Consider the following 115,343-nt stretch of genomic DNA (forward strand, 5'->3'; position numbering starts at 1 on the left):
AAACGGGTTCAGTCCGCGTTGCTCGCACAGATAACGGTACCAGCGGGTGCCGACCTCAACATGACCGATTTCGTCACGCAGCAGAATCTTTAAAATCTCCACCCCGCGCTTATCGCCCATGGAGCGCAGCTTGCGCATCATCGGCGGGGTCACATCCAGCCCTCTGGCCTCCAGTGTTCGCGGCACCATCGCCATCCGTACCAACGGGTCGTGATCGGTCTCATAGGTCGAAACCCACAAACCATTGTGCGCCGTAAAATCGCCATAGGCATACCCCAGGTGCGCCAGATGCTCCCGTACAATCTGGAAATGATAGGCCTCCTCCCCGGCCACACCCAGCCAGTCGCGGTAATATTCATACGGCATATCCTGAAAACGGTAGATCGCATCCAGTGCCAGATTGACCGCATTGAATTCAATGTGCGCAATCGAATGCATCAGTGCGGCATGACCTTCACGCGACCCCAGGCGGCGCTTGGGCAAGTCCTTGGGTGACACCAGTAGCGGCTTGTCCGGTCGGCCTGCGTCGTGCACCTTTTCGATGGTTTCGGTCGGTTCAAAGGCAAAGCGCCCTTCGCTCCAGTCAATCTGAAGCCGTTGCAACCTGGCCACTTTTTCAGACAGGTCGGCCTCCATCAGACAGTCATACGCCGCTTCAAACAGATTCATACCATTTTCCTGTGCCATTCCTTAAAATTTCCGGCTTGCCCAGTGACCGGATACAAAAAAACCGGCCGAAGCCGGTTTTTCATCCATCATGCCAAGTGACCGTTATTTGCTGCCGTCGCCAGCGAAATAATAGTTGGCCATCAGATAAGGCGTACCACGGAACTGCTTGGCGTCGATGGCATCAAACAGGGTAGCCCATTTTTTGCGATCGGCCGCATCCATGACAGAATAAGGGTTCACACCTTTGGTTGCGTCCCCATATTTGGCTTCGATGCCTTTCAACTCAGCATAACAATCTTTCAGCGATGTTTTCTGCTCGTAGTCACGACCGGCTGACGTGCCTTGATCCTTGGTCAATTCAACGATGGTGCTGCCATCGGCCACACACTGATCATAGACCGAATCCGCGGCCTGAACATTCATCGCCAACGCCAGGGTCGCACCGGCGAACAGAGTTTTAAGTGTTAACTGCTTCATTCCATCTACTCCAAATATTAGGACTTGATTATTTACCCGAGTTATTTTCTGTCTTTTCCGGAAAAATTGCAACCCAAAAAATGGTTCTGCGGGGCTAGAAATCGTTACGACGCAATAAATTCTTTTTATTGCCAGCCGCTTTCCATTATGTGGCGCGGGTTAGCCGCATCAGCGAAACGCCCCACCAGGCCACGAAGGCCCAACTGAATAAAAACAGCAGCTGTGAGACCCCGTGCCAGAATGAAAAATTCATTCCCCAGTAAAGTGCCAGATCCGGCGATTTGAGTTCGGCCATCAAGGGCGAGACCCAGAGGGCATTCAGAGTCAAAGCCACAAACGCCACCAACAACAGAAAAGGCGAGCGATGACGGCGAATGGTGAGCGAACGCCAACCCAGCGCCCATAAAGCCAGCAGCCCCAAAAAGGCACCGAAATACGCCACCTGAAGCAGGTGCGCCATAAGCTGCCCCGCCACCTCAGCCGGCAGCAGGGAAAACAGCACACCGCCTGCAACATAGCCCAGCGCCCAGTGCCAGACCACATAAGCACTGACCAGCCATTGCGCCCAGATCAAGGCGCGGAACGAGGCCGTATTCCGGTCGCTTGCAGACATCGGCATCACAGGTACTGAATTTCAACGATTTCGTAGTCAATGTTGCCGCTGGGGGCCTTGACCACAATCTCGTCGCCTTCTTCCTTGCCGATCAGAGCACGGGCAATCGGTGAATTGACCGAAATTTTATTATGATCGAGATCGGCCTCTTCTTCGCCCACAATCTTGTAAGTCACTTCCTGATCGTTGTCCACATTCAACACCGTGACGGTCGAACCAAACACCACCTTGCCATTGGGCGTCAGCTTGGTCACATCAATGATCTGCACACTGCCCAGAATCGATTCAACCTGCTTGATCCGCGCTTCAATCAGCCCCTGCTGTTCTCGAGCCGCATGGTATTCCGCATTTTCTTTCAAGTCTCCGTGCTCACGTGCTTCGGCAATGGCCTGGGTCACGGTCGGACGGTCTTCTTTTTTGAGTTTTTCCAGCTCCTGCTTGAGCTTGTCCGCACCGTCTTTGGTCATCGGATGTCGTTGCATCATACATTCCCCTCCGTGTCTGTTGCGACCGACGGTCGCAATGGTCTCAACCCGAACGCCAGCTTCACCCGGAATGGGTGGTCTGCAGACAGGTCACCTTGGTATTGTTGTGATAGGCCATGGCCGACACCATCGCCAGCGCACCCGCCATGGTCGTGGTGTAGCAGACTTTGTGCATCAGGGCTTCGCGCCGAATGCTGGACGAGTCCTTGATGCTGACGGAACCGTCGGACGTGTTCACAATCAGGTCCACTTCTTCGTTGACAATCGCGTCCACAATGTTCGGACGCCCTTCTGTCACCTTGTTGACCACTTCACACTCAATGCCGTGGCTTTCCAGTGTTTTGGCGGTGCCACGCGTGGCCAGAATGGTAAAGTCTTTTGCCACCAGATCTCTGGCCAGACCGACCACTTTCTCACGATCGGCCTGACGCACACTCAAAAACGCCTTGCCGGAAGTGGGCAGAACGGTGCCGGCACCCAACTGGGACTTGTGATAGGCCTCGGCAAAGGTATCGCCCACGCCCATCACTTCGCCAGTGGATTTCATTTCCGGCCCCAGAATCGGATCGACGCCCAGGAACTTAATGAACGGGAACACCGCTTCCTTGACCGAATAGTGCTTGGGGCGCACCTCGGAGGTAAAGCCCTGATCCACCAGCTTCTGCCCCACCATGCAACGCGCCGCGATCTTCGCCAGCGGGTAGCCAATGGCCTTGGACACAAACGGCACGGTACGCGAGGCCCGAGGATTGACCTCCAGCACATAGATTTCTTCGCCCTTGACCGCGAACTGGGTGTTCATCAACCCCACCACATTCAGCGCTCTGGCCATTTTTTCCACCTGCACCCGAATTTCATCCTGGATGTGCATGGGGATACTGTAAGGCGGCAGCGAACAGGCCGAATCACCGGAGTGAATCCCGGCCTGTTCGATGTGCTCCATCACCCCACCAATGACCACGGTTTCGCCATCGCTGACCGCGTCCACGTCCAGCTCCACCGCGTCGTCCAGAAAGCGGTCCAGCAACACCGGGGAGTCATGGGAGACCTTGACCGCTTCGGTCATATAACGGTGCAGATCGGTGTCGTTATAGACAATTTCCATGGCCCGGCCACCCAACACATAGGAAGGGCGCACCACCAGCGGATAACCGATTTCATTGGCCAGCGCCAAAGCCTGATCCTCACTGCGCGCGGTCCGGTTGGGCGGCTGCTTGAGGCCCAGCTGCGTCAGCATTTTCTGGAAGTGCTCCCGGTCTTCGGCCAGATCAATCGATTCGGGCGAGGTGCCGATAATGGGCACGCCCGCTTCTTCCAGATCCTGCGCCAGCTTCAATGGGGTTTGACCGCCATACTGCACAATCACGCCACTGGGTTTTTCCAGCTCCACAATTTCCAGCACGTCTTCCAGTGTCAAAGGCTCGAAATAGAGTCGATCGGAGGTATCGTAATCGGTGGAAACGGTTTCCGGGTTGCAGTTGACCATAATGGTTTCGTAGCCATCGTCCCGCAGGGACAGCGCCGCATGCACACAGCAATAATCGAACTCAATGCCTTGGCCGATCCGGTTGGGACCGCCGCCCAGCACCATGATTTTCTCTTTGTCTGAAGGTTCGGCTTCACACACCTCTTCGTAGGTGGAATACATGTACGCGGTCGAAGTTTTAAACTCGGCGGCACAAGTGTCCACGCGCTTGTAGACCGGGCGCACATTCAGTGTGTGGCGGAACTTGCGAATAAAGGCCGCGTCCGTGCTCAGCAGTTTGGCCAGACGGTTATCGGAAAAACCTTTGCGCTTCAACTGACGCAACAAAGGTTCATCCAAAGCATCCAGACCACGCTGTTTCAGGTCGTCTTCGCAATCGATCAATTCCTGAATCTGGGACAGAAACCAGGGATCGATCCGGGAAATCTCATAAACCGTTTCCAGATCCCAACCGGCACGAAACGCATCGGCCACATACCACAAACGCTCCGGACCGGGAGTTCGCAGTTCGTGACGCAAGGTGTCCTTGACCTCCTTGTCGTCCATCTGCGCCAGAGGCATGATCTCATCCAGCCCGTCCTTGTCGGTCTCCAGACCGCGCAAGGCTTTCTGCAGCGATTCCTGAAAGTTACGGCCCATGGCCATGACTTCGCCCACCGACTTCATCTGCGTGGACAGACGGGTATCGGCCTGGGCAAATTTTTCAAAGGTAAAGCGCGGAATTTTGGTAACCACATAGTCAATCGACGGTTCGAACGACGCCGGAGTCGCCCCATCAGTGATGTCGTTCTGCAACTCGTCCAGGGTATACCCCACGGCGAGCTTGGCCGCCACCTTGGCAATCGGGAAACCGGTCGCTTTGGAGGCCAATGCCGACGAGCGCGAGACCCGCGGGTTCATTTCAATGATGATCATGCGGCCGCTTTCGGGGTTGATCGAGAACTGGACATTGGAGCCGCCGGTTTCCACACCAATTTCACGCAGTACCGCCAGCGAGGCGTTACGCATGATCTGATATTCCTTGTCGGTCAATGTCTGGGCCGGTGCCACCGTAATCGAATCGCCGGTATGCACGCCCATCGGGTCCAGATTTTCAATCGAACAGATGATGATGCTGTTGTCGTTTTTGTCGCGCACCACCTCCATTTCGTATTCTTTCCAGCCGAGAATCGACTCCTCAATCAGCAGTTCCTTGGTCGGCGACAAATCGAGTCCGAATTTGCAGATCTGCTCGAATTCCTCTCGGTTGTAGGCAATGCCACCACCGGAACCACCCAAGGTAAACGAAGGACGGATGATGGTCGGGAAGCCGACCTTCTGCTGAATTTCCCAGGCCTCGTCCATATTGTGGGCCACAGCGGAAACCGGCATATCCAGACCGATTTTTTCCATCGCCGCGTGGAAACGCTGGCGGTTTTCTGCCTTGTCAATCGCATCGGCATTGGCCCCGATCAACTCCACACCCAGCTCATCGAGCACACCGTGATTGTGCAGATCCAGCGCACAGTTCAATGCAGTCTGCCCGCCCATGGTCGGCAAAATCGCATCGGGCTTTTCCTTTTCCAGAATGCTTTTGACCGTGGGCCATTCAATCGGCTCGATGTAGGTCGCATCCGCCATTTCCGGGTCGGTCATAATCGTGGCCGGATTGGAGTTGACCAGAATCACCCGATAGCCTTCTTCTCTCAAGGCCTTGCACGCTTGCACGCCCGAGTAATCAAACTCACAGGCCTGGCCGATGATAATGGGACCGGCGCCAATGATTAAAATGCTTTGTATGTCCGTTCGTTTTGGCATCTTGCGTCTCGTCCTTTTAAGCGTGTTGGTGCTGGGTCATGTCATCGATAAAGGCATCAAACAGTGGTGCCACATCATGCGGGCCGGGGCTGGCTTCCGGATGCCCCTGAAAACTGAACGCCGGCTGATCCTTGAAGCGGATGCCTTGCAGCGAGCCGTCAAACAGCGACACATGCGTCACCGCCACATGATCGGGCAAACTGTCGGATTCGACCGCAAAACCGTGGTTCTGGGAGGTGATCATGACCTTGCGGTCGGCCAGATTCTGCACCGGATGGTTGGCCCCGTGGTGGCCGAATTTCATTTTGATGCTGCTTGCGCCAGCGGCCAATGCCAGCAACTGATGCCCCAGACAGATCCCGAACAGCGGAATCCGTTTTTCCAGCAGCACCTGAATCGCTTCAATCGCATAGTCACACGGCTGCGGATCGCCTGGCCCGTTGGACAGGAACACCCCGTCCGGGTTCAGCGCCAGAACGTCTTCCACCCGGGTTTTGGCAGGCACCACCGTCAGCTTGCAGCCGCGATCGGCCAGCATCCGCAAAATATTGTGTTTGATCCCGTAGTCGTACGCCACCACATGAAACCGTTGCGCGTCTGAACGGTCGGCATGACCGCCTTCCAGCGACCAGGTGCCCTCGGTCCATTCGTACACCCGGTCGGTGGTCACGGCCTGCGCCAGATCCAGACCTTTCAGTCCGCTGAACTCCTGTGCCAGGCGAACAGCGCGCTGCTCGTCTTCTTCTGTCAACGCCTCTCCGGCCACAATCGCCCCCGACTGTGCGCCCTTGTCGCGCAAAATCCGGGTCAAGGCCCGAGTGTCGATGTCGGCAATGGCCACCACGTTCTGATCGGCCAGATAATCGGGCAAAGACTGTTGCGCCCGAAAGTTGCTCATGCGTGCCGGACAATCTTTGACAATCAGGCCCTGCGCCATAATGGATCCCGACTCACGGTCGTCGTCATTGACCCCGACATTGCCAATGTGCGGATAGGTCAATGTCACAAGCTGTTTGTAATAAGAAGGATCGGTCAAAATTTCCTGATAGCCGGTCATGGAGGTATTGAACACCACCTCGCCCACCGTCTGTCCGGCGACTCCCAGTGAAGTGCCTCGAAAAATCGTGCCGTCTGCCAACGCGAGAATTGCTGTGTCTGTCATGGATGTGTGCCCTGCTTGCCAAAGTCGCTCTGTCAAACCGGGGGTCAATCGCCCGTGATGCTTTTACCGCCCCCATATAAAAAAACGGAGCCAATTCCCTCTCAGGAACTCACTCCGTTTCTTACTATGATCTGCGGCGGTATCACAGGCATTTCATCGAACCCCAATCAGCGAAAAGCCATAATCGAATTATTGCGCGGATTGTAATGCATTCACCGGGATAAGTCCACCGAAATCATTGTGACCTCATATGGGTTTGTCTGGTTTCGTGTCCCATACTCTATGGCGATTTAGGGCACTGCACTGGCTTGCCCAATGCCCGTTTAAACGTTACCATTGTGTAACATTTCAAATAGGGGCTTTCATCCATGCTGTCGCAACGCTACCAACGTCTGGTGCAACCACTTTTGATGTCATTGTTTATGACCGTTCTGATGACCTTCGTCATCACCTGGGTCAATACCGGCCTGGACGCTGGCTTTGCCGCTCGCTGGTGGCAGGCTTTTCTGATTGCCTGGCCGATTGCGTTTGTGGTAATACTGCTCATTATGAAACCGGTCATGCGCCTGAGCGCCCACATCTGCAGCAAGGAAACGTAAGCGGTTTTAACCAGGCCTGGTCAAAAACGGGTTGTCAACGTCTTACAAAGGTTCATCATTTGAATGGTGAATGGGCAAGTGGCCTTTCGCCCAGAACACAAACATGCCACCACTGAGCAAAACCATCCACCACAGCCCCAGAAAGGTGGTCGAAAGCTGGCCATCGTGCATTTGCCCCATCAGCATGCCCAAACCGCCGCCGAACGCAAACATGGTGGTGCCCATCAGGGCACTGGCACTGCCGGAAACATTGGGGAAAAAGCTCATAAAGCTGGCCTGCATATTGGGCGTCACCGCCCCCAGTAGACCGATCACAAAAAACAGAAACCCGAGCACAATCAGAAGATTGGGTGTGAACAAAACCCCGTAGGCCCAGAGCAGACCGGCCAGCACCGCCTGCCATGCCAGCACCCGAACCAATATCTGGCGCGGTTGCAGAAAACGCAACAGAAACAGATTGGCACGATTAAACACCATCACGCCCAGCACCACCAGCCCGAAATAGAGCGGAAAACGCTCGGATGACAGACCAAACACCTGCATCAGCATAAACGGCGACTGGGTGATGTAAACAAACAACGCACCACTGGCAAACCCTTGTGCCACCAGAAAACCCAACGCCCTTCGGTGGCGCAGAATCCGGCCATAGCTTGCCAGCGCCTGCGCAAAGACCGAACCGGAACCGGCCTGCTGATAACGCTGCTGGCGTCGCCGCCAGGCCGGACGCGTTTCGGGCAACTTCTGCCACAGCACCCAGACCAGAAACCCGGCGTAGGCGGCCAGAAAGCCAAAAATCAACGGCCATTGCCCCACCATCAGCCAGAGCGCGCCAATACCCGGTGCAATCAACGGCGCAACCAGCATCACCAAAGCGATCATCGAAAACACCCTGGCGCTTTCCTGACCACTGAACAGGTCGCGCACCATGGCCGCCGACACCACCGTGGCAAAACCGCCGCCCAGAGCCTGCACCACACGCCAGAGATAAAAGACTTCCAAGCTCTCAGTCTGGGAAAGCATCAGCGACGCCAGCACAAAAGTTCCCAGCCCCAAAAAGGCCACCGGCTTGCGCCCGAACTGATCCGACAGCGGCCCGCCGATCAACTGTCCCAGCCCGAACCCGAGCAGAAACAGCGGCACCGTCAGACTCACCTCATTGACACTGGCGGACAGTGCTTCGGCAATGGCGGGCACAGACGGCAGATAGGTGTCCACCGCAAACGGGGTCAGGGCAATCAACACCCCCAACCACAACGCCAACTGACGCGACGAAAGTGTCTTGTTTTCAGTCAAATTTTGCTCCCCCTGGCAGCCTGTTAATAAATTCGTCAAACTCACTCAAAACGCGCCATTACAATAGCACACAAATTCGTTCACATCTTCGCATGCAAAGGAATCGCCATGCCGATCGACAACATCATGTTACTGGCCCTGATCATCGGGTTGGTCAGTGCCGTCTCCCTGCCACTGGGCACTCTGACTACGCTGATCTGGACACCTCAGGACAAGGCCATTGCCTGGTTGATGGCATTCGGGGCCGGAGCCCTGCTCTCTGCGGTCACCATTGACCTGTTCGCCCCGAGCCTGAGCAACAACCTTTTTCTGGAAACCGCGCTCGGCGCGCTGGCCGGCAGTGCTTTTTACCTGTCGCTCAACGCCCTTTTGAACCAACAAGGCGGTTTTTTGCGCAAGACCGCCACCACCATTCAGTATTTCCGGGGCAAACAGACCGAACAGCGTCTGCAGTTTCAGGCCTCGCTCAATCGACTGCCGTTTTTCAACCGCCTGCCGGACGCCGACAAGCACGTGTTTCTGCAACAGGCCACCCAGCGGCGCTTCAAGCAAGGGCAAATGGTGTTTCACCATGGCGATTCGCAAAACCGTTTTTTCATCATTCAGCAAGGCACGATCAAACTGCGCGACCCCACCCTGGAACTGAAAACCTTTATGGAGCTGGGCCCCGGCGACACCTTTGGGCGCATGGCGTTTTTCACCAACCGCAACAACGCCACCCTGGCTCAGGCCGCCACCGACACGGTGTTATGGGAAATCAGCAAGGACAACCTCAATCAGCTGCTGAAAACGCGCTCGCCCCTGAGCGAAAGCCTGTGTCGTTACTACGACGAAGACAGCGAACTGCGCCACTACCTGCGCACCCGCCATGCCATGACCGAAGCCGAAACCCAACAACACCTTGCGCAAATCCGGGACGAACTGCAGACGCACCACGCGCTGCCGATTCATCCACCGACCCCCAGAGACCTTTCTTTGGCGCAAAAGCGCCTGCAACGGGCACGGCGTTTTTCCGTCCTCACCGGTCTGACCGAAGACCTGCAAAGTCTGGTGGCCTCCAAAATGGCTCTGCACACCCTGCCCGCCGGACAGGCCATCTTCAAAAACAAAAGCCCAGCTGACCGCTTGTACCTGCTCGAAAGCGGCACAGTGAAACTGGTGGACCCCAAAAAGAAACAACAGGATTTTGAACGGCTCCAGCCAGGGGATTTTTTCGGGGTCATGGGGTTTGTGGTCGGCGGTGACCACGCCACCACGGCCATCACCCAAAGCGACTGTCAGTACTGGGTGATCGAAAAACCGGCGTTTATTCAGTTGCTGCACCAGATTGACCAGCTCAATGCCCGGGTTCGCGACTTTCTGCGCACCGACGACATCAGCCATTACCTGACACAGGAACAGCGACTCAAACAACTCCAGGCGCAGAAATGGCTCAATCGTTCGATCAAGCACCTGCTACCGGGACAACTCCCCACGCTCGCCGACGCTTTTCCACCCGCGCGCCACAATATGCCGAAGGCCGCCTACATGGCCATCTGGCTGGGCATCCTGCTGGATGGAATACCGGAATCACTGATGATCGGGGCCCATTTAAGCCAAGGCGAAATGATCTCCATGAGCCTGGTGGCCGGACTGTTTCTGTCCAACTACCCGGAAGCCCTGTCGAGTTCGGCCAGTATGCGCGAACAGGGCATTCCGTTTTATCGGGTTCTGGGAGCCTGGACCCTGTTGATGCTGCTGACCGGTTTGGGCGCAGCTCTGGGCCAATGGCTGCTCGCTGACGCCAGTGCCGAAACCGCCGCACTGATCAGTGGCATTGCCGCCGGAGCCATGCTCACGGTCATCGCCGAAACCATGCTGCCCGAAGCTTACTCCAAAGGCGGGTCCATTATCGGCATGGTCACCCTCATCGGCTTTATCACCGCCATGAGTTTCAAACTGTTTGACTGAACGCGTTTTACACCCAAAAAAAACGCCCGACGGAAACCCGCCGGGCGCTTGATGCTCACAACTCATATTAAAGCAAGCTAGCCGCGTCCGTGATCCTCGGCCATCTCATTCTCCATATCATTGAGCAGGTTCACCACCTCGTTACTGAGCCGTTCCAGCTCGTCCAGCTGCGCTTCCGCCGCCTTGGTGTCGCCCAGGTTTTTCAACTCAATGATCTTGCCGACGTGCGCATGCATGGCCACGTGGGTTTGTTCAAGCGTCTGGAATTTCGGATTGCCTTGATATTGTTGGCCACTGCCGTAAATCCAGGCACCCAGCTCACAGGCTTTGGGATCGACCGCTTTTTCCGGCACCACACCCACATCAAAGCCGTGAATGAACGCACGAGCCTTGGCTCGCCACTGACGGTGGGCCATACGGATGCGCACAAAATTCACATCCGAGTTCAAGGCCGAGGCGTGATTACGCGGCAGGATTTTAAAGCTGTCCGCGTTTTTGGTCATGGCCGCGGTCAGCATTTCCAACTGTTCGGCGGACTGATTGGTGTCTTCGGCCATGGCCGCATTTTTCTGCACCCCGCCGTCGATTGACGCAATCGCTTCATTGATCTGGGCGATGCCTTTGCTTTGCTCCTGGCTGGAACGTGAGATTTCCTCAATCACCGCCAGGGTGTCTTCGATCGCGGTCTGAATCTCATTGAGGGCTTCACCCGAATCGTTGACATAGGTCGAACCCTGTCCGACTTTTTCAATGGTGTCTTCAATCAACCCCCGAATTTCCTTGGACGCCTCCGACGACTTGCCGGCCAGCGAGCGTACCTCACCGGCCACCACGGCAAAGCCGCGACCGTGTTCCCCGGCGCGCGCCGCTTCCACCGCCGCATTCAGCGCCAGCAGATTGGTCTGAAACGCAATCGAATCAATCAGGCTGATGATGTCGCCAATGCGCTGACTGGCGGTATTGATCGAATCCATGGATTCAATCGCCTGCTGCATCACCGACACCCCACGCTTGGCGCGGTCCACGGCCGACTGGGCTTTCTGTGAAGCCTGAATCGCATTGTCGGAACTGCTTTCCACCGCACTGGTGATCTGTTCCATGGAGGCCGAAGTTTCTTCCAGCGAGGCCGCCTGATTCTGCGAACTCTCACTCAAAGTCGCGCTGGCCGTGTGCACACGACGAGAGTCTTCGTCAATAAAGCTGGAAATTTCCTGTACTCCGGCCAGAATGTCGGAGATGTTCTCCATACTCACCGTCAAAGCTTCTTTAACCACGCCAAAATAACCCGGGGCATGCGCCTTGATTTTCTGGTCAAACTGCCCCACCGACATATTGATCGCCACGTGAGAAGCCATATCAATTGAGTCGACAATGGCATCCAAGGTCATATTCAAGGCTTCGGCCACAGGGCGAATGGACTCACCGGCCAATTCCAGATTGACCCGGTAATCCAGATTGCCTTCGATAATGCCTTCGTGAATGTGCTTCACCTCGTTTAGCAACTCATGCTCGGAAGTCTTGTCGGCCCATTCCACTACTGTGCCGATGCGCATACCCATCCGGTTGGTCACCGGCACGAATTTCAGTTTGAGATACAGATCCCCCAAATGGATGTCACTGAAATGGGTTTGATCTTCCGGTTCAAAAAACGTGGATTTTCCAGCTTGGTCAAACATTTCGATGTTTTTGCCGACCACCTTTTTGGGGTCAAAGTCAGGCAATACAGATCGAAACTGCTCTTGACGCTCTTGGAAAAAATCATTCAGCTGCTGGTTGGCATAAACGATGGTGTGATCCTTATCCATCATCATCATATTGGTCCATGCCTGATCCACCGCAAAATGCAGTCGGTTGCCGCGATCGCGTTCGCTCTCGGTGTCTTCCCGGTAGGCCCCGATCGCCAGCGCGGCCGATTGAATGGCCGCGCGCAAACGTCCCATATAGGTCTTGCGAATGCTCATGTCCAGCTTAGGCTTACCACCGGAAAGCTGGCGCAGGTAGCCGATGGCCTGACTGATACGATTTTGCAGGAAAGACCCTATCCACCAAGCAACGCCCAACATCACTAAGGAAAGCGCCATCAACCCCCAAACGGGCATCTGATCCACCAAGGTATGCGTCAACACCAACGGCAGTACACCAACCAACAAAGCCAGTCCGACCATCTGGGTCTGTGGCCCCATTTTGGAAGTGACAAAATTGCGACGCATGCCCGTATGAAATTCGCTGTGATAAATCTTCAGCTTGCCCTGGCGCACCTGCTCATAAGCCTGCATGGCTTCCTGCTTGGCCGACTCGGACACTTTCTCCCGCACTGACAGATAACCGGTAATCTGCCCTTGGTCGTCATACACTGGGGTGGCATTGGCCTGAACCCAGTAATGACTGCCGTCCTTACACCGGTTTTTCACCACCTGGGTCCAGGGCAAGCCCTCTTTGAGGGTGCGCCACATGTCGGCAAACACCGCTTCGGGCACGTCCGGATGGCGCACAATATTATGATTGGCACCCAAAAGCTCCTTGCGGGAGAAGCCACTGATCACTTCAAACGCATCGTTGCACTGGGTGATGGTTCCGTGCAAATCGGTGGATGAGACCAGTCGCAGTCCCTCGGGGATCGGCGTTTCTTTGTTTGTTACCGGTTGGTTGTTTCTCATAGTGCACCACTTTTATCATTTACTTGTTTTTTATCAATAACGATCACGCAAGCATAAATAATGCCATTTTTAACAGGCCTGGTAAAAACAGCAAAACCCTGGACATACTTGAACGTTTTTTGCATATTTTAGGTAACAAAAAAGGCGCCGAAGCGCCTTTTTTTGGAATTAACCTTTTAGCTTTAGAACGTCCTGCATATCATAAAGCCCCGGCGATCGTCCGGACAGCCAGCGACAGGCCCTGGCTGCGCCCTTGGCAAACGTCATTCGACTGGAAGCCTTGTGCGTGATTTCGACGCGCTCACCTTCGGTGGCGAACATCACTGTGTGTTCGCCCACAATGTCTCCGGCACGGACCGTGGCAAAACCGATGGTTTTGGGGTCACGCTCCCCGGTAATGCCTTCGCGTCCGTATACCGCGCACTCATTCAGGTCACGCCCCAGACTGTCTGCCACCACCTGCCCCATCCGCAATGCGGTCCCGGACGGCGCGTCCACTTTGTGTCGGTGATGGCCTTCGATCACTTCCACGTCGTAGTCGTCGCCCAGCACGTCCGCTGTCTGCTTCAACAACGTCAGCGCCAGATTCACCCCCACACTGTAGTTGGCGGCAAAAACCACAGGAATCCGTTTGCCGGCTTCGTCAATCAGGGCCTGCTGTTCGGCAGTCAGGCCGGTAGTCCCGATCACAATCGATTTGCCATGGGCCAGACACACCTTCAGGTTATGCAAAGTGGTCTCAGGCGTGGTGAAATCGATCAGCACATCAAAATCGTCTGTGACCTGATCAATCTGATCCACCACCGTGATGTCGCGCGTGCCAATGCCCGCCATTTCACCGGCATCCACACCGATCATGGACGAATCGGGGCGGTCAATGGCCGCGCTGAACGTCAGGTCTTCGGCCTCATCCACCGCTTTGATCAAATTTTTGCCCATGCGCCCGCAGGCGCCGATAATGCCGACTCTCATCGTTTACCCATCCTGTTTGTCGCGTTTATTTCCAGGGCTCTTCCCGGTCGCCTTTGTCCGCCTCGTCATCGCCCTTGAAAAAGGCGCGCACCGCGTCCAGAAAACTCTGCGATTTGGGGCTGTGCTTATGATGCTTGCCCTCAAAGCTTTGTTCCAACTGCTCAAGCAGATCTTTCTGCTCGGAGGTCAGTTTCACCGGCGTTTCAATATGAACCTGCACAATCATATCACCGATGCGGTTGGAACGCACCGACTTGACCCCTTTGCCCGCCAGCTTGAAACGCTGCCCTGACTGGGTGCCGGGCGGAATCTTCAGATTGGCCTTGCCTGCCAGCGTCGGCACTTCAATGGTGCCGCCCAGCGCCGCGGTGGTAAAGGAGAGCGGCAACTCGCACAGCAGGTTATTGCCGTCACGGGTAAAGATTTTGTGTGACTTGACGTGAATGCGCACATACAAATCGCCATGTGGTGCGCCCGGCTCGCCCGCTTCGCCTTCGCCCTGCAAACGAATGCGATCGCCATTGTCCACGCCCGCCGGAATTCTGACCGACAGGGTCTTGTGACTGCGCTTGAAGCCTTCGCCCCGACAGGCTTTACACGGCGTTTTCACAATCTTGCCGGTGCCATGACAGGTCGGACAAGTACGCTCCACCGCAAAGAAGCCCTGCTGCATGCGGACCTTGCCCATGCCCTCACAGGTCGGACAGGTCTGCACATCGGAACCGGGTTCCGCACCCGAGCCGTCGCATTTGTCGCAGGGTTCTTTGGTCGGAATCCGAATGTCGACTTCGGTGCCGCTGACAGCGTCTTCCAGGCTCACATCCAATTCGTACTGCAGGTCATTGCCCGGCTGGGGACCGCGACGACCGCCGAAGCCGCCACCGAAAATGTCGCCGAAAATGTCGCCGAAATCAAAACCGCCACCGCCGAAGCCGCCGCCTTGCGCCTGACCGTCCACGCCGGCGTGACCAAACTGATCATAGGCCTGACGCTTTTGCGGGTCCGAAAGCACCTCGTAGGCTTCCGACGCTTCCTTGAACTTGGTTTCCGCTTCGGGGTTGTCCGGGTTGCGGTCCGGGTGGTAGCGCATCGCCATTTTGCGGTACGCCTTTTTGATTTCGCCTTCGGTTGCGGTTTTAGACAGTTCTAAAACCTCATAATAATCGCGTTTGCTCATAAATGATCACTTAACAGTTTCGGGTAAACCCAAAGGCTCTGGCCCGAATATTTACCTTCGGTTTCTTCGATTCACAAATTTGCACCGATCTCGCTTGCCCCTTGATTCTACAAGAAATATTTTCTCAGTTGGTCGTAATCAAGGATACGACGCGCCTTCGAAAATTTCCTTGTGAAACCAAGTTCCTGCGCGACCTCAGCGCAAATTCATGAAACATTCGGGCTAAAACAAAGCGTTTGGGTTTACCCGGTATTTTGTTTAAAAAATACTGGGCGAGCCCTTTGCTCGAAACGAAGAACTCGGCGAAAGCCGAGAATCAGGGGCGTGATAAAAATGAGAAAAAATTTTGCTGATCAAGGCGGGAAATGCAGGCCATGGCAGGGCCATGGTCAAATTTCCCAACGCAGAACAGCGGAATTTTAGCCATTTTTAGCCGTCATCTGACCTCGTGCGAAGGGCTCTCAATAAAAGAAAAGCACGAGAGCGCCGAAGCGCTCCGTGCTCACCAGGACTTTGACAATCTTATTTCTTGTCTTTGTCGTCGTCCACTTCTTCAAACTCTGCGTCCACGACGTCGTCGTCGGCGTTGTTGTCAGAACCTTGCTGCTGACCTTCCGCTCCGGCATCGCCCGGCTGCTGTTGGCTGTAAGCTTTTTCGGCCAGCTTCTGGCTGGCGGTGGCCAGCGCCTGCGATTTTTCATCAATCGCTTCTTTGCTGTCACCTTTGATCGCTTCTTCCAGCTCGGTAATGGCTTTTTCAATCGCCTCTTTTTCCGACGCGTCAACGCCTTCGCCCTGCTCGTCCAGCAGTTTACGAGTGCCGTGAACCATGGCATCGGCCTGGTTACGTGCCTCGACCAGCTCCTTGAGCTTGGCGTCTTCTTCGGCGTGCGCTTCCGCGTCTTTCACCATTTTCTCGATTTCGTCTTCGCTCAGACCGGAAGACGCTTGAATGGTGATGTGCTGCTCTTTATTGGTCGCCTTGTCCTTCGCCGAAACATTGAGGATACCATTGGCGTCAATATCGAACGTGACCTCAATCTGAGGGGTGCCACGCTGTGCCGGTGGGATCTCATCCAGATTGAACTGACCCAGCGACTTGTTGCCGGACACCATTTCACGCTCACCCTGCAGGACATGAATGGTCACCGCCGACTGATTGTCCTCGGCGGTTGAGAACACCTGCGACTTGCGCGTCGGGATGGTGGTGTTTTTCTCAATCAGCTTGGTCATCACACCGCCCATGGTCTCAATCCCCAGTGACAGAGGCGTGACATCCAGCAACAGCACGTCGTTGACGTCACCGGCCAGCACACCGCCCTGAATGGCCGCGCCCATGGCAACGGCTTCGTCCGGGTTCACGTCCTTGCGTGGGTCCTTGCCAAAGAACTCTTTCACTTTGGCCTGAACCATTGGCACACGGGTGGAACCGCCCACCAGAATCACGTCGTCGATTTCCGACGCGCTGACACCGGCGTCTTTCATCGCGATCTTACATGGCTCAATCGAACGGGCCACCAGATTTTCGATCAACGACTCGAACTTGGCGCGGGTGATTTTCATGTTCAGGTGCTTCGGACCGGACGCATCCGCGGTCACATACGGCAGGTTAATGTCGGTCTGTTCACGCGAAGACAATTCGATTTTGGCTTTTTCCGCCGCTTCACGCACACGCTGCAAGGCCAGTTTGTCGGCTTTCAGGTCCACGCCCTGGTCCTTTTTGAACTCGGCGGTGATGTAATCGACGATCACATTGTCAAAGTCTTCGCCGCCCAGGAAGGTGTCACCGTTGGTGGCCAATACTTCCACCTGTTTTTCACCGTCCAGATCGGCCACTTCGATGATGGAAATATCGAAGGTCCCGCCGCCCAGATCGTATACGGCCACTTTCTTGTCGTTCTGGACCTTGTCCATGCCATAAGCCAGCGCCGCTGCAGTAGGCTCGTTGATGATCCGCTTGACTTCCAGACCGGCGATTTTACCGGCGTCCTTGGTCGCCTGACGCTGAGAATCGTTGAAGTAGGCCGGAACGGTGATCACCGCTTCGGTGACTTCTTCGCCCAGGTAATCTTCTGCGGTCTGCTTCATTTTCATCAAGGTGCGTGCCGAGACTTCCTGTGGCGACAGTTTTTTGTCGCCCACTTGCACCCAGGCATCACCGTTGTCGGCCGCCACAATCTTGTAGGACACCATGTCCTTGTCTTTGGCCACAACCGGATCGTCGGCACGACGACCGATCAGACGCTTGATCGCAAACAGGGTGTTTTCCGGATTGGTCACCGCCTGACGCTTGGCCGAATCCCCGACCAGCACTTCGCCGTCATTGGCATAAGCCACAATCGATGGGGTGGTACGCGCGCCTTCGGCGTTTGGAATCACTTTGACTTCTTTGCCCTCATTGATGGCCACACATGAATTGGTGGTCCCGAGATCAATCCCGATGATTTTTCCCATAATTTTCTCCAAAATTTTTGAGTCGTTTCAACCGACTGCTGAGAGTAAATAAAAACGTTTTAAATCCTTAACGTTTATGTGGGGCAACGACCTGACCTTTTCAACCCCTGAACTGTTTTTTTACCAGGCCTGGTAGTTTTTTTACTGCGCCACCACCACGCGCGCGGCTCTCACCAGCCGCTCATTCAGGCGATAGCCTTTTTGCACCACTTCCACCACCGTGTTGGAATCGTGGTCTTCAGACGGCATCATGGTCATGGCTTCATGCAACTGCGGATCAAACGTTTCGCCCTTGGGGTCCAGACGCTCAACATGGAATTTGTCCAATACATCCAACATCTGTTTGAACGTCATCTCCATGCCTTCCACCAGCGGGGTCACGCCCTCGCCCTGTTCCTGCTCGGCTTTCTTCGCCGCTTCCAGCCCCATTTCCATTGAATCCACCACCGACAACAATTCGGTGACAAATTTTTCCAGGCCAAACTTGTGCGCCTCTTCCACATCTTTGCGGGTGCGGCGCTTCAGGTTTTCCATATCGGCCAGAGTGCGGACCGCCAGATCCTTGTGCGAATCCGCTTCCTTGCGGGCATCGTCCAGCATTTCCTGCAGACCTTTGTTTACGGCGTCTTCGGCCTGATGGGTTTCGTCCGACATTTCGTCGTCCCCAAGCTGTCTGGTTTCGGCTGAACTTGCAGCCTCAGCCGCCTGTTTGGCCGCCTCGGCCTTTTGCGCGGCTTCCTGCGCTTGCTTTTCTGCGTCCTGTTTCGCCATGTATCACTCCCAATTGATTTGAATGCAAACACCCAATCAATAATGCCGCACCAAACGAATTCAAGACCCGGACCCAATTTTTTGCATCACAAGGCAAACCAAAGCCAACTCAGGACCGAACCAAAACAGTGCAACACTGTTAGAACATTGGTGCAATTAAAGACAGAAATCTTACCAAACACGAAAACAAAAACACCATCCACTTGTTTTAATTAGTTTTTTACATTTCTGGCACGAGTCCTTCTTTGTACTCGGCGAACTTGATTCAAACCATAACGACACGGAGCGTAAAATGAAAAAAACCTTTCCTTTAAAATCACTGTTGGTTTCCATGGCTGTGGCGTCTTCTGCCGCGTTTTCTGTCGCACCTGCGACAACACAAGCGGAAGTCACAGGCAACATGGGTGCCGTGACTCAATATTACGTTTTCGGCTTGAAGCAAACAGATGCTGCAGCAGCACAGGGCGGAATTGATTACGCACATGACTCAGGCTTCTATCTCGGGACTTGGGGCTCATCCCTTTCAAACGGCGGGAATAACCAAGGTGTGGAATATGATTTCTACGGCGGCTGGGGAGGATCCTTTGGCGACGTAGACCTGGGTGTTGGCGCAACCTATTATGGCTATTCCAAAGACTATAAGTCTGACGACAATTGGTGGGACTCTTCATACATGGAAGCAAACCTATCTCTGGGCTATAAATTCCTATCATTTGATGCCGCTTTCGGTGAACACGAAGCCGCAAACGAAAAAGTGTCCGGCAGCACCAATAAAGACCAAAGCTACCAGCGTTACGCTTTGACCGCAAGCTACGAAGGTCTGTCAGCAACTTACGGTATCGGTAAAAACTTTGTGGGTACCGTTAATGGCGGCGCCGGCGCAGGGAGCACGGACCACTCGTGGTATAACATCACCTATTCAACCAGCGTTGCAGACATGTTTGATGCCTCAATTAGCTACATCTCAACCGATATCGACAAAAACAGCAAAACCGGCTGGGATAGCGATGATGACAGCGCTTTGGTCTTTGGCGTAACAAAGTCTTTCGACATTATGTAATTTAGCAGCGAGTCGTTTCCTCAAATCGTTAGTTGTGATTACCGGCCACGGGCAACCTGGCCGGTTTTTTTGTTTCCAAAAAGAATTTTTGCGTATCCTGACTCTCTTTGATAGAGTTGTTTTTAAATATAAATACGCAGAGAATTACTATCAAACTTCCTGCTTCTTCGCAAAAAAACGGCAAAGTTTTTATCCCTCAGCGGGGTTACGGGCTGATCATTCTGGTTGCCGTCCTCTTAACAATCAGCCTCAGCACCATCGGCATACAAACGCTTTCCAGCAGCACAAACGCACTTCAATTGCGCACAACCTTGAAAAATCAACAGGCACTGGAAGAAGCCGGTCGACAACTGGAAATATTTTTGCACGCCATCCCGGAAATTTACGCCACCGATTCCAATGAAAACTTCTATGCGCCCAACCGGGTTCCCGGCCCAGGTTATTTACCATGCCCGGACACCAACCAAAATCAACAGTCCAACGCGCCTTGTGGACAGGGACAATTCTTTGTCTGGGGGCGCTTGCCCGTCCGAATCGCCTCCCGCCATATTCACTTCGTGCCGAGACCGGCTTCCACACCCGTAATCTGGTACGCCGTAGACAGCCGCTACGTCATACAAAACACCGACTTCAACAACCCACCCACCAAGCGCTACAGCCCGTTGAACCCCGACAACCCCGGCGATGGGCGACTGGCACTGGGCAACCAGACCGACCTTGTGGCATTGCTGTTTATCACAGACGAAACCATGCCGACCGGCGCCTCCGACCTAAGCCTTCACAGCCACCCTCACTTACCGGACATAACAACACCAACATTTGTTCGGAAAGCCGGACAATTCTGGGTCCTCACTCATAACCGATGGCAACGGTTAATCACACAACGAGCGGCCCAAGCCAAAGGACTTTGCACCAAACCCGATTCGGAACCGGGCTGGTTCAATCGCTGCACAAACGCCCAGGACCCAACGCCAGACTGTCCCGCCCCGGCAGGGTCTGATCCGTCAAATCCCATTGGCAATAACTGGCGGGAATCGCTATGCTGAAATCGGTGAATCAAGGGTTTACATTACTGGAATTGATGGTGGTTTTGACCGTGCTGTCCATTCTTCTGGTCCCTGCCATGGGCATCAAACACAGCTTTTATCACTACGAAAAATCAGTGGAAAACCGGGAAAAACTTTTGGAAATCAAACGCGCCCTGAAAACCTTTATCCAAATCAATGGCTATCTGCCCTGCCCCGATACCAGTGGCAACGGCCAACAAAATCGCATCAGCAACAAGCGTTGCAGGGATGATCAGGGGCAACTGCCCTACCTGGATTTGCAAGCACCCGCGAGAGACGTGTATGGCAACCCATTTCTGTATGCGGCCAACACCAATGCAGACAACACAGACATTTTAGAGGCATGCACATCGGCCAGCCTCTTTGGTCATGCCGGAGAGGTCACCAACCAATGGCAACAATGCAATACCACCGAAAAAAATTTTTGCAAACTTTCGCAATGCCAACACGCTTGCGATGGCACCTGCAAACATCACGAGAAAACACGAAACAAACCGCCATACATTCGCACTCTCACACCGCCACGAGGCATGACTTCGGCACTGAATGGCGCACTCAGAGTCTGTGGCAACGAAGCCACTGACTGCAAAAACAAAACCCCTCTCAGCAAAGTCGATGGCAACCTGCTACCCGTCGTGATCGTCAGTTTCGGGCAAGGGGGCGACCAAACCTGGCAGGACTGCGACAACGCCTTTGAGAGCGAACAACTCAACTGCAATGGCAAGCGGTACTTCCACCAGAAAACCCTAAGCGACCAATTCCGTCATCAACTCACCTGGCTAACCACCCCGGAAGTCAAAACGCTCATTAACACCCATTGGTAATGTAACCAGGCCTGGTAATCGACCGACCGCCACCTGTCATCCCGACCGAAAACACCCTGTCATCCCGACCGAAGCGGAGGGATCTTGCAAATACCGCTTAATAGCGCGGCGGGCCTTTAAAGATCCTTCGGCTTCGCTCAGGATGACATACGATTGGACCATTGCCACCCTGCCATCGCGACCGGAACACTCTGTCACCCTAACCGCCTCCCTATCATCCCGGCCAAACACACTTGTCATCCCAACCGACCGCCACCTGTCATCCCGACCGAAGCGGAGGGATCTCTCAAACACCGCTTGGTAGTGCGACGGGCCTTTAAAGATCCTTCGGCTTCGCTCAGGATGACATACGATTGGACCGTTGGTACACTACCATCGCGACCGGAACACTCTGTCATTCCAATCGCCCCTATCATCCCGACCGAACACACTTGCCATCCTAACCGACCGCCACCTGTCATCCCGACCGGAGCGGAGGGATCTCTCAAACACCGCTTGGTAGCGCGGCGAACCTTTAAAGATCCTTCGGCTTCGCTCAGGATGACATACGATTGGACCATTGGCACCCTGCCATCGCGACCGGAACACTCTGTCATACCGACCGAACAAACCTGTCATCCCGACCGGAGCGGAGGGATCTTTCAAGGCATGGCTCGTCTTAATTCAAACGCTCAATATCAAATTCATAAAAGTAACTGTCAGGGCTGGACCAAGTTCGAAACCCGGTAAACAGCTTTCGATCACTACCGAATTCGTCTTTCGGATCCAACGTATGTGTCTGGGTAAAATCAAACCGCGGACGCCAGTTACCGTAATAATCAACCATATCATAGACCGTCACTGTCACTTGGCGCTGAAGCATGGATTCGGCATCACTGTCATCCTCCGTTGGCGTCACGCCTGTTACTTTGATCGTCATTTTGTGAATCTCTTCCCACCAGTCAGGATCATTGTCCTTATCGGGGATACCGCCATCATTTGGTTCATCACCCGAGCCGGGACGTGTGTTGTATCGATAATAAGCGCCGTCATAAGGCCCATCATCGCTTTCTTCATTTTCGCCTTCTTTCCAATCACGTAACAAAATGCTGCTTTCATTCTCAGCCGCACCACTGTAGCCGCGATTAAACTGGGTGACATACCCGCGATCCACCACCGCATTCTCAGGCTCATCTGCTTCCAGCAACGTATCAAAAAAAACACCGTAGCCACCAGAGTCACCCTCACCCAATTCAACAACACTGTGCAGAATGTATTCATCCGTTCCTTCAGGTATTTCGATAAACAATGCCCGTTCGCCATTCTGCGTCTGGGTCAGAACGGTCACCTCTTCGGTATCGCCGTCACTGTTGACGGTAATGGTTCGGCGTTCAATCTCATCACCTGAATCCGTGGCAACCTCCCAACCACTTTGGCCACCAGTGCGATCCAACCCCCCTGTTGACGGGGAATTCAGAAAATCCTCAATGCCTTGGGAAGTCTTAAAATCATTTCTGGATGAATAAGTGGGCTCGGAAGGTCGCTTTCCCATACCCAAAAGCTTTTTCACTTCATAGGCCGAAACCCAGATCATGGCGTCATCAAAACCGTCTTTGCTCTGCTGGGCATTGTGTAAAAGACGGGCCCGCTCAACATCGGCAATCTTCCCGGCTGGTGCATGATTGCAATTGAGTTTTTCTGCCTCGCTATCGAGCGAACCCGGGCAAGCGGGAACACCGTTTACAGGAACCGAAGAAGCACCGCCTTTCCAGGTTTGATCACTGTTGGCCCCAAACGAAACCACTGTCGCAATCATGGAACTGGCTTCATAAGATGGGTTTTTCTGACAGGAATTCGGATCAGAGGGCGGCACATCGGGCACAGACCGATCACAAACAAAAATCAACCCCTCTCCAACATCGGTTGCTGTGGGGGGCGTATCCAGCGCAAAATAAGGGGCCTGGTCAAAAGGGTCAGTATTGTCTTTGGGCCGACCAAAATAGCTGCCGGAGGAAGAAGATAGCGTTGCGCCACTCTTGTTTGTTGAATCTGCGACTGTCACATAATAAAACCGTTCGCCATACGCATTGCGAGCATGGGTTTTTAACGTCTGGTAGGGCAAATACCCTTCATTGGCCTCACAGTGCTGCTGACCAGTACCAATTTCAGGATTTTCTTTTCCATCTTTATTCGAATCCGGGCATGGCAAAGTACGATAACGCGCCACATAAGCCATGATCGACGCCTTGATGTCCGCCAGTTTCTGCTGGTCTTCCACATATTTAGCGCTGGATCGTGGACCATCGAACATGCGTAACATCCCAACAGTGACAAAGCCTATAATGACCAGAACCACTGCCAATTCAACGAGAGTGAATCCATTTCGTTTTTTTGAATTAATCATCGCAGTTTTGCACACAATTCCAATCATCACCATCTTTTTCATACACTCTAACACTTGAAGAGATAGAACCATTCATATCCGCTAACGTTTCACTTTCCAAGTAAACTTCATTGTTTAGTCCTGAAGATACTATGGAATAGTCAACAGACTCACCCACGTAGATTTCATTGTCGCTACCAGATAAAGTAATTGGAGAATCAACGCTACCTTCAATCCGGATTAAGTTTTTATTTCCACTTACTTCCAAATCAGCTTTAAGATCACTGGAAAGCTCCAATTTATTATCATTACTGTTAATTTTTATAGGGGTATATTTACCGGAATTCCCTGGCCCTGAGTTACCCATTTCATTTATTCGAACAGTATTTTCTCCACCCTCCAAATTTAAAGGACTGTTTCCTTCAAGGTCTAATTCTCCTATATCGACAACTTCATTACCTTTAATTTTATTACTCTGATTCACATATTCCTCAACATATCGGGCATCTTCTACCTCAAACTCTTCATCAGGTAAAGATGACAGGGGATACCCTCCACCACCTCCACCTCCACCTCCACCTCCGCTGGAACCATCAGGCAAAACACCGGGAGTAAAACGTTTTATTTCCAAAGCCGTCAACCAAATCAACGCATCATCAAAAAAATCATTGTCCTGGCGGCTTTGTTGGCCACGAATAAATGGATCAGAACCTCCGGCGAATAAAGCTTCACAATTGGCTTTTTCATCACCATCAAAGACGCTGCAATCACCTGCATCATCGGCATTTATGTGATTGGACCCCATTGATAAAACAATCAATGGCGCAGTACCTTCCCAGTCCCCAGATGAATTTTTATGGCCCATTAAATATTTATCACCTGCATCCTTAATCAAATAGTTTCCGTCACCGCTTTCAGAGGCTGTAGGTTCTGTGGTAATTTCAAAATGTGGAGCACCTGTTTCATTATTAAAATAACTCGCAGATTCAGGGTGCGTAAGCAAACTGATTGCTTCACTGTTCACAACATATTGATAAGAGTGACCCCATGGATTTTTTGAATGAGTCCCCAAATCCGCAAAAGGAAGCTCATCACTTGAGGACGTACAAGAGTTGTCACCATCTCGATTTTCCCGGCCATCACCATCCGTATCCGGACATGGCAAATACCCATTCACGGCGACAAAACTCAACAAGGCCTCTTTGATGTCTTTCAGCTGTCGCTCGTCCTGTTTAAAGTCCGCGCTGTCGCGAAACGCACCGAGCCCACCGAGGATACCGGCTGTCAGAAACCCGAGAATCGCCAGTACGATGGCGATTTCGACCAGCGTAAAACCATTTTGGCGGTGCGTTCTAGGCGCATAAGTAAAGGGTTTCATAGCGATATTCCTTTTGATTGATCACCAGGCCTGGTCATTCAGCAACCTAATTCGTTTCTATAAACATAGACTGTCGGTGTTGTTGCATTAGTAGGGCATTGCGTCAATGAAGAAACATTTCCTTCTTTCACCCAACAAATCTTTAAAAGCAAATTTGGTAAAGAAGAACCACAAACCTTGCTGTCCGAGGTGGCAAAAGACCCATTGCTATCGCCCGAATCTTCATCACAAAGACTTATCGAGTTGCTATCGTAGTCAGCAATAAGTGGTTCATAAAAAATTCGGTTTTTATAAGGTTTGAACTGTGTAAACCCGGTTTCCTCATAACCTTTAAAATCGTTTTCAGAATCCGGGAAAAACAGATAACCTGAATGACTTTGATTATCTGCATCGGCACAAAACAACCCAGGATACTTCGCAAACAGAATCATCTGAGTCTTCAGATCATTCAACCGCTGTTCAATCTTCTGGTACTGATCCCGCTGCATCTCATTCGATGTTTCCATTGAAGCGTGATACAAAAACGGCGTGGCCATCATAATCAGCAACATCATCGCCATCAGCAGAACATAGCCCTGTTGCTTTGAGTAAGCCCTTGTTCTGTCGGGCAAATACAAAGGGCCTGCTTCCGTTTTTTTTAAGTGTCGCTGATTCATGCTCACCGCTGATGATTGAAATTCCTTATCAAATCTTACTCTTAAACCCCAAAGTTGTCACCCAACCATGCGACTTCATCAGCAAATCCATTTATAACGCTGTCGTCCTGAGCGAAGCCGAAGGATCTCCCAAACACCGCCGAGCTACCAAGAAACCATGGAAAGATCCCTCCGCTCCGGTCGGGATGACAAAGAATTCAGGGCGAAGATAACTGCTTATGATGCCTTCCTAGCAAAAAAACCTGTCATCCTGTGCGAAAAAAAACTGCCATCCCGAGCAAAAAAAAACTGTCATCCTGTGCGAAAATACTCTGTCATCCTGAGCGAAGCCGAAGGATCTCCCAAACACCGCCGAGCTACCAACCGGCCATTGAAAGATCCCTCCGCTCCGGTCGGGATGACAAAGAATTCAGGGCGAAGATAACTGCTTATGATGCCTTCCTAGCAAAAAAACCTGTCATCCTGTGCGAAAAAAAACTGCCATCCCGAGCAAAAAAAAACTGTCATCCTGTGCGAAAATACTCTGTCATCCTGAGCGAAGCCGAAGGATCTCCCAAACACCGCCGAGCTACCAAGCAACCACTGAAAGATCCCTCCGCTCCGGTCGGGATGACAAAGAATTCAGGGCGAAGATAACTGCTTATGATGCCTTCCTAGCAAAAAACCTGTCATCCTGAGCGAAGCCGAAGGATCTCCAATTGCCCCGAACAGACGATATTGTAACTTTTTTCACCGAAAACGATTGCGTTCGCTCAATATCTTATTAAAATAACAAGGGAATCATTCAAGTGGCCTGAGCGATTTGAACCAGGCCTGCTTTATAAAAAACAGGGAGATACCATGCACTCTAACGAGAACAAAACAGAAACCAAGAAAAACCAAAAAGGCTTCACCCTCGTCGAAATCGCCATCGTACTGGTCATTATCGGCTTGCTTTTGGGCGGTGTGCTTAAGGGGCAGGAGTTGATTCAGAACTCGAAACTCAGCTCGGTCGTACAAGATTTTGAAGGCATCCAATCTGCTTATTATGCTTATCAGGACAGATTAGGTCGAGTGCCGCAAACAGATAGTGACGGCAACAGTGATCTTTCAAACTTCTGGGCTAATTTGCAATCTGAAGGCTTTATAAGCGGTGCTCAAGGCACTGCGGAGGCTGACAACGGGCCTAATCACAGCCTTGGTGGGGCTTTTGTATTTTACCCAGACGATACAACTGACGTTGGTGGAAGTACAGGTGTATTTTCAACACCACAGATTTGTGCAACACAGTTACCTAACACAAATGATGATGATGTTGCTACACAGATTGACAGGAAGATTGATGACGGTAATTTAACGGATGGAAATATTACAGAACTTACTGATGCAGACCCAGCTACATTGTGTATGAAGCTTTAAAAGCCCCCTCAATCGTACCCACGCTCCCGCGTGGGTACGCACACACAGTAAACGACACGACTCGACTATTTTAAGAAAACAAGAAAGAAAAAGGACACCCATGTTTCTTTGCTTTCCTTCGGCTCTTTTCCTATACTGCATTTAACTTAATCTTACTTCGGAGCCCTCATTAAGTAAGAAAAAAAGGACACCCATATTTCTTTTCCGTTCCTCTAACCACTGCCTCAAATTCCCGCTCCCCAAAATCGATTTTCTAAAAAACTCCTGGCTACGAGTCAATCGACTGCAGCTGATTTCATCAGCTTTTGGGTCCATGCCTTCAAAACAGCAATCGACAGGCAAGCCACCAAAACCACGATCAGATTTCGCTACCGAACATAAAATCTTAAACATTTTTACGGATGATATATTGTGACAATCTCGCGCTTATGGTTTACAATCACACTAAAAATCAGTAGTTAATCTTATCAAAACAAAGGACGATCCATGCGTTCTGAAAACAACAAAGGCTTCACGCTTGTTGAAATCGCCATTGTACTGGTCATAATCGGATTGCTTATGGGCGGCGTTTTAAAAGAAAAAAAGGACACCCAAGTTTCTTTGCTTTTCCTCTCCTCTTTTTCTATACTGCTTTTAACTTAATCTTATTTCGGAGTCCTCGTTATGACCCGTGCCCGTGATTCGCAAATCAATCTTTCTGAAACCCCTTGGTATCATCTGGTTAATCGTTGTGTTCGCCGATAAAAAGAAAAGGACACCCATGTTTCTTTGCTTTCCTTCGGCTCTTTTCCTATACTGCATTTAACTTAATCTTACTTCGGAGCCCTCATTATGACTCGTGCCCGTGATTCTCAAATCAATCTTTCTGAAACCCCTTGGTATCATCTGGTCAACCGCTGTGTCCGTCGGGCGTTTTTGTGTGGCATAGATGCCATTTCCGGACGCAATTATGAGCATCGCAAGCCCTGGATTGAACAGCGCATGATGCAGTTGGCATCGGTCTTTGCCATTGATGTGGCGGCGTTTGCGGTAATGAGCAACCATTATCATTTGGTGGTACGGGTCAATCAGGTGAAAGCGGAAAGCTGGTCAATGGATGAGGTGTTACTTCAATGGACCCAGTTGTTTGCAGCGCCAAAGTTGGTGCAGGATTATTTGGCTGATCCCAAAGCATTAAGCGCCGGGTCATTAAAGCGAGTACAGGAACAGGTTGAGATTTACCGTGAGCGTTTGATGGATATTTCCTGGTATATGCGGGTGTTGAATGAGTCGATTGCCCGTTATGCCAACCAAGAAGATGAGGTCAAAGGCCGGTTCTGGGAAGGCCGCTTCAAGTCTCAGGCCTTGTTGGATGAACAGGCGGTATTGGCGGCGATGGCGTATGTGGATTTGAATCCGGTGCGGGCCAATATCGCTCGAGAGTTGTTGGATTCGGATTTTACCTCTGTGCAGCGTCGTTTACAGGGGGTGTATCACTTTGAGGCAGCACCTGAAAAACTACCAGGCCTGGTTAAAAAGACGTCTGACAAAGAATCTGCATTTGCGCAACCGTTTCTGGAACGGCTGGAGAAGATTCCCACAGCACCATTGCTGGCGTTTGATGCGTCTGGTCTGGAAGACTCCGCCATCCCTTGCTCGGCTACGGATTACATGGCGTATGTGGATTTTCTGGGCCGTGCGGTGCATCCGGATAAGTCCGGGCACATGAATGAAAATCTACCGCCTTTGATGCAGCGATTGGGCTTGGATGACAAACACATGGAAGCTTTTGTTCAAAGTAGCTGGTTGAACAAGTTTGGTGGCGCTGTGGGTCAGGTGATGAGCCTGAACAAACACCGGGATGAGCGTGATCAACGGTTTGTCAAAGGACAAAGCACCGCCAGAAGGCTGTTCGGTGCTTAAAAGGCGTCACGATCAACCGTAAATACCTTTAATGATGCCTCCACTTCGGGCGGCATGACAAAATCATCAATCTGCGCCAAAAAGCCGCTCCCCTCTCATTTCGCATGGGTGACATGACTGACGTTTGGCTCTATAATCCCAAGTTAATATCGGGATTTTCAAACATAAACGATTGATCCATAAGGTGGTCACATGCACTCTGAAACAAACAAAGGCTTCACCCTAATCGAAATTTCGCTGGTCCTTGTGATTATCGGCCTGTTGTTGGGCGGTGTTCTCAAGGGCAGTGAAATGATTGAGAATGCCAAGATCAATCGAGTGACATCCGATCAGGAAGAAGTGCGGGCGATTTTGTATGCGTTTCAGGATCGCTATGGTGCCTTGCCGGGTGACTTTGATCGCGCTGACGAAACCCTGAATTTGGATGGAACCAATGGCAATGGCAACCATATCATCGAGGGTGATTGGTATGGCAGCGATGGGGAAAGCCGAATGATGTGGATGCACTTGCGTGCAGCCGGTTTTATCTCCGGAAACACCACCTCTTCTACACAGCCTCGAAACAGTTTTGATGGCATTATCGGTGTAGAAACCAATGCCTTTGGCATGACCGGTCATGTGATTTGCATGTCCAACATTCCACGTGATGTGGTGATTGGCCTGACCACCAAACATGACAATGGCGAAACCGACGACGGTCAGATCCGGGCCGGTGACAGTGAAACTGGCTCGGAACCCATTTCTGAGCTGGACAGTGAGCGAGTCAACGTCTGCTTCGCAGAATAGCTTTCTGGTTTGAACAGGATGTGTCGTCATCCTGAGCAAAACAAACCTGTCACCCTGAGCGAAGCCGAAGGGCCTTTCAACGACCGTGCCAGGCCTCAAAAGATGCCTCCGCTTCGGTCGGCATGACAAGGTAGTTTGATTGCTCTCGGTCAAGGCTTCGTTAAACACATATCCGGCGAAACACCGGTCATCCTGAGCGAAGCCGAAGGGCCTTTCAACGACCGTGCCAGGCCTCAAAAGATGCCTCCGCTTCGGTCGGCATGACAATATGTCGGGGCATCCTTCCTAAAACCCATGCAATAAAATACGTACACCTTTTTTATTTACGCTATTTTATGTAAATATAGACTTGTCGCATGATTTTAGGAGGTCTGTGCGGCCCTCCAAGCCTTTCTTGTCTCCATGCTGGTACATTGGATCTGTGTTTGATTTCACAGCATATCTGTTTGTGCTAACATTCACATTTAATATGTGCCTAATAAACTTTTGAAGTTACTTGCATGTCACAGGAAAAACAACTAGAACAGGAGATTGGCTGGTACAAGGTCGTTTTTGCAGTGCTGGCGGCGATTGATGTGTCTCTGCTTGCCTGGTTTGCTCAGAACTATGAATCTCAGAGCACCGTCTTACTCACAACCTGTTTTATTGCCATAATTTTTGTATCCATTGGCATCGCTCTGATTAATTTCAACGTTTTCAGATGCTTAAAAAAATTAAAGGATCTCTGATGGAATACCTGGTCGCCATTGCACTCGCTGTATTCATTGCCAGTCTGATGTTTGTTGTGTACAAATCTTTCAAGCATTAATCCCTCGTCATTAATCTTAATGGCTTTGACTTAACACACCTGTGGATTGCATCATCAGGTGAGCAATCTGATCTCTAAATAATAATGAAGTAAACAGGAAAAGAACCCTCATTACCCGATCATCTGAGCGAAATCAAAGGGTCTTCCAACGAGCCTGCCAAACCCATAAAGATGCCTCCGCTCCGGTCGGAATGACACAGAGAGCAAGATCGTGCATGACTTCGTTAAATACATGCTTGGCAAAACGCCTGTCATCCTGAGCAAAAACTCTTGTCATCCTGAGCGAAGCCGAAGGATCTTCCAACGACCGTGCCAGGCCTCAAAAGATGCCTCCGCTTCAGTCGGCATGACAAAGCATATCGGGTGCAGCCTTCCTGAAAAACCATGCAGCAAAGTACGCACACCTCTTTTTATTTACGCTATTTTGTGTAAAATATAGGTCTTTCCGTATCATTTTGGGAGGTCTATGTTTTCCCGTGACAACCCGACCTGTTCCAACGGTTTCACCCTGGTTGAAATCGCCATCACCCTTGTGATCATCGGCTTGCTTTTAAGCGGCACCCTGAAAGCTCAGGAGTTGATTCATTCTGCGCAGATCAACCGTGCCATTGAAGATTTAAAAAACTTTCAGGTGGCTTACTGGAGCTACCGGGACAGGATGGGGGAGATTCCCGGAGCCATGAACTCCCATTCGGGACGTCTTTACAAAGTGACGTCCGATGAACCCACTTCCTCAGGCGAACACAGGTTTTTTTATGAAATTCATGACCAGGGGTTTATCAAGCAAAAACGTTTGGTACCGGACAGCGCTATTGGTGACGTATATCAGGTCGCCTACGGCTCCACGGCCAATGTCGACACCCATAACAACGCCACCATTGAAAACAAAAATCAGGTATGTGCCAGTGGTCTGAAAGACCCTGACATGGCGCGGCAATTGGACAACAAGCTTGACGATGGTGCTTATGATGATGGTAATGTCCGAGCCGATGAAGATTATGAATCTGAGGACATTTCGATTGTTTGTCTGGCACTGGACTGAATCAGGCCATGCATGATCAAAGTTCAAAGATCCTTCGGCTTCGCTCAGGATGACAAGAGTTTTTCGCTTAGGATGACAGGCGTTTTTGCAAAGCATGCATTAAACAAGACCATGGTCACACGATCAAGCCTCTGTGTCATGCCGACCGAAGCGGAAGCATCTTTCAGTCGCTTGTTAACGCGGCGGTAATTAAAAGGTCCTTCGGCTTCGCTCAGGACGACAGTTTTTTTCGCTCATGAGTCAATATAAACTGTCATGCCGACCGGAGCGGAGGCATCTTTTTGAAGTCAGCGTGGTCTTTGAAAGACTCTTCGGCTTTTCTCACGGTAACAAAATAATGTTTGGGAAGTTGTTGAAGCGTGCAAAAATCAGAGTCGTCATCCCGGACTTCGATCCACCATCTTTTTCGGAGGCATGGGGGGGGGGGTTGATACCCTGTGGACGCTGAGAGATTCCGGGGCAGGCCCGGAATGACGTGAGGCCTAGAAGACTCCGAATCAAATGCCCACGCGTGCATCACCGCATTAATTTTTTTTCAAACGACACAACCAAGGCTGACTATTTCATTTTGGCTTTAAATATGCCAGAATGTTAACATTAACTAACTTATAGGTGTTTAACGATACTTTTAATTAACCTGAATTACACAAAAACCCATGCAATCTGACGCAAAGATCCTCACATCCATAGGTCTTTATCTGGAGCAGGCTCGCCTGGCCAGGCGTTTGAAACAGTCTGAACTGGCCGAACGTGCCGGAGTGACTCGCCAGACCATTGGCAAAATTGAATCCGGCCAGCCTGTGCAAAGTAAAAACCTGATTAAAACCATTTGGGCGCTGGGGCTGGATGAAGCGCTATGCCAGGCTCTTGCACCGGAAAACGATGCGCTGGCCAGAAGTCTGGCATTTGGTTCTCTGCCGAAAAAAATCCGCAGCAAGTGGGATCAAGCAGATGAACAAGGAGAATTCTGATGGGGCTGCAAAAACTGTATGTGTTCGGATCAGATACCAAGCTACTGGGCAGGCTTGAAAAACGTCTGGATGGATACGAGTTTAAGTACGCTAAAAGCTACCTTGATGACCATTCTGCCTTGGCTCTGAACCCGGTTCGCCTCCCACTGGTGGAAAAAACGTTCTTTGCCAAGTTCGCTGGCTCCGAAGAAGGCTTTACGGGCATTTTAAGCGTTTTTGGTGATGCATTACCCGGTGCTTGGGGCAAAGCGGTGTTAAACGCTCAGGCCAATCGAAAACTAACTCCCTTTGAACAGTTATTGGAAAATCAACGGGACCGGATTGGCCACCTTGTCTTCAGCGAGGACATGACCTTTCCTGTTCTGACCGACTCTCGCAGTTTGCCCCCTTTTCAGTGGGAAGACATCCTTGATGCCAAAGACGAGTTTGAACGACGCAAACGGTTTCCACCGGCTTTTTCGGCACTTTTCAAACAGGGAGCCAGCCAAGGTGGTGCCCGTCCCAAACTCAGCGTGATCAAAAACAATCAGCCCTATTTGGCCAAACTGCCGACCATTCAGGATTATGAGAACAAAGCACAAATCGAACACGGTACCCTTGCCCTTGCAAGGGAAGTGGGCATTCAAACGGCAGAATCCAGCCTAATCAAGGTGCGCCCAACTCAGGACATTTTTCTGACCAAACGATTTGATTACACTGGCCAGTACAAGCGGCCCTTTTTAAGCATGAAAGCGCTATTGGCTGCAGACCATTGCGCCGATGTGTCTTATGGTGATTTTGCTCTGGCACTTCAACGAATCAACGGAGGGAAAGACTCGCATGAAATTTTCAAAAGGATGCTGTTGAACGCCATGATCAGCAACCATGACGATCATTACTTGAACCACGGTGTACTTTGGGTGGATGGCCAGTGGCGCTTGAGCCCTGCTTTTGATGTGGTCGCAGGTGAAGGTCATCGCCGAGACCTGGCTATCAGGGCCGGAGAATACGGTGCAGCCCCGACGGAAGAAAATCTGCTGTCTGAACACGACAAGTTTTCACTCACCCGAACAGAGGCCAAAGACATTTTTGATCAAATGAAAGACACAATCGCAGAAAAATGGGAGGCCGTTTTTTCACAAAATGGCGTTGATGACGATGTCATCCAGTCCATTTCCTGGGCCATTTTGGATGGCTTTGATCTACCAGTTCAAAAAAACAACGGTTCTTAGGAGATTCCCGTCAGACGGAATGACGGTCATCCTTATTGTCATGCCGGACTTCGATCCGGCATCTTTTCTGTTGGCGTTATCTACTCAATACCCACGTGCCATTTTTTTGAATCTCATCGTGCATTGCATCAGGAGCCAAGTCCAATTCACCCGGCCATGTGACAACGCCATCAACAACACTTACTTGGCGAAACTCTTTGGGATTTTTCAATCGCTCAAAAACCCCATAGAAAAATGAATTGTCAAATTCGACAGTTCCTTGAACACCATCCGTAAAGTGAACATGCAAGGCATTGTCGGCTTTCACACGAACCTCAATCACATCCCATTCCATAACTTACTCCAAAGGCGCAATAGGTTTTGGTTTTTGATGGTTTGAACAAAGCTCCCAGTCTTCCATTAATTCAGACTGATGCAACTCAACCCAGTCCAAAACCAAATTGGCAGCACGACGAGGTAAAGAGCCTCTGATAACTTCCATCTTTTGGAAATCTACAACCGCTTTATGCCCACTATATTTAACGTGAATGTGAGGCGGCGCATGATCACCATAAAACATCTGAATGATGATGCCATAGAATGAACTGATTGTGGGCATATCTGAAAACCTTATCAATCATGGATTCAGTTTCATTATTTCATAACAGATTTTGAAGAACAATTATAAGCCTTCCTACCGCATAACCCATTTTGGGCAACAGAGTTGTTAGGCTCTGGCTTGAGAGCTGACAGCGGGTTCTACCCAGATTTTACGTGTGGAAAGAATTAAGGCCAACTTGAGGGGAGGACAAAGGGGAAGGACTTTAAAAAAATGCGCAGTCTCTAAGGTGTTGTTTTAAAAGAAATGCGGACAGGAATAACGAATGGTGGAGAAAGAGGGATTCGAACCCTCGATGGAGCTATAAACCCCATACTCCCTTAGCAGGGGAGCGCCTTCAGCCACTCGGCCATTTCTCCGTCGAAGTGTGCGCGTATATTAACGCGTAATCGGGTGTTTGTAAACCTTGAAAACACCCAGTTTTGACGCTTTGTTTTTTGCTTTTGCCGCTAATGAAACAAAAAAAGCGGTTGCGCAAACAGGCAACCGCTTTTGCGTACGCATCGAACGTACTTGCCCTGCATTTTTCACCAGGCCTGGTCAAACCGGCTGGTGAATCTGACAGATCACATCATTTCCAGATCCATCTGGATGGCTTCGACGCCGGCTGCCGCGCATTTTTCGTCGTCCATGCCGTCTGGTGCGCCACTGACGCCTACGGCACCGTAGTTTTTACCACCGGCCTGAATCAGAACCGATCCGGCCATAAAGGCCACGCCCAGTTCCTGGCTTTGCAATGGGCTGTCGGAACGGCCTTCCAGATCAGACCCGTTGGCTCCGAACTGCACGGCTGTGTAGGCTTTGTTGCGGCTGATTTCCCAGGACACTTGCGGTGCCATGGTGTCGCGCAATTGCGCCTGTGGCAGGCCATTGCGGTCCACCACGGTGGCGGTCACCGGAATGCCCATTTCACTGCAGGCGTCGACGGCACCCTGCGCCACTTTTTGTGCTGCGGACAGCGTCAGTACGCTCTGACTGATGGCCATGTCTTCTGCTTTGGCTGGCAACGCCACGGCCATGGCCAGCGCGGCGGGTACGAATAAACGGGAAAGTGTTTTCATGCATCACTCCTTTTGGTAGCGTCCTGCACTCAGGACCCTGATATTCAAATATTATGCTTTGATTCCACTGAGATTATACAGTCAAACTTTGCCAAACGGCATGGGTCTGTTTATGAAAACAATATGCAAGGCACCTTCGGGCCGACCGCGATGCCCATCGCATTCAACCCGACCATCCATTATAATGCCCGGAACCCTTCAGAGGCCTGATTTATGGATGCATCCCGTCGCACACTGAGCCAGTCGCCCGCCAAACTGATCATCAGTGGCGAGCACGCGGTGGTGTGTGGCGCGCCCGCGTTGAGCCTGTGTCTGGACCTCCCCACCCTTTGCGACCTGACGTTCAAGCCTTTGCAGCAACGCGAATCCAGCACTCTGACTCTGGACCTGCCCGCCCTCGGCCTGCATCAGACCTTTGATTTCAAACAGTGGCAACGCATTGCGACCGATGTGGCGGCGCGTTATCGGCTTTACCAGAACAATCATCTGGCCATTGACCGTGTTTTCAGCGCCCCGTGGGAATTGACGATCATGGTGTTTCAGACGTTTCACAGACACTGTCGGCTCAAGCCGGGACACTGGCAGTGCCGGGTGCAACAGGCAGACACCTCGCCGTTGCACTTCATGGGCAAGGGGCTGGGCAGTTCGGCCGCAATGACCGTGGCCCTGCTCAAGGGATTGTTTTGTCATCACGATTTGCGCGAAGACGACCTGAAGTTGCTGGCGCTGGCACAGGAAGTGGAGCATTTTCAGCACGGTCATTCCAGCGGGCTGGACCCGGCCACGGTCATAAACGGTGGACTGATGCGATTTGAACCCCACAAGGCTCCAATGCCTTTGCCCGACAAACCGTTTGAGGGCTGGCTGATCGACACAGGCACCCCCGCCAGCGCCACCGGACAGGTGGTGGAAGCGGTTCAGCGCCGCTTTGAACACAAGCATTCCATCTGGCAGGATTTCAAACACACCACGGACCGAGCCACCCAGGCCTGGCAAAATCAGGACGATATGGCACTGAATCAGGCGCTCAATGCCAATGAAACCCTGCTGGAACAACTGGGCGTGGTGCCAGCGCCCATTCAGGAATTTATTGCGCGCTTGCACCAGCGGCTTGATACCGCCGCTGGTCCGGCCGGGATCAAACTCTGCGGTGCCGGGGCCACCTCAGGTGAACGCGGCGGCATTTTACTGGTGCATCACCCGAAAATGGATCAGGCCCTGTGCGAGGCATTCGGCTATCGGTCGTTTCCGATTCGGCCTGCGCAAGCCGGCGCCCACTGCCGCGAGCTGAACAAGGCCGACGATGCAGTTTGAGACCAGCGCCCCGGCCAATACCATGATTCTGGGAGAACACGCGGTGGTCCACGGCCATCCGGCACTGGTCGCGGCGTTAAGCCCACGGCTGCGCATCCGCTGGCAGACGCTGACCGAAAAACAGGTGGTGATTGAATCCGATTTGGGAAATCTGAGTGCCGACTGGTCGGAGCTTGACCCGGATCAGTGCCCGCCCCTGAAATGGGTGATCCATGCGCTGCTGACCCAACGCCGGGCGCTGGCAAACACCGGATTGCGTCTGCGCATTGACAGCGAGATCGATCCCACTCAAGGCCTGGGCAGTTCGGCGGCGCTGGCGGCGGCGTTGGTCGGTGGTCTGGCCGTGCTGACCCGACAATCCCTTGAAACCGAATCGCTGTTTGCAGCGGGCCTGAACCTGATTCATCGGGTTCAGGGCCGAGGCTCGGGCGCGGATTTGGCGGCCAGCCTGAGCGGCGGCCTGGTGCGGTTTGTGCCCGGTCAGTCGCGACAGCGGAAAATACTACAGATACAAGCACCACAGATACAAACGCTGCAGGCTCCGCTGGCCCTGACGCTGGTCTACAGCGGCTACAAAACGCCCACGGCAGAGGTGCTGGCCTGGGTTGAAACCCAATGGCAACCCTTCCCCGAGTTATTGAACCATTTGTATCGGCAAATGGGAGAGACCACCGAAGCCGCGTTTGACGCCCTGCGGCAAAACCAGCTGGACGAGTTTTTCTGGCTGGTGCGCCATTATCAGGGGTTGATGCATGCGCTGGGCGTCAATGATGCCCGGCTGAGCGAACTGGTCTGGCAGTTGCAACAACGCTGGCCCGCCGCCAAGATTTCCGGGTCCGGGCTGGGCGACTGCGTACTCGGCATCGGCTCTCAGACCGATCACAATGAGATTGACCCGGTCTGGACACTCAGCCCACAGGGCCTGATGGTGACCGAAAACTCATAGTACTCACACTTAATCAAACGGAAATGCACGTATGAGCGAGATTTTTGAGCAACGCCGGGCCTTTGTGCAACAGGTACTGGGCCAGAGCGTACACCAATCACTGACCCGCCCGGTTCAGGCCGAAGCCGAGGCCCCGGTGAACATTGCCCTGTGCAAATACTGGGGCAAGCGCGACCCGGTGCTGAATCTGCCGGTCAACAGCAGCCTGTCGGTCAGTTTGCCCGGGTTTGGCACTCGAACCCGACTGCACTGGACGCCGGACCCGCAAACCAAAGGCCTGCAGCGATTGTCGCTCAACCGGCAGCCGCTCCAACCGGAAGATCCGATGTTTCAACGGCTGGCGCAGTTTCTGGCCTTGTTTCCCTCTGCCGAACAGGGCCATTTTGAGATTGAGACCCACAACAGCGTGCCCACCGGAGCCGGATTGGCCTCTTCGGCTTCGGGGTTTGCGGCACTGGTCAAAGCCATGAACCAGGCGTTTGACTGGCAGCTGTCGTCGAAAAACTGTTCGCTCTTGGCCCGAATCGGCAGTGGCAGCGCCTGCCGCTCGCTGTATTCCGGGTTTGCGCTGTGGCAACAGGGCGTGCGCGACGACGGGCTCGACAGCTATGCCATCGCCCTGCCGCAGACCTGGCCGTCTCTGTGTGTGGGACTGGTGGAGGTGGACACCTCGCAAAAACCGATTGGATCAACCGCAGGCATGCAGCAGACTGTGTCCGACTGCGATCTTTACCAGGCCTGGCCAAAACAGGCTCAGAAAGCCCTTTCCACACTGCAACTGGCACTGGAAACCCAGGATTTTGTCACCTTTGGCAAAACCGCCGAACACAATGCGTTGAACATGCATGCGACCATGATCGCCACCTGGCCGCCGATTCTGTATTGGCAGCCCGAAAGCGTGCAAGCGATGCAAACCGTCTGGAAATTACGGGAAGAAGGGGTGGGTGTGTATTTCACCATGGACGCTGGGCCCAATCTGAAACTGCTGTTTGAACAAACGGATACGGCCAGAATCCAACAGGCCTTTGGCGACCTGCGCATACTGCAACCGTTTCACTAACCCTGAACCGATTGATTCAGGCAAGGAAAAGCTTATTTCACCACGCTCAAATGACTGCGTTTTTTGGCTTTTTCAGCCTTGTCTGAAGACGTTTTGGAAGAATCCTCGGCGGACGGGGTTTCGGTCTGCGAACCATCAGCGCCCGTGTTTTCCTCACCCGCGTTTTCTTCGGTCGGATAGGCTTCCGGCGGGAATGGCATGCCCTGACCGTTTTCACGGGCGAAAATGGCCAACACCGCTTCGGGCGGAAAGTTCAGCTTGCGCTCCACCCCGCCGAAACGGGCCTTGAAGGTCACCAGGTCATTGTTGATTTCCAGAGCCCGCACCGCTTCGGGATGCACATTGAGCACAATCATGCCATCCTTGGCAAATTCCTGCGGCACTTCGATCCACGGATAATTGGCATCCACCTGCAAATGTGGGGTCCAGCCATTGTCGACAATCCATTCAAACAAGGCTCGAATCAGATAGGGGCGATTGGAAATCATAGCACTCCTTAGCTTACCAAGTCTCAGGTGACTTCACGCATGTCCAGCTCATCGTCAGACAGGCTCTCGGGGAACACCTCTCTGGCCAGAACCTTGTCAGCGTAATCCTTGACCGCTTTGGCCGATTTGGGCAGTTCAATTCCCAGATACGGCAGACGCCACATCAACACCGCCAGACTCACGTCCACCAGCGAATATTCCTCGTTCATAAAATAAGGCTGATGCTCAAACACCGGAATCATCTGAATCAGACGTTCCTGCAGATCACGGCGTGCATTTTTGACCGCTTTTTCGTCGTCGGACTGGGTGATGGTGTCGGCCAGCGAATACCATTCCAACTCGATCTGGCGCAACATCTGGCGCGAACGGGCTTTGGAAATGGGGTCGACCGACAGCAGCGGCGGATGCGGGAAACGTTCGTCCAAATATTCAATGATCACCTGCGGGTCATACAGCACCAGATCGCGGTCCACCAGAGTCGGCAAAGTGCCGTAAGGGTTGAGCTCCACCAGGTCTTCGGGCATGCCTTCGGAGGTGTCCACCTCAACGATTTCCATGGGAATGTCTTTTTCCTTGGCCATCAGGCGCACACGATGCGAACTGGGGCTTTTGGAATCGGAAAAAAGGGTCATCACAGAACGTTGTGTGATCGGCAGATCGGACATGGGCTGTCTCCTGAATCGAAATCATCATTTATAATTAAAGTGCTAACAGCATTATACCCTGCCCGTCAAGCCCTGCGGGACAAACGGGTGAAAGCGACTCCTGGTCAGACGGTTCAGGCCTGGTCAAATCCGAACGGCATCACCGCTTCCAGCCGCTCTTCTCCCAGCGCCAGCGCCAGCAGACGGTCCACGCCCAGTGCCACGCCCGAACAGGCAGGCAGGCCACCGCCTTCCAGCGCCGCCAGCAGGTTTTCGTCCACGGGCATGGCGGGTTTGCCCAGCGCCTGTCGAGTGTTCTGTTCCCGTTCAAAGCGGCGACGATGCTCAGCCGGGTCTTGCAACTCCTGATAGCCATTGGCCAGCTCTTCGCCCTCAACATAGACCTCAAAGCGCAGAGCCAGACGCGCATCCTGCGGATCGAGGCGGGCCAGCGAAGCCTGAGAGGCCGGATAATGACTGACACAGGTGACCCGCCCACGTCCCAGCTGAGGTTCGATCACTTCGGTGAACACCAACTGCGCCCAGAGTTCGGTGTCGTCCGCGTCCACGCCTTCAATCGGGGCAATCCGGTGCGCCTCAAGACAGGCCTGGTAAGTTTGGCTGTTTGCGCCAAAAGGGTCGTCCATGCCCGCATAACGGGCATAAGCCTGTTGCCAGGTCAGAACTTCCAATGGCCGGGTTGGTTGGGTCAGAGCAACGCCATCCTCCTCGCCCAGCGCTTGCAAAACGCTTTCGATCAATTCGGCGGTCTCCAGCATCATCTGCTTCAGATCAAATCCCCGTCGGTACCATTCCAGCAGAGTGAATTCGATCTGGTGACGGCGTCCCAAATCCCGATCCCGAAACACCTTGCCCAGATAAAACAGGTCGCCGCTGCCAGCGCAGAGCAGGCGTTTCATCGGGTATTCGGGCGAGGTGTGCAGATAACGCCTGACCGGATTGGCCTGTCCCGGCGCCTGCACATCCAGCGCCAGCGAGTCCAGCTGAGCGTCCGGGGTGGCCGCCGCCGAAAGCATTGGCGTGTCCACTTCGATCAGGTCGCGCTGATACAAAAACGCCCGCAGATGCTGCAGGCATTGCGAGCGTTTTTTCAGGGTCGACAAACGGGCACTGGGTGCCCAGTTTGACTTGGGTTCAGTCTTTGGCGCGTGAGACATAGTCACCGGTCTGGGTGTTGCAGATCACTTTTTCACCGATCTGAACAAACAACGGCACCTGCACCACCGCCCCGGTCGACAGGGTGGCGGGTTTGCCGCCGGTGCCGGCTGTGTCGCCTTTCAGACCCGGATCGGTTTCGACCACTTCCAGCGTCACCTGGGTCGGCGGCGACACCGTAATCGGATCGTCGTTCCACAAGGTCACGGTGCACATGTCCTGCTCGACCAGCCATTTGTCCATGTCGGCCACGGCTGCGGCGCTGGCCTGGTACTGCTCAAAGCTGCCTGGGTCCATAAAATGCCAGAATTCGCCGTCGTTATACAGGTATTGCAGATCGACTTCCAACACGTCGGCGGCTTCGACCTTTTCGCCCGATTTGAAGGTTTTTTCCAGTACTTTGCCGGTGATCAGATTGCGAAATCTGACCCGGTTGAACGCCTGCCCTTTGCCGGGTTTGACCAATTCGTTTTCGATGATGTTACAGGGTTGACCGTCCATCAGAAATTTCAGGCCGCCCTTGAATTCACTGGTACTGACTGTTGCCATCTTCATTCCTCATACGTATTCGACCTTTTTTGCGTAAGACCATCCGATCTGGTCAATCTGGCTGCGAAAAAACGCCGATTCGGTTAAAATTGTGCGGTATTTTACATCAAAGCCTTGTGCTTATTCGAGTTTCCCGGAGCCAGTCATTCAGACCCCCATTGCCAAAACCGTCAGTCTGGAAAGCCTGTGTCAGTCGCTGGCACTGGACCCGCAAGCCGAGCAGGCGCCGCCATTGGACCCGCAACCGGATTTTCCTCTGCGCGTGCCCGAACATTTTGCGCAACAGATGCGGCCGGGAGACTGGCAGGACCCGCTGTTGCGCCAGATTCTGCCGCTGGCCGAGGAACGCAACACGGTTGAGGGCTATCACTCAGACCCGGTCGGCGACCGCTCGGCCAGCCTGCAACCGGCTTTGATCCAGAAATATCAGGGCCGCGCCCTGCTGATTGCCAGCCCCAAATGCGACATTCACTGCCGTTATTGCTTTCGCCGCCATTATCCTTACGAACAGGCACGGCAAACCCACTGGCGGGCCGCGCTCCAACACCTGCACCAGCGCCCGGACATCCACGAACTGATCCTGAGCGGCGGTGATCCTTTGAGCCTCAGCGACGGGGCCCTGACGGCGCTGCTGGATGACATCGCCGAAATCGAACATCTGACCACCCTGCGCATCCATTCACGCACGCCGGTCGTGGCCCCGGACCGGGTCAGTAACACATTGATCGAACGATTGCGACAACTGCCTCTGTCGGTGGTCCTGGTCGTGCATTGCAACCATGCCAATGAGCTCAGTGACCAGACTCAGGCGCTGTTTGCTCAATGCAAAGCCGCGGAGATGACCCTGCTCAACCAAACGGTCTTGCTCAAAGGTGTGAACGACGACTCAGAGACGCTGGCGGCACTGAGCCACAAACTGTTTGCACAAGGGGTCCTGCCCTATTACTGTCATCTGCTCGACAAGGTCGCCGGGGCCGCGCATTTTGATCTGCCGCAACACCAGGCCTGGTCAATTCTGGATGCGCTGCGGCGGCAACTGCCCGGTTATCTGGTCCCCAGACTGGTCCGGGAAGACGCCGGTGAACCCTATAAAACCCTGGTGACACCGCAAACCATCGCCGCCATGCAGGAGTAAAGGGGGATTGTTTTGCTTTCGTATTTCTGCCGGTTTCAGGCTAAGATAACGCCCTGAGGCTTTCATCGAACGGGGAATTTCGTCATCGAAAACGCACAATCCGCTGACCACAAAATCGCTCACCAGCCGCGCTGGCTCAAATGGGGTGTCTCTGCGCTGTTTCTGATCGCCGTGGTTGCGGTCATTCACTGGTGGCTGGGCTGGCCTCGCCTGTGGCAGGCCTGGCAGACGCTCAGTTTGTTCGAGGTGGTGCTGGTATTGGTCATGCTGCTGCTGAGCTACCATTTTCGCGCTTTGCGCATCTACTACTATTTTCGGCATCAAGGGCCATTGACCCGTCTGGGTTGTGACAAACTGGTGCTCAATCATACCGCCTGGAACAATTTTCTGCCCATGCGCTCGGGCGAGTTGTCTTATCCTTTGCTGGTCAAGCGCTATTTCGGCATCGGTTACAGCCGCTCTCTGGCCAGTTTGCTCTGGCTGCGCCTGATGGACCTTCACACTCTGGTCATGCTGGGACTGGGACTGGTCTGGGCCCTGTGGCCTCACTGGGCGCTGGTCCCTCTGGCGTTGCTGACACTGAGTTTGCCGCTGCTGACGTTTGCTTTGAAGCGGCGACTGCAACGCTGGAACCGGCAGCGCTCCGCGCGTTTGGATCAGGCTCTGGCCGGTTTGCCGCACCGGCTGGGCCTGCTGATCCAACTTTGGGGATTGACCTGGTTGAACTGGGGGGTCAAGCTGGTATTATTCATTCTGGTGATTCAGGCAATGAGCGACGTGCCCGCAACGATTGCACTGGCCGCCGCCATTGGCGGTGAACTGTCCAGTGTGCTGCCCATTCACGGCATCGCCGGTTTTGGCACCTACGAGGCCGGGATGATGCTGCCCTTGATCTGGGCCGAAATGGACGCCAAAGATTTGCTGGCGGCCGCGGTCAATGTGCATCTGCTGATTCTGGGCGCCAGCGTTCTGGGCCTGATGCTGGCGCAATGGCTGCCCGTTCCCAATTCCACTACCGAGAAGAGACACACCTTATGACCGACACCGCGACCGACACGGCGACCGAGATGACAAACGGGGCCGCGACGACCGTCTCCATTGTCATCCCTTTGTACAACGAACAGGACAATGTGCAGCCACTGGTGGACAAAGTCATGGACGCCTTGGACGGTTTTGAATCCCAATGGGAGCTGATTCTGGTCAATGACGGCTCGCGCGATCAAACCTATGAGCGCCTGCAGGCCCTGTCGGTTGAACATGCCTTTCTGCACCCGATCCATCTTCAGCGCAATTTCGGTCAGACCGCGGCCATGCAGGCGGGCATTGATGCGGCCCGGGGCGAAGTCATTGTGACGCTGGATGGCGATCTGCAAAACGATCCGGTGGACATTCCCCGCATGGTGCGCCGCTTGATCCGCGACGACCTTGATCTGGTGGCCGGCTGGCGCAAAAACCGCAAGGACGGCTTGTGGCTGCGCAAAATTCCTTCGCGGATCGCCAACCGTCTGATCGGCAAAATCACCGGGGTCAAACTCAATGATTACGGCTGTTCGCTCAAAGCCTTTCGCGCCAAGGTGTTGAAGTCAATCACCCTGTTTGGCGAAATGCACCGCTTCATTCCGGCCTGGCTGGCGACCGAAACCCACCCGGACCGCATCAAAGAAGAAGTGGTCACACACCACCCGCGCATTCACGGCGAATCCAAATACGGCCTCTCGCGCACCTTTCGGGTGATCATCGATCTGCTGTTTATGTATTTCTACATGCGCTTTCGCGGGCGTCCGGGGCATTTCTTCGGTCAGGCCGGACTGGTCTCAGGCGGCCTGGGAGGGCTCGGACTGTTTTACCTGTTTGTGATCAAACTGATGGGTGAGGACATCGGAACACGTCCGCTGTTGATTGTGTCGGTAATGCTGGTCATTCTGGGGGTCCAGTTGATTCTGACCGGGGTGCTGGCCGAACTGATCACTCGCATCTATTACTCGGCCTCTGATCGCAAATTTTACACGGTGATGAACGCCGACGACACCAAACCCGCCGCCGAAAAGGGCTGGCAGGCCTCGAATCTCTCGGGTTCCAGAACAGCGCCTTTCGATACTCACGCCCCATCTCAGAGTGATTGAATGAACGCCACAACGCACAAAGTTCTTCCGGCGGTTTCTCTTTCCCACTGGCTTTGGCTGCTGGCCGTGATCTGGGTCAGCACCCTGTTTCAACTGGGTGCCGTACCGCTGTTTGATCTGGACGAAGGGGCCTTTTCCGAAGCCACTCGGGAGATGCTGGTCAGCGGCGATTATGTTTCCACCTGGCTCAATGGCGAGCCGCGCTTTGACAAACCCGTGCTGATTCACTGGCTTCAGGCGGCCAGCGTCGGCCTGTTTGGTCTGAATGAATGGGCGCTGCGCCTGCCTTCGGCGTTGGCCGGCGCTGCGACCCTTCTGATTCTGTTTGCGTTTGTGCGCCGTCACTGTGATACGACCACCGCTTTGCTGGCCGTCGCCATGACGGGCTTGAGTCTCAACATCGGCTTGATTTTCAAGGCCGCAACCGCCGATGCCCTGCTGATTTTCTTTCTGACCGCGACCCTGCTGGCCATTTTTGAACATTACACCCAGCCACGCAAAGGTTTGCTTTATCTCATTTATGCGCTGATGGGGTTCGGACTTTTGACCAAAGGGCCGGTCGCGGTGTTTTTTCCGGTACTGATTTCGCTGATCTTTTTCGCACTCAACCGGCGCTGGCAGGACTGGTTTCGGGCGGTCTTTTTTCTGCCCGGCTGGGTTCTGCTGCTAGTCATTGCCCTGCCCTGGTATGTGTTGCAATACCTGAAGATGGGCGATGCGTTCATTGATGGCTTTTTCTTTCAGCACAATCTGTCACGCTTTGACAGCGCGATGGAGGAGCATGAAGGCTCGGTATTCTACTATCTGCCTGTGCTGTTGCTGTCGTTTGTGCCCTTCTGGGCGTTACTCAAACCGGTCGCACAGCAACGCGGGGGCTGGGCATCGGACAGCCTGCGCCAGTTCAGTCTGGTCTGGCTGCTGTCGGTGGTGGTTTTTTTCAGCTTTTCGGGCACCAAGCTGCCCCACTACATCAATTACGGCCTGCCGGGGCTGATGATCTGGCTTTCGGTGTATCACTCACAACTGTCTTCCAGTCGCTGGCTGCTCTGGCCGGGCTGGCTGATGCTGGCGCTTCTGTGGCTGTTGCCCACCCTTCTGATGCATTTTTCCGGCGAGGTGGAAAAGCCATTCTATCGCAGCATTTTGGCCAATTTTGACCAGACGGCCAATGACGTTCACTGGTATGCATGGATGACGGGCTTCACCCTGGTGATGCTCGCACTGACGGCGATGCGCTGGCCGACGACGCAACGGTTGATCGGCTCGGCCCTGGTGGTCATGGCGGCGTTTTTAACGCTGGTGCTGCCGGTCACCGGACAACTGCAGCAAGGCCCGATCAAGGAAGCGGCATTGAAAGCGAAATCTCTGGAAAAACCCGCGGTGCTCTGGCGCTTTAACCGACCCAGTTTCAGTTTTTATTACCGGGATGTCACGCCCAGCCGCGCACCCGAACCCGGTGAGCTGGCATTGACGCAGGTCAGCAAATTGTCCGATATCCCGTTTGCTTACCAGGTGCATTATCAGAAACACGCTGTGGTGTTGATTGAGCGTCTGGCCAATAGCGGTTCAGCGCAGACGGACCAGTAACACCCCGGCAATGGCCACCAGTACCATCGAAGGCATGAACGCCCCGAGAAAAGTCGGCAACTGATAGATCACACTCAGGTTGCCAAAAAACTGGTTGAGTAGGTGAAAACTCAAACCGATCAGCACACCGACAAACACCCGCTGCCCCATACTGACCTGGCGCTGTGAACCAAACACCAGCGGAAAGACCATCATCAGCATGCCCAGCAGCACAAACGGCATCGCGATTTTGCGCCAGAAAGCCAGCTTGAACGCTTCCGCCTCCAGGTCATTGGCCTCCAGAAAATCGATGTAGGCATACAGGTCCAGCACCCCCATCAGACGGGTTTTGACGCTCAAACTCTGCAATTGTTCCGGCGACAAACCAAATTGCAGTGGCGACCGGGCAACGGATTCGTGTTCCAGCTGCATCCAACGATGGACAACCTCTCCGGGTTGATCCAGCGCGGCCCGGGCCTGATTCAATATTTCGGTGACTGCGGCATCCTGCTGCCAGGTCAGGCGATGATGACTGGCCTGCATCAATTGCCACTGCTCATTGCGGTATTCGGCGCGCGGTGACTGGGTCCAGCTCTGCAAACGCTGACCATCCAGTTCGTACACGGTCACATTCAAAAACACCTTTTCCGAGACCACCCGGCCAATGTGGAGCAGGCGGTTCTGTTCCCGGATCCAGAGATCGCTGCTCTGACCGATGGAAAAGTTTTTGTGCAGTGCCTCCACCCGCACTTTTTCTGCGGCCATCTCCGACTTGGGGGCCAGGCCTTCGCCCAGCACAAAAAACACCGCCCACAAAAGCGCCACCGATTTGATGACCGCCCAGAAGATGCGGGGCAAAGACCAGCCAGTGACCCGCAACACCACCAGTTCGGACTGGTTGGCCAGCCCGCCCAGACCAATCAAGGCCCCAATCAGCACCGCCAGCGGAAAGATTTCATAGCCATAAACGGGCATTTTAAACAGGCTGAAACGCAGCACCTCAGCCAGCCCGTAGTCCTTTTCCATTTTGCCGAGCTGATTGAGAAACTCAAAAAACACAAACAGGCTCAACAACACCAGCCACACCAGCAAGGCGTGCTGGACCAGTACCCGGCCCAGATAACGCTCGATTCGATTCATCCGGCCCTCCCGACGCGCTTGAACCCAAATATCCGCGGACCGTTCAGGGTCAGCCCATACAGCAAAAACGCGATCCAGATCGGCCAAAGCCCGATGGCCACCGGCCATTCCCCATCGCCCATCATTGAGCGCAGGCTGATCACCAGTTGATAATAAGTCACATACAACACCAACGCCAACGCCACCTTGGCGAAACGTCCCTGACGCGGCCCGGTTCGGCTGAGCTTCAACCCGATCAGCCCCATGACCAACACACTGATCGGCGCACTGAGGCGCCACTGCCAAAGCGCCTGATGCTTGGGCTCGCTTGATGCCAGCAACGCCTGATTGCTCAATTCCTCTTCGTCAGGCGGGGTTTTTACCGACTGAAAGCTGGGCAGAAAGCCTTCAAAACGTTCGAACGTCCGCACCGCCAGTTCCTGCGGCTGGTCCAGATGTTCATAAACCGAACCGTCGAACAGCACCAGTGCCATGCGGCCATCGATGGTTTCAAAGCGCCCTTCCGGAGCCATCAGAATCGTTTCCCCGCGCTTGTTGCTGGCCGGCAATTTGATCCAGACATCGCTCATGTCCGAGTCCTGACTCAGAGTCCGGGCATAAAACACACCCTGACCATTGGGCAGTTCATTGAACCGGCCGGGAGTCAGTGCCCTGACCGGCGACATGGATTGGGCATCGTCCATAATCAGGCGCGACTGCTCGTGACTCCAGGGCGTCACCCAGCCACTAACCCACGCGGTCATCATCACCAACGGCAGCAAAAACAGCAGCAAGCGGCGCTGAAACCAGCGCAGCGAGACGCCACAACTTTGCAGCACCACCATTTCCTGATCCTGATACAGCCGCCCCATGGTCAGCATCACACTGAGCAAGGCCACCAGCGGCATAATGATCTCCAGCGCCGGCGGAATGTTATAAAGCAGCAGGGAAAATACCAGGCCTGGTGGAATTTCGCCTTCGACCGCCACCGCAAGCAAACGAGTGGCCTCCGAGCCGAATGTCACCAACAGCAACACACTGAGCACAGCCAGCAAAGTGGCCAGAAGAGATCGAAACAGATACCGGTCAAGAATTCGCAAAAAAAACCACCAACGGTTAGAATAATGGGCAATTATCAGATAGACGACATTATACAAACTGAGAGCGCGGCACGAGCCAGAGACGCGATAAAATGCGGAAAAAACTTTCTCGCCTTCCCCTTCGGGCGGCGAGTGCTCCGCTCTGACCCGTCTGACGCCTCAAACCAAAGGGAAAGCCTCCATGCAAGAAATCCAGTTTACGTTGACCCAAACCTTAGACACCAACGCCTATGACACTCTGGTGGTCCCCGTGTTTTCAAAAGGCGACCCGATCTCGCAGCTTCACACGCTGGGGCTGGAGCAGGCGGTGAAAAAATGGGTCACACAAAAGGATTTCGACGCCGCAGCCGCAAGCACCCTGCTGTTGCTGGACAACCCGGACGCTGGCTGCCAGCGTCTTCTGCTGGTTGGTCTGGGCGACCCGGCCAAACTCACGGAAAAAACCTACCGCAGCGCTTTGAAAGCCGCCACCAACAAACTGCATCAGACCGGTGCACAGCAAGTGTTGTCGGTGTTGAGCGCTGTCTGGCCGGAAAGCCGGGACCAGGCCTGGTCACTTTACCAGAACACTCTGTTTTTGCAGCATGGACTCTACGACTATCAGCACCCGAGCCGCGGCGATTTCACGCCCAAGGAAACCTGTGTCCGCCAGGTGACGCTCTTCAGCCAATCACCGGATATGGACGACGCTTTGACCCAGGCTCAGGCTTCGGCTTATGGCATGAAAATGACGCAGGACCTGGCCGACACCCCCGCCAATTTCTGCACCCCCACTCATTTGGCCGACACCGCCCAAAAACTGGGGCAACAGTATGGGTTTGAGGTCACCATTCTGGAACGTGAGCAGATGATTGAAATGGGCATGGGCGCGTTTATGGCCGTTGCCCAGGGTGGCAGCACGCCGCCCAAAATGATCTGCCTGTCCTATCAGGGCGGCGACCCGGACCAGCGCCCGATCGCACTGGTGGGCAAAGGCGTCACCTTTGACACCGGCGGGATTTCACTCAAACCCGGTCAGGGCATGGACGAAATGAAATACGACATGGGCGGTGCTGCAGCCGTGCTGGGCACCTTTGAAGCCATTGGCCGACTCAAACCCAATCAGAACATTGTCGGCGTGATTCCCTCGACCGAAAACATGCCTTCCGGCACGGCGATCAAACCCGGTGATGTGGTCACCTCCCTGTCGGGCCAGACCATTGAAATTCTCAATACCGACGCCGAAGGCCGACTGATTCTGTGTGACGCCCTGACCTACGCCCAGCAGACCTACCATCCTGAAAAGGTGATTGACATGGCCACGCTCACCGGGGCTTGCATCATTGCTCTGGGTCACGAAATGTCCGGCATTATGGGCAACGACCAGTCGCTGGTTGACGCGCTTCTGGCGGCGGGCAACCACACCTATGACCGCTTCTGGCAATTGCCTCTGGCGGAAGAATACGACGCCCAGTTGAAATCCAATTTTGCCGACATGGCCAATATCGGTGGGCGCAGCGCAGGCACCATCACTGCCGGTCAGTTTCTGGCCCGTTTTACCAAAGAGGCGAACTGGGCGCATCTGGACATTGCCGGCACCGCCTGGAACAGTGGCGAAAACAAAGGCGCCACCGGCCGACCCGTTGCCGCGCTGGTTCATTACCTGACCAACGCTTCCGATTGATATGAGTGCCGCACAGCGCCCGGAAAATCAGGACGTCCTCTTTTATATCCTGCCGGGACAGGACCCGGCCGAACTTGATCGCTTTGTGCTCAAGCTGATCCATAAAATTCACCGTCAGTCGCGCCGGGCAGACCTGTTGGTCGCGGATCAAGCCACGGCGTTGAAACTGGAGACCGATATTTGGGGGATGCGCCCGGAAGGCTTTGTCCCCTGCAGTGTCAACGCGGAGATGCCGGCCCCGTTTCAGATTCACACGGCGTTTCCACAAACACCGGGCAATGACGTTCTGATCAACCTCAATCCAGAGCTGGACCCGGAACAGGCCATTACCACGGCCCGTTACCACCGGTTGATCGAGGTGCTGGACCAGACCCCGGAACGGATTGAACTGGGACGAAAACGCTGGCGGCAATACAAGCAACTGGGACTGACACCGACATCGCACAAGTTATAACGCACCCTTTGTACGAACCGAACAACTCGGCGAATGATCGAGAAACGTAGAACTCGGCGAAAAGCCGAGAAATGAAAAGTCACAAACAGACACTCACAACAATACTCATCGCACTCTGACCGACAGGAGCACTTGATGGACATCACGCAACTGCTGAATTTTACGGTTGAACAGAACGCCTCAGACCTGCATCTCTCTGCGGGCATGCCACCGATGCTGCGCCAGGATGGCGATGTGCGCAGTCTGGATGCGGAACAACTCTCGGCAAAAGCCGTGCATGAAATGACTTACGACATCATGACCGATGCCCAACGCAAACTGTTTGAGCGTGATTGGGAAATCGACTTTTCGTTTGAATTACCCGAAGTGGCACGTTTCCGGGTCAATGTGTTTCAACAAAACCGGGGCATCGGCGCGGTCTTTCGCGTGATTCCGAGCAAAGTTCTGTCTCTGAGCGACTTGAATGCGCCAGACATTTTCAAAGACATTGCTCAAACACACCGTGGCCTGGTTCTGGTCACCGGCCCCACAGGTTCGGGGAAATCCACTACTCTGGCGGCCATGGTGGACCACCTCAACCAAACCCGAAAATCGCACATTCTGACCATCGAAGACCCGATCGAGTTTGTGCACACCCCCAAAAAATCCCTGATCAACCAGCGTGAAGTGCATCGCGACACCCAGAGCTTTGCCTCGGCCCTGCGCTCCTCCCTGCGCGAAGACCCGGATGTGATTCTGGTGGGGGAAATGCGTGACCTCGAAACCATCAGCCTGGCCATGACGGCGGCCGAAACCGGGCACCTGGTATTGGGCACCCTGCACACCAGTTCGGCCGCCAAAACCATCGACCGGATCATTGACGTATTTCCAGCTGGCGAAAAACCGATGGTGCGTGCGATGTTGTCGGAATCTCTGAAAGCCGTCATTTCTCAAGCTTTGCTTAAAAAAACCGGCGGCGGGCGTGTCGCCGCACATGAAATCATGCTGGGATCGCCGGCGATTCGCAATCTGATTCGCGAGGACAAGGTCCCGCAAATGCAATCGATGATTCAGACCTCCAACAGACTGGGAATGCAGACACTGGATCAGGATTTGCGCCGATTGGTGAATGCTGGCAAAATTTCTCTGGAAGAGGCGCGCACCAAAGCCGTCAACAAAGACGAATTTCTACGCTGAGTATTCAAATGAGCCAAACTTCAGAAACACAACTAAAAACCCTCCTGAACGCCTTTTTCCAACAAGGCGGCTCGGACTTGTTTATCACCGCCGAAGCCCCGGTCAGCCATCGTTTGGACGGCCAAATCACGCCATTGACACAGGAATCTCTGACATCGACTCAATCACAGTCCTTAACTTTGGCACTGATGACGCAGGCTCAACAGGAACAATTTCACGCTCAGAAAGAACTCAACTTCTCTTATCGGTTGAGCGATTCAGCACGCTTCCGAGTGAATGCGTTTTTTCAGCAGGAGCAGGTCGGCTGTGTGATTCGGCGCATCGCCTCGCGCATTCCAACACTGAGCGAATTGAATCTGCCATCGGACTTGGGCGAACTGGTGATGGCGCAACGCGGCCTGATTCTGGTGGTCGGGGCCACGGGTTCCGGGAAATCCACCACCCTGGCTTCCATGATCGACCATCGCAACCGCCACCAGAGCGGGCACATCATCACCATTGAAGACCCGATTGAATTTGTGCATCGTCACCAGAAAAGTTTGCTGACCCAACGCGAAGTGGGCGTGGACACCGAGAGTTTCAACCAGGCCCTTGAGAACACCTTACGCCAGGCGCCTGATGTGATCCTTCTGGGTGAAATCCGGGCACAGGAAACCATGTCGCATGCGATCAATTTTGCGGAAACCGGGCATCTGTGCCTGTCGACCCTGCATGCCAACAATGCGCATCAGGCTCTGGATCGCATCATCAACTTTTTCCCCCAGGCCAAACGCGATCAGGTTCTGATGGACCTGTCGCTCAACTTGAAAGCCATCGTCTCCCAGCGTTTGATCCCCAGCGAATCCGGTGGCCGGGTCGCGGCGCTGGAAGTGCTTTACAACACGCCTTATGTGTCGGAGTTGATTTTTGAAGGGCGCGTCAATGAGATCAAGGCCGCGATGGAAAACAGTCAGGAACCAGGTATGCAGACCTTTGATCATGCTCTGTTCGACCTGTATGAAACCGATCAGATCAGCTATGAAAACGCCCTGCGTCATGCCGATGCGGTGAACGACCTGAGACTCAAAATCAAACTGCGCAGCCAGAAACCCTTGCCCGAGGCTCTGCAAAGCCAAAGCGCCTCCTTAAGCATCAAACCGGACGCCTGATAGCCAACGACCATGACGACTCTCAAAACCAACTCAATTCTGGCCCTGACCGTCTGGTGTTTTTACCAGGCCTGGTCATTGCCTGTGCTGGCGGAAACCACTCATCCTCCGCTGACTACCCCGGTGTCGCTTGCACCGGAACGCGTTGCCCCTTTGTGTGAGGAATGGGCCAACAAACTGCGCACGGTTCAGAAACAAACCTGCCTGGACTTTGACCTGCATGCCAGCATGCGCTTTGAATCCTCGCAAGAACGTCCGCTGCTCTACAAAGAGGTGCGCCCAGGCAATGGCCAGCCGCCCAAAGGGCGGATTCTGTTTATCGGCGGCATTCATGGCGATGAATACGCCGCCATCAGCATCACCTATCTGTGGCTGCAGGAACTGTTGAAAGAGCGCACCCAGCCGCATTATCACTGGCTGTTTCTGCCATTGGCCAACCCGGACGGATTGTTTCAATCGCCAGCCACCCGCATGAATGCCAACGGCGTCGATCTCAATCGCAACTTCCCTTCCCCGGATTGGAAAGACTCGGCCCTGACCACCTGGCAGAATCACTACCGCGGCAATCCGCGTCGCTATCCGGGAAAAGAGGCGGCGAGCGAACCCGAAACCCAGTGGATGGTGCAAATGATCAAACGCTTCCGTCCTGACGCCATTATTTCGGTGCATGCGCCCTACGGGCTGTTGGACTATGACGGACCGGAACACGCCCAGCCCAATCGCATCGGCCACTTGAAACACCGATCTCTGGGGACCTATCCGGGATCACTGGGACGCTATGCCGGCGAACACCTCAATATTCCGGTACTGACGCTGGAACTGCGTTCCGCCGGACGCATGCCCACGCCGGACGAAATCGATCAAATGCTCAAGGATCTGGAAAGCTGGGCCGCAGCGAAAATTCGCCAGCAGGAAAAGGAGTTGTAAAGCGAAGGGATTGGAAACGACGGTGTGGGACTGACAGTCAACGAGTCAACGAGTCAACGACCGTAGGCAAGCATCACTTCTGACTCAGCCGCGGCAGATTGGCCGCCGGAATGGTGTTTTCATAAACCAGTTGCCAGCGTCCCTGATCGGCTTCGCGCCAATACTGTTCCACTCTGTCTTCGTTGCCCACCGGAAAACTGACGTAATACACTCCAAGTTCACCTGGGTAGGCGTAGACGCTGACTTCCGACCAGTCCACCTGATAAGGCGAGTCTTCACGCAACCACTGATTGATCCGCGTCAGAACCGATTGTTTGTGGTCATTGATTTCGGCCTGGGTCCGCACGGGCGTTTTTTCGGCAATGATCACCGGCGTGGTCTGGTTCAGGCCAAAGCGAAACAGCAGATTTTCCATGGCCGGATTGTTGAGCACCACACAGCCACGACTGGCTAGAGGCGGACGGCTGTATGTGGTTCTGGGCGTGCCATGCAGCCAGATTCCCGACCCTGTCCGCCCTTTGCCTTTGTCCCAGGTATTGGGGTAGTTCAGCGTCAACGCCCCAACCCCATACAGTTCCGGCAGGGTTTCGTCCGGCAACTGTTTGACAATCTGATAGACCCCGACCGGGGTTTTCTTGTCACCACGAACCTGCTTGCCCGTGCCTTTTTCACCTAGGGTGACATAGTAACTGCCAACTTCTTCGTAACCGTTTTCCTGCTGCTGGTACAGGAACAGACGATGTGCCTCGGCATCCACAATCACCAGAAACGGTTCCTGACTGGTTTTGAGTACATATTGAGACAGGATGTGATCGCGTTGTTGTTGCGCTGAAAGCACTTCCCTGTTCTGACGCCAGCGCACTTTGGCTTCGGTCACCAGTGAATCGATGGTTTTGGCATGGCGCTCACGCTGGGCCAGCACGCTTCGGTTCTGACCGGCTTTGATCGCCAGCAATTCCGCTTTGAGCAATTGCGCCAATTTGTATTCCGGCATGTCTGCGGCCAATTGACTCAAATCGGTCACGGCCGGTTCCATCGCCCCCTGTTCAAGGGCGGAAAGCCCGGTCAGCAATTTTTCTTCCGCCAACAGCGTAAAGCCGTCTTGTGCCAGCAGCGGCGAGGAAAGCGCCAGCCCGCAGACAGCCAGGCAGGGCCGCAGACGTTTGAACAAAGCTTTGTGGCGAAAAGGCATCAGGTGCTTATTGAGAAACATTGATTACTTCCTCTAATGCAATCCGCCACTGACCGTTTTCCTTTAGGTGCCAGATCAGTTTTTTGCGCACCTGGTCGCGAAAAAAGTCCGACTGATAGGCCTGATCAAAACTCACCTGAATGGACTGATGCCCCAGGGGAATGGCTTGAATGTCTGACAGGGTGATGCGGATGAATTCCGGGCGACTCAAACTGGCCTCTCGATTGGCGACCCAGGCCTGGTGGGTTTTATGGTCGTCCGGCAGAAAATCGGACACGTAGTAGTTCAGGTAGGCCTGCAGATTCTGTCCGGCCCAGGCCTTGCGCCAGGACTCAGTGCGATTGACCACGGTTTGCATGGCCTGTTCAAGTTGACGAAGGCTTCGGTTTTCGACCGTCTGCATCTCGGTCTGGGCACTCAGCTCCCACTTTGGATCGGGCTGGCGCAACTCTGTGTCAAATACGGCCTGATAGGCTTGCTGCGACTGATAAGCATAAACCTGAGCAAGATTTTCGCGCAACACCCGAACCTGTGGAATTTCCGCCAGCGCCGCTTCCAGTTCCTGCTGGGCCCGGTCGTATTGTTCCAGTTGCATCAGGGTGGCCGCTAGGTTGTTGCGCACCGCCAAGTGATCAGGAAAATCGGCTTTCAACGCCTCCAGCCGTTCCAACGCCATTTGATAATCGCCGGACTGCGCAGCCTGGGTGGCGGCCTCGAAACGGGACGGAAAGTCCTCGGCCTGCGCCCAGGCGGATGAGATCACACCCCACAAAAAGAACAATAAAACCAGTGCTTGAAACAACCGGGTGGTCAAACATTGATGAGTTCGGGCACAGTCATGCCTTGGCGTGCAAACGTGTCGGTCCATGTCAATCAACGACAGCCTCAAACGGTTGGGGCGCGCCTAAAACAAAGGCACAGCCGGAATAACTTGAAAAAATTCAATTTTGTATTGATATAAGCCGGTCTATTCTAACGCAAATCACCGACCCCGACCATAGAGGATTTGAGGGTTTTGATTCGGTCGCGCAAACTGGCCGCCGCTTCGAAATCCAAATCCTTGGCTGCCTTGTACATTTTCTTTTCCACCTGCTTGATTTCAGCGGCCAATTCGGCCGGTGTTTTGTGGGCGTCTTCACCGATGGCAAAAGGGGCTTGCGTTTCGGCGACCTGATCTCTGGCCCGTGATTGGCTGGGCTTTTTGGCATAGGGCGAGTCTTCGAGAATGTCGGCGACTTTTTTGTTGAGTTTCTGCGGGGTAATGCCATGGGCTTCATTGTGCGCAATCTGTTTGTGCCGACGGCGCTCGGTTTCATCCATCGCCTTCTGCATGGAACGGGTGATTTTGTCGGCATAAAGAATCGCCTTGCCTGCCACATTGCGCGCGGCACGGCCAATGGTCTGAATCAATGAGCGGTCCGAACGTAAAAAGCCTTCCTTATCCGCATCCAGAATCGCCACCAGCGACACTTCGGGAATGTCCAGACCTTCCCGCAACAGGTTGATGCCCACCAGCACATCGAACTCACCCAGCCGAAGGTCCCGGATGATTTCAATTCGCTCGACGGTGTCAATGTCCGAGTGCAGATAGCGCACCCGAACCTGATGTTCTTCCAGATACTCGGTCAGATTTTCCGCCATGCGTTTGGTCAAGGTGGTCACCAGCACCCGTTCTTCGACCTCGACCCGCTTGCGAATTTCGCCCAACAAATCGTCCACTTGCGTGGTCGCCGGACGCACTTCAATTTCCGGATCGACCAGACCGGTGGGACGCACCACCTGCTCGACCACTTTCGATTGGTGCTCGGCTTCGTATTTGGCTGGGGTGGCCGAGACAAAAATGCACTGCGGCATGACCCGTTCAAACTCATCAAACCGCATCGGACGGTTGTCCATGGCCGACGGCAGACGGAAACCGTAGTTGACCAGGTTCTCTTTGCGCGAACGGTCGCCTTTGTACATGCCGCCAATCTGCGGAATGGTGGCATGGCTTTCGTCAATCATCATCACCGCATCCGGCGGCAGATAATCCAGCAGCGTCGGAGGCGGCTCGCCCGGCCCCCGGCCGGACAGATAGCGCGAATAGTTTTCGATGCCCGAGCAATAGCCCAGTTCGGCCATCATCTCAATGTCGAGACGGGTGCGTTCTTCCAGTCGTTGTGCCTCGACCAGCTTGCTGCGCTCGCGCAAATCGGCCAGACGCTCGACCAGCTCGACTTTGACCTGATCAATGGTTTTGAGAATCTGTGTGCGCGGGGTCACATAATGGGACTTGGGGTAGACCGTGATCCGGGTCGGACGACTGATCAATTCGCCCGTCAGGGGGTCAAACCATGCCAGCGCCTCCACCTCGTCATCAAACAGCTCAATCCGAATCGCAAACTCATCGGCTTCGGCCGGAAACACATCGATCACATCCCCACGCACCCGAAAGGTCCCGCGCCAGAGTTCGGTTTCGTTGCGGTTGTACTGCATGGTGCTGAGTTTTTCCAGAATCTCACGTTGGGGAATCTGGTCACCCAGACGCAGTTGCAGAATCATTTTCAGATACTGGTCCGGGTCCCCCAGACCGTAAATGGCGGAAACGGTGGCAATCAGCACCACATCGCGCCGTTCCATCAGGGCCTTGGTGGCCGACAAGCGCAACTGCTCAATCTGTTCATTGACCGAGGCGTCTTTGTCGATGTAGGTGTCCGAAGCGGGCACGTAGGCTTCCGGCTGATAATAGTCGTAATAGGAGACAAAATATTCCACCGCATTGTCCGGGAAAAATCCTTTCATCTCACCATACAACTGCGCCGCCAGGGTCTTGTTGTGGGCCATGATAATGGTTGGGCGCTGGACCCGTTCGATCACATTGGCCATGGTGAATGTTTTGCCCGAGCCGGTCACACCCAGCAGCGTCTGAAAGGCTTCGCCGTCTTCCAGCCCCTCAACCAATGCATTGATTGCCCCAGGCTGATCCCCAGCCGGCTCGTATTGTGAAACCATCTTGAAACGTTTCGCCACAATCCCTCTCAAATTCCCTTAAAAAACACGCGCAGGCGTTGTAAAATAGCCTTAACAAAAAACGAGACCTTTGCACGGAATCGCCATGTGTTTTGCGACCTGTCCATGAAACGCTTTTTCAATCCGGTCATTTTAACGCAATCACATCTGCGAGTTACAAACGTTCCGCATCGAACCCATAAAAACGAGTAGCCTTTTATGTCAAGACTGTCAGATCGCGTCAATCGAGTTCAACCCTCTCTTACGCTGGTGATCACCGCCAAAGCCGCCGAACTCAAACGGGCCGGCAAAGACGTGATCAGTCTGGGCGCTGGCGAACCGGATTTTGACACGCCCGATCACATCAAAGCCGCCGGGATTCGTGCCATTGAAAACGGCCAGACCCGCTACACCGCAGTCGATGGCACCCCGGAACTGAAAGAAGCGATCATGGCCAAATTCAAACGCGACAATGGCATCGACTACCAGATGGACGAAATCCTGGTCTCGTCCGGCGGCAAACAAAGTTTCTACAACCTCTGCCAGGGCCTGCTCAATGACGGCGACGAAGTGATCATTCCTGCGCCTTACTGGGTGTCTTATCCCGACATGGCACTGTTGGCCGGCGGCAAACCCGTAGTGCTGGAAACCGGAATTGAGCAGCGCTACAAAATCACGGCGGAACAACTCAAAGCGGCAATCACCGACAAAACCCGAATGATGGTGATCAACAGCCCATCCAACCCATCAGGGGCCGTCTACTCGCGCGATGAACTCGCCGCAATCGGTGCGGTGCTGGCGCAACATCCGGAAATTGTCATCGCCTCGGACGACATGTACGAGCACATCATTCTGGGTGAGACCCCTTTCACCAACATTCTGCAGGTCTGCCCGGAACTGAAAGACCGCACCGTGGTCATGAACGGCGTGTCCAAAGCCTATGCCATGACCGGCTGGCGCATCGGCTATGCCGGCGGTCCCAAGGATCTGATCGGTGCCATGCGCAAAGTGCAATCTCAAAGCACCTCCAATCCCTGTTCCATTTCCCAGGCTGCCTCAGTCGAAGCGCTGAATGGGCCACAGGACTGCATCGACACCATGGTCACGGCGTTCAAACAGCGCCATGATTTTGTGCTCGAGACCGCCAACCGGATTCCCGGCATTCAGAGCATTCCCGCAGCCGGCGCTTTCTATGCGTTTCTGGATGTGCGCGAGGCGATGAAAATAAAGGGGATGGAAAAGGACGCCGACTTTGCGACGGCTCTGCTGGAACAACAGGAAGTCGCCGCCGTCCCCGGTTCAGGTTTCGGCGCACCGGGGTATTTGCGCATTTCCTTCGCCACCAGTCTGGACCATCTGAAAGAAGCGCTGAAGCGACTGAAAACGTTTATGGAAACTTAACCCGGATATTCACCTTCCAGTTAAGAAGCAACCTGAACGGCGATTTTAAACCCAAGGGCATGCAACAGTTTGTCCAGCGTTTCAAATTTAGGTTGCGTCTCACCATTCAACACACGGTAGAGATGTTGACGATTGAGCCCACTGAGTTGGGCGGTTTCACTCATACCTTTCTCTCGCACCAAATGGCGAAGACCATCCAAAAGGCCGTCAATCCCGCCTTCTTCAAGGAAGGCCGAAAGGTAAAGCGCCATGTCTTCCTGAGTCTCAACATTTTGCGCAAATTGAAATTCATTCAGTTGCAATGCCATCGCTCCCCTCCAATCGTGCGCTTAGCGCTTTGGCGCTTCAAAGTTTTTGAACAGATTGCAACAGACACAACAAGGCCGCATAAGCGCGGCCTTCGCTGAATTCGGGGTGGGCCAGCAACTCGGGCCAGTCTTTCAGTGGCCAGCGAATCACTTCAAGCGGTTCGGGTTCGTCGCCTTCGGCGGGGTCTTCGACCAAATCTTCGGCCAGAACAATGTGGGTATGGTGGGACATGTAACCGGCCGCCAGAGTGACGGTATCCAGCTTTTTCAGCGATCTGGGGCGGTAACCGATTTCTTCACGCGCTTCTCGCTCGGCCGCCTCCAGCCAGGACTCACCGGGATCGATCTTGCCTTTGGCAAACCCCAGCTCATAACGCCCAACGCCTGCGGCGTATTCACGGATCAAAATCAGGTCCTCGCCAATCAGCGGGACAATCAATACCGCCCCTTCCACAGAGCTGACCAGACGTTCAAATTCAACGCGCGTCTGGTTGGGGTATTCGATTTCCAGCCCTTCGACTTTGAAGACACGGGTGTGTGCCAGGGCCTTTTTCGATAGAATGACTGGGTGAGACGTTTTTTCCATAAAATCATCATACGCAAAGCGAATCAAAAATGCGAGAGAGCCCCCAGAAAAAGCCTTTGAAGCCGGTGACACTGCCCTGGTCCGAGATTGACACCGTCCTGCTCGACATGGATGGCACCCTGCTGGATCTGCACTTTGATTTCCATTTCTGGATGGAATATGTGCCCCAGAAATACGCCGAGAAAAACGGCCTGTCTGTCAAGGAAGCCAGCCAGCTGATCCGGCAGAAAATCCATTCCCAGACCGGCACCCTGAACTGGTATTGCCTGGATTATTGGCAGGAACAGCTGGGTTTGCCCATTGTCGAGCTCAAGCACGAGCTCAAACATCTGATCGCCGAACACCCGGAAGTGATTCGCTTTCTGGCCAGTCTGCGGGCGCTGGACAAACAGGTCATCATGGTCACCAATGCCCACCGCGACAGCCTGGCCATCAAACTGGAACAGACTGAGATCGGCGAATACTTCGATGCGATGGTGTCTTCACACGATTTCGGACTGCCCAAGGAAGCCACTCAATTATGGGCGCACATTCGCAAGCAAACGCCATTTGCACCCGAACGCACCCTGCTGATTGACGACAACCTGACCGCGCTGCGTTCCGCCCGCGAATACGGCATTGCCCACCTGCTCTGTGCGGTCCACGTCAGCCCCAGGCTCGACTTTGTCAACCCACAGGAGTTTGCGGGGTTTGAACATTTCAGCCAGATCATCCCCTCCTGACTCGGGGAAAACTGCGCCAAAAAACTACCAGGCCTGGTTAAAACCCCATCAGGCTGGCGTCAGCCGATAAGCGGTCTCAACGGTGGCCACGCCCTTGCGTTCAAAGCGCACGCTTTCCAACACGTCCACATGGTAATCGGGCGCATAGAGTCGTTCGATCTCAGCGCGACCGACACTGAAAGGCGGCCCTGAAAGCGCAGCCTGATCATACTCCATCGCAATCAGCATCTGCGGCACCGTCTGAGGCAGAATCGCTTTCATGTGGGCCACATAGTCCTGGCGCATTGACGGGGGCAACGCAATCAGGGCCGCCCGGTCGTACACCGCTCCCACTTCGGCACAATCGCGGGCGCGCAAATGAAAGAAATCCCCGCAGAACAGCGCCAGGCCATCGACTTCGTAGCCGGTCAAATCCGGATGAGACGTGGGCGTGCCCACCAACCGGTGCTCTTCCAGAAAATCCTGCAACGCTTTTTCGCTGAGTTCGACGCCGATCACGGAATGCCCCAGCTCTTTCAGCCAGAGCATGTCCAGGGTTTTGCCGCAAAGCGGCACCAGCACGGACGTCTGATTGTCCAGCCCCAGGCGCTGCCAATGCGCCTGCAAAAACCGGTTGATGTCCGCCTGATGAAACCCGACCCGGCCGCTGTGCCACATCTGATGCCAGAAATCCGCCTGCATACCGCTCCCGTTTGTCTGCTTGCACGCAAAGTCTGCGCAAATTCGATGGCAACCATTATAATGGGCGCATGACAAAAAAACAGCACAACACCCCCCAACGATTCTGGCAGAAGCACTGGGTCAAAAACCTGCTGTGGATGCTTGTGTTTCTGGCTCTGTTTCTGCTGCTGCGCCCGTTCATGCAGGGCGATGTGGTCGAAGGCCAGGCCCCGGATTTTGCCGCCACCACTCTGGAAGGCGAACCGGTTCGACTGAGCGACTTCAAAGGCCAGGCGGTGCTGGTGCATTTCTGGGCGACCTGGTGCCCCATTTGCGAATTCGAAATCGACGGCATTGAAACCGTGGCCGAACACTGGCCGGTCATCAATGTGGCAACTCAGTCCGGCTCTGACCAAACCCTGCACGACTATGCAGACAAACACAATATGAACCCGGCGCACATCGTCAATGACGCAGACGGCGAACTGTTTGCCCGTTACGGGGCCAAAGCGGTCCCGGCAACGTTTGTGGTGAATCCCGAAGGCCGGATTGAATTTGTGGAGGTGGGCTATTCCACCAGCTGGGGGCTGAGAGCGCGACTCTGGTGGGCGAGTCAATGACGCACGGGACACTGGCACCATGATCAAAGCCCTGAAGCGTCTGGCCGGAAAATCGGCCAAACCCGAGCTGGTCGATTGCGTGCGCGATGAATATGGGCTGATGCAAGTGGTGGACACCGCCACCACACGCAGTCTGTACTTCAATACACTGGTCGAACAAAGCCGCCAGTTTCTGCATGCACCGATGACACTGGGGTTTGAGTACCAGCAGTCATTGTTTGACCGGATACTGGCGTTTGCACAGGACCATGCCGTATCCAATACCCCCAAAATCTGCATGCTTGGGGTCGGTGGCGGCACGCTGGCCACGCATTGTCATTATGCCCTGCCTGCGGCCCCGCAAACACTGGTAGACATTCGTGAAAGCGTCTTTGATCTGGCCCACGATTATTTTGGCCTGCCGCACACACCGCTCATTCAAACAAAGTGCCAAGACGCCGAAGCCTTTGTGTATGAGGCGGCACAAAACTCTGACCCTGCGTTCGACACTGTTTTCGATATTTGGGTGGTAGACCTGTATGATCAGCACACCATGCCCGATGCGTTCAGCGAACCGGGGTTTTTGCATCAACTGGCGGCCTGTGTCAAACCACCAGGCCTGGTACTTTTCAACCTGTGGTGTGGCAATGCCAAAGCCACGGCTCAGGTGATTGAATTCTGGGAGCAACAGGGTGATTTCAGCGTGACCAGTTACCCGACCGTGAACACCGGCAACATTGTGCTGGCCGTACAGGCCCGAACGTAACGACCGACAACCTTAAACATCAGGAACGATTCCCTTTTTATGGCTTTACTACATCTTCGCGACATCGAATTGAGTTTTGGCACCCAGTGCATTTTCGACAAGGCCCAACTGACCATTGAGCGCAACGAACGGGTCTGCCTGGTCGGGCGCAACGGTCAGGGAAAGTCCACCTTGCTGAAAATTATTGAAGGTTCCATGGAACCGGACCGCGGCAGCCGCGTTTTGCAGGACGGCCTGCGCATCACCAAACTGCAGCAGGAAGTGCCCAATGACCTGACCGGCTCGGTCTTTCACATCATCGCCGAAGGCCTGGGCGAAGCCGGCCAGTTGCTGGAGCAGTTCGCGGAACTGACGCACAGAATGGCCACCGACAGCGATCCCAAAATATTCGAGGCCTTTAGTCAGGTGCAGCAAAAACTGGATGCGGTCGATGGCTGGTCACTACAACAGAATGTCGACACACTGGTGTCCAAACTGGCATTGCCGCCCGAAGCCGAATTTGCCGACCTGTCCGGCGGCATGAAGCGCCGGGTGCTGCTGGCGCAGGCCCTGATTCGCTCACCCGACATACTGTTGCTGGACGAGCCCACCAACCATCTGGACATCGCCGCCATCGACTGGCTGGAACCGTTTTTGAAATCGCTCAACTGCACCCTGATCTTCATCACCCACGACCGGGCCTTTTTGCAGGCTTTGGCCACGCGCATCATCGAACTCGACCGCGGCCATTTGAGCAGTTGGGAGTGCGACTACGAAACCTTCTTGAAACGCAAAGCGGAAAAGCTCGAAGCCGAAGCCAAAGCCGCCGCCGAATTTGACAAAAAACTGGCGCAGGAAGAAACCTGGATTCGCCAGGGAATCAAAGCCCGTCGTACCCGCAACGAAGGCCGCGTGCGTGCGCTGGAAAAGTTACGCGCCGAACATCAGGAACGTCGCCAGCACGTGGGCAAAGCCAGTCTGCAGACCAACCAGAGCCAGAACACCGGCAAGCAGGTGATCGAAGTCAAAGACCTGTCATTTGCCTGGCCCAACCTGACCGTGGTCAAGGACTTCTCCAGCCTGATTCTGCGTGGCGACAAGGTCGGCCTGATCGGTCCCAACGGCTGCGGCAAATCCACCCTGCTCAAACTGCTGCTGGGCGAACTGGCCCCGGACGCCGGACAGGTCAAACTGGGCACCCATTTGCAAGTGGCCTATTTTGACCAGCACCGGGCCCAACTGGACCCGGAGCAGAAAGTGGTCGACAGCATTTCGGACACTTCGGACCATGTGGAAATCAATGGTCAGCGCAAACACGTGATGGGCTATCTGCAGGACTTTCTGTTTACGCCCGAACGTGCGCGCCAACCGGTCAAAGCGCTGTCGGGCGGTGAACGCAACCGCCTGCTGCTGGCGCGCATTTTTGCCAAACCCGCCAATTTGCTGGTACTGGACGAACCGACCAACGACCTCGACATCGAAACCCTGGAACTGCTGGAAGAGCTGCTGTTGAACTACAAGGGCACCGTGATTCTGGTCAGCCACGACCGGGCGTTTCTCAACAGCGTGGTCACCAGCTCGATTGTGTTTGATGCCCCGGGACAGGTCCACGAATACGTGGGCGGCTACGACGACTGGTTGCGCCAACGACCGGACTGGGTCAGCTGGGACAACTTTGCCGAGCAGAAAATGCCGGGGGCCAAGCAGAACCCGCCTGACAAAGGCCAGTCGGAAACGACGCCGGCCACTGGCAAATCCGCCAGCAAGTCATCGGACAATAAAGCATCGACCGGCAAACCCAAAAAGCTCAGTTTCAAAGACCAACGGGCCTACGATGCCCTGCCCGAGCAGATCGAAGCCCTGGAAACCCGGCTCGAAGCCTTAAGCGAACAGGTGAGTGACCCGGACTTTTATCAAACCCCGGATTACCAGAGCACACTGGATCATATCCAGACTTGTGAAGACGAACTGGAAGCCGCCTTTGCCCAGTGGGAGACACTGGAAGCCAAGCGGCAAAGTTAGCGACTGGATTAGCCACTCTCGCAAATGAGATGAGCCAGATGAAATGATAAACGTTTTCATTAATGGGTTTTCAGAAGGTGACGAATTTGTTAAGATCGCAAATTGGTTATTTGGCACCAGTAGTGCTTACTAAAACCGAAACCGCTAGATATTGTGGGAAGACGCCCGCTTTCAGACATTTTATCCAATTATGGGGAATCGATTCATGAGCTGTCAGGAAAAACATTCGTATTCAACGTTTTGCCGGTCTTCGAATAACGCGCTGAAAGAGCCGATGTTCTTCGGTCAGAACGTGAATGTGGCGCGTTATGACCAGCAGAAACACCCCATTTTTGAGAAGCTGATTGAAAAACAACTGAGCTTTTTCTGGCGTCCGGAAGAAGTCGATCTCTCCAGTGACCGGGGCGAATACGCCAAGTTGCCCGAGCATGAAAAACACATTTTCATCTCCAACCTCAAATATCAGACGCTGCTGGATTCGGTGCAGGGGCGCTCGCCCAATGTGGCGCTGCTACCACTGGTCTCGATCCCCGAACTGGAAACCTGGATTGAAACCTGGTCGTTCTCCGAGACCATTCACAGCCGCTCCTACACCCATATTATCCGCAACATCGTGTCCGATCCGGGCATTGTGTTTGACGACATTGTCACCAATGAAGAAATCGTCAAGCGCGCGATTTCGGTGACCGAGTATTACGACAAACTGATTCACCTGACCAATCGCATGTACGCCGAAGAAATCGATCTGGCGCAAAATGATGCCTTCCGCAAAGAAGTCAAAACCGCGTTGTTTTTGACCATCGTTTCGGTGAACGTGCTGGAAGCGATTCGGTTTTACGTGTCCTTTGCCTGCAGCTTCGCGTTTGCCGAACGCTCCCTGATGGAAGGCAATGCCAAGGTGATCAAGCTGATTGCACGGGACGAAGCCCTGCACCTGTCCGGCACCCAGCACATCATCAATCTGATGACCGAGGGCAAGGACGACCCAGAGATGATGACCATTGCCCAGGAAAACCGCGACAAGGTCGAAGCCATTTTCCGCGAAGCCGCCGAGCAGGAAAAGCAATGGGCCGATTACCTGTTCCGAAACGGTTCCATGATCGGCTTGAATGCCAGCATTCTCAAGGATTACGTGGAGTACATCACCAATATCCGTCTGAGAGCGATCCGATACGAGCCGATTTTTGAACAGAAGAGCAATCCCCTGCCCTGGATGAACAACTGGCTGGTGTCGGACAATGTGCAGGTCGCGCCTCAGGAAGCGGAAATCAGTTCCTATCTGGTGGGCCAGGTGGATTCCAAAGTCGATCAGGACGACTTCAACGACTTCAATCTGTAACCCAACCGCCGCAATACCCAAACCGGCTACCCCCTCAGCCGGTTGAAACCCAAAACTGACCAGGCCTGGTCAGTTTGCCAATGGGTTTTCCCAGTTCCTCCCGCTCCCTGTCACTTCAAAAAACTGTCACAGGACCCACATCCGGCTGTCATTTTTGCGGGATAAACTCTCAAGAATGAATTCTTTAGTCATGGCGTTCTTGCGCCACAGCGATTACCACCAGCGTCCGGACACGCCCAGTGCTTTGCAGCCCTGGGGTCTGACAGACAAAGGGCGGGAACAGGCCAGAGCCGGAGCGCACAATCTGATGGATTGGGCCAAAGCGCAGGGTTTCATTCTGGACCCGGCGATTGTCTGTTCCACCAGCCTGCGTGCCTGGCAGACCGCCCAGATCATTGCCACCGAACTCAACCAGAACAAGGCCCCGTTCCCGGTCACCGGGCGTGCCACCGATCAGGTGTTTCACCCCGTCAGTCTGTTGCCGTTACATGAACGCTCGGTGGGCGCTGCCGCCAACCTGACGCTCGATGAAATCGAACAGGCCCTGGCCGCGGACCCGCGCCATGCGGTGCCCGCCCCCGGCTGGAAGTCGGACAGCCATTATTGTCTGCCTTTTGAGGGTGCCGAATCCCTGATTCAGGCCGGGCACCGGGTCAAAACCGCTTTGGAAACCCTGTGTCAGCCTCTGGCCGAAAACATTCAGGCCAACACCTTGAAAGTGGTGATCGGCCATGGTGCCAGTTTTCGCCACGCCGCCTACCTGATGGGCGTGCTACGCTTTGAAGACATTCATCAACTGTCGCTCTATCATGCCCGGCCGCTGTTGTTTCGCTACACTCCCGGCCAGAACCCGGCCTGGGTGCAACTCAGTGGTCAGTGGAAACAGCGTACCGCCAGCGACCCTTCCCCCACCCCGGATTAACCCAAGGAATCTGTATGCCCTCTGCCAATGCACTGAACACCGAAACATGGCACCCAACCCTGGCCGAACCCTCACGTCCCTGCCATCAATGGATGCAGGCTTTGGCGGCCGATGAGAGACCGCAATGGGGCATCAGTGGGGACCAATGGCTCAGTCCGAATCAAGACACCTATTTTTTCTGTGATCTGCACGCCGATGCCGACGCCTTTCTGCGCTCGCTCAAGTTAAGCGGACTGGTCACACGAGACAGCATTTTAAGCGATCTGGCCCTGACTTCCGCCGGTCAGCGCAGTCAGATCATCATCGGCGGTGATTGCTTCGACAAAGGTCCGAGCAACCTCGAACTGCTGTCTTTGATCGGCCATCTTTATCGAATTCACGCCGATGTGGTGCTGCTGGCCGGCAACCATGACATGCGCGTCTATGCGGGGTTGATGGCACTGGACGTGATGGACGATCTGCGTCAGGCGCACTTTTTTATTCGCATGGGCCGCAAAACCGTCCCCTTGTTTGCCGAAATTTACGCTTACGGACAACAACACCTGAACGAAACCCTGTCCCCCATGACCGAAGCGCAAATCAAGCAAGCGCTGTTGCCACCACCGGAATGGTTTGAGTTTTTCCCAGCCTGGGCCCAAGGATTCATGCCCAAAGCCAAAATCCAAAAAGAACTGAAACGGGTCAAGCAGAAACAGATCGAATTTTTTCAAGCCTGTGGCGAGGCGGGACTGAGTCTGCGCCAGCTCTATCAGGCCACGCTCTGGGCCAAAGAAACCCTGCTCAAACCAGACGGTGCCTTTGGCTGGTTTCTGCAGTCGCTGGATTTGTTGCACATCAACGGCAGCTACTGCTTCAGTCACGCCGGACTGGACGATCAGATGGCCATGCGTCTGCAGGTGCAGACGCCCGAGCAGATCAACCGGCATTTTCGCCAGCAATTGTTTGAAGGTCGAATCTTTCAGCTGTACTACAGCGCACTGGGCAACACCTTTCGCACCAAATACCGCGCAGGGGATTATCCGCTGACCCCCAGAGGGGTGCGTATGCTCAAGGAACGGCGGATTTATGCCATGGTCAATGGCCACCGCAGTCACCCCAATGGCCAGCAATTGTTTGTGCGCGAGGGCTTGCTCAATTTTGAATGCGACACCCAGCTCAATGCCAATTGTCGGCGCAAAAAGCAGCGCCACAACCCCGGTGAAGCTGTTACAATTTTCCATTCCGATGGACGGGTTCAGGGATTGAGCGCCGATTACCCGGCGATCAAACAATTCCACCCCGATCATCTTAACCCGGATGTTTCATGAATCCTTTTGAATGAAGCCTTTCATGAAACAAAGGGCTCTGACTGAGAATGGTGCTGGGAGGTTGCATGGGCAAAAAGAACAAACGTTTTGAGCACGAGTCGCTTCAGGACAAGGACGCCATTGTCTGTTACCTGAAAGCCGTGATTCAGGGCTTCAAAAAAGGGGCGATCGAGGTCTCCGACGAAGAAGACACCATCACCCTGAAACCGGAAAAGCTGGCGAACCTGAAGATCAAAGCCGATCAGAGCAAGAACGCCCAAAGCCTCAACATCAAAATCCAATGGTCTTCGGACCAGAGCGAAGATTTTGAGGAGACGCCTTTGTTCATTGATCCCAAAACGCCCAAGAAAAAGAAAAAGTCCTAAGACCTCAGCATGCAACAGCCCGCCTCATTATACGAACCCTTGCGGTTTCTGACCCTGGAACTGCAAAAGCAACTCTACCAGGTGGAAACTTACCTGGAGTCGGGCGACCTGAGTCAGGCCGAGCAAAGCCTGAAGCGGGTGGACTACATTGACAATCACCACCTGAATCTGCTCCGACGCATCAGCGAACAGACCAAAACACCGGACCAGACCCAACCGACCGACTCGGTGACCCTGCAGAGCTACGACCACATCAACCATGGTCTCAAAGCCCTGTCGCGCCAACTTCAGGCCATCGTTTTTCAGGCTCGAAACGCCCCCAAAACCGCGTTTCGCTTGCTCAACAAAAAACGCGTGCATGCCACCTTCAAACACCTGACCAGTGGGCTGGAACTGATTGAACCGGCGATTGAGGCCGATGATTCCACCCTGGCGATTGATATCTGCCGTCTGCAGGTGCGAATTGATCAGGTCTGTCAGGCCCAGCTGGACAAATACCAGAACCGGCTGCGCAAAGGCCAACAGACCGATGCCCTGCTCAATGCCAGCTTTATTGTGCGCGACTTGGGCCGTCTGGGCGAAGCCCTGTTACGGATCGGCGAAGGCATTATCTCCGCCAATCTCGGGCAGATGATCCAGATCGAACGCTACCATTCGCTGGAAGCGACCCTGTCGGCGCTGTCGTTGAACCCACAGGAAGAAGCTCTGACCATCCGCACCATGGGAGAAACCAAATCCGGCTGCACCATCTCCGGCGTCATGTCTTCTCAGGAGTCGGAAGGCGAAATGCTGGCGGTGTTCAAGGCCGGGGACAAGGCCAAGCTCAAGGAAGAAAAAACCGGCATCGAAAACTGGCACGAAGTCTATCCGGGCATCGCGCCCCAAGTGTATTCCTACCACAAAAGCGGCAACAAGGCCGCATTGCTGTTTGAATACCTGACCGGCGACACCCTGGAAAAACTGCTGCTGGAGCGCGACCGCAAAACCCTGCGCGAGGCGCTTCAAGCGCTGTTTCAAACCCTGGACAACATCTGGCAGGAAACCCGGATTGATTCGGTCCTTCCGGCCCACTTTATGCGGCAATTGAAAAAACGGCTCAAAGACATTTATCAGGTGCACCCCGAACTGGAATCCCAGAGCGTGACCATCAGCGGGGTAAAAAACGCCAACATGAAAACCCTGATTGACCAGGCGGAGGCCTTTGAACAGACCCTGACCACCCCACAGGCCGTGTATGTGCATGGCGACTTCAATCTGGACAACATTCTTTATGATACCCTGTCGAGAGACATCAATTTTATTGACCTGCACCGCTCGGATTACACCGATTATGTCCAGGACCTGTCGGTGCTGATGGTCTCTTGTTACCGGCTCAACCGTTTCGGTCCGCAGGACCGGAAACTGATTGCACAAACCATGCTCGCGATTTACGATTACGGGCACAGCTGGGCACAGAAAATCAACGACACCGATTACGATCTGCGTCTGGCACTGGGGCTGAGCCGGTCTTTTCTGACCTCCACCCGTTTTGTGCTTGATGCCAGCCATGCCAAAGCCATGCAATTTCGTGCCCGCTTTTTGCTGGAATCGCTGCTAAAGCTCACGCCCGAGCAGGCAAGCACTTACAAAGTCCCCAAAGAGATCTACCATGACTGATCAGACCCTCAAAATTGCCGTGGTCGGCATTCCCGGAAAATGGTCGACCGAGGTCTTGGCCGATGCCATTGAAGCCAGAACCGGCTTTCGACTGGTCATTGACATTGAACAGGTCGTGGCGGACCTGGCCAGCAATGAGGTCACTTATCTCGGCCATTCCCTTTGCGATCTGGATGCCATCATTGTCAAAAAAATCTCTCAAACCTACAGCCCGACGGTGATTGACCGGCTGGAAATTCTGCGGTTTGTGGAAAAATGCGGGGTCAAGGTCTTTTCCAAACCCAGCGAAATCATTCGTCTGGTTGATCGCATGAGCTGCACCATTTCCCTGAACCGCGCGGACATTCCCATGCCGCCGACGGTGATCACCGAAAATCTGGACGCCGCCGTCGAGACGGTCAAAACCTACGGGGAGGCGATTCTGAAACCCCTGTTTTCCACCAAGGCCCGGGGCATGGAAGTGCTCAAAGCCAAAGACGGGGCCAAAAGCCTGCGCCAGCAATTGCAAGCCTATTACGACAAACAGGGGTTTTTGTATCTGCAAAAAAAACTGAACCTGCCTGGACAGGACATGGGGCTGGTGTTTTTGGGCGGCGAATATCTGGGCGCTTACGCCCGCATCAGCGGCGACAAAAGCTGGAACACCACCATCTATGCGGGTGGCAAATACGCCCCCGCCACGCCCTGTGCTGAGACCATTGCCTTTGCCCAAAAAGCTCAGGCCCAGTTTGATTTGAGCTACACCACCGTGGACATGGCCGAAACCGAAGACGGCCCGGTCTGTTTTGAAGTCTCGGCATTCGGTGGTTTCAAGGGCGCGCAGGAAGGCTTGCAGCTGGACATTGCCGATCACTACGCCCAGTTTGTCATCGACACCCTGACCGCATGAACACACCCTCCTTTCCGACCCATCTGAATGCGCTCAGAAACCGGCTCAAAACGGCGCATGCCTCCCATGCCCTCACCCTTCAGTTGCCGCAGATGACTCTGCGCATCCGCACCGATCAGGCGGCACTGGCGCAAACCCTGAGCGACTATTTTGCCCCCTGCCTTATCCAGCCGGCACCCAGGTCCCAACCGGACCTTGAAATTCTGGCGCTGGAATCGTCCGAGTGGCTCAGTCTGGGAGAGAACTGGCAGGACTGGCAAAGAGAACCGGGGAAATCCGGGCGCAAGGATGCGATCTTTGACTTCAGTGACGAAGAACGGTTTGTCTACAAGGTCAAAACCGGGATGGTCTTTTGGCAAAACCCGCATCAGCCCACCGCCATCGGCCCCGTGAACCGGCATCCCAATCAAGTGATTAATTTTGCTCTGACCCAATATCTGAATCACCACCTCAATCAGGGCTGGCAACTGGGACACTGTGCCGCCCTGACTCTCCAAAACCGGGGGCTTGCCATTGCCGGATTGTCCGGAGGGGGCAAGTCCACGCTGATGCTGCATTTGCTCGAGTTGGGCCAGGCCTTTGTCAGCAACGACCGTTTGCTGATTCGGCCCGATACCACAAGGCCTGGTCAATTTTGCATGCGCGGGATTCCCAAATGGCCCCGCGTCAATCCCGGCACCCTGCTGCACAACCATCGACTCAAGACCATGCTGTCACCGCACACCCAGGCAGAACTCTCGGCCATGCCCGCAGACGCTTTGCGACAACTGGAAGACAAATACGACGTGCCGGTTCAGACATTTTATGGCGATGCGGCCATTCGGATGGAAGCGCCGCTGGACGCATTGATTGTGCTCGACTGGGGCGATGAGCGCGCTGAAACCACGCGGTTAAACGTGACCACACTCAAGGATGCGCCAGAGCTGGTCGCGGCCCTGGCCAAAAGCCCGGGACCGTTTTATGCCAAATTGAGCGAAGACAGCCAACTCCCTGACCGGAATCGCCGTTTTCTGGCCAACGGCCAGCCACCCAACCAGTCAACCTATCTGGCAACACTGGGCGACCTGCCCTGCTGGGTCCTGCAAGGCCGCTGGGATTTTGAACAAGCGCTGGTCTTGATTCGGCAACAACTGGAACGCTAACCAACGCTAACCCAAGGTTGGCGTGCTGGTTGGCGTGTCTTCGAACTGACGACGCCCCGGCGATTTGAGACGTCCAAGCGTGCGCACCCAGGCTGCGCCAAACAGAATCACGGCCCAGAGACCATACAACCAGACCAGAAAAAACGGAATGGCAGCAAAGGCCCCGTAAATCAGATTGTAGGCCGCAAATTCGGTCACATACCACTCAAAACCGATGTTCAACGCCACCAGCAACAGGGTCGCCACCAAAGCGCCACTCAAAGCGTCCAACCAATGCACTTTGGCGGTCGGCACAAACCGATACAACAGCGTCAGACCCAAAAGGTACAGACTCAGCGGTAACCATTGCGCCAACTGAGGCCACTGGTCGCCAGGGCCTGATGCCGCCAGCCAGGACTGCAAGGTCACCCCCAAAGCCAGAATCACCGGACCGGCAAAACTGAGTCCGAAATAATGCAGCAAACTGACCCACCAACGTCTGCTGCGACGATTTCGCCACATCCGGTTGATTTTCTGGTCGATCTGCGTCAGCAGCAACAGGCTGGTCAGCACCATTAGCCAGGCACTGATGCCGGTCAGATTGGAGGCCTGCCCGGAAAAGTCGGTCAGATGGGTTTCGATCATGGGGATGGCCGAGGGCGTCAGCCAGTGCACCAACGCCTCCACCCATTGTTCACTCAGACGCTGGAACTGCTCTGTCGCCGAAAACACGGTCAACAACAACGCCAGAAGCGGCACCATCCCCAGCAAGGTGGTGAAGGCCAGCACCATAGCACTGTCGGTGCCGTCCTGTTTCCAGAAGTGGTGCCCGCTCAAGCGAATCAGGCGCAGCAACAACCAGCGTTTCATGGCGCTTTGATCACCTCAAACTGTCCGGTGGCACTGGCCAGTTTGACCCACTGTCGCAACAGTCCCGCCTGCGCCAGAAGCGCGTCGCGCTCGGCGCGATAACGGTCCAGCTGGGCGGCCAACAGATCCAGGGTCGAACCACGCCCGCTTTCCAAGTCCTGAGACAGCGACTGCACACGGCTCTCTCTGGCCTGGAGCAAATCGTCCACCGCCTCAAGCAAAGACTGTTGCGCCGCCAGACTCTGCCAGGCTTCCGATGCCTTTGCCATCAATTCGGCCTGCCTCTGACGGTGCAGGGTGGTCGCTTCCTGGCGCTCGGATCGGGCGCTTGCCATGCGCGCCTTAGTTTCCCCATGGCGGTAAAACGGCCATTCCAGACGAACACCGCCCAGCACGCCTTGCATGTCATCGTAGAAATAATCATCGGATTCATTATAAACCCAACCACCGAACGCCTCCACCTTCGGTGCATTGGCACTGCGCGCCAGATCGACCTTGGCCTGCATCTGCTCACCCTGGCGGTTCAACCGAACCAAATCCGGGTGGGCGTCCACCCATTGCCGCCAGTCCGGCTCCGATGCCAGCGTCCGCCAAGCAGAAGGGCGACGCTGGTCGATCTTGGCCAGCGAACCTTTCCAATCCAGGTGGCGCTGCGCCAGCGAAGCTTTCTCTGACGCGGGCAGTCCTTCAAGCAACGCCTCAAGACGGCCGGTGACTTCAGCCTGGGTCTGACGATTCTGTGCCAGCCGGACCCGGTTTTGCGAACGCTGGGCTTGTACTTCGGCCCAGTCACTGTGGCTTTGCTGCCCCAGTGACAAACGCTCGGACAACTGGTTTTGGATGTCGGCCAGCGCATGAGCTTCGCGTTGCAGATAGCGTTGCGCCACCCGCACTTCAAACCGTTCGATCACCGCATTGGCCACCTCCGTCAAAACCTGCAACCGCGCCTGCCCCAGACGGGCCTGGTTTTGCGCAGTCCGGGTTTGTGCCAGCGTTTGCCGAGCGCTCAGTTCCGGCCGATACAAAGGCTGCGTCACCTCCAGACGATTGGCCGAACGGGCGTAATCGGCCATTTCCATCACCCGGTAACTGATCTCGGATTTTAAACTGACGCTGGGCCCCAGGCTGGCATCGGCCGCATCCTGGTCAAAACGCGAAGCCGCTACCGAGGAACGTTGCGCGGCAACCTGCCCATTGTAACGCTCGGCCCAGTCCAGCCATTGTGACAAATCGACGGCCTGGGTCGCATCCGGGGCCCCATTCGGCGACTCATTTGACGACTCGGCCCAACCGATCGCCGCCCAGAAAACCCCAATTATGACCAGGACTGCTTGTTTAAGAAACCGTTGCATCGACTTTCTCCTTGTTATCGTCGTTATGAGCCTGCGGCCAGGAACGATAGGCCCACAGGGACAACACAGGCAATAAAATCATCGACACCACCGGTGCCGAGATCATGCCGCCGATCATGGGCGCGGCGATGCGTTGCATCACTTCCGACCCGGCCCCGCCGCCGAACATGATCGGCGACAGGCCGACCACAATCACACTGACCGTCATCGCCTTGGGGCGCACACGCTGTACCGCGCCCTGCATAATGGCCGCCTGCAGTTCGGACTGACTGGTCAGTCGGCCTTCGGCCTGGGCTTCTTTGATGGCGTCTTTCAGATACAGCATCATCACCACACCGAACTCAGCCGCCACACCGGCCAATGCAATCAGACCGACGGCGACCGCGACGGAGAAATCGTAATCCAGCCACCAGACAAACCAGACCGCCCCCAACAGGGCGACCGGAATCACCGACAGGATCATCACCGCCTCACGCATGCTCTGAAATACCAGCGCCAGCAACACGAAAATCACCAGCACCACCAACGGCACCATCCAGGTCAAATCGGCCTTGGCCTGTTGCCACTGTTCAAACTGCCCCGACCAGGTCAGACTGTACCCTTGCGGCAGGTCAACGGCCTCAGCCACTTGTTTTCGGGCCATTTCCACAAATCCGGCCAACCCCACATCCGGGGACAAGTCCACAAAGGTCCACCCGGTCAGTTGCGCGTTTTCCGACTTGATCATGGCCGGACCCGTTCGGATGCGGATGTCCGCGATCATGCCCAGTTGAATGTGGGCCCCACTCGGGGTCACAATCGGCAGAGTCTCCAGCGCCTGCTTGGAATCACGCCAACTCTGGGGAAAACGCATTGTCATCGCATAACGTTCCCGACCTTCGATGGTTTCCGTCAGGGCTTGACCGCCGACAGCGGTGGCCAGCATTTCGCTGAGCTGACGCATCGACAACCCATAGCGGGCCGCCGCCACCCGGTCCGGAATCACATCCAGATAACGACCGCCTTGCGAACGTTCGGAAAACACCGAACGCACGCCTTCGATCTCGGACAGTGCCGATTCCAGCTGACCACCGATGTCTTGAATGACGCCAAGATCCGACCCGGCGATTTTGATGCCCACCGGGGTTTTGATGCCGGTGGAAAGCATGTCGATCCGGGTTTTGATGGGCTGCACCCAGGCATTGCTGACCCCGGGCACATCCACCGCGGCGTCGAGCTCGGAAATCAATTTTTCCAAGGTCATGCCCTCGCGCCACTCGTCTTTGGGTTTGAGCGAGATCGTGGTCTCAATCATGGTCAAAGGCGCCGGATCGGTGGCGGTATCGGCCCGACCGATTTTGCCGAACACCGTTTTCACTTCCGGAAACGCTTTGATCATGGCGTCGGTTTGCTGCAACAAATCCTGTGCCGCACCAATCGACAGGCCCGGCAGTGTGGTCGGCATATACAACAGATCACCCTCTTCCAGCTTGGGCATGAACTCGGTGCCCAGTTTTTGCCAGGGATACAGCAACGAGACCATCAACACCAGTGTCAGCACCAGCACGCTTTTGGGCCAGGACAGGCACAAACGCAACACGGGCCGATACATGGCAATCAAATAGCGATTGACCGGGTTTTCGGTCTCACTTTTCAAGCGTCCGCGAATCAGATAGCCGATCAGCACCGGCACCAGCGTAATCGCCAGACCTGCTGCCATCGCCATGGCCCAGGTTTTGGTCAGAGCCAAAGGGCTAAACAGGCGACCGGCCTGCTCCTGCAACGCAAACACCGGCAAAAAGCTCAAAGCGATCACCAGCAACGACACAAAAATCGGTGCGCCCACCTGCTGGGTGGCTTTCTGAACCAGTTGCCAATGTTCCGCGCCTTCGGCCACGCGACCATGCTTGTTCTGAAACGCCAGTAAGTGTTTGTGGGCGTTTTCAATCATGACAATGGCCGCGTCCACCATGGTGCCGATGGCAATCGCGATCCCACCCAGGGTCATGATGTTGGCGTTGACGCCCATTTGGTAGAGCACCGCAAACGCCCCCAGGATGCCCAAAGGCAAGGCCACCAGTGCCACCAGGGCCGAACGCAGATGCCACAGAAACAGCAGTGACACCCCCAAGACCACCAGCATTTCCTGCCAGAGTTTGTCGGTGAGCGTGTTCAAGGTGCGCTGAATCAGCCCGGTACGGTCATAGGTTTCAACGATTTCCACCCCTTCGGGCAAACTGTCTTTCAGGGTGGCCAGTTTTTGTTTGACCGATTCGATCACCGCCATGGCATTGGCCCCGGCGCGCATCACCACGATGCCGCCCACCACTTCGCCTTCGCCATTGAGTTCGGCCAGGCCTCTGCGTGGGGCCGGCACAAATTCAATTTTGGCGATGTCTTTCAGCAAAACCGGGGTTTGGTCAGAACGCACTCCGACGGCGACTTCTGACAGATCGCCCAACTTATCGACGTACCCCTTGAGCGCAACCATGTACTCGGCCTGTCCCAGTTCGACCACCGAAGCGCCCTTTTCGACCGACGCTTCCCGAATCGCCTGTGCCACCTGGGCGACCGGCAGATTGTGGGCCCGAAGCGCATTGGGGTCCACCGTCACCTGGTATTGGCGTACCATGCCACCGATGGAAGCGACTTCGGCCACGCCCGACACCGATTGCAGTTCGAATTTCAAAAACCAGTCCTGCAGGCTGCGCAGGCTGGCCAGATCCTGCTCTCCGGACTTGTCCACCAGAGCATACTGATACACCCAGCCAACCCCGGAGGCATCCGGCCCCAGCGCCGGGACCGCATCTTCCGGCAGGTCGTCAGCGGCCTGATTCAGGTATTCCAGCACCCGGCTTCTGGCCCAGTAAAGGTCCGTGTCTTCTTCAAACAACACATACACATAAGAATCGCCGTAAAACGAATAACCCCGGACCGTTTTGGCTTTCGGCACCGCCATCAGCTGACTGGACAGCGGGTAGGTCACCTGGTTTTCGACCACCTGCGGGCTTTGCCCCGGATAAGCCGTTTTGACAATGACTTGCACGTCCGACAGATCCGGAATCGCGTCCACCCCGGTGCGCTCCCAACTGAACCAGCCGGCCAGGCCCAGAGTCAGCGCCAGCAACAACACCAGTCCGCGTTGGCGGAGACTCCAACCAATGATTTCAGTGATCATGCTGAACCTCCCCGGAATCCTTCTGTTCCGATTCTGTTTGGGTCGGTGAGTCAAAATCGTCCGACGAATCCGAGTCATCAGAGGACTGGAAACGATTGAGGTTGGACTGAATGCGACTTTCGGAATCGATCAAAAACTGCCCGGAAACCACCACTTCATCGCCCTGTGCCAGACCGGAGAGAATTTCCACCATGCCCCGCGTCTGCATGCCAGTGGTGACCGTCTGCACCTGAAAACCACCGGATTCAAGCCGCGTGACCACCCGCTTTTCGCGTCCATCATCAATCACTGCCGCCAGTGGCACCGCCAGAACCTGATGTTTGGGGCCACCATAAATCACCACGTCCGTGGCCATATTGGGACTCAAACGGCCCTCGGCATTGGGCAGCGCAATGCGCACCTTTTTGGCCAGTGTCACCGGATCAAGATTGGGTTCAATGTAGTCAATCTGGCCTTCCCAGGTCGCCTCCGGAAACGCTTTGGTGGTGACCTCCACCGTCAAACCGGTTTTTAACCAGGCCTGGTGCAAAGGCAACACATCGGCCTCGACCCAGATCTGTGACAGATCCACGATCTGAAACAACTCGTTCTGGGGACGGATGTACATCCCTTCCTGGATGCGAAGATTCTTGATCACTCCGGATTGCGGAGCAAAAAACGGCACACGCTGAATCAGCTCGCCTTTCTGGGCTAAGGTCTGCACCGTTTTTTCCGCCATGCCCAGATGACGCAAACGGCTTTTGGCCGAGCGTACCAACGACGAGGCACTCACCGGTTGCCCAGACGTGCCGGAGGATTGACGCCGCAAGGCCAACAGATAATCCTGTTGCGCCGCCACCAATTCGGTGGAATATATCCAGAAAAGCGGTTGACCTTTTTCCACCCGGTCGCCATCGGCTCGGACCTGAAGGTCGTAAACCCAGCCCGCCGTCAACGGGTGAATGTGGCGCAGGCGGGTCTCATCTGGCTGGACCCGGCCGAAAGTTTCGATGTATTTCCAGAGGGTGGTGCGTTCGACCTTCTGAGTCCGCACCGAAAACGATTGGCGGGCGGCCATCGTTTCGGAAGAAGAAGACGATGACCCCACCACCGGTTTGGATTGGGTTTGTTCCAGTTGTTTTTCAACCAGATCCATGCCGCAAATAGGGCAAGTTCCCGGATGATCCTGCACAATCTGTGGGTGCATCGGGCAAACGTAGCGGGTGTTGGCAAAAGCTTGCGGAACCAACAAGCACCCGGCTAGCCCCTGTATAAATTGACGCCTGTTCATAAGTCACTCCTGTAAAGCGTACGAGCGATCATTGCCCGAACCTTTCGGTTATCGATGAATTGGGAAATCAGAGTGGGTCAGGTGACCCGAATGAAATCAGGCAGAAAAACGCGGGGGACGCAGCAGGCGCTCAAGCGCTCGCTGATGCAAGGAAGCCACGGCTTCGACAGGCGAAGGTGACGCCGTCCAAGCCGTGACCGATGTCGGTTTGGTGTTAAGAAGAAAGAGTTGGCCCATCATCAGGCAACCAGGGCCACACTGACAGGTATCGGAAAAACAGTCGTTGCAATCCTGTGAGTGGGTCGCGTGCGATTGGTTTGAGCGTGCCGCCGAATCGTTGGGAGCATGATGCGCCGCGCACTCGGTGGTCTGCTCCATGGCCGTCTGTTTCACAGAAGCCTCCGAGTCGGACGCCATCTTCAAATCGGCACTGGTCGTTGCAGCAAATGTCAGGCACAGCAAAGCAATCAGCCATCGGCGTGACCATGCCAATCGATCCCTGAAGACAATTTTCAACGACGTATTCATGTTTTTGATCGTACCGAAGCCTACTCCAGCTTGCATTAGATAATTTTTATGCGGGCATAAAAAAACCCCGCTGCAAAGAACGGGGCACAAAGATCGATCACGACTCAAGTGAGCCGTTGATCAACGCAGATCAGGAAAAAATGTCTGCGGTAATGTTATTGAACCAGGAATAGGCGTACTGCACTTCGCGTTTGCGCATTTCCTTGTTCAACTTACCGGGCGTCAACCCACCTGAACCGGCCACCTTGGCGATGGCACCGTTTTCATACTTGTAGACCATGGCCACTGAAATGGCTTCGTCCTTGCCAACGATGGAGTAACAGGTATTCACCCAGGAAGGCTCCACCATTTCCTTGCCAGTCAGCGAGGCGTAAACGCCCATGGCACAAACTTTGGCTTCGGAGTTGGCCGCATAACCGGATTTTGGCAGAGGCGAGGCAATGGACGAATCGCCGACCACAAACACGTCTTTTTTGACGGTCGAGGCAAATGTCTTGCCATCAATCGGACACCAGTTGCCATCGGTCAACCCGGCTTTGAACGCAATGTTCCCGGCTTTCTGGGCAGGAATGATGTTCAACACATCGCCCTGAACGGTTTTGCCGCTGGCGGTGGTCACGGTTTTGGAAGCCGTATCCACTTTGACCACACCGTCACTGCCATACCATTCGATCATGGCGTTATCGGTTTTGTACCCATAGTGACGTTCCCAGGCTTCTTCAAACAGACCCATTTTGGAGAATTTTGGCTTGGGATCCAAAATCACCACTTTTGAATTGGGCTTGTTTTCCTTGAGGTACTTCGCGATCAGCGAGGCACGCTCATAAGGCCCTGGAGGACAACGGAAAGGGTTTGGCGGTGGCGCAATCACCACGATACCGCCGTCTTTCATGTTTTGCAGCTGCTTGTGCAATTCCGCCGTCTGGGGACCCGCCTTCCAGGCATGCGGGATCGATTTGGCCACCTCGGCGTCATAACCTTCAATGGAATCAAAATCGAACTGCACCCCGGGCGCGACCACACAACGGTCATAGGCCAGAGACTTTCCACCTTTGGTTTTGACTTGTTTGCCATCAGTGTCGATGTCGGTCACTTCATCAAACACCACTTTGATGCCGTGGCTTTTCAGGCCGTCGTAATCAAAGGTAATGGTGCTGATGTCACGATCCCCGGCGATCACCTCATTGGACATGAAGCAGGTGTGATACTGCTTGTTTTTCTCGACAATGGTCACGTCCATTTTCGGGTTAAGCTTTTTCAGATACTTTGCCGTGGTGCCGCCACCGACGCCGCCACCGACAATGACCACCTTCTGACTGGCGGCAAACGCCAGTTTCTGATAGCCAAACATGGCTGTGCCCGCCATACCGGCGGCCGACATTTTTAACAGATTTCGTCTCGTTACTTGCTGTGTCATGGTCCGCTCCTTACTTTTCACCTGAGGCATAGTATTCAATCAAGGCGGTAATGCCGTCATCGCCATAGGCTTTGTCCAGCTTATCCAGAGCACGCTTCATTTTGCGCTCCATGTCGCGATGACCACTGGTGAAATCGTCCATGCTGTATTGCAGATAAGGTTTCATTTGACCTGACAGGAAACCGGCATCGTCGTCTGGCAAGGTACCGGCGTCTTCATGGCACTTGGAGCAGAAACGGTCATGCAGTTTGGCACCGATATTGGCCACTTTCTTGTTGTGCTTCTGCTCGATTTGAACGTAATTCAAATTGGAAAAGTACTTGGCCATGGCTTCAATGTCTTCGTCCGTATAGCCTTTGGCAATACGTTCCATGATGGTGCTGGGACGATCGCCGTCACGGTACGCATGCATGGATTCTTTGAAATAATATTCCGACATACCCGCAATAGACGGGATGGCCGGGCCACTGCTGATGCCATCCACACCATGGCAGCCGACACAACTGTCAGCCAGCATGCTGGCACGGTCAAACTGGGCATAGGCGTGGCCGGACATCATCATACTGCCGGCAAACACCAGACCCAGCCATTTTTTCAGGGACGTGCGTTGGTTCTGCTTCATATCAAGCGTTCCTCCTCGTTGTAAACGTGCAAATTCTTATCTGACCCGGGTTCCCCTTGGGTCTTATATGCACAACTCTGTTGTCCGCAAAACGCGAACAGACACAAAAAAACCCCAGTTCAGGGGTTCCATTTGATCAGTCGGTTTTCATGGTCAGCGCATCCAGATCCAGGTCTTCCAGTTCTGGCATTGGCTCCATTGGTTCATGGTGGGCGACGCCCTTGTGGCAATCAATGCAGGTTTCCCCTTCCTTGATTGCGCGCGGATGACGGCGCTGCGCCGAACGCGACTGTGCTTCAATGTCCATGGCCTCAAACGTGTGACAGCTCCGACATTCCGCCGAATTGTTGGCGCGCATCTTGTCCCAGACAATGTTGGCCATACGCCAGCGTTCCCCGTCGTAATGTTCCTGATAGGCTTCGGGATCGTTTTTGATCTCGTCACTGACGGCGAAGTTGCCTAAAAATTCGTGATACACGTCTTTGGACGCAATGATTTTGGCCTTGACCTTGGGCAGAAATTCTTTCGGCACATGGCAATCCGAGCAGCTTGCCTGAACACCGGATTTGTTTTGATAATGCGCGGTTTCTTTGTACTCGGCGAGGTTGATTTTCATACTGTGGCACGAGGTGCAGAATTCCATTTCATTGGTGGCGTCAAACACCACATTCATGGCGCCATAGGAAGCAAACCCCAATACAAACACGCCGGCAATAACCAGAAATTTCTTTTTCATGATACCCATATTCTGTTTGTTGAAATATGGAGGCATGGTAGAGGCTGGCTGTGGGAAAAACCACTTAAATTTTCCAATGCCGCATAAGAAGATTTTATATTCACCCAATCATCGAAGGGGTTTTCTGCGTTTTTGTCATACAGGTCAATTGGTTGGAGGATCTCGAGAGAAAGAATTCGTCCGGACGCAGGATGCGAAAGAACAAAAAAAGATGGAAGCCGACTCAAAAATCAGCCAAACACTCCTTTGTTGTCAGGGCTGGAAAGGTGGTCACTCATCCACGCGCTGAGACACAGGCAAGCAGATCACGATTTGAACAGGCGTCGAATCCAGAAAAACCCGGCCACAAAGGCCAGAACCAGTATGGCCCAGGGGCCCCACCACAGAAGTCGGGTTTCGCCCGTCATCGGAGGCCGGTAATGCACGGCCTGGCCATAGCTTTGCTTCATGCTGGCAAGGATCGCCTGGGGGCTCATTTCCCTGTTTACCAACAGGTCAAACACCTCTTCGCGCATGGATTCGGCAACGGGCGCATTGGATGCCAGAATGGATTGGTTGGCGCAAACCACGCAGCGTAACTGTTCCGCCAGCTGACGGTATTGCTCGTATTGCTCGGGCGACTCAAACTGTTGATAGGTGACCTGCGCCTGCACGTGACTGTTCAGTCCGACCGACAACAGGCACACAGCCACCAGGCCTGGTAAAAAACCCAGAACCCTCATCCCAGCTCTCTGCCTGCCTGCGCCTTGCGCCAATGCCTCTGGCCCCAGGCAATCGCCCCGCCCAGAGCCATCAACAATACGCCAGTCCACAAGGCCCGAATCCAGGGCGTGTACTGAATGCGGAAACTCCAGGCCTGTTTCCCTTGCTTCTCGCCCATCGCAATATACAGGTCCCGCGCCAGCGTCGAATGAATGGCCACCTCCGCTACCGGCATTTTCTGTCCGATATAGGTACGTTTTTCAGGCCTTAAACGCCTGGCACCGGGTTCGCCAGGATTCAGTCTGAAGTGTGCCTGCTGAGTCAGATAATTCGCGCCCGGCTGCTCGGTGATTTTTTCAAACAGCAAGGTCTGATCGTGGATGGTCATGGATTCTCCCGGCTGCAGACGAATTTCCAGCGCTTGCTCCATCACGGTGGAAAGCACCATGCCCAGGAGCAGCAAAACAAAACCGGCGTGCGCGACCCAGGCACCGATCGGGTATCCCGACAAGGTTTTGGGTCGATCCGACAAAGAGCGGGAAGCGGTCGCCGCCCGGTAACGCAGCCCCCATACGACAACAGACGCCACCAGCCAGCTGGCCATCAACGACACGGCCAGGGTGTCCGGACTATGCACCGGAAGCGCCCACCAGAACAAAATTCCCCCGATGAGCGCGCCGCTGACTTGCCAGGTCAAACGTCGCAACAAGCGCCGAGGCTGAGTGTTTTGCCAAGATAACACCGAGGTCAAGCCCATCAACGCCACCAACCCCCAGGTTAATGGCGCCATCACCTGATTGAAATAAGGGGCGCCCACCGAAAGATCGGAAATGCCCATTGAACGGATCACAATGGGGTAAAGCGTGCCCAGCAAGACCGTCAACATCATCACCAGAAACAGCAATGAAGCAAAAAACACCAGGGTTTCCCGGCTCAGGAACGCAATCCCGATGCCCGATTGCGCACGTGACCGCCGTAACCCCAGCATCAGAAAAGCCAGTGCCGCCACCCAAAGGGTAAACAACAAAAGCATCCGCCCGCGCGTTGGGTCCACCGCAAACGCATGCACCGAAGACAGAATCCCCGAACGCACCAGAAAGGCGCCCAACAGAGTCAAGACAAACACAACAATCACCAGAAACATCGCAAAGCCCAGCATCCGCGGTTGACGACTGGCAATGGGCGTTGTGTGCAGTGCCGCAGTCAGAACCAGCCAGGGCAGAAGAGAAGCATTTTCTACAGGGTCCCAGAACCACCAGCCGCCCCAGCCCAGTTCGTAATAGGCCCAGAAGCTGCCGAGCGCAATCCCCAGCGTCAGAAAAACCCAGGCAACCTGCAGATAGGGCTGACTCCAGCGAAGATTGGTCCCGGTTTCATCCCGATGCCACAACATGGCCATCACCAGGGCAAACGCCGGCACCACACCGACGTAACCCATATAGAGCATGGGTGGGTGCAAAGCCAGTGCCCAGTCCTGGAGCAAGGGGTTCAACCCGAGGCCGTCCGGCAATACCGTTTCGGCCGCTGTAAAAGGGGTCGACGTGGCGGCCAGAAACAACACGAATGCAAACAATAACCAGGCCTGGATGGTCAGAAGTCGAAAATGCAGCATTCCGGGCAAGGACGCATGAAAGGTGGTGACCCCGATCCAGGCAGAAAGCAACCAGACCCACAATAACAAAGACCCTTCGTGACCGCCCCAGACCGCCGCAATCTTGTAATAAAACGGCAGGGTTAAGGCCGAATGGCGCGCGACATAAGCCAGGCGAAAATCGTCGCTCAAAAACGCCCAGATCAACAACGCCATCAGCAGGCTCAACCCGACAAACATCAGGCGCAGCAGGCCGCTCAAATAACGCGCATCACGCTCGACACGCTCATAATGGGAAGACCGATGTTGGGAATGAACCAGTCGAAATGTGGCCCAAAGTGCGGTCATCGCCCCCAACGCGACCAACAACCAAAGCATTGACTGACCCAGCCAGACCGTCATGGCGGCGTCACCTTGCCCTGAAGGCTTTCGGCGACCTCCGGTGGCATGTATTCTTCATCGTGTTTGGCCAGCAACTCGGAGGCCACAAACCGCCCGTTTTTATCCAGAAAACCGGTGGCAATGACCCCCTGCCCTTCACGGAAAAGATTGGGTAACAGACCTTGATAGACCACACGGATGGAATGCGCATAGTCGGTCATGGCAAACGTCACAGCCAAATCTTCTCCCTGCTCAAGCGACCCCGACGCTACCACGCCGCCCAGTCGAACGGTTTTCTGGGGCGGGGTCGGGGCCTCGTGCAGTTCACTGACCGAATAAAAGTACATGACGTTTTTCTGCAAGGCCTGCAACATCATAAAGGCACCAAGACCCGCCCCCAACACAATCACCAGCGCCCAGAGCACGCGCTTTTGTCGGACCCGGCTCAATCGCATGATGCCGCCTCAAGACGTTGACGCAAACGGCTGGCACAGCGCCAGGGCCACCAAAGCTGAACCAGCATCACCAAAACCGCAATGCCGGTCGCCGCCAGCACAAAACCGTTCTCACCTTGCCACATCACTGATCCTTCCCGTTTTCAACCATACCTCTCAAACGTCTGGCCAGCCAGGGAGTCTGGCTGGCTTCCTGTAATACCCGGCAGCGAAGCATCCATATGGCCTGCCAGACAAATACCAGCAAAAAAGCCAGAGCCATCAGCAGCAACGGGTACAGCATGCTCGCATGCAAAGACGAATCAAACCCACGAATACTCGGTGGCTGATGCAATGTGTGCCACCAAATAACCGAATAATGAATGATCGGCAAATTCACACTGCCGACCAGAGTGAGAATCGCTGCCATACGGGCCGCCGCTTTTGAATCAGACAGCGCATCAAACACGAGCACAATGCCCAAATAGATAAAAAGCAAAACCAGTTCCGATGTCAGCCGTGCGTCCCATACCCACCATGTGCCCCAGGTCGGCTGCCCCCAGATGGCCCCGGTGACCAGAGCCATCAGGGTATAGCCCGCACCCAGCCACGCAAACGCATTCAATGCCCAACCCGCAACCGTAACCTGCCAGACAAACACCAGCAACGCCAGCGCAACCATGAAACCGTATATCATCAAAGACAGCCAGGCCGCAGGGACATGGACATAAAGAATCCGAAACACCTCGCCCTGCTGATAGTCTGCCGGAGCCAGCCAGAAGGCGGCATAAGCGCCTGCAACCAACATGGTGATCGATGCCACCGCCACCCACGGTTGCAGTAGCACCAGGCGCTGATACAGTTCGCCCGGCTGACCCCATTGCAACACCCACCGCCAGAACCGACTCATGACTGCGCCACCGTCAGTTTCAACATCTGCGTGGCCGCCCAGGGCGCCAGAAAAAGGGTGAAAATCACCAGGCCTGCCAAAAACAAAAGGCCGTTGGCAAACGCCATCGATTCGGAAGACGGCTGCAAACTTCCGGCCCCGAAAATCAGAATCGGCACATAAAAAGGCAGGATCAAAACCGCCAGCAAAAAAGGGTTATAGTGCCCTTTCTGCATCACGGCCACCCCGATTGTTCCAATTCCCACCATGGCAAAACTCCCAAAACCAAGCAGTGTCATCATAAGCCAACTTTGAGAAAGGTCAAGATAAAGGGACACGCCCAGCAAAGGCGCAATCAGGATCAATGGCAGAACAAAAAAAGCCCAGTGGGTCACCCACTTGGCCAGCACATACACCGACAAAGGACGCCGACAGGCCACCCACAAGCGTAGGGTGCCGTCCTGCAAATCCGGCATAAACAGATTGGGCAGAATCAAAAACACCGACAAGGTCAGTCCCACCCAGATCAGGCCGGGCGCAGCCTGACGGAGCAAATCGGGTGCGTGCCCCAATGCCAGCGGAAACAACAGGGTGATCAAACAGAAAAACAACAGGGGATTGAGCAGAGCTTTCGGCTGGGCCATAAGCAATCGCCACTGCCAGCGGACTTCCCAGAAAAGCTCATACAGATACGGCATCAGAAAGCCTCTCTTATGCCCGTTTCAGGCGAGGAAAAGGCACAAAGATCCAACTTGATGCAGCGCGGATTCAGAAGGGGCAGAGTCTGCCAGAAGGGTTCGTGCGACGTCACAATGATCTGCTTGCCAGCATCGAGTGCTTCAAGCATGTGGCCGGCCAGAGCATGGCGGGCCGTTTGGTCCAGCCCTACGGCCGGCTCGTCCAGCAACCAGACCGGCTGGCGACTCAATAAAAAAGCCGCGAGCATCAGCCGCTTCTTCTGTCCGAAAGACAGGCAGACAGCGGATTGATGACGCTCAGCCCACAAATTCTGTGCCTGCAACTGCCCTTTCAGGGCTGACGGATCAACCGTTTGTGAACAATAAAACCGGGAAAGGTAAGTCAGATTCTGCCAGACGGTCCAACCGGGCTTGATCGGGTTCTGATCTCCCAGCCAGGCCGTATGGGAAGCAAACATGGCAATCGGCAAAATCTCGACGCCTGGATAACCAACCTGCCCTTTTTCAGCCGGCAACCCACCGCTCAAAGACGCCAGAACCGAACTTTTACCAATGCCATTCGGCCCTTGAAGCCAGAGCATCTGCCCTTCTGGCAGAGAGAAAGAAAGCGAAGAAATCAGGTCATGCCCGTTGCGAGAAAGGCAGAGCCCCTGAACACTCAACATCCGAAACGTCTATTGTGTGGGCCAGGCATCGGGAATTTGCAACTTGGCCTCAACCAACTCACGATCATGAAGCCCTGAAACCAGTTCGATCAGGGTCAAGGCGAACAACATGGCCGTACCCGGTCCTTGGGAAGTGACAATTTTCCCATCGCAAACGACCGGACTATTTTCATAAATCATGTCTTTGCCCGGTTGCTCGTCGATCACACCCGGAAAGCTGGTGGCACGACGGCGATCCAGCAACCCGGCCGCCACCAATGCTTTGGGACCCGCACAGATCGCACCCAACCAGCGGTCTTTTTCCACCTGTCGTTGCAACATGGCCCGAAGCGTTTCATCATCACGAAGACGGTCCGCACCAGGCATGCCGCCAGGCAACACAATCAGGTCAAAGCGACGATCCATCACTTCCTGCAAAGAAGTCTGGGCGACTAAGGTCACACCCCGGCTGGCATAAATGGTGGTTTCTGCATCCAAACTGGCGGACACAACATCCATGCCTGCCCGAGTCAGCAGATCGATGATGGTCACCGCTTCCAATTCCTCACAGCCCTGAGCCAGAGGAACCAATACCGTTTTAGGGGTCATACAACCTCCCAGGTCTTTACTCGGATTGCATCTGCCGGGCCAGCACCATGCCTTTAAGCAGATTCAGCGCTTCATACAGCTCGTAATCCGTAGAAATGATATCGGACTCTTCATCTTTCTCTTCTGACGTTTCATCGCTGGCTTCATCCGATTGCGCTTTTTCATTCTCACCCAGCAGATGGCCGGACAAATCCTTCTCTTTGATCCGCCCAAAACCGGTATCTTTGAGTTTTTCCACTTTTACTTGATCAATTTTGATGTCCGGCTCAATGCCTTCGGACTGGATGGAACGTCCGGATGGCGTGTAATAACGCGCCGTGGTCACTTTGATTGCACCACCGTTATTCAACGGAATCAGTGTTTGCACCGAACCTTTACCAAACGTCTCGCGTCCTACAATCATGGCCCGTTTGTGATCCTGAAGCGCACCCGAGACAATTTCTGATGCAGACGCAGATCCTTCATTGATCAGAACGACCATTGGCTTTCCATTCAGAATGTCGCCATTGGCGGAGTCAAACGACATTTGCGCGTTTTCTACGCGACCTTTGGTGTAGACAATGCGCTTTTCTCCCTTGAGAAAGGCATCGGAAACATCCACTGCGGCCCGCAAAACACCGCCGGGGTTATTGCGCAAATCCAGCACCAGGCCATTGAGTTCGCCACCATTGGCCTTTTTCAGGGTTCGAATGGATTCTCCCAGGTCCTCGCCAGTTCGCAACTGAAATTGACTGATCCGCACATAGCCCATGCCGTCTTCCAGCAGTTTTTCTTTTACGCTTTTGACTTGGATTACCGCGCGGGTCAACTCCAATTCAATCGGTTTGTCTTCACCATCACGGAGAATCGACATGGTAATGGTCGTGCCCGGCTTGCCACGCATGACCTTGACCGCCTCAGTCAGGGTTTTGCCCTTGACCGGCTCACCATCCAACGAAACAATCAAGTCACCGGCTTTGACGCCAGCTTTCTGTGCAGGCGTATCATCAATCGGGGCAATGACTCTGACAAACCCATCTTCCATGCCCACTTCCATGCCCAAGCCACCGAATTCGCCTTTGGTGTGCTCCTGCATTTTTTTGTATTCTTTGGCAGGCAGATAGGAGGAGTGCGGGTCAAGGTTCGACAGCATGCCGCTGATGGCCCCTTCCAGCAATTCCTCATTTTCAACCGGATCCACATACGCATTGGAAACCCGATCAAACACTTCCACAAAAGCCCGCAACTCTTCAAGAGGCAAAGTAACCGTCTGAGTTGCCTGTGAAACAGGCTCTGACTCTTTGGCAATCACGGTTGTTCCCACGGCCAGAATCAGACCAAACAATGCGCCTAACCCCATCCAGGTCGATTTGATCTTCCCGCTTTCTTTCACACCTGTCTCCACACTAAAATCCATTGTCAGTTCGCCTGCTACCCGACGCCCAACGAAACGTTTCTAAATTGTAGCACGAACCTTTATATTTTTTAATGCGAAACTGAAACGGCCCCATACTTGACATCCTCCCCGCCCTAAATGACGGGGATTCCCAAGCGCCGTCTGACACATAAAACGCCTTGTGCAAGTTATAAAATTCGTTTGCGTGACAAGATCAAAACCATTATTTAGAATACGCTTATATTTTGAACGCCGAAACGCCAAGACAAGTAAACAACCCCACTTAAAAATACGGAAGACCCCATTCATGGAAGACATTAATGCCACCACGATCAAGGAAGAAAACATTGAAAAAGCCTCCAAAGCACTCAAAGCCATGGGCCATCCGTTACGACTGAAAATCCTGTGTGTATTGGGGGATCGTGAATTGCCGGTCATGGACATCGTCTCAAAAGTGGGAACCACTCAAAGCAACATCTCACAACACATTGATATTCTGAGGGAAAAAGAAATCATCACTTCCCGCCGGGATGGGAGCCGAATTCTGTGTAAGGTCAGAGATACTCAGATTCTGAGCCTGTTGGAAGCCATGCAGCAGACCTTCTGCCCGGTCAACTGAAGATCACATCACGCCTGTCAGGATCAGCCTATCAAAGCCAGACGCTGATCCATCATTCTCAACTCAAACGCATTGCGCGCTTCAGAAGCCATTGTGCCTTCCATTCGCTCCGTACCCTGTTCCACTTTCTGGCTCAGGCGATCCGGCTGTTCACGCTCATCAATCACATTCATTTGCGAGGTCTCAACTGAACGGTCACTGACCTGGTTATCAGCATCATCGCTGTCCGATGTGTCTTCCGAACGGCTCTCCGACCGTTCAGAGGCTAACTCGGCACTGGCCTGCATCGCCATTTGTGAAGCCTGGCTGGCCACCTGCCGATCGGTACTGGATGGTTCAGACGGCGCCATGGCCGCTGCAATCACCTGTCGCGCCTTTTGAATGGTGGCTTCCGGATCATCACGAACCGGACTGGTATCAATCCCGACACTGCCACCAACCGCATAACGCTGTCCGTCCGGACCGGTTTGATAGCTGTAAGAAGGCCCCGATGTCACATATTGCCCCCCCGCCGCAACGTGCGCCATTTCGTGGGTGCGGACTTCCCGGTCTCTCGCCTTGAGCTGAGCTACCACTTGCTCGACTTGCTGCTGCGACCGATCATCGGCATCCGGTTTTTGAGCCACCGAATCCGAACGATTTGCCTCAGCTCCTCGAGACACCTGTGCTGAACCTTGACTGGGTAAATTACGCGGCGCATTGCCCGATGATTCAGACGGGCTCTGGTCGGAACGGGCGGCATTTGTAACCGGAATGGATTGGGAAGGAGAGGAAGATAATGGGGACGAATGCAGTCCTGCCCCCGGATAAGGCATCAGTGATGACATGACACTGCTGACACTGATACTCATAAAAATCACTTCCTTTATAGGAAAATAATAGCATAAGTTGTTGAAAAGCCAAAATGTCAGCTGTGATTTTCACCAGGCCTGGTAAAAAGGAAACGGGCCGGTTCCCAGACATAAAAAAACCCATGAGGCTTTCGCACTCACGGGTTCATGATATAAGCTTGGGGATGACCTACTCTCACATGGGACCTCCCACACTACCATCGGCGCTGAGACGTTTCACTTCTGAGTTCGGCATGGGATCAGGTGGTTCCATCTCGCTATGGTCCCCAAGCAATTGGGTACTGACAACCAGTCTTTCAACTCGTTGTCGGAATTTGGAAAAATCTCTTGGTTTCAATCTCAACTCGGTAACAGTCTTTCTGTTGTTTTTGACTCTCAAGCTGTCAGCCTAACCTCAGTCAACTCAAAACCGTCTCTTTAAAAAGACCAAGTTTTCTTTGAGTTGTATAGTTAAGCCGCACGGGTAATTAGTACTGGTTAGCTTCATCCATTACTGAACTTCCACACCCAGCCTATCAACGTTGTCGTCTTCAACGGCCCTTCAGAGGGCTTAAAGCCCAGGGAGAACTTATCTCGAGGCAGGTTTCCCGCTTAGATGCTTTCAGCGGTTATCCTTCCCGAACATAGCTACCGGGCAATGCCACTGGCGTGACAACCCGAACACCAGAGGTTCGTCCACTCCGGTCCTCTCGTACTAGGAGCAGCCCCTCTCAATTCTCCAACGCCCACGGCAGATAGGGACCGAACTGTCTCACGACGTTCTAAACCCAGCTCGCGTACCACTTTAAATGGCGAACAGCCATACCCTTGGGACCGACTTCAGCCCCAGGATGTGATGAGCCGACATCGAGGTGCCAAACACCGCCGTCGATATGAACTCTTGGGCGGTATCAGCCTGTTATCCCCGGAGTACCTTTTATCCGTTGAGCGATGGCCCTTCCACTCAGAACCACCGGATCACTAGAACCTGCTTTCGCACCTGCTCGACGTGTCTGTCTCGCAGTCAAGCACCCTTTTACTCTTGCGCTCAATGCACGATGTCCGACCGTGCTGAGGGTACCTTCGCGCTCCTCCGTTACGCTTTGGGAGGAGACCGCCCCAGTCAAACTACCCACCATACACTGTCCCTGATCAGGATTCACTGACCGAGGTTAGAACCTCAACACTACCAGGGTGGTATTTCAAGGGTGGCTCCACTACGACTGGCGTCGCAGTTTCATAGCCTCCCACCTATCCTGCACAAGTAGGGTCAAAGTCCAGTGTAAAGCTGTAGTAAAGGTTCACGGGGTCTTTCCGTCTAGCCGCGGGTACGCAGCATCTTAACTGCGATTTCAATTTCGCTGAGTCTCGGGTGGAGACAGTGTGGCCATCATTACGCCATTCGTGCAGGTCGGAACTTACCCGACAAGGAATTTCGCTACCTTAGGACCGTTATAGTTACGGCCGCCGTTTACCGGGGCTTCGATCAAGAGCTTCGGACAAGTCCTAACCCCATCAATTAACCTTCCGGCACCGGGCAGGCGTCACACCCTATACGTCATCTTACGATTTAGCAGAGTGCTGTGTTTTTAGTAAACAGTTGCAGCCACCTGGTCTCTGCAACCCCTAATAGCTTACGCAGCAAGTGCTTCACCATCAGGGGCACACCTTCTCCCGAAGTTACGGTGTCATTTTGCCTAGTTCCTTCACCCGAGTTCTCTCAAGCGCCTTGGAATTCTCATCCTGACCACCTGTGTCGGTTTGGGGTACGATTTCCTATTACCTGAAGCTTAGAAGATTTTCTTGGAAGCATGGCATCAACCACTTCACTCGCAATGAGCTCGTCATCGGTTCTCGACATTGAACGCCCGGATTTGCCTAAGCGTTCTGCCTACCACCTTAAACTTACACCATCTGTAAGCTGGCCTAGCCTTCTCCGTCTCTCCATCGCAGTAATAAAAAGTACAGGAATATTAACCTGTTTCCCATCGACTACGCCTTGCGGCCTCGTCTTAGGGGTCGACTAACCCTACGTCGATTAACGTTGCGTAGGAAACCTTGGTCTTTCGGCGAGGGAGCTTTTCACTCCCTTTATCGCTACTCATGTCAGCATTCGCACTCGTGATACCTCCAGGAAACTTCTCAATTCCCCTTCGCAGGCTTACACGACGCTCCTCTACCACTCTTAAAAGAGTCCACAGCTTCGGTACACTGCTTAGCCCCGTTAAATCTTCGGCGCAGGCCGACTCGATCAGTGAGCTATTACGCTTTCTTTAAAGGATGGCTGCTTCTAAGCCAACCTCCTGACTGTCTGAGCCTTCCCACATCCTTTCCCACTGAGCAGTGTTTAGGGACCTTAGCTGGTGGTCTGGGTTGTTTCCCTCTTGACACCGGACGTTAGCACCCGATGTCTGTCTCCCATGATTGCACTTGCCGGTATTCGGAGTTTGCAATGGGCTGCTAAGCCTTGACGGCCCGCTAGACCATAACAGTGCTCTACCCCCGGCAGTGAGACATGAGGCTCTACCTAAATAGATTTCGAGGAGAACCAGCTATCTCCGGGCTTGATTAGCCTTTCACTCCGATCCACAACTCATCCCCGCATTTTTCAACATACGTGGGTTCGGTCCTCCAGTACCTGTTACGGCACCTTCAACCTGGCCATGGATAGATCGCCCGGTTTCGGGTCTACGCCACGCTACTAGTCGCCCATTTAAGACTCGGTTTCCCTTCGGCTCCCCTATTCGGTTAACCTCGCAACATAACGTAAGTCGCTGACCCATTATACAAAAGGTACGCAGTCACCCAACAAGTGGGCTCCTACTGCTTGTACGTACACGGTTTCAGGTTCTATTTCACTCCCCTTCAGGGGTTCTTTTCGCCTTTCCCTCACGGTACTGGTTCACTATCGGTCGGTAGAGAGTATTTAGCCTTGGAGGGTGGTCCCCCCATGTTCAGACAGAGTTTCACGTGTTCCGTCCTACTCGTTTTCACATAAAAAAGGTTTTCGCATACGGGACTATCACCCTGTACCGTCCCACTTTCCAGAGGGTTTTGCTAACCTTATCTATGCTTAAGGGCTAATCCCCGTTCGCTCGCCGCTACTTGGGGAATCTCGGTTGATTTCTTTTCCTCCGGGTACTTAGATGTTTCAGTTCTCCGGGTTTGCCTCCTGCAAGCAGGATACTCAGTAAACTGAGTGGGTTTTCCCATTCGGAAATCTCCGGGTCAAAGGTTATTTGCCACCTCGCCGAAGCTTATCGCAGGCTATCACGTCCTTCATCGCCTTCTACCGCCTAGGCATCCACCGTGTACGCTTAGTCACTTAACTATACAACTCAAATCAAACTCGGCCTTTTGTATCGAGTTATCATCTTTGAGCCATACATGACTAAGGTTTTCGCTGACATCTTGAGAGTCTCGACTGTTAACGTCTCCATTCAGGCCGAAGCTCGAACAAATCCGCTAACAGCTTTCACATTTTAAGATACTGTTACCTAGTCTTGATCCCTATTGGGTAATAGGGTCAAGAGATTTTTCCAGATTGTTAAAGATCTTGCTTGTTTCATCAGTTAAATTGTTACCAATTTAGCTGTTAATCATTTCTTGAAATGCCTGATCCGTGATCAAACAGTCAAAAAAACATTAACAGGTAAAATGGTGGAGCTATGCGGGATCGAACCGCAGACCTCCTGCGTGCAAGGCAGGCGCTCTCCCAGCTGAGCTATAGCCCCCTGTCTTTATTTCGCTCTTGAGTAATGCTCTACTCAAGATCGCTAAAAACGCATTTTTCGTCAGTTGGTTTTTTGAGGTTGTGAAGTGTGCTAGAAGCACACGAGCGTTCTCAAAAAGCCAAATGGCGGAAAATTTGGTGGGTCTGGGTGGATTTGAACCACCGACCTCACCCTTATCAGGGGTGCGCTCTAACCAACTGAGCTACAGACCCGAGGTCTTCGCGCCCTGACGCTTGGTCAGAGGCTTTTGTAATCCAGAGACAATTGATGTGAAAACTACCCTAAGGCTCGTTCCCCTTTCTCTTAAAGGAGGTGATCCAGCCCCAGCTTCCGCTAGGGCTACCTTGTTACGACTTCACCCCAGTCATGAATCACTCCGTGGTGATCGTCCTCCCGAAGGTTAGACTAACCACTTCTGGAGCAACCCACTCCCATGGTGTGACGGGCGGTGTGTACAAGGCCCGGGAACGTATTCACCGCGACATTCTGATTCGCGATTACTAGCGATTCCGACTTCATGGAGTCGAGTTGCAGACTCCAATCCGGACTACGAGAGGTTTTGTGAGATTTGCGCACTGTTGCCAGTTGGCTGCTCTTTGTCTCCTCCCATTGTAGCACGTGTGTAGCCCATCCCATAAGGGCCATGATGACTTGACGTCGTCCCCGCCTTCCTCCGGTTTATCACCGGCAGTCTCACTAGAGTTCTCAACTAAATGGTAGCAACTAATGATAAGGGTTGCGCTCGTTGCGGGACTTAACCCAACATCTCACGACACGAGCTGACGACAGCCATGCAGCACCTGTCACTGCGTTCCCGAAGGCACCAATCTATCTCTAGAAAGTTCGCAGGATGTCAAGGGATGGTAAGGTTCTTCGCGTTGCATCGAATTAAACCACATGCTCCACCGCTTGTGCGGGCCCCCGTCAATTCCTTTGAGTTTTAATCTTGCGACCGTACTCCCCAGGCGGTCAACTTATCGCGTTAGCTGCGCTACTAATCTTTTTAATAAGACCAACAGCTAGTTGACATCGTTTACGGCATGGACTACCGGGGTATCTAATCCCGTTCGCTACCCACGCTTTCGCACCTCAGCGTCAGTTTTAAGCCAGCAAGGCGCCTTCGCCACTGATGTTCCTCCAGATATCTACGCATTTCACTGCTACACCTGGAATTCCCCTTGCCTCTCTTAAACTCTAGACTGCCAGTATCGGATGCAATTCCTAGGTTGAGCCCAGGGCTTTCACAACCGACTTAACAGTCCGCCTACGCGCGCTTTACGCCCAGTAATTCCGAATAACGCTTGCACCCTCTGTATTACCGCGGCTGCTGGCACAGAGTTAGCCGGTGCTTCTTCTGTGGCTAATGTCACAGTACTTGATTATTAATCAAATACCTTTCTTCACCACTGAAAGTGCTTTACAACCCTCGGGCCTTCTTCACACACGCGGCATGGCTGCATCAAGGTTTCCCTCATTGTGCAATATTCCCCACTGCTGCCTCCCGTAGGAGTCTGGGCCGTGTCTCAGTCCCAGTGTGGCTGATCATCCTCTCAAACCAGCTATAGATCGTCGCCTTGGTAGGCCTTTACCCTACCAACCAGCTAATCTAACGTGGGCTCATCCTTTAGCGATACCTTACAAGTAGAGGGCACCTTTACTCCGTAGAGCACATCCGGTATTAGCCTGCGTTTCCACAGGTTGTCCCCGACTAAAGGGCAGATTCCCACGCGTTACTCACCCGTCCGCCACTCGACGCCCAAGATCGCCCCCCGAAGGGTTTGTTCTTGTCGTTTCCGTCCGACTTGCATGTGTTAGGCCTGCCGCCAGCGTTCATTCTGAGCCAGGATCAAACTCTTCAGTTTAATCATGATTCGACGTTTTTTAGTGAGCTCGCCGTGCTCTGTAAAACGCTCGGAATTGACGAGTAAATGCATTAACATATACTTCGTCTCGAGCAATTTATGCGGGTCACTCACCTTAGGGAGTTTCCACATAAATTGTCTCTGAATTACCTGTTTTTTAAAGATCTTGGGTCTTTCTCTTCTCAAGCAACCCGCCCTTTGGCGTGTCCCTCAAGAGCTGCGTATTCTAGTGCGAGTGGCCGTTGCAGTCAAGCGACTTTTTGAAGTTTTTTTGATGTTTTTGCTTCAGGTCTGTGTCTTTCGTCCCTGGCATCTCTCATCTCTTCTCAGACCAGAACGTGCGCGTTAAAACCGTTTATTCAACTTGGTTCTCTGCGCCTTGTCCGGCCTGCCTGGCTCACTCGCTGAGCAGGTGGCGTATTCTAGCCGTTCTGACTTGGAACGCAAGGGGTTTTTGATAATTTTTTGGGGTTTCATAAAAAACTTAGAAGAAGTGACGCAATATCAACCAGGCCTGGTTGATTTGATGGAACACTGAGCACTACGCGAGGTCTTTAAGGGAACCTCAAGAGCAAATGCGCCTGACGCTTTCCGATTTTAAGCTTTCCTGCTTAAAAAGACTTAACGACCGATTTTCTGCTCGTTGCCTTCGCAGACCCGCTGCATCTTCAAATTATTGGATTTGGCAAAGTTCATCACATATTCAAACATGGCTGGATTTTTCACTTCCAGTTCTGTGTCGATGATCAGGCACTTTTTTCCCTGGTAAAGTTCGGGGTGCAGCAAATCTGAAAACACCAATCGATGTGAAGCACCGTATGAAGCATACATGGAGGCAATCCGGTCAATCCAGTCACTGGGACGGAATTTTTTTCCTTCTTCGGTAAACCCTTCGATAATGTATTTGCAATGTTGCACTTCGATTCGCTTTTCATCCTTCACAGCTGCTAAATTCATGCGAAGAATTATAGCATAGGGCGAAATCGCTTCTCCAGACGTAATTGCAGTTAGTGGGCGTTGTTTTGAAAAACGGCTTGAGATCGGAGCTGTTTTCCCTGCCCTTCAAGACAAAAATCCACAAACATGGCATAATACGCCTTTTATCATTTTAAGCGTTTATTAAAGTCTCATGAGCCAACATCCAACCGACGATCTCAGAATCAAAGCCATCACCGAAGTGCGCCCACCGCAGGAACTGCATGAACAGTTCCCGATCACGGAAAAGGCCGCTGAAACTGTATTTGAAACCCGTCAGGCCATTCAGGCCATTTTAAATGGCAGAGATGATCGTCTGCTGGTGGTGATTGGGCCTTGCTCGATTCATGACACTCAGGCGGCGCGCGACTATGCTCGCAAACTCAAAGCCCAGGCCGACGCATTGAAAGACGATCTGCTGGTGGTAATGCGGGTGTATTTTGAAAAGCCGCGAACCACCGTGGGCTGGAAAGGGTTGATCAATGACCCCCAGCTTGACAGTTCATTTGAAATCAACCAGGGACTGGAAGCGGCCCGGTCGCTGCTGGTGGACCTGAATGACATGGGCATGCCCTGTGCCACCGAATTTCTGGATTTGATTTCACCGCAATACATTGCCGACCTGATCGCCTGGGGGGCCATTGGCGCGCGCACCACCGAAAGTCAGGGGCACCGCGAACTGGCTTCGGGCCTTTCCTGTCCGATCGGCTTTAAAAATGGCACCGATGGTGGCTTCAAGATTGCTGTGGACGCCATACGCGCGGCCAACAACCCGCACATTTTTTTGTCGCTGACCAAAATGGGCCATTCTGCGATTTTCTCCACCGCCGGCAACCCGGATTGCCATGTGATTCTGCGCGGCGGCAATGACGGCCCGAACTATGAAGCGGCGCACGTCAAGGACGCGGCGGATCAATTGAAGTCGGCTGGCGTGCAAAACCGCCTGATGGTCGATTGCAGTCATGCCAACAGCAGCAAACAGCATAAACGCCAGTTGATCGTTGCCGAAGACATTGGTCGGCAACTGTCAGGGGGCAGCCCTTACATTATGGGCGCGATGGTGGAAAGTCATTTGGTCGAAGGACGTCAGGACTGGCACCCGGAACAATCAATGACGTATGGTCAGAGTATTACCGATGCCTGCATTGGCTGGGACGATTCGCTGAAAGCGCTGGAAACCTTGGCCAGCGGCGTTCGCGCCCGACGTGAAAAGAATGCTTGAACGCGCGCTTCACAGGATCATGAACGAACACAGTCTGTAAAACAGACAAGCCCTCAAAACGTTTCTTCCATCAGTGGAAATGTTGATATCCGGCCGACACATCCGTCGGCCCAAAACGTTTCCATTCTTTCTCATCTTTGTTCAGCACGACCTGCTCACCGGCGACCAGTTTGCCGATGACCTGAAAAGGCGTTTGCGTTGCCACACTCGCCTGCTGCATTGCCGCCAGCTTTTGCGCTGGAAAGGCCACAATCAACTCATAGTCATCGCCGGCCGTTAACGGTGTCAGCCAGTCTATATCCGTGCCATCAAACCTCGCTTTCACGGCCTTTGAAAATGGCAAGCTTTCACATTGGATCTCGGCTCCGAGACGGGATGCCTGAGTCAAATGCATCAGGTCGGCCAAAAACCCATCCGACACATCGATGGCTGCCGAAGCCAGCCCCAGAATACGACTGCCGAACGATACCCTGGGCATGGGCCGATTTAACTTCAGTTCAGCGGACATCGCCCGCCGCCCCGGCAACTGACCGGATTTGGAGGCCAACCCCAACCCGCCATCACCGATGACACCCGTGACCGCCAATAGATCGTCAATAGCGGCCCCGCTACGACGCAGTGCCTGCCCGGCAGGCACCTGTCCATGCGCCGTCACCGTCAACACCAGCGTGTGATGGCGCGTGGTATCGCCGCCGATCAAGGGAATTTGAAAACGCCTGGCCAGACGCGTCAGCCCAAGGGCAAAACGCGCCAACCAGGCCTGGTGATTTTTGTTATCCGGCAGGGTCAAAGCCAGAGAAAAGGCCACGGGAGTGGCTCCCATAGCGGCCAGATCGCTCAAATTGACCGCCAGCGCTTTCCAGGCAATGGCCTCAGGACGGGTGTCAACCGGGAAATGCACGCCTTCGATCAGGGTATCGGTCACCACCACCCAATCCTGACCGGGTTCGGATGCGAGAACCGCACCATCGTCACCAATGCCAACCAGAGGTGTGGTGCCGATATGGCTGAGCGGCTGAAAATAACGCTCGATCAGATCGAATTCGGCCGGCATGAGATGGACTCAGTCGTGGTTTTTTTGTGCGTGGAGGTTTTTTTCGAGCTGACGCAGGTCTTGCGCCACTTTGTCCAGAACGCCATTGATGTATTTGTGGCTGTCTTCTGCACCAAAACGCTTGGCCAGTTCCACGGCTTCGTTGATCACCACCTGATAAGGCGTCTGCGCCTGAGTCTGCATTTCGTAGGCCCCCAAACGAAGAATGGTTCGTTCAACCGGATCAATCCGGCTGGCCGCCCGATCCAGATAAACCTCATAGGCCTGATCAAGCTCTTGTGCCTCACCAGCGACACCGTTGAGCATTTCGCGAAACATCTTGGTGTCGCAGCCTTCCAGTCGACCGTCCACCACAAACTGGTTGATCAGGGCCTGAGTGTCGGTCTCATTGACCAACCACTGATACAGAGCCTGAATCAGAGCGCGGCGTGTCTGAGTACGCTGACTTGCCGGCACTTCTTCGGTCACAATCTCTTCGCCCTGGCCGGGCTTGAACTGATTCGCGTTCATGCGCCTTCCAACTGCTTGAGCACATTGACGGTTTCAATGGCCGCGAGGGTACACTCTTCGCCCTTATTGCCCGCCTTGGTGCCAGCCCGCTCGATGGCCTGTTCAATGGTATCGACTGTCAGCACTCCGAACGACACAGGAACACCCGTCTGCAATGCGACCTGGCCGATGCCTTTGACGCACTCGCCGGCAACATAATCAAAATGCGGGGTGCCACCACGAATCACCGCACCCAGCGCCACCACAGCATCGAAACGCCCGGACTGGGCCATTTTCTGGGCGATTACCGGGATTTCAAATGCGCCGGGCACCCAGACCTGTTCAATGTTTTCTTCACTGCCGCCATGACGCACAATGGTGTCGACTGCGCCTTTCACCAGGCTTTCGACCACAAAACTGTTAAAACGGCCAACGACCAATCCGATCTTCAGACCTTGAGCGGTCAAATTTCCTTCAATGGTTTTCATCTGTCTGCCTACCCTTGTTTTTCGACATATTCCACAATTTCCAGACCAAAACCGCTCAAGGCATTCATACGCCAGGGCGACCCGATCACATTCAGTTTTTGCAGCCCCAGGTCGCACAGAATCTGCGCCCCCAGGCCATAGGTTTTGGCATCGTCCTCACCGCCGGATTCCGGCGGCTGAATACCGCGATCCAGCATCTGATACTGCTGGATTTTATCCAGCAACTCACTGCCCTCTTCGTGTTTGCGCAGCACCACGATCACCCCGCATCCGGCCTTGACTACCTGCTGCATAGCCTGACCCAAAGACCAACCGCATTCATCACGCTGGGCATCAAACAGATCACAAAGCGTGTCCATCATGTGCACCCGTATCAGCGTCGGCACCTCGGCTTTGGGCGTTCCATGCACCAGTGCCAGGTGCGCGCGGTGATCCACAATGTCTTCATAGCCGACCAAACGAAAATCGCCATAACGGGTCGGAAAGGCACACTCCGATACCCGCTCCACCGTCTGTTCGTTTTTGAGGCGATATTCAATCAGTTCCGCCACCGTCCCAAGCTTGATGCCGTGTTCCCGCGCAAAGGCTTCCAGATCGTCGCGACGCGCCATGGTCCCGTCTTCGTTCATGATCTCGACAATCACCGAGGACGGCTCCATGCCAGCCAGCTTTGCCAGATCGCAACCAGCTTCGGTGTGACCGGCACGTTCCAGCACGCCACCGGACCGGGCCATCAACGGAAACACATGACCCGGGGTCACAATGTCGGTGGGCACGGCGTTTGGCTGAATCGCAGCCTGAATGGTTTTGGCCCGGTCGGCCGCAGAAATGCCAGTGGTCACGCCCGTCGCCGCCTCGATCGAAACAGTGAAATTGGTACCGAGCGAATCCTGGTTCTGACGGGTCATCAACGGCAAATGCAACTGCTGACAGCGCTCTCGCGTCAGAGTCAGACAGATCAGACCGCGCCCATATCGGGCCATGAAATTGATCGCCTCGGGCGTGACCGCGCTGGCAGGCATCATCAGATCGCCTTCGTTTTCACGGTCTTCGTCATCCATCAGAATGACCATTTTGCCTTGCTGATAATCGTCAATCAGCTCTTTTACACTATTAAGTTCCATGCCTGTCCTGTTTAGATAAAGCCGGATTTGGCCAGCAGTTCGGTGGTAATGGGGGACGCCTTAGACGAGTCGCTGTCCGCTTGCCCGACCGTCAATAAGCGTTCAATATAACGTGCCAGCAGATCAACCTCAAGATTGACCTGCGTGCCCACGGAAAAGGTTTCAATGGTGGTTTCGCTGCGTGTGTGGGGCACAATGTTCACATCAAACACCGCACCATTCACATGATTGACCGTCAGGCTGATGCCGTCCATGCAGATGGACCCTTTGGCAGCAATGTATTTGGCCAAAGCCTGTGGCGCTTTGATCTGATAACGCCAGGAACGGGCCTCCTGCCGGATGGCAACGACTTCGCCCACGCCATCCACATGTCCGCTGACCAGATGCCCGCCCAGCCGGTCATCCACTCGCAAAGCTTTTTCCAGATTGACCGATGCCCCCACCTTTAATTGGCCCAGGGTCGTGACCGTCAGACTTTCGGCCGACACATCGGCCACATAAAAATCCGGCCCCAGCTCAACCGCGGTCAGGCAGACACCATTGCAGGCAATGCTGTCGCCCAGGCTCACATCCGCCATCGGCAATTGACCGGTGTGAATGCTCAGGCGCGCATCGCCCTGGCGCGGTTCAATTCGTTCGATTCGTCCCCTGGCGGCAATAATGCCCGTAAACATAACCTACTCCTGCTCTAAATCCGGGACTACGACCCCATACATATCGGCCCCGCAGGGTTGCATCGACTGCCATTCAAATTCGTACCGATCTGACATATTTACCAGGCCTGGTAAAAACACCATGCCCCGGGCCTCCGAGCCCAACATTCGGGGCGCAATAAACAGGTGGCATTCGTCCATTCGCCCCAGTTGAACCAGAGCGCCATTGAGTCTGGCCCCGGCTTCCACCATCAGGGAACGGATGGCCCAGGTTTCGTGCAGACAGGCCAACAGCGCCTCCAGATCCACGCGTTCTGCTGTGTCAGACTGGCAGGTTGGCAGCGCCACCACCTGTGCCCCGGCTTTTTCCAGCAAGGCCACTTTATCAGACTGGGCGTCATAGGTCGATTGTGTGGTCGCCACCAATGTGCGCCCCGGCAGCGACAACATGCGAGCCTGAAGCGGCATCCGCAAGCTGGAATCCACTACCACCCGCATTGGATTGGCGTCTTCCGGTGCAAAACCGGGCGCCTGCCATCCCAATTCGGCCAAATCCGCAGCGGGCAGGCGCACATTCATGGAAGGGTCGTCTGCCAGCACCGTTTCGATCCCTGTGAGCAACGCCTGATGTTGTGCGCGCAGACGATGCACCTGATGACGGGAAGCGTCACCGGTGATCCAGCGACTTTCACCGGAGGCCATGGCGGTTTTGCCGTCCAGACTCATGGCAATCTTGGATCGCACAAACGGGCGCTGACGACGCATCGCAAAGAAAAACGTCTGATTCAGAGCTTCAGCCCGATCCTGCAACAGCCCGACCGACACCTCAATCCCCGCCTTTCGGAGGAGCGCAATGCCCTGGCCCGAGACCTGAGGATTGGGGTCCTGCATGGCCACCACCACGCGCCCGACCCCGGCTTCCACCAACGCATTGGCGCAAGGCGGCGTACGACCATAATGCGAGCAGGGTTCCAGGGTGACATACGCCGTGGCCCCTTTCACCGATTCGGTGGCTTCCGCCAGCGCCATGGCTTCCGCATGCGGGTCACCGGCTTTGGCATGCCAGCCCTGAGCGATGACCCGGTCTTCGCGCGCCAATACGCAGCCGACGGCCGGATTGGGCAAGGCCGTGTAACGCCCCTTTTCCGCCAGACCCAGGGCCTGATGCATCATCTGATAATCCAGATCGGAAAAGGTCGGGTCGGCGTCAAACGGCATGATCATTATTGCGATTGCGTGGCGCTGACGAGTTTTTCCACTTCTTCCCGAAACGCGTTCACATCCTGAAAAGAGCGGTAAACCGAGGCAAAACGGACATACGCGACCTGATCCAGCTCACGCAAAGCGTCCATCAGCATTTCTCCGACTTGGGAGGACGGGACTTCGCGCACCCCTTCCGCCGTCAGGGCTTTTTCAATGCGATTGACCACCTGATCGATGGCATCGCTGGCCACGGGCCGTTTTTCCAGCGCCTTGATCAAACCGCGGCGAATCTTGGCTTCATCAAAGCGTTCGCGATTGCCGTCCGACTTGACCACACGCGGCAAACTCATTTCCGCCGTTTCATAGGTGGTAAAGCGTTCCTCGCAGGTCAGACAGGCACGCCGACGACGTACCTGTGCGCCCTCTGTGGCCAGGCGCGAGTCAATCACTTTGGTCTCTGGCGCGTTGCAAAACGGACAATGCATGAAAAGCCTTCGTAAAGTTCGGAATTAAGCCTGGCGGTATACCGGGCGCTGGGCACACAAAGCGGTCACTTTTTCTCGCACTTGCGCCACCACGGCCTCATCCCAGGTTTCATTTTCCTGATCGCAGGCCGCAATCACGTCGCACATCCAGTGCGCCAGATCGGTGGAATCGGCCTCGGTGAAGCCACGCGTGGTAGAGGCAGCGGTGCCCACCCGGATGCCGCTGGTCACAAATGGCGACTTGGGGTCATTGGGCACGGAATTTTTATTAATGGTAATGTGGGCCGCACCCAGCGCCGCGTCGACCAGTTTGCCAGTCAGCCCCTGTTCGATCAGGCTGACCAGAAACAAATGGTTTTCCGTGCCTTTGGAGACCACATCGTAACCGCGCTCCATAAACACTTTGGCCATGGCTTTGGCGTTTTTGACCACGTTCTCGGCGTAGGTTTTGAATTCCGGTTCCATCGCCTCTTTGAAGGCCACCGCCTTGGCCGCAATCACATGCATCAGCGGTCCGCCCTGCTGGCCGGGAAAAATCGCTGAATTGAGTTTCTTTTCCAGCTCCGGGTTGGACTTGGCCAGAATCAAACCACTGCGCGGACCGCGCAAGGTTTTGTGAGTGGTGGTGGTCACCACGTCGGCATAAGGCACCGGATTGGGGTAGATGCCTGCTGCCACCAGACCGGCCACATGCGCCATGTCCACCAGCAGATAAGCCCCGACTTCGTCGGCGATTTCACGGAACCTGCCCCAATCCACCACCTGGGAATAGGCCGAAAAACCGGCCACAATCATTTTGGGCTGGTGTTCACGCGCCAGTCTGGCCACTTCGTCGTAATCGATTTCGCCGGTTTCCGGGTTCAAGCCATACTGTACGGCCTTGTAGATTTTGCCGGAAAAGTTGACGTGGGCGCCGTGGGTCAAATGCCCGCCATGCGCCAGGCTCATGCCCAGCACGGTTTCGCCTGGTTTCATCAACGCCATGTAGACCGGGGCATTCGCCTGGGAGCCCGAATGCGGCTGCACGTTGGCGTAATCGGCGCCGAACAGTTCCTTGGCCCGATCAATCGCCAGCTGCTCCACCACATCCACATGTTCACAGCCGCCGTAATAACGCTTGAAAGGGTAGCCTTCGGCGTATTTGTTGGTCAGCACGGAACCCTGCGCTTCCATGACCCGGGGACTGGTGTAGTTCTCCGAGGCGATCAGTTCAATGTGATCTTCCTGCCGAGTCGCTTCGGCTTGCATGGCCGTAGCCAATTCGTCGTCATAGCCGGCAATGGTCATGGTTGGTTCAAACATGCACGTTCTCTCCTAAAAAAGCTGTTTTGCTGCACACCCGACCCGTTTTTTACCAGGCCTGGTCATATGGAATGGGTTAAACGATAAATTTTATCAACTCTCGCCGCGTTTTGCACTTTAAATGCATCGACACAAAAACTTTATAAAGCCCGTTTTTTTCGGTACAGTTACGCTTATTCAAAGCGCTGGGAACAAAAACGCCCGCCGCAACACAATCAACAAAAGAGGTTTTGATGGCACAGTTTGTTTACACCATGAACAAAGTGGGCAAGGTCGTTCCGCCCAACAAACACATTCTGAAAGACATTTCCCTGTCCTTTTTCCCCGGGGCAAAAATCGGGGTACTGGGCCTGAACGGTTCGGGCAAATCCACTCTGCTGCGCATTATGGCCGGCATCGACACCGACATTGTGGGCGAAGCCCGTCCGCAACCCGGCATTAAAATTGGTTATTTGCCACAGGAGCCGCAACTGACCCCGGACAAAGACGTGCTGGGCAATGTGGAAGAAGCGGTGCAGGACGTCAAGGATGCGCTGACCGAGCTGGACGGGATTTACGCGGCCTACGCCGAACCCGATGCCGACTTTGACGCGCTGGCCAAAAAACAGGAAGCGGTCGAAGACCTGATTCAGGCCAAGGACGGCCACAATCTGGAACGCACCCTGAACATTGCCGCCGACGCTTTGCGTCTGCCGCCCTGGGACGCCGATGTCACCAAACTTTCCGGCGGGGAAAAACGCCGTGTCGCGTTGTGCAAGCTGTTGCTGGAAAAGCCCGACATGCTGCTGCTGGACGAGCCGACCAACCACCTGGATGCCGAATCCATTGCCTGGCTGGAGCGATTCCTGCTCGAATTCAGCGGCACCGTCGTCGCCATCACCCACGACCGTTACTTCCTGGACAACGCCGCCGAATGGATTTTGGAACTGGACCGTGGCGAAGGCATTCCATTTGAAGGCAACTATTCTTCCTGGCTGGAACAGAAAGAAAAACGCTTGGAAATGGAATCCAAACAGGAAGCCGCACGCATGAAAACCATCCAGCACGAGCTGGAATGGGTGCGCTCCAACGCCAAAGGCCGTCATGCCAAATCCAAAGCCCGTCTGTCACGCTTTGAAGAACTCAGCAGTCAGGAAACCCAAAAGCGCAACGAAACCAAGGAAATCTTTATCCCTGTGGCCGAGCGATTGGGCGACAAGGTCATCGAAGTCGATCATCTGAACAAAAGTTTTGACAACAACCTGCTGATCGAAGATCTGTCCTTCCGCCTGCCACCAGGCGGCATTGTCGGCATCATCGGCCCCAACGGCGCCGGGAAATCCACCCTGTTCAAGATGTTGACCGGACAGGAAGAACCCGATTCCGGCACCATCGAATTCGGCGAAACCGTGCAACTGTCTTATGTGGATCAGTCGCGTGACGCGCTGGATGACGACAAAACCGTGTACGAAGAAATTTCCGAAGGCGACGACATCTTCATGGTCGGCAACATCGAAGTCAACGCCCGCGCTTACGTCGGTCGCTTCAACTTCAAAGGCACGGACCAACAGAAACGCATCGGCGAACTGTCCGGCGGCGAACGCAACCGTGTGCATCTGGCCAAAACCCTGCGCAGCGGCGGCAACCTGTTGCTGCTGGATGAGCCCACCAACGATCTGGACATCGAGACTTTGCGGGCGCTGGAAGAGGCTTTGCTGGACTTTGCCGGTTGCGCGGTGGTGATCTCGCACGATCGCTGGTTCCTCGACCGGATTGCCACCCACATGCTGGCCTTTGAAGGCGATTCGCACGTCGAATGGTTTGAAGGCAATTTTACCGATTACGAAGAAGACCTCAAACGCCGCAAAGGGCCTGATGCCGCGCAACCGCATCGCATCAAGTACAAACCAGTGATGAAAAACCAATAAGGAGTCACGATCATGGCCGCTATGGAATCCCGCATGCAATCACACATCGAGGCGATTGCCAACGCCATGCCCGACCCGATCTTTGTCATGGGCGAAAACGGAACCTATCTGGATGTCATAGGTGGCCAGGAACGCAGCCTTTACGCCGATGGCCACCCGCTGATCGGCAAAAACTACTTTGACGTGCTGCCGGAAAAAATGGCCGAACGCTTCACCAAAGTCGTAAAAAAAGCCATTGCCAGCGGCCAGCTTCAGGAAATCGAATACCAGTTGGCCGACACCGAAGTGGCAGGCATTGAGCCGGTCAGCACCACCGAAGGCCAGTGGTACGAAGCACGGGTTTACCCGCTCGACAGCGATGCCTACCAGCAAGCGGCGGTCATCTGGCTAGCGATCAACATCACCCAGCGCAAACACATGGAAGAACAGATCGAACAACTCTCCTCACGTGATCCGTTGACCGACCTTTACAACCGGGATTTCTTTCTAGAAATCGTAGACGAAGAACTGGGCAAAGCCCGTCTGAATCAACGCGCTCTGTCACTGGCCAAAATCAATCTGGACTGTTTCAAACGCATCACCGATGCCTATGGTCACGAAATTGGCGACAAGGCCATTCTGACAGCGGCACACGCCATTTCGCATGTGATTGGCGATCTGGGGTACATTGGCCGCTTAAGCTGCGATCAGTTCATGGTGGTCCTGCCGGAAATCAAAGCCGTCGATGCCTTCCGCATCGCCAAACTGGCCCAGGAAACCATCTCGTCGCAAACCATCGCCCTGACTGACAGCGACACCACCTGTCTGACCAGCCATGCAGGCGTGACCGAACTGCGCGACGAAAGTGACGACAGTCAGACCCTGTTCAGACGCGTCAACAAGGCCATCAAGTCCCTTGACGGCACCCGCGAAGTCACCAAAATCCTGTAAAAAAACAACACCCACCAGGCCTGGTAAAAAACCACTTTGTGTCGCGCCCTGTACCAGCGCGAAAGCCAGAACCAAAAAAGCGGGGACAACCCCGCTTTTTTCATTTCAATCGCATGCAACGTCGGCCGACAGATCAATCATCGCCTTTGAAGGTGCCGTAAATCACCAAGCTGTGACTGGCCAGATCATACCCTTTCTCTTTGGAAATTTCCTTGATCCGTTCTTCAATCACCGGGTCCACAAACTCGCGCACCTTGCCGGTTTTCACACAGACCAGATGATCATGGTTGTCGCCGGTGTCCAGTTCGAATACGGAAATGTTGTTTTCGAAGTTCAGACGTCGAACAATCCCGGCCTGCTCAAACTGTGTCAAAACACGGTAGACGGTGGCCAGTCCGACTTCTTCCCCCTGCTCGATCAGGATCTTGTAGACATCTTCGGCAGTCAGATGATGCTCTTCACCTTCCTGTTCCAGAATTTCCAAAACCTTCAATCGAGGCAAAGTGACTTTGAGACCCACTTTTTTTAAATTCGCGCTGCCCATGAACCTGAATGATCCCTTTTTAGAAATGATTACGTGTATAATTGGACCTCAAAACAACAAGCCTTTTTTCAACAGCTTAGTCCGAGACACCCAACGTTTTATGAAACTGATTCGAAGATTTAGCGCTATTATAACGCTTTTTGCCCTATTCTCCACCCTAACCGCCTGCTCTTTTTTCACGCCCTACAAGGCCCCGATCACGCAGGGGACGGTGATTGACACCGAATCACTGAACTCTCTGCAGGAAGGGCTGACCGCGCAGCAGGTGGTCGAACTGCTCGGACCGCCTTTTGGTCAGGATCCGTTCAATGCCAATCGCTGGTCTTATGTGTTCTACACCACCGAACCGGACTTTCAGCCAGACGCGGTCAAACATCTGTGGGTCGCATTTGACCAGCAAGGCTATCTGCTCGACTGGAAGGTCAAAGAAAAGGCCGTCGAGGTCGACCGCGGCTTTGACGACGGCTTGGGCTTATTTGACTGAGGCATGACCGTTCAGGCATTCAGGCTTTCGCCTGCTGCCTTTCCTCGGCGACCCGTTTGCGGCGACGCTCGCGCGGATCGGCTTTCAGAGGGCGATACACCTCAATCCGGTCTTTGGGCGCCAACACCTGATCCGGCTTCACAGGTTGGGAGAAAATCCCGACATGAGAAATGTCCAGATCGGGAAAGGTTCTCAACAGCTGAGACTGCTTGAGCGCCTCCTCCACCGTCGTTCCCTCCGCCACTTCTTCGGAGAGCAGATACTGCTCGTCAGGCAAGGCATAAGCCACTTCAATCGGAATCAGTGTTTCGGATGATTTAACCATACAAGGCCTTTGCTCTGTCACAAAACGACTGTACCAGCGTCGCGGCAATCTGCTCAAACACCGGCCCGACAGCCATATTCAACAGTCTGTTACGGATGGAAAAACGCAAATCCAGAGAAATCCGACAGGCCTCTTCGCCGATGGCCTCAAAACGCCAGTCGCCTTCCAGCTCATCAAACGGCCCATCCACCAAAGACAGGTGAATCCTCTCCGGCTGCGTCAGGCGATTGCGGGTGGTAAAGCTTTGTTGAATACCGGCTTTCTGGATATCGATCCGCGCGACCATGGTGTCATCCGATTGTTCCAGCACGTCACTGCTTCGGCACCAAGGCAGAAATTCGGGGTACGCCTCGACATCGTTCACCAAAGCAAACACCAGCTCCGTTGGGTAAGGCAAAAGCGCCGAACGTGTGATTTTTTTCATATAAAAGTTGGTATCCGCTATAATCACGCCATTATGGCAAAGAAAAAAAAGCAACACAATCCAAACACCATCGCGCTGAACAAAAAAGCCCGTTTCGACTACTTTATTGAAGAAACGTTTGAAGCCGGCCTAGCTCTGGAAGGCTGGGAAGTCAAGAGCCTGCGCCAGGGCAAAGTCAACATCAAGGAAAGTTATGTGCTTCTGAAGGACAATGAAGCCTGGCTGTTCGGTGCGACCATCACCCCTTTGATCAGCGCCTCTTCCCACAGTCACCACGACCCGCTGCGTTTGCGCAAACTGTTGCTGCACCGACGTCAGATCGACCGTCTGCTCGGACTGAAAGACCAGAAAGGGTACACTTTGGTGCCATTGGATCTGCATTGGTCGCACGGCATGGTCAAGGCCAATCTCGGCCTGGCCAAAGGCAAGAAGCAGCACGACAAACGGGCCGTCGAGAAAGAGCGTGACTGGAACCGTGACAAGCAGCGCATACTCAAATACCACGCCTAAAAACTGTCGGCCTTGAAAAGACTGACAAGCTCCCCATTATTACGTTAGAATAAAGACTTGCTCAGGAACCGGTAGAAACCTTTTTTACCAGGCCTGGTCATTTTCCCGAAAACAGGTGTTCCACCGTTTGCAGGATTTCCCATTTATGGGGCTGTTCCGGCTTCGACGGGGAGTACAAAGTTTGGGATGCATGCCGTGCCTGAGATGACGCACGTAAATCTTCATTTCAATTTGTTATAGTTGCAAACGACGATAACTACGCTCTAGCGGCTTAACCCCGCTAGCACAGACCAGTTCCGTTGTTCGTGGCGCCTGGTTTCTGTGTCGACTTACACGGAATCGCTGGCTGTATGGGTTTGGATGCAGTCAGTTAAACTTCACAAACTCGCGGTTCGTGATCCCTGCCGATCGGGTAGCGTGCCGTTAAAGCAATTGGTCGGATAAGCATGTAGATTCTCGAGTGGCGGCTTCCCGGACGGGGGTTCGACTCCCCCCAGCTCCACCATATTTCCCTATCGGCTCATTTATTTGAGCTTTTTGATTCGTTCTTGCGGACTGACCACATCGGTCAGACGCACCCCGAACTTGTCATTGATGACCACCACTTCGCCATGCGCAATCAGGGTGCCATTGACCAGCAAATCCAAAGGCTCACCCGCCAGACGATCCATTTCGATCACACTGCCCTGGGTGTAGGACAGAAGGTTACGGATCGAGACAGTGGCGCGGCCGATTTCCAGTTGCAAAGTGACCGGAATGTCCATCAACACATCCAGATCTACCTTGTCTGCACCGCCACCGCGACCTTCCTGCAGTTCGTCCAGCGATGCCTGGCTGACTTCGTCCTCTGTGGCTTCGGCCTGCTCTGACAATGCCGATGCCCAGGGATCGTCTTCTCCGCCGCCCTGATCTTCGTTTTCGGGGGCTTCGGCCTCTGCCTGTTCATTCAGTGCGTCGCCCCAGGCGCTCATATCATCTTCTTCACTCATCGTACCAATCCTTTGTGTTATCGATCATTCTCTCCTGATAAGCCGGATGTCTCAGAATTTCCTTGAGCTTGACCGCCTTCTTGTCCTGACTTTCGCCGAGTTTGCCTTTGGCAATACCTATGCCTTCCGCTTTGACGGTGACCTGTTCCGGCATTTCAAACGGAATAATGTCGCCTTTTTCCATTTGCATCAGGTCTTCCACCTGCATCTGCAATTCGGCCAGGTTGACCGTCAGCTCGATCTCAATGTTCTTGGTTTCTTCGCGCAAGGTGCGCGACCAACGGTTGTCCGACTCGCCCTGCAGATTGGACATGCCTTCTTCGAGCTTGTCGCGTACCGGCTCCAGCATGGAATACGGCATCACTATGTCGACACGCCCTTCCACGCCTTCAAAGCGCACATTGATGGGGCTGACCACAATCATGTCGGTGGCGTCGACTATGCTGGCAAATTTCGGATTCATCTCCGAATGCATGTAGTCGATTTCAATGTCCATGACCGGCGCCCAGGCTTTGCGCAGATTCTCAGAGGACATATCCAGAATGCTGCGCACCATCGACATTTCCACTGGCGTGTATTCACGCCCTTCGATTTTGAACGGCAGCAAACCGGTCCCGCCGAAATACATGTCCACCGCAGTAAAAATCAGCTTGGAATCCAATGTGAACAGTGAGACCCCATTCAACGGATTGATCCGATAAATATTCAGACTGGTCGGCACAAACAGGTTGCGCAGGTAATCGATCATTTTGATGATTTTGACCTCACCAGCGGTCACTTCGACACTGGACATGATCATTTCATTAAAGTGGCGCTGAAAGCCCCGGGCAAAACGTTCGTTGATGATATCCAACGCCGGCAGACGCCCACGTACGATCCGCTCCTGGTTGGTAAAGTCATAGACTTTGGCCGCCGTGGATTCTGCGGAATCGTCGTCTTCGGTCTCAACGTCGCCACCACCCATGCCTTTTAGCAGGGCATCGACTTCGTCCTGGCTGAGAATATCATCCATGCGTCTTCCAGTTCCTATTGCATGACAAAACGTTCAAAGTACACGTCTTCGAGAATGTCGGGGTAGATCCCGTTTTTCTCCAACACGGCCCGGGCTTTTTCCAGAATGCGTTCGCGCAACAAATCCGGTCCGTTGTCCAGGTTCATTTCAGAATAGGTCTGGATGCGCAGCAACGCGGTAATGTCGTTACGCAGAATCGGACGATAGTTCTCCATATCCTGAATCAACTGCGGATAACGTGACATGAATTTCAGCGTCACCGCCAGATATTTGGCTTCGCCTTCGCCTTTGAAATTGACCACAAACGGTTCCATCGCAAAATACTGCGGTGCTGCTCCCGGTTCCGGTGGCTCATACTGTTTGTATTTGGGAGAAAACTCCCGGGGCACACCATCTTCCACTTGAGCTTCGGTATTGGCCTGTTCTCCACCCTGGGTAGAACCATCACTTTTGTCGCCTCCGCTGAGTAACATGAACGTCATCACGCCAATGCCGATGACCAATAATAAAATCACCACAATCAGAGCGATCATCAGCCCCTTGCCGCCGGATTTTGTTTCTTCCTGCTTTTCTTCTTCAGCCATGCAAAGCCCCTTTTATTTTGAATTTTGTCTGGTGTTATCTGCTCGCGGGGTCTGTCATCTGTTGTGACAAATCCTCCATCCCCGGCGCTTCACTCAAGCTTTTCAGGCGCTCTTCCGCTTCCTGATTAAGCACAATGATACTGATGCGCCGATTACGGGGATTATAAGGGTTTTCCTTATCAAACGGGACGGTATCCGCCAGCCCCACGACCTGTGCAATACTGTCAGATTCCACTCCGCCACGCAAGAGCAGGCGACGGGCGGCATTGGCCCGATCGGCCGACAGCTCCCAGTTGGTGTAGTCGGCATCGGCTTGATAGCCGGACGAATCCGTGTGCCCGGCAATACTAATGCGATTATCGGTTTGTGACAGAATGTTTCCGACTTCTTGCAACAACCTTTGCGCGTAGGCTTTCGGCAAATCGACCCCGGTGCCGAACATCGGACGTTTTCGATCGTCCAATACCTGCACCCGCAAGCCATTCGGTGTGATTTCGATTTTCAACTGTTCTTTCAATTCTTGTAAAGACGGCGTATTCTCGATTTTCTGTTCGATCTGCTTTTTGAGCTGCTCCATTTCTTTGCGCTCTTCCTGGTCAATCTTATCGCCGTCCCCTTTGGGTGAATCCTTGAAGCCGCCCATGTCGATCAGTGAATCTGATGATTGTCCAGCTTCATCTGATTTAACCAATATCTCTGGCGCACCTTCAATAACAGTGGGATCCTGAAAATATTCAGCCATACGCTTTAGTTGCTCATCATCTGCCCCGCCCAAGATCCACAACATAAGAAAGAACGCCATCGCGGCGGTCATAAAATCGGCAAACGCGACTTTCCAGGCCCCACCATGGGCCACATGCGGGCATTTTTTTACCCGTTTGATGATGATGGATTGTTCATCACTCATTGACGTGTCCTTGTTTGTCGACGTCGGTTATTTCTGGGTTTGCAGATATTCGTCCACTTCCAGAAAGCTGGGACGTTCTTTGCCGGGGATGGCTTTCCGGCCGAACTCCATGGCCACCTGGGGCGGATACCCATTCAGGTTCGCCATCAGACAGGCCTTGATCGCGCCGTAAAACGCGCTTTCCGCATGGGCACGGTTTCCCAGGTCGGATGAGATCGGATTGACAACACCATAGGCGACCAGAATCCCCAGAAAAGTCCCGACCAATGCCACCGACATATGGTGGGCAATTTCCAATGGCCCTGCGTCCAGATAA

Annotated in this window: 108 protein-coding genes, 3 tRNA genes, 3 rRNA genes and 1 other RNA gene (2 of these 115 cut by a window edge); 44 read left to right on the plus strand and 71 right to left on the minus strand. The window is 54.1% G+C overall.

The features are described 5' to 3' along the window. The 6 genes from A377_RS0100565 to carA all read right to left on the minus strand — a co-directional run. A protein-coding gene (locus A377_RS0100565) for a ferritin-like domain-containing protein (protein ID WP_019894114.1) crosses the window boundary here: on the minus strand, positions 1-687 show its 5' portion. The gene continues 162 nt to the left of window position 1, outside the view; the window shows 687 of its 849 coding nt (coding positions 1-687); the start codon lies at positions 685-687; its stop codon lies beyond the left edge, outside the window. Between the two features lie 84 nt (positions 688-771). Further along, a complete protein-coding gene (locus tag A377_RS0100570; protein ID WP_019894115.1) occupies positions 772-1,146 on the minus strand; it encodes a hypothetical protein in 375 nt (124 codons plus the stop codon). 145 nt (positions 1,147-1,291) lie between these two features. Then, positions 1,292-1,759: a DUF4149 domain-containing protein gene (locus A377_RS0100575; RefSeq protein WP_157760651.1), complete on the minus strand. Its 468-nt coding sequence runs from the start codon at positions 1,757-1,759 to the stop codon at positions 1,292-1,294. Positions 1,760-1,764: 5 nt separating this feature from the next. Further along, entirely contained in the window at positions 1,765-2,241 is a 477-nt protein-coding gene (greA, locus tag A377_RS0100580; RefSeq protein WP_028485145.1) for a transcription elongation factor GreA, read from the minus strand. Between the two features lie 64 nt (positions 2,242-2,305). Next, entirely contained in the window at positions 2,306-5,527 is a 3,222-nt protein-coding gene (gene carB, locus A377_RS0100585; RefSeq protein WP_019894120.1) for a carbamoyl-phosphate synthase large subunit, read from the minus strand. A 16-nt stretch (positions 5,528-5,543) separates the two neighbouring features. Then, complete coding sequence (carA, locus tag A377_RS0100590; RefSeq protein ID WP_019894121.1) at positions 5,544-6,689, minus strand: glutamine-hydrolyzing carbamoyl-phosphate synthase small subunit; 1,146 nt, start codon at positions 6,687-6,689, stop codon at positions 5,544-5,546. Between the two features lie 368 nt (positions 6,690-7,057). Between carA and A377_RS0100595 the strand changes: the two genes are divergently transcribed. Further along, positions 7,058-7,288: a DUF2798 domain-containing protein gene (locus A377_RS0100595; protein ID WP_019894122.1), complete on the plus strand. Its 231-nt coding sequence runs from the start codon at positions 7,058-7,060 to the stop codon at positions 7,286-7,288. Positions 7,289-7,330: 42 nt separating this feature from the next. Here A377_RS0100595 and A377_RS0100600 read toward each other — a convergent pair whose 3' ends face one another. Then, complete coding sequence (locus tag A377_RS0100600) at positions 7,331-8,581, minus strand: multidrug effflux MFS transporter (protein ID WP_157760653.1); 1,251 nt, start codon at positions 8,579-8,581, stop codon at positions 7,331-7,333. Positions 8,582-8,689: 108 nt separating this feature from the next. Between A377_RS0100600 and A377_RS12590 the strand changes: the two genes are divergently transcribed. Beyond that, a complete protein-coding gene (locus A377_RS12590) occupies positions 8,690-10,531 on the plus strand; it encodes a cyclic nucleotide-binding domain-containing protein (protein ID WP_019894124.1) in 1,842 nt (613 codons plus the stop codon). 77 nt (positions 10,532-10,608) lie between these two features. On the opposite strand, the gene A377_RS0100610 is transcribed toward A377_RS12590, so the two are convergent. The 5 genes from A377_RS0100610 to grpE form a co-directional block, all read right to left on the minus strand. Continuing rightward, a complete protein-coding gene (locus A377_RS0100610) occupies positions 10,609-13,188 on the minus strand; it encodes a methyl-accepting chemotaxis protein (protein WP_019894125.1) in 2,580 nt (859 codons plus the stop codon). Between the two features lie 168 nt (positions 13,189-13,356). Beyond that, positions 13,357-14,160 (minus strand): 4-hydroxy-tetrahydrodipicolinate reductase, encoded by an 804-nt coding sequence (dapB, locus tag A377_RS0100620; RefSeq protein ID WP_019894127.1) that lies wholly within the window; start codon positions 14,158-14,160, stop codon positions 13,357-13,359. A 25-nt stretch (positions 14,161-14,185) separates the two neighbouring features. Beyond that, positions 14,186-15,337, minus strand: coding sequence for a molecular chaperone DnaJ (dnaJ, locus tag A377_RS0100625; RefSeq protein WP_019894128.1), 1,152 nt, complete (start codon positions 15,335-15,337; stop codon positions 14,186-14,188). A 522-nt stretch (positions 15,338-15,859) separates the two neighbouring features. Beyond that, positions 15,860-17,791, minus strand: coding sequence for a molecular chaperone DnaK (dnaK, locus tag A377_RS0100630; RefSeq protein WP_019894129.1), 1,932 nt, complete (start codon positions 17,789-17,791; stop codon positions 15,860-15,862). A gap of 141 nt (positions 17,792-17,932) precedes the next feature. Then, the gene (grpE, locus tag A377_RS0100635) at positions 17,933-18,562 is read right to left on the minus strand and encodes a nucleotide exchange factor GrpE (RefSeq protein WP_019894130.1); all 630 of its coding nucleotides are present in this window, start codon (positions 18,560-18,562) and stop codon (positions 17,933-17,935) included. Between the two features lie 292 nt (positions 18,563-18,854). On the opposite strand from grpE, the gene A377_RS0100640 reads away from it, so the two are divergent. The 3 genes from A377_RS0100640 to A377_RS12595 all read left to right on the plus strand — a co-directional run bounded on the left by A377_RS0100640 (position 18,855) and on the right by A377_RS12595 (position 21,513). Beyond that, positions 18,855-19,622, plus strand: a complete 768-nt coding sequence (locus tag A377_RS0100640; RefSeq protein ID WP_083919045.1) for a TorF family putative porin — start codon at positions 18,855-18,857, stop codon at positions 19,620-19,622. A gap of 107 nt (positions 19,623-19,729) precedes the next feature. Then, positions 19,730-20,668, plus strand: coding sequence for a hypothetical protein (locus A377_RS11490; RefSeq protein WP_019894133.1), 939 nt, complete (start codon positions 19,730-19,732; stop codon positions 20,666-20,668). Beyond that, positions 20,662-21,513, plus strand: coding sequence for a type II secretion system protein (locus tag A377_RS12595; protein WP_019894134.1), 852 nt, complete (start codon positions 20,662-20,664; stop codon positions 21,511-21,513). The genes A377_RS11490 and A377_RS12595 overlap by 7 nt, the downstream gene beginning before the upstream one ends. 658 nt (positions 21,514-22,171) lie before the next feature. Here the strand turns inward: A377_RS12595 and A377_RS0100655 are convergent. From A377_RS0100655 to A377_RS0100665, 3 genes are read right to left on the minus strand one after another with little or no spacing between them, the layout of a single operon-like run. Then, positions 22,172-23,938 (minus strand): type II secretion system protein, encoded by a 1,767-nt coding sequence (locus A377_RS0100655; RefSeq protein ID WP_157760655.1) that lies wholly within the window; start codon positions 23,936-23,938, stop codon positions 22,172-22,174. Beyond that, entirely contained in the window at positions 23,889-25,253 is a 1,365-nt protein-coding gene (locus tag A377_RS12600) for a type II secretion system protein (RefSeq protein WP_019894136.1), read from the minus strand. The genes A377_RS0100655 and A377_RS12600 overlap by 50 nt, the downstream gene beginning before the upstream one ends. A 38-nt stretch (positions 25,254-25,291) precedes the next feature. After that, a complete protein-coding gene (locus A377_RS0100665; RefSeq protein WP_019894137.1) occupies positions 25,292-25,909 on the minus strand; it encodes a hypothetical protein in 618 nt (205 codons plus the stop codon). An 840-nt stretch (positions 25,910-26,749) separates the two neighbouring features. Between A377_RS0100665 and A377_RS12605 the strand changes: the two genes are divergently transcribed. From A377_RS12605 to A377_RS0100715, 8 genes are all read left to right on the plus strand, one after another. After that, complete coding sequence (locus A377_RS12605; protein ID WP_019894139.1) at positions 26,750-27,307, plus strand: prepilin-type N-terminal cleavage/methylation domain-containing protein; 558 nt, start codon at positions 26,750-26,752, stop codon at positions 27,305-27,307. Between the two features lie 486 nt (positions 27,308-27,793). Beyond that, positions 27,794-27,949, plus strand: coding sequence for a type II secretion system protein (locus A377_RS13185; RefSeq protein ID WP_019894140.1), 156 nt, complete (start codon positions 27,794-27,796; stop codon positions 27,947-27,949). Positions 27,950-28,138: 189 nt separating this feature from the next. Further along, a complete protein-coding gene (locus A377_RS0100680; protein ID WP_019894141.1) occupies positions 28,139-29,209 on the plus strand; it encodes a transposase in 1,071 nt (356 codons plus the stop codon). A gap of 192 nt (positions 29,210-29,401) precedes the next feature. Beyond that, entirely contained in the window at positions 29,402-29,995 is a 594-nt protein-coding gene (locus A377_RS11510; protein ID WP_019894142.1) for a prepilin-type N-terminal cleavage/methylation domain-containing protein, read from the plus strand. 500 nt (positions 29,996-30,495) lie between these two features. Continuing rightward, on the plus strand, positions 30,496-30,723 hold the full coding sequence (locus A377_RS0100695; protein WP_019894143.1) for a hypothetical protein: 228 nt from the start codon (positions 30,496-30,498) through the stop codon (positions 30,721-30,723). Between the two features lie 546 nt (positions 30,724-31,269). Next, positions 31,270-31,845, plus strand: coding sequence for a type II secretion system protein (locus tag A377_RS12610; RefSeq protein ID WP_019894144.1), 576 nt, complete (start codon positions 31,270-31,272; stop codon positions 31,843-31,845). A gap of 656 nt (positions 31,846-32,501) precedes the next feature. Beyond that, a complete protein-coding gene (locus A377_RS11520) occupies positions 32,502-32,816 on the plus strand; it encodes a helix-turn-helix transcriptional regulator (RefSeq protein WP_019894145.1) in 315 nt (104 codons plus the stop codon). Beyond that, positions 32,816-34,027 carry a type II toxin-antitoxin system HipA family toxin gene (locus tag A377_RS0100715; protein ID WP_019894146.1) on the plus strand — a complete coding sequence of 404 codons (1,212 nt, stop codon included), beginning with the start codon at positions 32,816-32,818 and terminating at the stop codon, positions 34,025-34,027. The genes A377_RS11520 and A377_RS0100715 overlap by 1 nt, the downstream gene beginning before the upstream one ends. A gap of 76 nt (positions 34,028-34,103) precedes the next feature. Here A377_RS0100715 and A377_RS0100720 read toward each other — a convergent pair whose 3' ends face one another. From A377_RS0100720 to A377_RS0100735, 4 genes are all read right to left on the minus strand, one after another. Next, positions 34,104-34,361: a DUF2442 domain-containing protein gene (locus A377_RS0100720; protein WP_019894147.1), complete on the minus strand. Its 258-nt coding sequence runs from the start codon at positions 34,359-34,361 to the stop codon at positions 34,104-34,106. Between the two features lie 3 nt (positions 34,362-34,364). Beyond that, the gene (locus A377_RS0100725; protein WP_019894148.1) at positions 34,365-34,625 is read right to left on the minus strand and encodes a DUF4160 domain-containing protein; all 261 of its coding nucleotides are present in this window, start codon (positions 34,623-34,625) and stop codon (positions 34,365-34,367) included. A 266-nt stretch (positions 34,626-34,891) separates the two neighbouring features. After that, positions 34,892-34,984: transfer RNA gene (locus A377_RS0100730), tRNA-Ser, on the minus strand. Positions 34,985-35,191: 207 nt separating this feature from the next. After that, positions 35,192-35,686: a GlcG/HbpS family heme-binding protein gene (locus A377_RS0100735; protein ID WP_019894149.1), complete on the minus strand. Its 495-nt coding sequence runs from the start codon at positions 35,684-35,686 to the stop codon at positions 35,192-35,194. Positions 35,687-35,899: 213 nt separating this feature from the next. Here A377_RS0100735 and A377_RS11525 point away from each other — a divergent pair, with 213 nt between their 5' ends. The 3 genes from A377_RS11525 to mvaD are packed head-to-tail and all read left to right on the plus strand — an operon-like array spanning position 35,900 to position 39,006. Next, on the plus strand, positions 35,900-37,000 hold the full coding sequence (locus A377_RS11525; RefSeq protein ID WP_019894150.1) for a mevalonate kinase family protein: 1,101 nt from the start codon (positions 35,900-35,902) through the stop codon (positions 36,998-37,000). Then, positions 36,990-37,946, plus strand: coding sequence for a mevalonate kinase family protein (locus A377_RS13410; protein ID WP_019894151.1), 957 nt, complete (start codon positions 36,990-36,992; stop codon positions 37,944-37,946). The genes A377_RS11525 and A377_RS13410 overlap by 11 nt, the downstream gene beginning before the upstream one ends. A 31-nt stretch (positions 37,947-37,977) precedes the next feature. Continuing rightward, positions 37,978-39,006 (plus strand): diphosphomevalonate decarboxylase, encoded by a 1,029-nt coding sequence (gene mvaD, locus A377_RS0100750; RefSeq protein ID WP_019894152.1) that lies wholly within the window; start codon positions 37,978-37,980, stop codon positions 39,004-39,006. Between the two features lie 32 nt (positions 39,007-39,038). On the opposite strand, the gene A377_RS0100755 is transcribed toward mvaD, so the two are convergent. From A377_RS0100755 to efp, 4 genes are all read right to left on the minus strand, one after another. Next, positions 39,039-39,494, minus strand: coding sequence for a ClpXP protease specificity-enhancing factor (locus A377_RS0100755; protein WP_019894154.1), 456 nt, complete (start codon positions 39,492-39,494; stop codon positions 39,039-39,041). Positions 39,495-39,517: 23 nt separating this feature from the next. Beyond that, entirely contained in the window at positions 39,518-40,159 is a 642-nt protein-coding gene (locus tag A377_RS0100760; RefSeq protein WP_019894155.1) for a glutathione S-transferase N-terminal domain-containing protein, read from the minus strand. A 113-nt stretch (positions 40,160-40,272) separates the two neighbouring features. Continuing rightward, on the minus strand, positions 40,273-41,316 hold the full coding sequence (gene epmA, locus A377_RS0100765) for an EF-P lysine aminoacylase EpmA (protein ID WP_019894156.1): 1,044 nt from the start codon (positions 41,314-41,316) through the stop codon (positions 40,273-40,275). Further along, on the minus strand, positions 41,294-41,863 hold the full coding sequence (efp, locus tag A377_RS0100770) for an elongation factor P (protein WP_028485147.1): 570 nt from the start codon (positions 41,861-41,863) through the stop codon (positions 41,294-41,296). The genes epmA and efp overlap by 23 nt, the downstream gene beginning before the upstream one ends. A 91-nt stretch (positions 41,864-41,954) precedes the next feature. Here efp and epmB point away from each other — a divergent pair, with 91 nt between their 5' ends. The 4 genes from epmB to A377_RS11540 all read left to right on the plus strand — a co-directional run bounded on the left by epmB (position 41,955) and on the right by A377_RS11540 (position 46,708). Next, complete coding sequence (epmB, locus tag A377_RS0100775; protein ID WP_019894158.1) at positions 41,955-42,998, plus strand: EF-P beta-lysylation protein EpmB; 1,044 nt, start codon at positions 41,955-41,957, stop codon at positions 42,996-42,998. Between the two features lie 171 nt (positions 42,999-43,169). Then, positions 43,170-44,036: a lysylphosphatidylglycerol synthase transmembrane domain-containing protein gene (locus A377_RS11535; protein WP_019894159.1), complete on the plus strand. Its 867-nt coding sequence runs from the start codon at positions 43,170-43,172 to the stop codon at positions 44,034-44,036. Next, the gene (locus A377_RS0100785) at positions 44,033-45,121 is read left to right on the plus strand and encodes a glycosyltransferase family 2 protein (RefSeq protein WP_019894160.1); all 1,089 of its coding nucleotides are present in this window, start codon (positions 44,033-44,035) and stop codon (positions 45,119-45,121) included. Before A377_RS11535 ends, A377_RS0100785 begins: the two co-directional genes overlap by 4 nt. Further along, positions 45,122-46,708, plus strand: coding sequence for an ArnT family glycosyltransferase (locus A377_RS11540; protein ID WP_019894161.1), 1,587 nt, complete (start codon positions 45,122-45,124; stop codon positions 46,706-46,708). It begins immediately after the preceding gene. Here A377_RS11540 and lptG read toward each other — a convergent pair. Then, positions 46,688-47,827: an LPS export ABC transporter permease LptG gene (gene lptG, locus A377_RS0100795; protein WP_019894162.1), complete on the minus strand. Its 1,140-nt coding sequence runs from the start codon at positions 47,825-47,827 to the stop codon at positions 46,688-46,690. The genes A377_RS11540 and lptG overlap by 21 nt on opposite strands. Then, on the minus strand, positions 47,824-48,906 hold the full coding sequence (lptF, locus tag A377_RS0100800) for an LPS export ABC transporter permease LptF (RefSeq protein ID WP_019894163.1): 1,083 nt from the start codon (positions 48,904-48,906) through the stop codon (positions 47,824-47,826). Before lptF ends, lptG begins: the two co-directional genes overlap by 4 nt. A 181-nt stretch (positions 48,907-49,087) precedes the next feature. Between lptF and A377_RS0100805 the strand changes: the two genes are divergently transcribed. From A377_RS0100805 to A377_RS12535, 5 genes are all read left to right on the plus strand, one after another. Next, on the plus strand, positions 49,088-50,569 hold the full coding sequence (locus tag A377_RS0100805; RefSeq protein WP_019894164.1) for a leucyl aminopeptidase: 1,482 nt from the start codon (positions 49,088-49,090) through the stop codon (positions 50,567-50,569). A 1-nt stretch (position 50,570) separates the two neighbouring features. Beyond that, positions 50,571-51,023 (plus strand): DNA polymerase III subunit chi, encoded by a 453-nt coding sequence (locus A377_RS0100810; protein ID WP_019894165.1) that lies wholly within the window; start codon positions 50,571-50,573, stop codon positions 51,021-51,023. A gap of 135 nt (positions 51,024-51,158) precedes the next feature. Then, positions 51,159-52,199, plus strand: a complete 1,041-nt coding sequence (locus tag A377_RS0100815; RefSeq protein ID WP_019894167.1) for a type IV pilus twitching motility protein PilT — start codon at positions 51,159-51,161, stop codon at positions 52,197-52,199. A gap of 8 nt (positions 52,200-52,207) precedes the next feature. After that, entirely contained in the window at positions 52,208-53,347 is a 1,140-nt protein-coding gene (locus A377_RS0100820; RefSeq protein ID WP_019894169.1) for a PilT/PilU family type 4a pilus ATPase, read from the plus strand. Between the two features lie 12 nt (positions 53,348-53,359). Next, on the plus strand, positions 53,360-54,274 hold the full coding sequence (locus tag A377_RS12535; RefSeq protein WP_019894170.1) for a M14 family zinc carboxypeptidase: 915 nt from the start codon (positions 53,360-53,362) through the stop codon (positions 54,272-54,274). Positions 54,275-54,347: 73 nt separating this feature from the next. On the opposite strand, the gene A377_RS0100830 is transcribed toward A377_RS12535, so the two are convergent. From A377_RS0100830 to uvrB, 3 genes are all read right to left on the minus strand, one after another. After that, a complete protein-coding gene (locus A377_RS0100830) occupies positions 54,348-55,487 on the minus strand; it encodes a L,D-transpeptidase family protein (protein WP_019894171.1) in 1,140 nt (379 codons plus the stop codon). After that, positions 55,474-56,268 carry a L,D-transpeptidase Cds6 family protein gene (locus A377_RS0100835; protein WP_157760657.1) on the minus strand — a complete coding sequence of 265 codons (795 nt, stop codon included), beginning with the start codon at positions 56,266-56,268 and terminating at the stop codon, positions 55,474-55,476. The genes A377_RS0100830 and A377_RS0100835 overlap by 14 nt, the downstream gene beginning before the upstream one ends. Before the next feature lie 170 nt (positions 56,269-56,438). Further along, positions 56,439-58,475: an excinuclease ABC subunit UvrB gene (gene uvrB / locus A377_RS0100840; protein WP_028485149.1), complete on the minus strand. Its 2,037-nt coding sequence runs from the start codon at positions 58,473-58,475 to the stop codon at positions 56,439-56,441. 198 nt (positions 58,476-58,673) lie between these two features. Between uvrB and A377_RS0100845 the strand changes: the two genes are divergently transcribed. Continuing rightward, a complete protein-coding gene (locus A377_RS0100845) occupies positions 58,674-59,855 on the plus strand; it encodes a pyridoxal phosphate-dependent aminotransferase (RefSeq protein ID WP_028485150.1) in 1,182 nt (393 codons plus the stop codon). Positions 59,856-59,875: 20 nt separating this feature from the next. Here A377_RS0100845 and A377_RS0100850 read toward each other — a convergent pair whose 3' ends face one another. Together A377_RS0100850 and nudE are read right to left on the minus strand one after the other, a co-directional pair. Beyond that, positions 59,876-60,163: an addiction module antidote protein gene (locus A377_RS0100850; RefSeq protein WP_019894175.1), complete on the minus strand. Its 288-nt coding sequence runs from the start codon at positions 60,161-60,163 to the stop codon at positions 59,876-59,878. A gap of 37 nt (positions 60,164-60,200) precedes the next feature. After that, on the minus strand, positions 60,201-60,749 hold the full coding sequence (nudE, locus tag A377_RS0100855; protein WP_028485151.1) for an ADP compounds hydrolase NudE: 549 nt from the start codon (positions 60,747-60,749) through the stop codon (positions 60,201-60,203). Positions 60,750-60,778: 29 nt separating this feature from the next. Between nudE and yrfG the strand changes: the two genes are divergently transcribed. Then, positions 60,779-61,471 carry a GMP/IMP nucleotidase gene (yrfG, locus tag A377_RS0100860; RefSeq protein WP_019894177.1) on the plus strand — a complete coding sequence of 231 codons (693 nt, stop codon included), beginning with the start codon at positions 60,779-60,781 and terminating at the stop codon, positions 61,469-61,471. A gap of 48 nt (positions 61,472-61,519) precedes the next feature. Here the strand turns inward: yrfG and tmpT are convergent, their stop codons facing one another. Next, on the minus strand, positions 61,520-62,152 hold the full coding sequence (gene tmpT / locus A377_RS0100865) for a thiopurine S-methyltransferase (RefSeq protein WP_019894178.1): 633 nt from the start codon (positions 62,150-62,152) through the stop codon (positions 61,520-61,522). A 68-nt stretch (positions 62,153-62,220) separates the two neighbouring features. Between tmpT and A377_RS0100870 the strand changes: the two genes are divergently transcribed. The 10 genes from A377_RS0100870 (at position 62,221) to A377_RS11545 (ending at position 73,117) form a co-directional block, all read left to right on the plus strand. After that, positions 62,221-62,751: a protein disulfide oxidoreductase gene (locus tag A377_RS0100870; protein ID WP_019894179.1), complete on the plus strand. Its 531-nt coding sequence runs from the start codon at positions 62,221-62,223 to the stop codon at positions 62,749-62,751. Between the two features lie 19 nt (positions 62,752-62,770). Beyond that, positions 62,771-63,496, plus strand: coding sequence for a spermidine synthase (locus A377_RS0100875; protein WP_019894180.1), 726 nt, complete (start codon positions 62,771-62,773; stop codon positions 63,494-63,496). A gap of 39 nt (positions 63,497-63,535) precedes the next feature. Then, entirely contained in the window at positions 63,536-65,497 is a 1,962-nt protein-coding gene (locus A377_RS0100880) for an ATP-binding cassette domain-containing protein (protein ID WP_019894181.1), read from the plus strand. Between the two features lie 205 nt (positions 65,498-65,702). Continuing rightward, positions 65,703-66,836 (plus strand): class Ia ribonucleoside-diphosphate reductase subunit beta, encoded by a 1,134-nt coding sequence (gene nrdB / locus A377_RS0100885; RefSeq protein ID WP_028485153.1) that lies wholly within the window; start codon positions 65,703-65,705, stop codon positions 66,834-66,836. 175 nt (positions 66,837-67,011) lie between these two features. After that, positions 67,012-67,758, plus strand: coding sequence for a histidine phosphatase family protein (locus tag A377_RS0100890; RefSeq protein WP_028485154.1), 747 nt, complete (start codon positions 67,012-67,014; stop codon positions 67,756-67,758). Between the two features lie 14 nt (positions 67,759-67,772). Next, positions 67,773-69,065 (plus strand): metallophosphoesterase, encoded by a 1,293-nt coding sequence (locus A377_RS0100895; RefSeq protein WP_019894185.1) that lies wholly within the window; start codon positions 67,773-67,775, stop codon positions 69,063-69,065. 65 nt (positions 69,066-69,130) lie between these two features. Next, positions 69,131-69,430, plus strand: a complete 300-nt coding sequence (locus tag A377_RS0100900) for an amphi-Trp domain-containing protein (RefSeq protein ID WP_019894186.1) — start codon at positions 69,131-69,133, stop codon at positions 69,428-69,430. A 9-nt stretch (positions 69,431-69,439) separates the two neighbouring features. Next, positions 69,440-71,086, plus strand: a complete 1,647-nt coding sequence (locus A377_RS0100905) for an aminoglycoside phosphotransferase family protein (protein ID WP_019894187.1) — start codon at positions 69,440-69,442, stop codon at positions 71,084-71,086. Then, on the plus strand, positions 71,079-71,975 hold the full coding sequence (locus A377_RS0100910) for a GAK system ATP-grasp enzyme (RefSeq protein ID WP_019894188.1): 897 nt from the start codon (positions 71,079-71,081) through the stop codon (positions 71,973-71,975). Before A377_RS0100905 ends, A377_RS0100910 begins: the two co-directional genes overlap by 8 nt. After that, complete coding sequence (locus A377_RS11545; protein WP_019894189.1) at positions 71,972-73,117, plus strand: HprK-related kinase B; 1,146 nt, start codon at positions 71,972-71,974, stop codon at positions 73,115-73,117. Before A377_RS0100910 ends, A377_RS11545 begins: the two co-directional genes overlap by 4 nt. 6 nt (positions 73,118-73,123) lie before the next feature. On the opposite strand, the gene A377_RS11550 is transcribed toward A377_RS11545, so the two are convergent. The 17 genes from A377_RS11550 to A377_RS0101000 all read right to left on the minus strand — a co-directional run bounded on the left by A377_RS11550 (position 73,124) and on the right by A377_RS0101000 (position 90,392). Continuing rightward, positions 73,124-73,966, minus strand: a complete 843-nt coding sequence (locus A377_RS11550; RefSeq protein ID WP_019894191.1) for a YihY family inner membrane protein — start codon at positions 73,964-73,966, stop codon at positions 73,124-73,126. Continuing rightward, the gene (locus tag A377_RS0100925) at positions 73,963-75,318 is read right to left on the minus strand and encodes a TolC family protein (protein ID WP_019894192.1); all 1,356 of its coding nucleotides are present in this window, start codon (positions 75,316-75,318) and stop codon (positions 73,963-73,965) included. Before A377_RS0100925 ends, A377_RS11550 begins: the two co-directional genes overlap by 4 nt. Beyond that, positions 75,302-78,475 carry an efflux RND transporter permease subunit gene (locus tag A377_RS0100930; RefSeq protein WP_019894193.1) on the minus strand — a complete coding sequence of 1,058 codons (3,174 nt, stop codon included), beginning with the start codon at positions 78,473-78,475 and terminating at the stop codon, positions 75,302-75,304. Before A377_RS0100930 ends, A377_RS0100925 begins: the two co-directional genes overlap by 17 nt. Continuing rightward, positions 78,465-79,745 carry an efflux RND transporter periplasmic adaptor subunit gene (locus A377_RS0100935; RefSeq protein ID WP_157760659.1) on the minus strand — a complete coding sequence of 427 codons (1,281 nt, stop codon included), beginning with the start codon at positions 79,743-79,745 and terminating at the stop codon, positions 78,465-78,467. The genes A377_RS0100930 and A377_RS0100935 overlap by 11 nt, the downstream gene beginning before the upstream one ends. 96 nt (positions 79,746-79,841) lie before the next feature. Next, entirely contained in the window at positions 79,842-80,273 is a 432-nt protein-coding gene (locus A377_RS0100940; RefSeq protein ID WP_019894195.1) for a CopL family metal-binding regulatory protein, read from the minus strand. Positions 80,274-80,403: 130 nt separating this feature from the next. Beyond that, on the minus strand, positions 80,404-81,690 hold the full coding sequence (locus A377_RS0100945) for an NAD(P)/FAD-dependent oxidoreductase (RefSeq protein ID WP_028485155.1): 1,287 nt from the start codon (positions 81,688-81,690) through the stop codon (positions 80,404-80,406). 10 nt (positions 81,691-81,700) lie between these two features. Further along, positions 81,701-82,312, minus strand: coding sequence for a c-type cytochrome (locus A377_RS0100950; protein ID WP_019894197.1), 612 nt, complete (start codon positions 82,310-82,312; stop codon positions 81,701-81,703). Positions 82,313-82,448: 136 nt separating this feature from the next. Continuing rightward, the gene (locus A377_RS0100955; RefSeq protein WP_019894198.1) at positions 82,449-83,048 is read right to left on the minus strand and encodes a NapC/NirT family cytochrome c; all 600 of its coding nucleotides are present in this window, start codon (positions 83,046-83,048) and stop codon (positions 82,449-82,451) included. 305 nt (positions 83,049-83,353) lie between these two features. After that, positions 83,354-83,770, minus strand: coding sequence for a cytochrome c-type biogenesis protein (locus tag A377_RS11555; protein WP_019894199.1), 417 nt, complete (start codon positions 83,768-83,770; stop codon positions 83,354-83,356). Further along, positions 83,767-85,743, minus strand: a complete 1,977-nt coding sequence (locus A377_RS0100965) for a heme lyase CcmF/NrfE family subunit (protein ID WP_019894200.1) — start codon at positions 85,741-85,743, stop codon at positions 83,767-83,769. Before A377_RS0100965 ends, A377_RS11555 begins: the two co-directional genes overlap by 4 nt. Then, positions 85,740-86,177 (minus strand): cytochrome c maturation protein CcmE, encoded by a 438-nt coding sequence (ccmE, locus tag A377_RS0100970; protein ID WP_083919049.1) that lies wholly within the window; start codon positions 86,175-86,177, stop codon positions 85,740-85,742. The genes A377_RS0100965 and ccmE overlap by 4 nt, the downstream gene beginning before the upstream one ends. Then, the gene (locus tag A377_RS13315; RefSeq protein ID WP_019894202.1) at positions 86,168-86,302 is read right to left on the minus strand and encodes a hypothetical protein; all 135 of its coding nucleotides are present in this window, start codon (positions 86,300-86,302) and stop codon (positions 86,168-86,170) included. The genes ccmE and A377_RS13315 overlap by 10 nt, the downstream gene beginning before the upstream one ends. After that, positions 86,302-87,066: a heme ABC transporter permease CcmC gene (ccmC, locus tag A377_RS0100980; protein ID WP_019894203.1), complete on the minus strand. Its 765-nt coding sequence runs from the start codon at positions 87,064-87,066 to the stop codon at positions 86,302-86,304. Before ccmC ends, A377_RS13315 begins: the two co-directional genes overlap by 1 nt. After that, the gene (locus A377_RS0100985) at positions 87,063-87,743 is read right to left on the minus strand and encodes a heme exporter protein CcmB (RefSeq protein ID WP_019894205.1); all 681 of its coding nucleotides are present in this window, start codon (positions 87,741-87,743) and stop codon (positions 87,063-87,065) included. Before A377_RS0100985 ends, ccmC begins: the two co-directional genes overlap by 4 nt. Continuing rightward, entirely contained in the window at positions 87,743-88,408 is a 666-nt protein-coding gene (gene ccmA / locus A377_RS0100990) for a heme ABC exporter ATP-binding protein CcmA (protein ID WP_019894207.1), read from the minus strand. The genes A377_RS0100985 and ccmA overlap by 1 nt, the downstream gene beginning before the upstream one ends. Positions 88,409-88,417: 9 nt before the next feature. Continuing rightward, on the minus strand, positions 88,418-88,996 hold the full coding sequence (locus A377_RS0100995; protein WP_019894208.1) for a DJ-1 family glyoxalase III: 579 nt from the start codon (positions 88,994-88,996) through the stop codon (positions 88,418-88,420). 16 nt (positions 88,997-89,012) lie between these two features. Further along, the gene (locus A377_RS0101000; RefSeq protein ID WP_019894209.1) at positions 89,013-90,392 is read right to left on the minus strand and encodes a S41 family peptidase; all 1,380 of its coding nucleotides are present in this window, start codon (positions 90,390-90,392) and stop codon (positions 89,013-89,015) included. A gap of 286 nt (positions 90,393-90,678) precedes the next feature. Here A377_RS0101000 and A377_RS0101005 point away from each other — a divergent pair, with 286 nt between their 5' ends. Next, on the plus strand, positions 90,679-90,990 hold the full coding sequence (locus A377_RS0101005) for an ArsR/SmtB family transcription factor (protein WP_019894210.1): 312 nt from the start codon (positions 90,679-90,681) through the stop codon (positions 90,988-90,990). A 23-nt stretch (positions 90,991-91,013) separates the two neighbouring features. Here the strand turns inward: A377_RS0101005 and A377_RS11560 are convergent, their stop codons facing one another. The 7 genes from A377_RS11560 to A377_RS0101040 all read right to left on the minus strand — a co-directional run bounded on the left by A377_RS11560 (position 91,014) and on the right by A377_RS0101040 (position 98,373). Continuing rightward, the gene (locus A377_RS11560) at positions 91,014-91,652 is read right to left on the minus strand and encodes a putative metalloprotease CJM1_0395 family protein (RefSeq protein WP_211209278.1); all 639 of its coding nucleotides are present in this window, start codon (positions 91,650-91,652) and stop codon (positions 91,014-91,016) included. Positions 91,653-91,997: 345 nt separating this feature from the next. Further along, positions 91,998-92,112, minus strand: a 5S ribosomal RNA gene (gene rrf, locus A377_RS0101015). 175 nt (positions 92,113-92,287) lie between these two features. Continuing rightward, positions 92,288-95,151, minus strand: a 23S ribosomal RNA gene (locus A377_RS0101020). Between the two features lie 327 nt (positions 95,152-95,478). Next, a tRNA-Ala gene (locus A377_RS0101025) sits at positions 95,479-95,554 on the minus strand. 135 nt (positions 95,555-95,689) lie between these two features. Beyond that, a tRNA-Ile gene (locus A377_RS0101030) sits at positions 95,690-95,766 on the minus strand. A gap of 93 nt (positions 95,767-95,859) precedes the next feature. Next, positions 95,860-97,416, minus strand: a 16S ribosomal RNA gene (locus A377_RS0101035). Together the 16S, 23S and 5S rRNA genes with 2 tRNA genes alongside form the textbook arrangement of a ribosomal RNA operon. A 621-nt stretch (positions 97,417-98,037) precedes the next feature. After that, positions 98,038-98,373, minus strand: a complete 336-nt coding sequence (locus tag A377_RS0101040; protein ID WP_019894212.1) for a DUF3579 domain-containing protein — start codon at positions 98,371-98,373, stop codon at positions 98,038-98,040. Between the two features lie 172 nt (positions 98,374-98,545). Here A377_RS0101040 and aroG point away from each other — a divergent pair, with 172 nt between their 5' ends. After that, the gene (gene aroG, locus A377_RS0101045; RefSeq protein WP_019894214.1) at positions 98,546-99,613 is read left to right on the plus strand and encodes a 3-deoxy-7-phosphoheptulonate synthase AroG; all 1,068 of its coding nucleotides are present in this window, start codon (positions 98,546-98,548) and stop codon (positions 99,611-99,613) included. Between the two features lie 70 nt (positions 99,614-99,683). Here the strand turns inward: aroG and thiL are convergent, their stop codons facing one another. Genes thiL through glyA form a run of 8 tightly spaced genes read right to left on the minus strand, consistent with a single transcriptional unit; the run spans position 99,684 to position 106,411 of the window. Next, the gene (gene thiL / locus A377_RS0101050; protein WP_019894216.1) at positions 99,684-100,667 is read right to left on the minus strand and encodes a thiamine-phosphate kinase; all 984 of its coding nucleotides are present in this window, start codon (positions 100,665-100,667) and stop codon (positions 99,684-99,686) included. Positions 100,668-100,676: 9 nt separating this feature from the next. After that, a complete protein-coding gene (gene nusB, locus A377_RS0101055; RefSeq protein ID WP_019894217.1) occupies positions 100,677-101,177 on the minus strand; it encodes a transcription antitermination factor NusB in 501 nt (166 codons plus the stop codon). Further along, positions 101,174-101,644 (minus strand): 6,7-dimethyl-8-ribityllumazine synthase, encoded by a 471-nt coding sequence (gene ribH / locus A377_RS0101060; protein WP_019894218.1) that lies wholly within the window; start codon positions 101,642-101,644, stop codon positions 101,174-101,176. Before ribH ends, nusB begins: the two co-directional genes overlap by 4 nt. Before the next feature lie 8 nt (positions 101,645-101,652). Then, on the minus strand, positions 101,653-102,768 hold the full coding sequence (gene ribBA, locus A377_RS0101065) for a bifunctional 3,4-dihydroxy-2-butanone-4-phosphate synthase/GTP cyclohydrolase II (RefSeq protein ID WP_019894219.1): 1,116 nt from the start codon (positions 102,766-102,768) through the stop codon (positions 101,653-101,655). 11 nt (positions 102,769-102,779) lie between these two features. After that, positions 102,780-103,442 (minus strand): riboflavin synthase, encoded by a 663-nt coding sequence (locus A377_RS0101070; RefSeq protein WP_019894220.1) that lies wholly within the window; start codon positions 103,440-103,442, stop codon positions 102,780-102,782. 3 nt (positions 103,443-103,445) lie between these two features. Beyond that, entirely contained in the window at positions 103,446-104,645 is a 1,200-nt protein-coding gene (ribD, locus tag A377_RS0101075) for a bifunctional diaminohydroxyphosphoribosylaminopyrimidine deaminase/5-amino-6-(5-phosphoribosylamino)uracil reductase RibD (RefSeq protein WP_019894221.1), read from the minus strand. After that, the gene (gene nrdR / locus A377_RS0101080) at positions 104,645-105,109 is read right to left on the minus strand and encodes a transcriptional regulator NrdR (RefSeq protein WP_019894222.1); all 465 of its coding nucleotides are present in this window, start codon (positions 105,107-105,109) and stop codon (positions 104,645-104,647) included. The genes ribD and nrdR overlap by 1 nt, the downstream gene beginning before the upstream one ends. 24 nt (positions 105,110-105,133) lie before the next feature. Beyond that, on the minus strand, positions 105,134-106,411 hold the full coding sequence (gene glyA / locus A377_RS0101085) for a serine hydroxymethyltransferase (protein ID WP_019894223.1): 1,278 nt from the start codon (positions 106,409-106,411) through the stop codon (positions 105,134-105,136). 233 nt (positions 106,412-106,644) lie between these two features. Between glyA and ettA the strand changes: the two genes are divergently transcribed. Beyond that, positions 106,645-108,318, plus strand: coding sequence for an energy-dependent translational throttle protein EttA (ettA, locus tag A377_RS0101090; protein ID WP_019894224.1), 1,674 nt, complete (start codon positions 106,645-106,647; stop codon positions 108,316-108,318). A gap of 33 nt (positions 108,319-108,351) precedes the next feature. After that, entirely contained in the window at positions 108,352-109,248 is an 897-nt protein-coding gene (locus A377_RS0101095) for a GGDEF domain-containing protein (protein ID WP_245546747.1), read from the plus strand. Between the two features lie 133 nt (positions 109,249-109,381). On the opposite strand, the gene fur is transcribed toward A377_RS0101095, so the two are convergent. Beyond that, positions 109,382-109,792, minus strand: coding sequence for a ferric iron uptake transcriptional regulator (gene fur / locus A377_RS0101100; protein WP_019894227.1), 411 nt, complete (start codon positions 109,790-109,792; stop codon positions 109,382-109,384). 211 nt (positions 109,793-110,003) lie between these two features. On the opposite strand from fur, the gene A377_RS11565 reads away from it, so the two are divergent. Beyond that, the gene (locus A377_RS11565; protein WP_019894229.1) at positions 110,004-110,276 is read left to right on the plus strand and encodes an outer membrane protein assembly factor BamE; all 273 of its coding nucleotides are present in this window, start codon (positions 110,004-110,006) and stop codon (positions 110,274-110,276) included. A 19-nt stretch (positions 110,277-110,295) separates the two neighbouring features. On the opposite strand, the gene A377_RS0101110 is transcribed toward A377_RS11565, so the two are convergent. Beyond that, a complete protein-coding gene (locus A377_RS0101110; protein ID WP_019894230.1) occupies positions 110,296-110,601 on the minus strand; it encodes an RnfH family protein in 306 nt (101 codons plus the stop codon). Next, positions 110,594-111,025, minus strand: coding sequence for a type II toxin-antitoxin system RatA family toxin (locus A377_RS0101115; RefSeq protein ID WP_019894231.1), 432 nt, complete (start codon positions 111,023-111,025; stop codon positions 110,594-110,596). The genes A377_RS0101110 and A377_RS0101115 overlap by 8 nt, the downstream gene beginning before the upstream one ends. Positions 111,026-111,058: 33 nt before the next feature. Here A377_RS0101115 and smpB point away from each other — a divergent pair, with 33 nt between their 5' ends. Then, entirely contained in the window at positions 111,059-111,535 is a 477-nt protein-coding gene (smpB, locus tag A377_RS0101120) for an SsrA-binding protein SmpB (RefSeq protein ID WP_019894232.1), read from the plus strand. A gap of 147 nt (positions 111,536-111,682) precedes the next feature. Beyond that, positions 111,683-112,040, plus strand: a transfer-messenger RNA (tmRNA) gene (gene ssrA, locus A377_RS12900). A gap of 19 nt (positions 112,041-112,059) precedes the next feature. Here ssrA and fliN read toward each other — a convergent pair. The 5 genes in view from fliN to motA are tightly spaced (at most 34 nt apart) and all read right to left on the minus strand, a layout consistent with a single transcriptional unit that may run on beyond the window. Beyond that, entirely contained in the window at positions 112,060-112,524 is a 465-nt protein-coding gene (gene fliN, locus A377_RS0101125) for a flagellar motor switch protein FliN (RefSeq protein ID WP_019894233.1), read from the minus strand. Continuing rightward, positions 112,517-113,536 carry a flagellar motor switch protein FliM gene (fliM, locus tag A377_RS0101130; RefSeq protein WP_019894235.1) on the minus strand — a complete coding sequence of 340 codons (1,020 nt, stop codon included), beginning with the start codon at positions 113,534-113,536 and terminating at the stop codon, positions 112,517-112,519. Before fliM ends, fliN begins: the two co-directional genes overlap by 8 nt. 14 nt (positions 113,537-113,550) lie before the next feature. Next, positions 113,551-114,120: a flagellar basal body-associated FliL family protein gene (locus tag A377_RS0101135; protein ID WP_019894237.1), complete on the minus strand. Its 570-nt coding sequence runs from the start codon at positions 114,118-114,120 to the stop codon at positions 113,551-113,553. A gap of 34 nt (positions 114,121-114,154) precedes the next feature. After that, entirely contained in the window at positions 114,155-115,027 is an 873-nt protein-coding gene (motB, locus tag A377_RS0101140; RefSeq protein WP_019894238.1) for a flagellar motor protein MotB, read from the minus strand. Between the two features lie 27 nt (positions 115,028-115,054). Continuing rightward, on the minus strand, positions 115,055-115,343 hold the 3' end of the coding sequence (gene motA / locus A377_RS0101145; RefSeq protein WP_019894239.1) for a flagellar motor stator protein MotA. The gene runs 563 nt beyond the window's last position; only the last 289 of its 852 coding nucleotides appear in the window; the start codon falls outside the window, past its right edge; it ends in the stop codon at positions 115,055-115,057.

The organism is Hydrogenovibrio halophilus DSM 15072 (genome assembly GCF_000384235.1).
Classification (GTDB): domain Bacteria; phylum Pseudomonadota; class Gammaproteobacteria; order Thiomicrospirales; family Thiomicrospiraceae; genus Hydrogenovibrio; species Hydrogenovibrio halophilus.

Coding starts and splice junctions, on each gene's coding strand:
- A377_RS0100570 (WP_019894115.1), bottom strand. CDS start 1,146: ATGAAGCAGTTAACACTTAAAACTCTGTTCGCCGGTGCGACCCTGGCG.
- A377_RS0100575 (WP_157760651.1), bottom strand. CDS start 1,759: ATGTCTGCAAGCGACCGGAATACGGCCTCGTTCCGCGCCTTGATCTGG.
- greA (WP_028485145.1), bottom strand. CDS start 2,241: ATGCAACGACATCCGATGACCAAAGACGGTGCGGACAAGCTCAAGCAG.
- carB (WP_019894120.1), bottom strand. CDS start 5,527: ATGCCAAAACGAACGGACATACAAAGCATTTTAATCATTGGCGCCGGT.
- carA (WP_019894121.1), bottom strand. CDS start 6,689: ATGACAGACACAGCAATTCTCGCGTTGGCAGACGGCACGATTTTTCGA.
- A377_RS0100595 (WP_019894122.1), top strand. CDS start 7,058: ATGCTGTCGCAACGCTACCAACGTCTGGTGCAACCACTTTTGATGTCA.
- A377_RS12590 (WP_019894124.1), top strand. CDS start 8,690: ATGCCGATCGACAACATCATGTTACTGGCCCTGATCATCGGGTTGGTC.
- A377_RS0100610 (WP_019894125.1), bottom strand. CDS start 13,188: ATGAGAAACAACCAACCGGTAACAAACAAAGAAACGCCGATCCCCGAG.
- dapB (WP_019894127.1), bottom strand. CDS start 14,160: ATGAGAGTCGGCATTATCGGCGCCTGCGGGCGCATGGGCAAAAATTTG.
- dnaJ (WP_019894128.1), bottom strand. CDS start 15,337: ATGAGCAAACGCGATTATTATGAGGTTTTAGAACTGTCTAAAACCGCA.
- dnaK (WP_019894129.1), bottom strand. CDS start 17,791: ATGGGAAAAATCATCGGGATTGATCTCGGGACCACCAATTCATGTGTG.
- grpE (WP_019894130.1), bottom strand. CDS start 18,562: ATGGCGAAACAGGACGCAGAAAAGCAAGCGCAGGAAGCCGCGCAAAAG.
- A377_RS0100640 (WP_083919045.1), top strand. CDS start 18,855: ATGAAAAAAACCTTTCCTTTAAAATCACTGTTGGTTTCCATGGCTGTG.
- A377_RS12595 (WP_019894134.1), top strand. CDS start 20,662: ATGCTGAAATCGGTGAATCAAGGGTTTACATTACTGGAATTGATGGTG.
- A377_RS0100655 (WP_157760655.1), bottom strand. CDS start 23,938: ATGAAAAAGATGGTGATGATTGGAATTGTGTGCAAAACTGCGATGATT.
- A377_RS12600 (WP_019894136.1), bottom strand. CDS start 25,253: ATGAAACCCTTTACTTATGCGCCTAGAACGCACCGCCAAAATGGTTTT.
- A377_RS0100665 (WP_019894137.1), bottom strand. CDS start 25,909: ATGAATCAGCGACACTTAAAAAAAACGGAAGCAGGCCCTTTGTATTTG.
- A377_RS12605 (WP_019894139.1), top strand. CDS start 26,750: ATGCACTCTAACGAGAACAAAACAGAAACCAAGAAAAACCAAAAAGGC.
- A377_RS13185 (WP_019894140.1), top strand. CDS start 27,794: ATGCGTTCTGAAAACAACAAAGGCTTCACGCTTGTTGAAATCGCCATT.
- A377_RS0100680 (WP_019894141.1), top strand. CDS start 28,139: ATGACTCGTGCCCGTGATTCTCAAATCAATCTTTCTGAAACCCCTTGG.
- A377_RS11510 (WP_019894142.1), top strand. CDS start 29,402: ATGCACTCTGAAACAAACAAAGGCTTCACCCTAATCGAAATTTCGCTG.
- A377_RS0100695 (WP_019894143.1), top strand. CDS start 30,496: ATGTCACAGGAAAAACAACTAGAACAGGAGATTGGCTGGTACAAGGTC.
- A377_RS12610 (WP_019894144.1), top strand. CDS start 31,270: ATGTTTTCCCGTGACAACCCGACCTGTTCCAACGGTTTCACCCTGGTT.
- A377_RS11520 (WP_019894145.1), top strand. CDS start 32,502: ATGCAATCTGACGCAAAGATCCTCACATCCATAGGTCTTTATCTGGAG.
- A377_RS0100715 (WP_019894146.1), top strand. CDS start 32,816: ATGGGGCTGCAAAAACTGTATGTGTTCGGATCAGATACCAAGCTACTG.
- A377_RS0100720 (WP_019894147.1), bottom strand. CDS start 34,361: ATGGAATGGGATGTGATTGAGGTTCGTGTGAAAGCCGACAATGCCTTG.
- A377_RS0100725 (WP_019894148.1), bottom strand. CDS start 34,625: ATGCCCACAATCAGTTCATTCTATGGCATCATCATTCAGATGTTTTAT.
- A377_RS0100735 (WP_019894149.1), bottom strand. CDS start 35,686: ATGAAAACACTTTCCCGTTTATTCGTACCCGCCGCGCTGGCCATGGCC.
- A377_RS11525 (WP_019894150.1), top strand. CDS start 35,900: ATGGATGCATCCCGTCGCACACTGAGCCAGTCGCCCGCCAAACTGATC.
- A377_RS13410 (WP_019894151.1), top strand. CDS start 36,990: ATGCAGTTTGAGACCAGCGCCCCGGCCAATACCATGATTCTGGGAGAA.
- mvaD (WP_019894152.1), top strand. CDS start 37,978: ATGAGCGAGATTTTTGAGCAACGCCGGGCCTTTGTGCAACAGGTACTG.
- A377_RS0100755 (WP_019894154.1), bottom strand. CDS start 39,494: ATGATTTCCAATCGCCCCTATCTGATTCGAGCCTTGTTTGAATGGATT.
- A377_RS0100760 (WP_019894155.1), bottom strand. CDS start 40,159: ATGTCCGATCTGCCGATCACACAACGTTCTGTGATGACCCTTTTTTCC.
- epmA (WP_019894156.1), bottom strand. CDS start 41,316: ATGTCTCACGCGCCAAAGACTGAACCCAAGTCAAACTGGGCACCCAGT.
- efp (WP_028485147.1), bottom strand. CDS start 41,863: ATGGCAACAGTCAGTACCAGTGAATTCAAGGGCGGCCTGAAATTTCTG.
- A377_RS0100785 (WP_019894160.1), top strand. CDS start 44,033: ATGACCGACACCGCGACCGACACGGCGACCGAGATGACAAACGGGGCC.
- A377_RS11540 (WP_019894161.1), top strand. CDS start 45,122: ATGAACGCCACAACGCACAAAGTTCTTCCGGCGGTTTCTCTTTCCCAC.
- lptG (WP_019894162.1), bottom strand. CDS start 47,827: ATGAATCGAATCGAGCGTTATCTGGGCCGGGTACTGGTCCAGCACGCC.
- A377_RS0100805 (WP_019894164.1), top strand. CDS start 49,088: ATGCAAGAAATCCAGTTTACGTTGACCCAAACCTTAGACACCAACGCC.
- A377_RS0100810 (WP_019894165.1), top strand. CDS start 50,571: ATGAGTGCCGCACAGCGCCCGGAAAATCAGGACGTCCTCTTTTATATC.
- A377_RS0100815 (WP_019894167.1), top strand. CDS start 51,159: ATGGACATCACGCAACTGCTGAATTTTACGGTTGAACAGAACGCCTCA.
- A377_RS0100820 (WP_019894169.1), top strand. CDS start 52,208: ATGAGCCAAACTTCAGAAACACAACTAAAAACCCTCCTGAACGCCTTT.
- A377_RS12535 (WP_019894170.1), top strand. CDS start 53,360: ATGACGACTCTCAAAACCAACTCAATTCTGGCCCTGACCGTCTGGTGT.
- A377_RS0100830 (WP_019894171.1), bottom strand. CDS start 55,487: ATGTTTCTCAATAAGCACCTGATGCCTTTTCGCCACAAAGCTTTGTTC.
- A377_RS0100845 (WP_028485150.1), top strand. CDS start 58,674: ATGTCAAGACTGTCAGATCGCGTCAATCGAGTTCAACCCTCTCTTACG.
- A377_RS0100850 (WP_019894175.1), bottom strand. CDS start 60,163: ATGGCATTGCAACTGAATGAATTTCAATTTGCGCAAAATGTTGAGACT.
- nudE (WP_028485151.1), bottom strand. CDS start 60,749: ATGGAAAAAACGTCTCACCCAGTCATTCTATCGAAAAAGGCCCTGGCA.
- yrfG (WP_019894177.1), top strand. CDS start 60,779: ATGCGAGAGAGCCCCCAGAAAAAGCCTTTGAAGCCGGTGACACTGCCC.
- tmpT (WP_019894178.1), bottom strand. CDS start 62,152: ATGCAGGCGGATTTCTGGCATCAGATGTGGCACAGCGGCCGGGTCGGG.
- A377_RS0100870 (WP_019894179.1), top strand. CDS start 62,221: ATGACAAAAAAACAGCACAACACCCCCCAACGATTCTGGCAGAAGCAC.
- A377_RS0100875 (WP_019894180.1), top strand. CDS start 62,771: ATGATCAAAGCCCTGAAGCGTCTGGCCGGAAAATCGGCCAAACCCGAG.
- A377_RS0100880 (WP_019894181.1), top strand. CDS start 63,536: ATGGCTTTACTACATCTTCGCGACATCGAATTGAGTTTTGGCACCCAG.
- nrdB (WP_028485153.1), top strand. CDS start 65,703: ATGAGCTGTCAGGAAAAACATTCGTATTCAACGTTTTGCCGGTCTTCG.
- A377_RS0100890 (WP_028485154.1), top strand. CDS start 67,012: ATGAATTCTTTAGTCATGGCGTTCTTGCGCCACAGCGATTACCACCAG.
- A377_RS0100895 (WP_019894185.1), top strand. CDS start 67,773: ATGCCCTCTGCCAATGCACTGAACACCGAAACATGGCACCCAACCCTG.
- A377_RS0100900 (WP_019894186.1), top strand. CDS start 69,131: ATGGGCAAAAAGAACAAACGTTTTGAGCACGAGTCGCTTCAGGACAAG.
- A377_RS0100905 (WP_019894187.1), top strand. CDS start 69,440: ATGCAACAGCCCGCCTCATTATACGAACCCTTGCGGTTTCTGACCCTG.
- A377_RS0100910 (WP_019894188.1), top strand. CDS start 71,079: ATGACTGATCAGACCCTCAAAATTGCCGTGGTCGGCATTCCCGGAAAA.
- A377_RS11545 (WP_019894189.1), top strand. CDS start 71,972: ATGAACACACCCTCCTTTCCGACCCATCTGAATGCGCTCAGAAACCGG.
- A377_RS11550 (WP_019894191.1), bottom strand. CDS start 73,966: ATGAAACGCTGGTTGTTGCTGCGCCTGATTCGCTTGAGCGGGCACCAC.
- A377_RS0100925 (WP_019894192.1), bottom strand. CDS start 75,318: ATGCAACGGTTTCTTAAACAAGCAGTCCTGGTCATAATTGGGGTTTTC.
- A377_RS0100930 (WP_019894193.1), bottom strand. CDS start 78,475: ATGATCACTGAAATCATTGGTTGGAGTCTCCGCCAACGCGGACTGGTG.
- A377_RS0100935 (WP_157760659.1), bottom strand. CDS start 79,745: ATGAACAGGCGTCAATTTATACAGGGGCTAGCCGGGTGCTTGTTGGTT.
- A377_RS0100940 (WP_019894195.1), bottom strand. CDS start 80,273: ATGAATACGTCGTTGAAAATTGTCTTCAGGGATCGATTGGCATGGTCA.
- A377_RS0100945 (WP_028485155.1), bottom strand. CDS start 81,690: ATGACACAGCAAGTAACGAGACGAAATCTGTTAAAAATGTCGGCCGCC.
- A377_RS0100950 (WP_019894197.1), bottom strand. CDS start 82,312: ATGAAGCAGAACCAACGCACGTCCCTGAAAAAATGGCTGGGTCTGGTG.
- A377_RS0100955 (WP_019894198.1), bottom strand. CDS start 83,048: ATGAAAAAGAAATTTCTGGTTATTGCCGGCGTGTTTGTATTGGGGTTT.
- A377_RS11555 (WP_019894199.1), bottom strand. CDS start 83,770: ATGAGGGTTCTGGGTTTTTTACCAGGCCTGGTGGCTGTGTGCCTGTTG.
- A377_RS0100965 (WP_019894200.1), bottom strand. CDS start 85,743: ATGACGGTCTGGCTGGGTCAGTCAATGCTTTGGTTGTTGGTCGCGTTG.
- ccmE (WP_083919049.1), bottom strand. CDS start 86,177: ATGCGATTGAGCCGGGTCCGACAAAAGCGCGTGCTCTGGGCGCTGGTG.
- A377_RS13315 (WP_019894202.1), bottom strand. CDS start 86,302: ATGTGGCAAGGTGAGAACGGTTTTGTGCTGGCGGCGACCGGCATTGCG.
- ccmC (WP_019894203.1), bottom strand. CDS start 87,066: ATGAGTCGGTTCTGGCGGTGGGTGTTGCAATGGGGTCAGCCGGGCGAA.
- A377_RS0100985 (WP_019894205.1), bottom strand. CDS start 87,743: ATGCCGTATCTGTATGAGCTTTTCTGGGAAGTCCGCTGGCAGTGGCGA.
- ccmA (WP_019894207.1), bottom strand. CDS start 88,408: ATGTTGAGTGTTCAGGGGCTCTGCCTTTCTCGCAACGGGCATGACCTG.
- A377_RS0100995 (WP_019894208.1), bottom strand. CDS start 88,996: ATGACCCCTAAAACGGTATTGGTTCCTCTGGCTCAGGGCTGTGAGGAA.
- A377_RS0101000 (WP_019894209.1), bottom strand. CDS start 90,392: ATGGATTTTAGTGTGGAGACAGGTGTGAAAGAAAGCGGGAAGATCAAA.
- A377_RS0101005 (WP_019894210.1), top strand. CDS start 90,679: ATGGAAGACATTAATGCCACCACGATCAAGGAAGAAAACATTGAAAAA.
- A377_RS0101040 (WP_019894212.1), bottom strand. CDS start 98,373: ATGAATTTAGCAGCTGTGAAGGATGAAAAGCGAATCGAAGTGCAACAT.
- aroG (WP_019894214.1), top strand. CDS start 98,546: ATGAGCCAACATCCAACCGACGATCTCAGAATCAAAGCCATCACCGAA.
- thiL (WP_019894216.1), bottom strand. CDS start 100,667: ATGCCGGCCGAATTCGATCTGATCGAGCGTTATTTTCAGCCGCTCAGC.
- nusB (WP_019894217.1), bottom strand. CDS start 101,177: ATGAACGCGAATCAGTTCAAGCCCGGCCAGGGCGAAGAGATTGTGACC.
- ribH (WP_019894218.1), bottom strand. CDS start 101,644: ATGAAAACCATTGAAGGAAATTTGACCGCTCAAGGTCTGAAGATCGGA.
- ribBA (WP_019894219.1), bottom strand. CDS start 102,768: ATGGAACTTAATAGTGTAAAAGAGCTGATTGACGATTATCAGCAAGGC.
- A377_RS0101070 (WP_019894220.1), bottom strand. CDS start 103,442: ATGTTTACGGGCATTATTGCCGCCAGGGGACGAATCGAACGAATTGAA.
- ribD (WP_019894221.1), bottom strand. CDS start 104,645: ATGATCATGCCGTTTGACGCCGACCCGACCTTTTCCGATCTGGATTAT.
- nrdR (WP_019894222.1), bottom strand. CDS start 105,109: ATGCATTGTCCGTTTTGCAACGCGCCAGAGACCAAAGTGATTGACTCG.
- glyA (WP_019894223.1), bottom strand. CDS start 106,411: ATGTTTGAACCAACCATGACCATTGCCGGCTATGACGACGAATTGGCT.
- ettA (WP_019894224.1), top strand. CDS start 106,645: ATGGCACAGTTTGTTTACACCATGAACAAAGTGGGCAAGGTCGTTCCG.
- A377_RS0101095 (WP_245546747.1), top strand. CDS start 108,352: ATGCAATCACACATCGAGGCGATTGCCAACGCCATGCCCGACCCGATC.
- fur (WP_019894227.1), bottom strand. CDS start 109,792: ATGGGCAGCGCGAATTTAAAAAAAGTGGGTCTCAAAGTCACTTTGCCT.
- A377_RS0101110 (WP_019894230.1), bottom strand. CDS start 110,601: ATGGTTAAATCATCCGAAACACTGATTCCGATTGAAGTGGCTTATGCC.
- A377_RS0101115 (WP_019894231.1), bottom strand. CDS start 111,025: ATGAAAAAAATCACACGTTCGGCGCTTTTGCCTTACCCAACGGAGCTG.
- smpB (WP_019894232.1), top strand. CDS start 111,059: ATGGCAAAGAAAAAAAAGCAACACAATCCAAACACCATCGCGCTGAAC.
- fliN (WP_019894233.1), bottom strand. CDS start 112,524: ATGAGTGAAGAAGATGATATGAGCGCCTGGGGCGACGCACTGAATGAA.
- fliM (WP_019894235.1), bottom strand. CDS start 113,536: ATGGATGATATTCTCAGCCAGGACGAAGTCGATGCCCTGCTAAAAGGC.
- A377_RS0101135 (WP_019894237.1), bottom strand. CDS start 114,120: ATGGCTGAAGAAGAAAAGCAGGAAGAAACAAAATCCGGCGGCAAGGGG.
- motB (WP_019894238.1), bottom strand. CDS start 115,027: ATGAGTGATGAACAATCCATCATCATCAAACGGGTAAAAAAATGCCCG.